Source organism: Bacillus sp. 22483 (assembly GCF_052044605.1).
Lineage (GTDB): Bacteria > Bacillota > Bacilli > Bacillales > Bacillaceae > Bacillus > Bacillus altitudinis.
In genome coordinates, this window is sequence record NZ_JBQENU010000006.1 from 55,320 (window position 1) to 170,662 (window position 115,343).

Below are 115,343 nucleotides of genomic sequence, written 5' to 3' on the forward strand. Positions count from 1 at the left end.
AAGACAATAAAAACATCATTGTCGCTAACCCTGCTGAAAGCCTGTATTCAGAAACAGCATCAGAGCGAGGAAATGAATTGAAGAAAATCATCGATGATGCGACCTATAAGTTCATTCTTGGTGATATCAACGAAGAACAATTTAAGAAAGATGTAGAGAAGTGGAAATCAAATGGTGGAAATAAAATCATAGAAGAATATGAAGCTTCCTTTAAAAAATCAAAATGATGAACATGAAGACCCCCGCTTAGTAAAAAGCGGGGGTGTTTTCATTAAAAATCGAAGTTGTCTGGATCAGGACCAATTCGTTTATTTTCATTTAAGTCAGACAGGCGCTTCATATCCTCATCAGATAGGACAAAATCAAAAATATCGGCATTTTCTTTTAAACGATGGGCTTTCGTTGATTTAGGAATCGTAATGACGCCTTTTTGCACATCCCAGCGCAAAATAATTTGAGCAGGTGTTTTGCTGTATGTGCCTGCAAGCTCCGTGATCAGCGGGTGGTGCAGCAGCTCTCCCTGCATAAGTGGTGACCAGGCTTCCATTTGGATGCCATGTGTTTTCAAATACGTAAACAGCGTTTCCTGCGTGAGTTTTGGATGAAACTCGACTTGATTAATTGCTGGAATGATGTCCGCATCTTTCAATAATTCGTCTAGATGATGCGGCTGAAAGTTACTCACACCGATGGCTCTGACTTTTCCTTCACGGTACAGCGTTTCAAGCGCGCGCCATGCTTCCTTGTATTTCCCTTCAACTGGCCAGTGAATTAAATACAGATCAAGATAATCAAGCTGAAGTTTTTTCAGGCTGTCTTCGTATGCTTTTAGTGTCGCTTCATATCCTAAATCGGCATTCCACACTTTGGATGTCACAAAGATGTCTTCGCGGCGAAGGCCTGTTTCTGCTAGACCAAGTTGTATGCCTCGTCCAACACCTTCTTCATTGCCGTAAATAGAAGCTGTATCAATACTGCGATATCCTAATTGAATGGCTGTTTTAACAGCTTCAATTAATTCCGTTCCCTCTTCAACCTGAAAGACCCCAAGACCAAATCCTGGCATGCGGACGCCGTTGTTTAATGTTTTTTTACTTTGTAAATCATTCATATGAAAGACTCCTTTAAATGGTTTGTTTGTTTTCTTTTTGTTCGATTTGATGACTCACCATCGTGAGTATGGCCGCCATGAGCACCATGATGCCGCCAACCCAGCCGGTATGCACAAGCCCAAGGGTATCTGTCACGATGCCGCCTAAAAATGAACCAATGGCGATACCTGCATTAAAGGCAGCGATATTCAGAGCGGAAGCGACATCGACAGCTCCGGGTGTATACCTTTCCGCAAAATCAACGACGGCAACTTGAAGGCCGGGTACGTTCATGAAAGCAAAAAGTCCCATCAGCATTACAGTTCCAATCCCGAGTGCCATAAATCCAGCAGTAAAGCTAAGGATAAACAAGATGAGACTTTGAATGATAAACATATAAATCAGTGCTTTCATTGGCTGTTTATTCGCTGCTTTTCCGCCAATGACATTCCCAGCGGCGATGGTCATCCCGTATAACAGCAGGATCAAGGCAACTGTTCCAGGCGCAAGACCTGTCACATGCTGTAAGAGAGGGGATAAATAGGTGAAGACGACAAAGGTTCCTCCATACCCTGTAGCAGTAATGACAAATAAAAGCAACATTCTTTTCGACTTTAATAAGGCCGCTTGATCCTTAAACGTTGTTTTCACGCCCTGTTTCAATTGAGACGGAACAAGGAAATAGTTAGAAATCAGTGCGATTAGGCCAATCATGACAATCACACCAAATGACGTACGCCAGCCGAGCTCATGACCAAGAAACGTACCGAATGGCACACCGGTCACAGTAGCGACTGTTAAACCAGTGAACATAAAGGCAATAGCGCTTGCCCGCTTTTCTTTCACCACAAGGCTTGCGGCAATGGTCGAGCCAATCGACATAAATACGCCATGTGATAGGGCTGAAATCACTCGTCCGATTAAGAGTACAGAAAAAGTCGGGGCAATCGTGGCGAGTGTATTTCCGATCAAAAAGACGAGCATAATGAGCAAAAGCAATGTCTTTTTTTTCATCGTTGACGTAAGTGAGGTTAGAATTGGCGCGCCAAAGGTAACACCGAGCGCATATAAAGAAACGGTCCAGCCGGCCTGGCTGACACTCACGCCAAAGTCCTCTGAGATCATCGGCAGAAGACCTACAGAGATAAATTCAGTTGTACCTATAGCAAATGCACTAATCGCTAGTGCGAGAAGGGCAAAGTGATTTTGTTTGTTTTGCATCGTGATTCACATCCTTCTTTCATGACATTTTGATAGACGAAGCCGATCGGCAAGAGTTATTATCTAACATAGATGACAGAAAAAAAAGTACGTACTTTTTTGTAATATAGGTACTAAAAAGTGCCTGTACAGCATCAAAAGGAGTGAAGCGACGTTGGAAAAGAAGAAATATAATATCTCTGTGGAGGCAACGCTTGAGGTGATCGGCGGGAAATGGAAGTGTGTCATCTTATGTCATTTAACACATGGGAAAAAGCGGACGAGTGAACTGAAGCGTCTCATGCCAAATATCACGCAAAAAATGCTCACACAGCAGCTGAGAGAGCTTGAAAATGATGGTGTGATTAACCGCATTGTATATGAACAAGTGCCGCCTAAAGTGGAGTATGAATTAAGTGAATACGGACAGTCACTTGAGCGAATTTTGAATGCGTTATGTGATTGGGGGGCAGCCCATATTGAACGAGTGTATGGCGAGCCGCTTTCAGTGCTGGAAGACAGTATTCTAAATGAACAGTTTAAATAAAAAAGTCCCGCTTCTTGTGAGAGCGGGACTTTGCTTTATGTGCCTTTTTTCTGATCACGGTATTTCCCAGGTGTCGTGCCTTCCAGCTTTTTAAAGGAGCGGATGAAATTTTGCGGATTTTTGTATTTTAGCTTTTCCGAAATTTCTTTCACCGACATATCCGTCTCTACCAACCAGTTTTTGGCGACATGATGTCGGTAAGACGAGAGATATTCACTAAAGGAGATATCCATTTCTTTTCTAAAAATACTACTTAAATAATTTGGATTGTAGTGTAGGCGTGTAGCGATTTCGTCCAATGTCAGATCTGAGTCAAATTCTTGATGAATGATATGAATGATTTTCTCTGAGATATTTTTATATTGAGAGTCTTCACGTGCGCCGAGCTGATCAATGATGGGTCGAATGATCTCATGTTTCAGCCACGCTTCTGTATCTTCAAACGTTTTAAACTCAAAGATCGTATCATAGAGCATTTTATTATCTTCGACTTCAAACAATTCGATGCCTAGCAAATGCATCAGCTCAATGAGATTGTTTAAAAAACGAGCGAGAGCAATCTGGTACTCATGTGGTCCAGCATTTTTAGAAAAAATGGATTGCAGAAGCACATGTAAATAGTGATCTGCCTTGCCTTGATCGCCTGCTTTAATGGCATCAAATAAATCATGCTGCAGTTGTTTTGGGAAATGAGTCTTAAACGTCTTTCCTTGCTGAATGTGCTCGTATAAAAGAATGGATTTTTTCTCTGCTTTGAGCCTATATTTTAAGGCTTCTTTTCCCTCAATATAAGCATGTTTGGCCATAGAGAGCTCTTTAAATGAGCGACTGATCCCAATGCTGATCGACAAGCCCAGCTCTTCCTCAATTCGCTGCTGAATTGTTTCGGCTAATTGATTTAAATATTCAGTAAATTCCTCTTCTGACTTCGATTGATTGAGAACAATCGTCGTTTGATGCTGATTGACAACGGTCGGCTGAAGGTGCTCATCTAGCGGAATAATCTGCTCGATCAGTCCATTTATCGCAAATAAAAGCAAGTCTGCATCCTTTTTTTCATACGGCGTTCCTTTTAGTGTATCGATTTGGGTCACAAGCATGGACAAATGGGACCAGTCACGAGGAAAGCCTAGACTTTGAAATCGGTTGTGAATCTCTTCTTCCGTCAGCTTGCCAAGCAGCAGCCGCACCATAAAGTATTGCTGTAAGTGTGTCACTTGCTGCTCAATCCGTTCCTCTAGATCATTGTTTTGATCTTTCATTTGTTTAATGCTCGATTCGATGAGCTCAAATTCATTTTGGAAAGGCTGTTTATGCAAAAACGACTCATTACGTGCAAAGGATTCGTATAATAAGCGAATCGGTTTATAAAAGTGTCTAGAGCCAAACCATGAAAATAACAATGAAAGCGCTAACAAAATAAAGCAAATAATAAAGGTGATCCACCCGATTGATTTCGTTTGCTGCTTTAGTTCTGGAATGGAGACAAAGGATAAGTATGTCCATTCGTTATAATCTGATTTTTGAAACGTAATTTGATAGTTTAGTTCATCGATTTTCATATCAAATTGTCCGGATCGTTCTTCAAGTGACAGGACATGTTTGACGAAATCTTGATTTTTTAACGAGTCACCAATTTGTTCTTTTCGATTATGTAGCAGCACTTTTCCGTTTGTATCAATGACAAACATACTATCAGATTGAGAGAAGTCAGGCATGTTGTCAGCAATCACGCAGCTTGGAATGCTGGCGACGGCGATCCCCTTTTTTTGGACACTATTCATCGGAAGCTGCTTGATTAAATTCACATTGTATTTGCAAAAGGATGTCTTTCCTTCTTTTGTTGAGACAAGTGGATTATTTTCTTCAAGTGCCCAGCTGGAATGACTCGGAATATTGAGGTAAGAGGTTAACGCTTTCTCTTGATCCCCGTTTGAGACATGATAAAGACCAGAATTGTTCATATACCAATCTTCCATTTTACTAACAAGTGTAATATTGGAGAGATCGGTGTCGAAGGTTTGCAGGTAATTCAGTTCTTGCTGGACTTGATTATAAAGTTGGAATTGGTCTGGATTTAAAGGTTCTGCCAGTGTTTGAAGGAGAGGCGGCGAACTGACATAGTGAGTGAGAGAATGATCTACTGTCTTTAGAATATGCTCAATATTGGATTGCGTTTGTTTGACGCTGTCCAGCTTTTCATTTGAAATATTTTCGAGTGCAGTTTTTTGCGAATGCTGATAAGAAAAAATACCGACAATAATAACAGGAATCGTACTAAGCACGAAAAAAAACGTCACCAGCTTGTAATAAAATTTATACTGCTTTCTTTTCATAAAACCCCCCATTTCAAACGAAACAATCTTTTCCCCTTAGTTTATTAATCCAAAAATCTGGTAGGTTTGTCAATAATCATTTTCTGAGATTAGGATCATTTTCTTATGTTTTATGTAACGTTTTGAGTAGCTTCCCCTGAGTAAATATGATCTGATGATATGATTGTAGACGGATTTTTCATCCTTAAGATACAGTTAACACATGCATCAGCATGAGGGGAGGCTTTATCTGTGAAAACACAGGATGTCACTGCCAAGGGTGTGCCTGCGGCAGCTTTGAAAAAAGAAAAGAGAAAGCGCTTACTTAATCAATTGCTTAGTCAAAAATTTCTGTATTTAATGATTTTGCCAGGGCTCATTTATTTTCTTGTCTTTAAATATGTCCCTATGTGGGGGCTGATCATTGCCTTTCAAGATTACCAGCCGTTTCTCGGAATTCTTGGCAGTGAGTGGGTTGGCTTCAAACACTTTATTCGATTATTTACAGAACCAACATTTTTCATCTTATTAAAAAATACGCTCATTTTATTTGCCATGAATGTCGTGATTTTCTTTCCGATTCCGATCTTATTAGCTCTTCTTTTAAACGAGGTCAGATTGGCACTGTTTAAGAAATTTGTTCAGACGATGATTTATATTCCTCACTTCATGTCATGGGTGATTGTCGTGTCCTTATCTTTTGTTTTGTTAACGGTAGATGGCGGGTTAATCAATGAATTGATTGCTTTCTTTGGAGGAGAAAAGATTAACTTCCTTCTTAGTCAAGAATGGTTTAGACCCATGTACATTTTGCAGGTAATCTGGAGAGAAGCGGGTTGGTCAACCATTATTTATCTTGCAGCGATTACAGCAGTAGATCCGCAGCTATACGAAGCAGCAAAAATGGATGGAGCCGGCAGACTCAGACAAATGTGGCACATCACCCTTCCTGCGATTAAAAGTGTCATTGTTGTACTGCTCATTTTAAAAATCGGTGATACGTTAGAGCTTGGATTTGAACATGTCTATTTATTACTCAATGCGACCAACAGGGAAGTTGCAGAGATTTTTGATACGTATGTGTATACAGCTGGTCTGAAGCAAGGACAATTCAGCTATAGTACCGCTGTTGGTTTATTTAAAGCAGCCGTTGGACTTATTTTGGTCATGATGGCGAACCGTTTAGCGAAGAAGTTTGGAGAAGAAGGGATTTATTAAAAGGGGAGATGAAGACCAATGACATTATCGATTGAAAAGGGATCACCGCTTGAGCATGCAGAGAAATTAGCACAAACAATAATGAAAGCGTATACACCGATTGAACTTCCGCCAGCTGGAAGGTGGCACTATCATCAAGGGGTTTTCCTTTGCGGAGTGATGAAGCTTTACGAAGCAACAGAAAACGAGGCGTACTTTGATTATGTGAAAAATTATGCAGACTCACTCATTGATGACCATGGGAATCTGTTATTCCGCAGAGACGAGCTTGATGCCATTCAAGCAGGGCTCATTTTATTCCCGCTGATTGAAAGAACGGGAGAGAAGCGGTATGTGAAGGCAGCAGAAAAGCTTCGGGGGCTTTACCTGACGCTGAATCGCACGTCTGAGGGCGGATTTTGGCATAAAGACAATTATGCCTATCAAATGTGGCTAGATGGTCTTTATATGGGTGGGCCTTTTGCTTTAAAGTATGCCCAGTTGACAGGAGAATCGGAGCTGGTGGACATGGTCATCCATCAAGAGCATCTCATGAGAAAGCATACCAAAGATGACAAAACGGGTCTTTACTATCACGCATGGGATGAACGGAAAGTGATGCCATGGGCTGATCAACAGACGGGCTGTTCCCCAGAATTTTGGGCAAGATCCTTTGGCTGGTATGTCCTTGCGTTAGCCGATATGATCGAAGATTTGCCAGAAGGTCATGAAGGACGAAAATTGTGGAAGGACACACTGACAGATATGCTGGAAAGTGTAGCAAAGTATCAGGACGACGAAACAGGTCTATGGCATCAGATCATTGATAAAGGAAGTCATAGCGACAACTGGCTTGAAAGCTCAGGGTCATGTCTATTCATGTATGCGATGGCAAAAGCCATGAATGAAGGATATGTCAGTCTTCGATATGTTGATCACGTGGTCAAAGCGTATCAAGGGTTGATTCAGTATAAAACGGAGGAAAAAGACAACGGCGATTTTACGGTGAACGACATTTGTATTGGAACATCTGCGGGTTTTTATGATTATTACGTTGGCAGAGAGCGGAGCACGAATGATTTGCATGGAGCAGGCGCTTTTATTATGGCGTTAACTGAACTAGAAAAGCTGTCTGTGTTTCAAAAGGTATGAGGCGGCATCAAAGGGCTGCGGCATGGCTCTTAAGTTTCATCGCTGCCTTTTATTTGTCAGCCTGTCAGGGGAAGACAGAGGGAATTGATGTCCTTATTTTTTCTGACATGTCAAAGGGAATGAAAGATCAATTAGTGGAGAAGGCTTTTCAGCCAAATCAGGAGACATACGACGTTCACATCTTCCCTGCAATTCCTGAAAAACTTCTTGTTGAAATTACTGCAAAAGAGGGGGACGTGATGTTTGTCCCGGAAGAAATGTTTAGAACATATGATGATCCTGAAAGCTTTCAGCTGCTTGAAGAGATGCGAATAGATGGCGAAGGGGCAGGACCATATACGGTAGAAGATGCAAAGACGGGAAATACAGTCGATTATGCGGTCCAAATCAAGAAAGGAACGAAGCAGCTAAACGGCTATACCTTTCGATTACACCGAGATATGGTCGCCTTCATTCCTGTGTATGCGGAGAAATCTAAAGAGGCACTGTCTCTCATGAAGCAGCTTCGTGAAAACCAATAGAAAAAGGGGTGGGGGAATGTGAAAAGGGTCGCCGTTTGCGGGCTCAGTCACCGTGCTTTCAATATGTTTATCAAACCGCTCACCGAGGATTTCAATGAGCATTACAGGATTACAGGGCTCTTAGATGTAGATGAGAAGCGGTATACACTGTGTCAGGAGCGTTTTCCATCACTAAGGGGCGTCTCATTTTTTCATGAGGATGCATTTGATCAGATGGTGAAGGAAGCAAGACCAGATATCGTCATTGTGGCGGGGCGAGATGATACACATGTCACATATATCCTGCAGGCACTGGATCATGATCTGGATGTCATAACGGAAAAGCCGATGGTCACAACAGCAAAAGACGCCAAACAGGTGATGGAAAAAGAGGCAGAAAGCAAAGGGAAGGTCACCGTCACCTTTAATTATCGCTACAATCCATTCCACCGAAAGATAAAAGAGCTCATTTTAGATGGAAAGATTGGAAGGGTCACGTCTGTTGAGTTAAGCTGGCTCATTGATACGTATCATGGAGCGAGTTATTTCAAAAGGTGGAACCGCTCGCGTCAATATTCAGGCGGTCTGTCTATTCATAAATCGACCCATCATTTTGACTTGGTCAACTGGTGGATTGATCAAAAGCCGAAGCAAGTATTTGCCTATGGCGCACTGAATTATTATGGGAATGAAAGTCCTTGGAATCCTTTGCAGGGTGAAGGGAATCGATATTGCGGAACCTGTCATGTAAGAGATACCTGTCATTATGAAGCAAGGTGGAATCCGCGGGTAGAGCGTTCAAAGGTGGAGGATGACCATATTGAATCAGGTGAGCAGCAGTCAAAGCAATACTCGAATTATCGCCCGGATGCCTGTATTTTTGATCAAGAAATTGATATTGAGGATACATACGTGGCGTCAGTGGCTTATGATCAGGGGGCTTTGTTAAGTTACTCGATTCAATTTTCAGCGCCATATGAAGGCTACCGGCTTGCGATTAACGGGACGAAGGGACGGATTGAAACAAATGAGTTTCATGTGCCATCGAGAATCCCTTTTCAATTCCCTGAACAGACAATTGCATACTACCCGATGTTTGGTGGAAAAGAAACGATTGAAGTTGTGAAGCAATCAGGTGGTCATGGAGGTGGAGATCCGCTATTATTAGCAGATTTATTTTTAGGAAAAGATCCGCTCATTCCTTATGACATTTCAGCAGGAGCAGAGGCGGGTGCTTATTCCATTGCACTTGGCGAAGGCATGTGGCGCTCAGTTGCAGAAAAACGCCCGATTGAAATAGAAGAATTGTTTCAAAAAGAGACGGTGTAACGAGAAAGAGAGGAGGGACGAGAGATGGATCATGATGGATCAATGAGCAGAATGCTGCGTATGTGTGAGTGGGTGATGAGACTCGCCTATACGAATTTGTTATGGCTTTTGTTCACTTTACTTGGGCTTGGAATCTTTGGCTTCATGCCTGCAACAACAGCGTTATTTTCTGTGATGAGAAAGTGGATACAAGGGCATGAGCAAGTCAGCGTCTTTCAAACCTTTTGGAAAGTATACCGCGAAGAATTTGTACGCTCTAATGTCATTGGAGTGGTGCTGGTCACCATCGGGACGATTATTTATGTAGACCTTGCTTATATTTATCCAACGAGTTGGTTTTTACACGTGCTTCGCTTTGCGATCTATATCTTTGGTTTTCTGTTTATTGTCAGCTTGTTTTATATCTTTCCGCTGCTGGCTCATTATGATTGGAAAAAGCGTCTTTATTTGAAATTTTCCCTTCTGCTTGGCATCTCGTATTTGCAATATACGCTCTCTATGCTCGTTTTCTCGGCTATTCTCTTTATCCTATTTGCTTATTTGCCAGGGATCGTGCCGTTTTTTAGCATCAGCATTCTCGCATATGGCCACATGTGGCTAGCCTATCAAGTGTTTAAAAAGATAGAGTTTGAAAGCGAACAGCCGGCAGTTGATGTGAAGAAACGATTCCCGTCTTTCCTTCAATCCAAGCGGGTGAATACGCAGTGACGTGTATGATTTGCTATAATGGTGTCACCGTGATTAAAAGGAGAGATGAGAGTCGTGTCTGTAAAAGAAATTTCAATAGAAGAATTAAAGCAAAAGCTAGAGCAAGAAGAAGCCATTCAACTCGTCGATGTGCGTGAGGATGAAGAGGTAGCAGAAGGCATGATTCCAGAGGCAGTCCATATTCGAATGGGCGATATTCCTGAGAAGCTAGATGCGTTTGATAAGACGCAAGAGTATTATATTATTTGCCGTTCTGGTAAACGCAGTGAGAATGTCTGCTATTTCTTAGAAGACCAAGGCTATCAAGCAACCAATGTCGTTGGCGGCATGCTTGCATGGACAGGAGAAACAAAACCGAAGCTGTAAAAAGAAGTCCTTTCATCGACAAGATGGAAGGCTTTTTTTGTTCATATGTCCGTCTCTATTTGCATAAAAATAGAGTAGCAAGAGAAGGGAGAGTGACATATGTGCTGAAGGTAGCTGTATTTGATGAAGAACATGAGAAAGATTTGCAAAGCGAAATCAATCTTTTTTTAAAAGGAATGGACGACGACCAAATTATTGACATTAAATACAATGTGGCGGTGATATGTGAGCAAGGAGGAGAGCAGCTCTACTGTTTTTCAGCGCTCATTTTATATAAAAAATAAAAGGACCTGCTGAAAGGTCCTTTTGCCATGATCAACTAGCGTCAATATGTAAACGATGCTTTTTGCAGTGAACGCATTGAAAGAGATAGCCTTGCAAGTCTCCTCCGTTCACGAGCCATTGTTTCAGGTTCTCTTTTGTGAAATGTCCACCACTGCAAATCTCTTCAATATCCTCTGAGAGTTCTTCCTCTAAATGTTCAATTTCTTTCCATCCAACATACTGCACAATCGCGCAAAAATCGCCGCAATGGCTTAACCAATATTCCTGCTGCCATCCGCGGTAACCCGGCGTTCTGTAGATCAGTTCATCTATATATTCTTCATGATCAACGTCATCACAACTCACATCGTCTTGAAACATTCCATTATATGTTTGAGCAGCTGATCCATCTTTAATGCACCAAGGACAAATGCCAGAAACGTCTTCAACAGAATAAAAAGGACCATGATATACATAATCTCGTTCTTTCTCACAAACGGGGCATATCGTCTGCTCTTTTTTAATTACATGTAATGAAACTGGGTCTGGGTTGTACTTGAACGTAGGTAACGTCATATAAACCTCCATTATGTAGAAAAGTGATGATTCAACACTATTTTATCGGAATACGCGATGTCATGACAATCTTCAATTATTTCAACGAGAAAAAAAGCCGTTCGGATGAGGAACGACTTTTCTCTTGTGATGATTATGCTTTTTTTACTCTTGGACTTCTTGGTTTATTGTACTTATTTGCTTGTTTAATCGCTCTTCGTTCTTCATTTAATGATTTGTACAGAGATACAATCATTAAAATGATGACAACAGAGAACGGTAAAGCAGCAAGTTTGGCTGTGTTTTGTAAGGCTTCAAGACCGCCTGAAAATAAGAGCACTGCCGCAACTGCTGACTGGATAATACCCCAGCTGATCTTTACACTATTCGCTGGATTTAATGATCCATAGGTTGTCTGCATTCCGAGAACGAATGTAGCTGAGTCTGCTGATGTGATAAAGAATACCGCAATTAAAATAAGAGCTAGAATCGATGTGATCATTGCCAGCGGATATTCATTTAGTACTCCAAATAGCATGGTTTCCGTAGAAAGGCCTGCAACATCGACAATATTCTTTTGCTGTAAGTCCATCGCAGAAACACCGAAAATAGAGAACCAAAGAAATACAAGGATAGATGGAGCAACTAACACACCAACTAAAAACTCTCGAATGGTTCGTCCACGTGATACACGTGCAATAAAGATCCCGACAAATGGTGCCCAAGAGATCCACCATGCCCAATAAAAGATCGTCCATCCGTTAATCCATTCTCTCTTTTCAGGGTCATTTGGAGATAAGCGAAAGCTCATTTGAACGATGTTGGATAAGTATTGTCCAATAGAGTCAGTAAATGAATTTAAAATATAAACTGTTGGACCTACCAAAAGTAAGAAAAACATCAGAACAGCTGCTAATACCATGTTGATATTACTTAAATATTTAATCCCTTTACCAATACCGCTAAGAGCAGATGCAAGGAAGAGCACCGTCACAATGATGATAATAATCAATTGTGTGCTAAAGGCATTTGGAATGTTAAATAGATAATCCAATCCACCATTGATTTGTGCTGCGCCTAATCCTAAGCTCGTTGCAACACCAACAACTGTCGCAAACACAGCAATACAATCGATGGTTTTTCCGATCCATCCGTGCGTTTTATCTCCTAAAACTGGCTGCAGTGTTGCACTGATTAAGCCAGGCGCATCTTTTCTAAATTTAAAGTATGCAATGCAAAGCGCAACAATGGCATAGATCGCCCATGCATGAAGTCCCCAGTGGAAAAAAGTATAACGAAGGGAATCACGGAAGGCTTGTGCAGTTTCAGTGTCACCCGTTGGTGATTGAATCGCATAATGACTGATCGGTTCAGCTGCTCCGTAAAAAACAAGCCCAATACCCATTCCAGCACTAAATAGCATGGCAAACCAAGAAAAAAGACCAAATTCAGGCTCTTCACCTGGCTTTCCTAACGTAATTTTTCCGATAGGGCTAAAGATAAAGAATAGACAAAAGCCGACTAGAAGCGATACGACTAATAAATAATACCAGCCAAAGTCATTTGTAATGTATGTTTGAATTTGATCTGTCACATTTTGCAGTGATTCTGGAGAAAAGGCTCCCCATAGAACGGCAATAAATGTGATTGCAATCACAATCCAAAATACACTTGATACGTTTTTCACACCATCTCACTCTCCTGTTGTTCTACACGTTTAAGCAGAGGATTTTGTTTAATATCCCCTGTCTCAACTATTTTCAAACAAAAAGAGGCGAGTTTCTCACTCGACCTCTATTTTACCGTAACATGTTTTGCTTCCATTTATCAACCATCGATATGTGAAGATGACTTTTCTTCAATTCGTTTGCGCAGACGGTAGACATATTCTTTTAAACAAACAGCGAAAATCGTAAACGCTAAAATAATGGCGATTTTTAACGGGGTAATGGACAGCTTCATAAAGAAAGCGGCTGTCAAACTAATGACAACTGCAAGGACAATCGGAAGTGCACGTCTAATCATTGAGATCTCTCCTTTACTTCTAGTGCGGCATTCATGCCAGCTAACCTGCCTGTCACAAGTGCTGACGTAATATTGTAACCGCCTGTGTAACCGTGAATATCTAAAATTTCTCCGCAGAAATAAAGACCGGCCATTTTTTTAGATGCCATTTTCTTCGGTTCAATTTCTTTGACAGAAACGCCGCCCCCTGTAACAAAGGCTTTATCTAAAGAAAGCGTCCCATTTGCATGGACGATGAAATGTTTACAATCATGCGCAAAAGCGCGGAGTTTCTCTTTAGCGAGACCAGAAAATGTCTCCTGCGGATCAATGCCATTTCGTTCTAAAAGGAACAATAAATAGCGCTCTTGCATCCAAGATTTCAGGACATTTTTAATGGCTTTTTTTGGTTCATCTTTTAGATCACGATGAAGCTTTTGGAATAGCTCCTCGTCATTGAGCTTTGGGTATAAATCAATTTGAAGACGGACGGCCTGTTGCTTTTTCAGTTCTTTCACAACAAAGCCGCTGCATCTCAGAACGGCAGGACCTGATAAGCCAAAGTGTGTAAAGATCATATCCATGACATGAGTGACGACGGGTTTTCCTTTTTTATTTAAAACACTCACGGCCACACTTCTTAATGAAAGACCTTGAAGCACTTTGTCCTTAATAAAACGCTCGTCTGACGTGACGGGTACTTCTGTTGGGAAGAGCTCTGTAATGGTATGGCCAGCGGCTTCTGCCCATGCATAGCCATCGCCAGTAGAGCCTGTATGAGGCACACTTTTCCCGCCAACAGCAATGACAACGGCATGACTTGAAATTTTTTCATCATTATTTGTAACAATTCCAGCTGCTTGTCCGTCTTGATACAGAACGGTTTTAATCTTTTCATTCGTTCGAATGGTCACATTGAGCACGCGAAGCCTATCTAATAGGGCATCCACAACAGATTGTGCTTTGTTTGAGACAGGGAACATACGTCCATGGTCTTCTTCTTTTAGTTCAATACCTAGATTTTCAAAGAACGAGATAATATCCTCGTTATTGAACTCAGAAAATGCACTATATAGAAAACGGCCGTTTCCGGGAATATGCTTGATAATTTCTTCTACTGGAAGGCGATTGGTCACATTGCAGCGTCCACCGCCAGAAATGGCGAGCTTTCTGCCAAGTTTGTTTCCTTTGTCAATTAACAGAACCGATGCACCGTGTTCTGCCGATGCAATCGCGGCCATCAGTCCAGAAGGTCCACCGCCAATGACAATGACATCATAATGTTTCATGTTACATTCCTCTTTCTACTTTCAGTCATTTCTCTATTATAACGAAGATTGGGGAAGGCTGAAATATGAATTGATTGGTTTTGTGACTTCTGTATTGGATTTGTTACCTGTGCGATGAAATGATGTGTTAAAATAGTTAAGTTGAATATTCATTAGAAAAATGGTGGTTAAGCGCATGTCTAATAAACTGCTTCGTGGTACGTTGGTTTTAACGATAGGGACTTATCTCTCTCGTATTCTTGGTATGATTTACTTAATTCCATTTAGCGCAATGGTCGGAGCGACTGGTGGTGCGCTATTCCAATATGGATACAATCAGTATACGATCTTTTTAAGTATTGCTACGCTCGGCTTTCCAACAGCGGTATCGAAATTCGTCTCTAAATATAATGCAATCGGCGATTATGAGACAACAAGAAAAATGTTCAGGGCGGGTATGTCGGTCATGCTTGTCACCGGTATTATCGCCTTTTCTATTTTATATTTGACCGCACCGATCTTTGCCAAGATTCAGCTTGGAGGATCGAATGAAACGGGCGGTTTGACGGTCGATCAAGTGGTTTATGTGATTCGGATGGTCAGTTTGGGTCTATTGGTTGTACCCATTATGAGTCTTGTGCGAGGGTTTTTCCAAGGGCACTCGATGATGGGCCCGACAGCTGTTTCCCAAGTCATCGAACAACTTGTCAGAATCATCTTCCTATTAACAGCGACGTTTATCATTTTAAAAGTGCTTGACGGCGGTCTTGTTATTGCGGTTGGTTATGCCACATTTGCCGCACTCATTGGTGCGTTTGGCGGTCTATTTACGCTTTATTTATATTGGCTGAAGCGGAAAGATCGGCTTTTGGCAATGCAGCCGAATACAGGGGACTATTCTGGATTATCTTATAAGCAAATGTTTACAGAGCTGTTCAGTTATGCAGCACCCTATGTGTTTGTTGGGCTTGCCATTCCGATTTATTCTTATATTGATACAAATACAATTAACAGAGCGATGATTGCATCAGGACATCAGGATATTAGTACAGCGGTTCTGTCTATTGTGACGTTATATTTACCGAAGCTTGTCATGATTCCTGTGTCACTTGCAACTGCATTTGGTTTAACATTGATTCCAACCATAACGGAATCCTTTACAGCGCGAAATTACAAGCTACTGAATCGACAAATTGATCAAACGATGCAGGTCATTTTATTCTTCGTTCTGCCTGCTTCATTTGGTATCTCGGCATTGGCTGGACCAGTTTATTGGTTTTTCTATCCGTCTGTGCATCCTGAGATTGGGACTTCTATTTTGTTTTGGTATGCACCTGTTGCATTACTGTTTTCTTTATTCACCATTAACGCAGCGATTTTACAAGGGATTAACAAACAAAAATTTGCGATCGTCAGTCTTTTGTTAGGGATTATCATTAAAACGGTCCTCAATATCCCACTGATTAGCTGGCTGCAAGGTAACGGTTCTGTGCTTGCAACGGCATTAGGCTACAGTGCCTCGATTTTGTATATGTTCATCATGATCAAGCGCCATGCAGGCTATTCGTTCCGAAGGATTTTCAAACGGTTTATTTTAATTGGTATTTTAACGGCAATCATGGCTGTAGTGGCTTATGTGACATGTCAGCTTGTGAGTCAAGTCATTTCATATGAAGGCGGAATCATACAAGCTGGTATTGTTATTTTGATTTCAATGATTACTGGCGGCGGTGTGTATATGTTCTTATCTTATAAAGTTGGATTGTTAGAGCGTGTACTTGGCAGCCGTATGCCGTCATTTTTAAGAAAAAAGAGTTAAGAAGAGGTGGAGAAGCATGAGGCTTGATAAATTGCTGGCCAATACCGGCTTTGGTTCAAGGAAAGATGTAAAGAAGCTGGTCAAGGCCCGGGCCGTCACAGTGAATGGAGAAGTGGCGAAGCAGGTGAAAGATCATGTCGATCCAACAAATGATGAAGTGCTCGTGCATGGAGAGCGTGTAGAGTATAAAGAATTCATTTATCTCATGATGAACAAGCCAGACGGTGTCATTTCAGCAACGGAGGATCTGCGAGATGAGACGGTTGTTGATTTACTAGAGCCAGAGGATATGGCAAGGGAGCCATTCCCTGTGGGGAGACTGGATAAGGATACAGTCGGTCTCCTCCTCCTTACAAATGACGGCCAGCTTGCTCATCAATTGTTATCTCCGAAAAAGCATGTCCCGAAAACGTATGAAGTTCATCTAAAATACCCGCTTGGAGATCAAGACATCACTCGTCTTGAAGAGGGAGTTGTGATTTTAGACGACTACCGAACGAAGCCGGCGAAGGTTGAAGTAGATGCCAACCAAGAGGCAGATACACGAATCCGTTTAACGATTACTGAAGGGAAGTACCATCAAGTGAAGCTGATGGCACAAGCAGTGGGCAATGAAGTGATCTTTTTAAAACGGCTCTCGATGGGAGCTGTTTCATTAGACGAAGATTTGGCCCCCGGAGAATACCGTGAATTGACGGAAGAAGAGTTAGACAGCTTAATCAATCGTGATTAATATAGAGAAAAAGAAAAGAACCGGCATCCGCCGGTTCTTTTTGTTATATGGAAGTTCATTATTCGCTTATGATGATATTTTTACTTTTTTTCTCGTTGTTTCCCATTTGCCTCTGCTTGGACTATGAACAAGATCGTTATAGGCAAGCACGTTTAAGTCTCTTTGGATGGTTCTAGGTGTGATCCCGAATTCATCAACCAGCTCTTGTGTCGTCACAAGACCTTTCTCTTGAATGAACATATAAACTGATTTTATTCGAGTCATCATACGGTTTGTTGAAGGTTTCAAAAAACCACTCCCTATCAATAAGATCGGATGGACTTGACTAACCACAACTTACTACACTAAAACTGCGAAATAAGGACATGCAACAATGGTAAATGTTCGTGTTTCTTAATGTTTTATTCTATTATACACGTTATTATGCATCTAGTTCCACCAAAAAGTCAACTTTACGTGTTTTTAAACTTGTCTTCATGAATTGAAATATGTTATATATCATGATTTGAATCCGGTTACAACCCAATAAACACAAGGCATATAAAGAAAATTGCCACTTAAGAAAGATCAAAAAATAAACACAGAAAATTTACAAAATAAAAAATCATTCATACAAAAAAGACACATTCAAATGAGAAATGTGTCTTTTTATTTTGGTTATCCTTCTAAGAAAAAGAGCTGCATGAAAAATAAGACGGCGAAAATGAGCACAAGAATATGCACTTCTTTCCATTTTCCTTTTGCCAGCTTCACAAGTGGATATGAAATAAATCCTAGTGAAATTCCTGTAGAGATGCTAGATGTCAGCGGCATGGAAAGAATCACAAGAAAAGCAGGAAATGCTTCGTCAAGCTCATTCCAGCGAATACGTGACACTGAATTCATCATCAAACAGCCGACAATGATTAAGACAGGTGAAGTGATGGACGGCAAAGACGAAATGGCTTGAACGAGCGGACCAAAAAACAAAGCCACAATAAACAATGCAGCAACGGTTAAAGAGGTCAGTCCAGTTCTTCCGCCAGCAGCCACTCCTGATGAGGATTCAATGTAAGCTGTGGTTGGGCTTGTTCCAAACATTGAGCCAATTGTTGTCGCAGCAGAGTCAGCAAGTAAGGCTCTGCGTACTTTTGGGAGCTGACCATTTTTCATTAAACCTGCTTGTTCCGCAACCCCGATCATTGTTCCTGTTGTATCAAAAATCGTCACAAGTAAAAAGGAGAAGACAACAGCATACAAGTGATGGGAAAATACATCGCCAAACGCAGCGAATGGATTTGTAATCAGCATTCCTTCAGGGAGTGCTGGGGTATCCACTAGCACTTTAGGAAAATGAAGCTGACCTGTTGCAAGCGCAATTAACGTGGTTGCTAACATGCCGATAAACAGCGCTCCATTCACTTGAAGAACCATTAATATGACAGAAATCATTAAACCAACGAGTGTCAAAATGACAACAGGTGAACTTAAATTGCCAAGCTTCACAAGGTTTTGTGGATCAGCAGTGATGATTCCAGACTGTCTTAGCCCAATGAATGCAATAAATAGTCCGATACCTGCTGTAATCCCGTACTTTAAATTATCTGGAATCGCCTCAATGAGTTGTTTTCTAAGGGATGTTAACGATAAAATGATAAAGAGTATTCCAGCAACAAATACCGCACTAAATGCTGTTTGATAGCTGAGACTCCCACCACCGACAACAGTGACGGTGAAATAGACATTCAGCCCCATACCTGGTGCAATGGCAATCGGATAGTTTGCAAAGAGTGCCATCCAGAGGGTACCGACAACAGCAGCGATAATGGTTGCAGTAAAGACTTGGTCAAAAGGAATGCCTGCATCTGAAAGGATTCCTGGATTGACGGCTACAATATATACCATCGTAAAGAATGTCGTCATACCAGCGAGTAATTCTTTCTTTATATTGGTTTGGTTCTCTTTTAACTGAAACATAAAATCCTCCATTTACGAACATTATTACAAAACACTTAATATAATATTCGTTTTAAGGGTGGATTGCAACCTTTTTTCAAGGAGGAATGGAAAAATGAATTGGGAAGCAGAAGTCATACGAAAAAAAGACAGTTTGATTCAGGATACACAATCTTTTTTACAAATTGAAAGTGTCTTGGATGAAGAAGGCGGCATAGCAGGAAAACCGTTCGGTGAAAAAGTGGATGAGGCTCTTCAGTATATGCTCAAAAAAGGGCAGGACGAGGGCTTCAAAGTGAAAAATGTTGATGGTTATGCTGGTCATATTGAATATGGAGAAGGCGAAGATATCGTCGGTGTGCTATGCCATGTGGATGTCGTGCCTGCGGGAGACGACTGGACAACCCCGCCATTTTCAGCGGACATAAGAGAAAATAAAATCTTTGCAAGAGGAGCCATTGATGATAAAGGGCCGACCATGGCGGCGTTTTACGCATTGAAAATGTTAAAAGATGCCGGTCTGCCGCTGTCGAAAAAGATTCGAATCATCATTGGCACAGATGAAGAAAGCGATTGGCGCTGCGTCGATCACTATTTCAAGCATGAGGCGATGCCACAAATTGGGTTTGCACCAGATGCTGATTTTCCAATTATTCATGCTGAAAAAGGGATCATAGATGCCATCGTATCCTTTACATACGAACAATCAGAAGAAAACAAGCGTTACATCCTCAAGCAATTCACATCAGGCATGCGTCTCAATATGGTCCCAGATGAGGCTCGCGCAATTGTGGCAGCAGCAAATGATCACGATGCTGAAGCATTAAAAACGGCTTTTACAGCCTATCTTGCGGAAAATCAGTTAACCGGTGAGGCAAACCATACAGCAGATGGACTGACATTCACATTAAAAGGTGTATCAGTTCATGCAATGGAGCCGGCGAATGGCACAAATGCGGGCATTCATATGGCGAATTTCTTATGTGAGCATGAATTAGATGAAAGAGGGCTCGCATTTACATCACAAATAAATGCTTTATTTGATCAAGACACAAGAGGACAAAAACTCGGCATCGCTTGTAAGGATGATATTAGTGGTGACTTGACCTTGAATGTTGGCACAATCCGCTATTCGCAAAACGAAGAAGCGAAGCTTGGGCTGAATGTCCGCTATCCCGTAACTGCGGACGGTGAGGAAGTCAAAAAAGGGATTGAACGAATAAAAGGGGCAGTGATTGAGAAATTTGATGACAGTCCACCTCATCACGTCTCAAAAGACCATCCACTTGTGAAAACATTACAGAAGGTATACGAAGAACAAACGGGAGATCCTGCTCACCTTATTGCAATTGGGGGAGGAACGTATGCAAGGTCATTAGAAGCAGGTGTTGCCTTTGGTCCTCTATTCCCAGGAAGACCTGATTGCGCACATCAAAAGGATGAATATATCGAAATCGATGATTTACTAAGAGCAACTGCGCTATATGCACAAGCCATGTATGAATTGGCGAAATAAGAAAGAAAAGAGAAGAGGGGATTCACCGTGAAAAAAATGTTCTTATGCTCTTCATTCAAAGACAGCTATTCTCTCTTATCTGACTTTGCAGGTGACACCTTAAAAGGAAAAAGTGTGACATTCATTCCGGCAGCCAGTGAAGTGGAAGAAGTCACGCACTATGTCGATGCAGCAAAAGAAGCCTTTCATCAATTAGAAATGAGTGTAGAGACTGTTCAGCTGCCCGAGCAAACGGTTCAGGAGATCACACAGATCATTGGAAAGAATGATGTCATTTATGTATCTGGCGGCAATACTTTTTATTTGCTGCAAGAATTAAGAAAGCATAGACTCGATCGTGTATTGAAAGAAGAGATCGGAAAAGGCAAGCTGTATATCGGAGAATCCGCGGGGAGTATTATCATGGCGCCAAGCATTGAATACATCTCACTGATGGATGATCAGGAGAAAGCGCTAGAATTATCTTCCTTTGAAGGATTCAATGAGATCAGCAGCTATCCGGTACCGCATATAAACAATCCTTATTTAGGTGAAGCCGCGCAGCACATCATAGAGAAAGATCAAAATACGCTCTCTTTATGCCCGCTCACTGATGAACAAGTTTTACTTGTGACAGGCGAACAGACTGAGGTCAAGACGGTCTTGTAGGAGTTGTTCATATGAAACGAAGAAAAAGGAACAGGAGCATACGCCCTGTTCCTTTTTTAATCTTGAAACACATCACTCGATAAATAACGTTCACCCGTGTCTGCTGTCATACAAATGACAATGTGATCCTTTGGCATTTGCTTGGATGCTTCAATCGCTGCATAGCATGCCGCACCAGATGATGGACCGACTAAAATACCTTCAAGACGGGCGAGTTTTCGTGTGATGTCGTAAGCATCTTCATCACTCACTTGCACAATCTCATCATACACCTGTTCGTTTAAAATATGTGGGATAAATCCTGGACTTGTGCCAACAAGCTTATGTTTGCCAGGTTTCCCGCCTGATAAAACAGGAGACCCCTTTGGCTCTGCCACATGTATCGTCAATTCCGGGAATGCTTTTTTGAGTTCCTCTCCAGTGCCTGTAATGGTTCCGCCCGTTCCAGCAGTTGCGACAAAAGCGGCAAGCGGCTGCCCGATCTGTTGCACTGCATCGATAATTTCTACAGCCGTTGTCCCTCTATGAGCATCGGGGTTCGCACCGTTGTCAAATTGCATGGGAATAAAGCTGTTAGGAATTTGAGCAGCTAATTCTTCTGCCTTGCGAATACAGCCTGGCATTTTTTCCTCCCCTGGGGTTAAAACGACCTGTGCGCCGTATGCCTTTAGAATATTGATTCTTTCTTGGGTCATCGTATCAGGCATGATCAGAATGGCTTTGTAGCCTCTTGCAGCAGCGTTCATCGCTAAGCCAATTCCTGTATTCCCGCTCGTTGGTTCAATAATCGTTGCCCCTTTTGTGAGCTTTCCTTGTTTTTCTGCCTCAAGGATCATATTGTAAGCAGCCCGATCTTTTACACTTCCGCTAGGATTAAATGATTCCAGTTTTAAATAAATAGCAGCGCCATGTTTTGGCTGAAGGCGCTGTAATTTTACAAGTGGTGTATGACCTATTAATTCAGCTATATTTTGTGCAACCTTCATCATGTGACACCCTTTCTTCTCATTCCGCATTACTTTAGTTATACTATCATCAATGGGGATTCGTAAAGTTTGTTAAAAAGGACAGGTGAAAATATGGCCGAAAGCCGTCATTATTTTATCGGGATTCCAATCCCTGAACAACTCGCGTATCAATTGAAAGCGGATATAGACAAGAGGAGCGGACTTTCCTTTCAAAAATGGACAGCACCCATTGATTATCATGTCACCCTTGTGTTTTTAGGCGCGATTCCAGAGGACCGTTTAAATAAGATATCTGAGCTGCTTGAACAGCTGTCTCATGAGGTGTCTGCTTTCCCGCTGAAGCTGAATGAGATAGGGGTATTTGGTCAAAAGGAGCGGCCGAGAGTCTTTTTTGCAAAGCCTAGTGAAAGTAAGCCTTTGATGGATCTAAGAGAAAAGGTAAAAACAGCCGTTTTGACAGCAGGTCATCCTGTCGAAAAAAGACCCTTTCATCCACATATGACGATTGCGCGCAAATGGAATAGAGAACAGTCCTATATAGAACAAGCGCCCTTACGGAAAGAACCATATTCGATGGAGGTTTCTAGTATCGCTTTATTTGAAATTCGTCTAAAAGAAACCCCACGTTATCACGCGATCAAACAATTTACACTACATAAATGATTCTAGAGGTTGGAGTGAGCAGCAGATGGCGCAAATTATTAAAATCCAAGATTATATATCACGATATGAACAAGACCCGCATCATTACATCAATCAGTTTATTCGGTTGAAAAAACAAAGGTGGGACGAGTTAAAAAAGGCTTCAAAAGAGCAGGTGCAAAAGCAGGCTGACCAAGCCACCAAGCAAGCACCTGAGCAAGAGGAAGAAAAGAGAAAGAAATTCTCCTTAAAAAGAAAGCAAAAAGAAGCCGATATGAAAAAGGAACGGGACCTGAGTCTTTTTAACGAGCCAACAGATATAGAACAAGGTGTTTTTACAAACGTTCCTACCGATGAAACGAAGCTGATTCACTTTTTTAAGGATCATCTTTACGATGTTCAATTAAAATGGGCCAGCTCGACGATCTCTCATATTTCAACTGTCTCTCACCACATTCGATATGATGAAAAGCTGCGGATGCTTGCAAGGCAGCTGCCAGATTCTTATTTTGTGATGTACAAGCCGGTGCTGCTCATTCAAAAAGCTGAGATGGAATTGTGTCCAGTGCTCATTACACCGCTTGAAGTCATCTGTTTATCTTTCTTAGAAGCAGAGCCAGACAGCGTATATATTGGATCGAAGGAACGTTTTTGGGAAAAGCGGGCGACGGGAAAAGCTGTTCAATCCGTTTTAAACCCTTGTGCAAGCCTTCTTCGCTCTGGAACTGTTGTGTCAAAAATTTTACAGCAAAGTGGTGTAGAGCTTCCTGTGAAAAAAATACTCATCAGCCGCACCTCGTATATTGATTTGCCCGAAGTTCCATTCGGGATGGAGGTTGTCGATAAGAAGAAAGCGGAGGATTGGTTTGACAAGCAGCGGAAAAACACGGCGCCGACAAAGCACCAGCAATTCAAAGCGACAAAGGCATTGCTCGCTTATGGTGAATCAGACAGCAAAAGAAGGCAGGAATGGCTCGATTAAAGGCATATCAAGGTCACCAAAAAATGAGACCTGAGTGGAGCTAATATATGAATGAATGGTACTTTATCGTCAATCCAGCAGCAGGACAAGGAAAAGGACTCCGCACTTGGAGAAGCATAGAGAAAGAATTACAAAAGGTAGAGATCTCATACAGATCGTTTCTTACCCAGCATGAAGGACATGCCGAAGTTTTGGCGAGACAGATTAGCGCTATGCAAGACGACAGATTGAAACGGCTGATCGTCATTGGCGGTGACGGCACATTTCATGAAGTACTGAATGGTTTAAAAGAAATTGATCATGTGCAGCTAAGCTTTGTCCCAGCAGGTCATTGGAATGATGCTGCGAAGGGGCTGGGCATCCAGCGTCATGATGTGATCAAAGAAGTGAGAAAACAAAAGAGGATGCTGACGAAAACATTTTCTCTCGGTTCCTTTCAAGATCATGCAGAAAGTCCGCAATCTGTTCTTTTTCTCAATCATATTGGTGTTGGTTTTGATGCGCATGTCTTGAAGAGAACGGTCCATTTTAGAGGGAAAAAGTGGCTCAACCGACTCAAACTCGGATTTATCATCTATCCGCTGTCCTTTCTACATTCGTTATGGTCTTTCAAACCGTTTGACCTTGCTCTTTTTATTGAAAATGAGAGAAAAGTTTTTCGCCAAGTGTGGTTTGTGATCGTATGTAATCACCCATATTATGGAGGCGGGCTGGAAGCAGCGCCGGAAGCAAGTGCGAGGCAATCAGGATTTCAAACAATCGTTGTCACGGATTTGAATCCATTAAAAGTCCTCTTATTTTTAAGTGCAATGGTTTTTAAAAAGCACCTTGTAATGGAGGGAGTCACCCTTTTTCAGCATGAAGAAGCCTACTTGGAGGCAGATGAAAAAATCCTATTTCATGCCGATGGAGAAGTGATTGGCGCCACTCCAGTGTTTGTTAAGGCTAGTGATCGATCGTTAAAATTACGTGGCTAAGAAGCAGCCAGTGTGCGCACGAGCAAAAGAAACATGAAAAAAGACTTCCCTTTTCATAAGGTTCTTGTCCTGTTTTTCTAGTTTTGCTTGACGAGTATAAGAAGGTAGCGATAAAATCTATAGGACGGCTATTGTTTAGCATCTCATTCTCAATAGCTGTCCTTTTTGTTTTTATGATCATATAAATAAAAAATAAACAGCCAATTGATCTCAATCGGCTGAATTTTGTCGACTAAAAAAGCATGATTTAAAATATTTTAAGAAATGATGGGTTGAAAATTGATATGAACTGGTTGGGACAAATATTAGGTAGCGAATGGCACATCTCTCCTGCTGGAGGCGCTACGGGAGATGCGTACTTCGCAACACACAATGACCAAAAGCTATTTTTAAAACGCAATACGTCACCGTTTCTTGCGGTTTTGTCAGCTGAAGGCATTGTGCCGAAGCTTGTCTGGACAAAACGGATGGAAAATGGGGATGTCATTACTGCGCAGCACTGGCTGAGCGGCAGAGAGCTGAAGCCAAAGGACATGAATGACCGTCCTGTAGCGGAGCAGCTAAGAAAAATTCATACATCAAAAGAGCTGCTCGATATGCTGAAACGATTAGAAAAGCACTCGCTTGACCCGGCATCGATCTTGATGCATCTCAAGGCATCGATCTTAAAAGAGCAGATTGACTCACATGATATCACGCGTGCTATCCAGTATTTAGAGAAACATGTGGAGGCAGTTCATTTCGAGGATAAGGTCGTATGCCATTGTGACCTCAACCATAATAATTGGCTGCTGACAGATGAAAATCAGCTCTATTTAATTGATTGGGACGGGGCAATGATTGCAGATCCAGCGATTGATCTTGGACCGCTCTTATACCATTATGTTGAAGAAGAGAACTGGGAAAGCTGGCTCTCTATGTATGGTGCTCCGCTGACCGACAACTTGCGAAAACGCATGGCATGGTATGTGATGGCTGAAACCGTCTCGTTTGTCGTTTGGCATAAAAGAAAAGGAAATGAAAAGGCGCAAAAAGAAGTGCAAGCCGAGCTACATGCACTCTTAAAACGGTTAAACATCCATTAAGACAGTGGAATGTTCTCGACCCAGTCAGATAGATGCGATTGATGCGCTTCGATATGTGCATCAATTGAACTGACAGAGGTACCTTTTTGGCTGTAATCATAAATATCTGTTAGTAGCTGACGAACGTCAGCATCCAAATCTTCTTTTGCCAGCATTAATTGAATCACGCGTCCCACCTGTTCATATTCTGCAACAGTCCCGCAGCAATCCAGCTGGTGATCAGTTAAAATATCTTTGATTAATTGAAGCTGATGTTGGCGGTTTAATCCCATAAGTATGCTCCTTTCAAGGCGTGTCATTTATGTGGTTAAACTGTGCATTCAGCTTTGAATTTATACATGAAGCAGACCAGCCCAATTAGCAGCTGGTCTTTTTCATATGTGCGGATAAGATGCTGTCTTGCGGCTCTTTATGTTTCATGGTATCTTGATAAAATGTAAAGAAAATAGAGGTGTATCAAATTGAGAATGCGACATAAACCGTGGGCGGATGATTATTTAGCTGAAAATGCTCATATTGCTTTAGCCAACCCTGAACAATACAAAGGGAAATGGCATGAGCTGTTTGAAAATGATCATCCAATCCATATCGAAGTCGGTACAGGAAAAGGGAGCTTTATTGCCGGAATGGGCAAGCTTCATCCTGAGATGAACTATATCGGCATTGAATTATTTAAAAGTGTCATTGTGACGGCAGTCGATAAAATCAAAGAAACAGATGTAGAAAACGTAAAGCTTCTAAACATCAACGCAGAGACACTGACAGATGTCTTTGCGGAAAATGAGATTGATCGGGTGTATTTAAACTTCTCTGATCCGTGGCCAAAATCAAGGCATGAAAAACGGAGATTGACATTTAAAGCTTTTTTAAAGCGATATGAACAGATCCTCCGTCCAGGCGGTGAATTACATTTCAAAACCGATAACCGAGGACTATTTGAATATTCCTTGAAAAGCTTTTCGTCTTACGGACTCCTTTTAACGTATGTGAGCCTTGATTTACATGAGGATGGTCTCGAAGGAAATGTCATGACAGAATATGAAGAGAAATTCTCTTCCATGGGACAACCGATCTATCGATCAGAAGTAAAATTCCCTGAATAAAAAGCGAACAAAGCTGGCTGCAACGAACGATTGCGGTCAGCTTTTTTGATGAAAAGATTAGCACATGCGATTTTCCTTTGTATTTGCTACGATAGAAAAAGGAGGGATGACAGCAATGGAGACAATGAAAATAGGTGAAATGGAACTGTTCTGGTTAAATGGGGGAGATACACACATGGATGGTGGTGCCATGTTTGGCGTGGTGCCAAAACCATTATGGTCAAAAAAATACCCTGTGAATGATCGAAATCAAATTGAATTACGGTGTGATCCAATGCTCATACGTTGGAACGGTCTTCATCTGTTAGTAGATTCTGGCATCGGGTCAGGGAAGCTGACAGAGAAACAAAAACGCAATTATGGCGTCACAGAGGAAACGAAAATAGAAGAATCACTTGCGGCTCTCGGTTTGCGCCCATCTGATATAGATTACGTCTTAATGACTCATTTGCATTTTGATCATGCAAGCGGGCTGACAAAACGTGAAGGCGATGAGCTCGTGTCTGTTTTTCAGCAGGCAAAAATCATCACGTCCAAAATTGAATGGGACGAAATGAGAGCGCCGAACATCCGCTCAAGAAATACATATTGGAAAGAAAACTGGGAGCCTGTTGCCGATCAAGTCATGACATTTGAAGATAACATTGAAGTAACAGAAGGCATTCGCCTGCATCATACAGGTGGACATAGCGAGGGGCATAGCATCTTAACGCTCACAAGTCAGGGAGAAACAGCTATTCATTTAGCGGATATCATGCCGACACACGCTCATAAAAACCCGCTTTGGGTGTTGGCATACGATGATTATCCAATGATCTCGATCCCGGCGAAGCAAAAATGGCAGGCATTCGCCGAAGAAAACAATGCATGGTACTTGTTTTATCATGATGCCATCTACCGTGCTGTAAAGTGGGATGAAGACGGGGCAATGACCCATGAGGTCAAAAGAGAAACCGGAAGATAAAAGATCATCTGTATGTTTTTTCGCCTTTCACACAAAATAACGACAAAATGAACTTGTGAAAGGAAGAGTGCAGGTGAATCAATTTTATCGTGTACATGGTGATGTCATCGAGACACCGTTAAGAGGGATGGAAGTCATGTCTGTCCCTTATTTAAACAAAGGGGTCGCATTTACAAAGGAAGAGCGGGAAGAGCTTGGGTTAAAGGGATTTCTGCCGCCGAAGGTGTTAACACTAGAGGATCAAGCAAAGCGTGCATATGAGCAGTTCAAAGCACAGCCAGACGCACTTGGGAAAAATGTCTATTTAACTGCGCTTCATGACAGAAATGAAGTGCTCTTTTATAAATTATTAAATGAGCATTTGGCAGAAATGCTGCCGATTGTTTACACACCGACCGTAGGAACAGCGATTCAGCGTTACAGCCACGAGTATAGAAAGCCAAGAGGAATTTATTTATCCATTGATGACCTAGAAGGAATGGAAGAAATTTTTGCATCTTACGGAGTGGATGAATCAATTGATCTCATTGTCGCAACAGATGCAGAAGGAATTTTAGGCATCGGCGACTGGGGTGTTGGCGGAATTGCCATTTCAGTCGGGAAGCTGGCTGTTTATACAGCCGCAGCAGGGATTGATCCTAGCCGTGTGCTGGCAGTGGTGCTTGATGCTGGGACCAACCAGGAAAGCCTTTTAAATGATCCGCTTTATGTGGGAAATCAGCACTCCCGCGTTCGAGGAGAGCGCTATGATCAGTTTATTGATCAATATGTTGAGCTTGCCCGTGCGACTTTTCCAAATGCACTTCTTCACTGGGAAGACTTCGGTACAAAAAATGCGCGCGCCATTTTGGAAAAATATAAGGACCGTATTTGTACATTTAATGATGATATTCAAGGAACTGGAGCCGTCTCACTTGCTGCCGTTCTGGCTTGTGCAAAAGCATCGAAGGTTCCGCTGAAAGATCACCGAATCGTGATCTTTGGAGCAGGTACAGCAGGGATTGGTATAGCCGAGCAAATTCGTGATGCGATCGTGCGAGACGGTGTCAAAGAAGAGGAATCATATGATCATTTCTGGTGTATTGATAAAACGGGATTGCTCACAGATGATTCACCCGACATTCAGCCATTTCAAAAGCCGTATGCAAGACGTTCTGATGAAGTGAAGGATTATGCACGTAATGGTCCAAAGCATTCAATTGATTTGTTAGAGGTCGTGAAGCAGGCGAAACCTACGATCTTAATTGGTACCTCAACTGTAGGTGGGGCATTTACAGAGGAAATTGTGAAAGAAATGGCGTCACATGTAGAGCGGCCAGCGATTTTACCGATGTCAAACCCGACACCTCTTTCAGAGGCAAAGCCGGAAGATCTCATTGAATGGACAGAAGGACGTGCGCTTGTCACAACGGGAAGCCCGTTTGATCCGGTTGAATATGGTGGTGTGACATATGAAATTGGGCAGGCAAATAATGCTCTTGTGTTTCCAGGGCTTGGTCTTGGAACGATTGTGTGTAAAGCCCGCCTCATGACAGACAGCATGTTTGTTGCGAGTGCTGAAGCGATTGCGAGCATGGTCAATGTCGGAAAACCGGGTGCTGCGATGCTTCCAAGTGTTGATCAGCTCAGAACAGTTTCAGCGACAGTGGCTGTCCGTGTGGCACAAGCAGCGATTGACGAAGGAATTGCGGAAGAAACCCCTGATGATCTCATTCAGGCTGTGCAAGACGCCATGTGGCACCCTGTATACAAAAAAATCAAAGCCATCTAAAAAAAGCTTCGCAAGGACTTGTCTTTGCGAAGCTTTCTTATTAAGCAACAGAATCAATGACATCAACGATCATGCCTGTTTTTGCATCAATCATGACTTCATACTGTTCCAGCTCGCCAAAGGCGGAGCGTGTAATGCCAGATTTGTACACATCAATCGTTTCACCATTTACGGTATACGGTTCTGGTACAGTATAAATCCAAGAGCCATCAATCGGGCCGCGCTGTTTAAAAGCAGATTTCACAATTTTTAACGCTTTTTCAGACGAGATATACGTCGGGAAAAAGACTTTCTTTGCAACAATTGCAGCGGCTACGCCAATACTCGCACCAATCAGAACATGTTTTAACTTCAACGTGCTGCACCTCCGTATTGCTGTTTTTTCCATTATACAAAACTTGTCCAGCGATGTTAAGAAATCCGAATACTTGAAAGCATATTCAAAATTTCTGGAGAGATACTTGGAAAACCGAAAGAATTCTTATAGTATAAAGTGAGTGTTATTTTTATAGGAATTTATATGGTCATTACATAGAAATGAGGGTAACTGTCAAATGAACGAAGAAACAATGTCGCTTTTCCGAAATTTAACAGAATTACAAGGGGCTCCAGGTAATGAGCACCATGTGCGTGCTTTTATGAAAAAGGAACTTGAGAAATATTCCGATGAACTCATACAGGATCGTCTTGGCGGAGTGTTTGGTGTCCGCAAAGGCCCAGAGAACGCGCCGAAGATTATGGTGGCTGGTCATATGGATGAAGTCGGCTTTATGGTGTCATCCATTACGAAAAATGGAATGATTCGTTTTCAAACACTTGGCGGCTGGTGGAGTCAAGTGATGCTTGCGCAGCGTGTGGATGTTCATACGGATCACGGGCCAATTCCGGGCGTTGTATCGAGCACACCTCCTCATCTTCTGACACCAGAACAAAAAAGCAAACCAGTAAAACCGTCAGATATGCTGATTGATATTGGTGCAGACAGTGAAGAAGAAGCGAAAGAGCTTGGCGTTCGCCCAGGGCAGCAAATCGTTCCTGCAACGGTCTTTACCCCAATGGCCAATCCGAAAAAGATTTTAGCCAAAGCTTGGGATAACCGCTATGGGTGCGGACTTGCCATTGAATTATTGAAAGAATTAAAAGACGAAGCTCTTTCATGTCAGCTATATTCAGGCGCAACCGTCCAAGAGGAAGTAGGGCTCAGAGGGGCTGAGGTAGCTGCGAATATGATTAAACCGGATCTGTTCTTTGCTCTAGATGCGAGTCCTGCAAATGATGTGACGGGAGACAAATCACAATTTGGCCAGCTTGGAAAAGGTGCACTTCTTCGTATTTATGATCGCACGATGATTACGCACCGAGGCATGAGAGAATTTGTCCTCGATACAGCCGAAACAAACAATATTCCATATCAATATTTCGTATCGCCAGGCGGTACGGATGCTGGACGTGTTCATATCTCAAATCAAGGTGTACCATCTGCTGTTATTGGTGTATGTGCGCGTTACATTCATACAAGTCACTCTGTCTTGCATGTGGATGATTATGCAGCGGCAAAAGAATTAATTGTTCGTCTTGTGAAAAATTGTGATCAAAGCACGGTGGATTCGATTTATCAACAAGTGTAAACGATAAGAAAAAGGCTGCCTCATTAAGAGCACAGCCTTTTTCTTATTCCTGTTCAAACACGTATGACAACGCCTTAATCGCTTGATTCACTGTTTCGACAGTGATATTTGCTTTGTTTGATAATTCCTTTAGGGGATGATGTAATTCTTTAGGACGAATCAAAATAAGGGGTTTCCCTTTGGCGATGGCAGAAGAAGCATCCATTGCCGTGTTCCACTGTTTATATTTCTCACCAAAGCGGGCGATGACAACGTCTGCCTTATTTAATAATAGTTCGGTGCGGAAATTGTTCAAATCAGAAGCCGCATCGTCTTTCAAGATGGCATTTGGCTGCCCGCCTAAAATATCTTCTCCGATGTTATCTGATCGGTCATGATTCTCCATTGGACCAACAAACGTCACTGGTAGTTTCAACGACTGGCTTTTTTCCTTAATTTCATCGCGCCACTGGCTATGAATTTCTCCAGCTAAATAAACCGTTAATTGCATAACAATCTCCTCCTTGTGCACAAACTTAGTAAAGGTTTGCCCTGTTTCTTTTCATGTTACACAAGAAGTGCTTGATAAAGCAAAAAAAATATGATTATGATATTCATGGTAGAGACTATTTTTCATCGTAAGAAGACTACATATAATGGGAAGGACAGGCCTCTTCGTCTTTCCTATGAGAAAGCAGGAAGACGACGTTGATGACTTATTTAAAAAGAAAGGGTATTTCCCTTTCGCCAAAGGTGTATTTTATTGATGCACTCTCTTATATGGCTTTAGGTCTATTTGCTACATTAGTGGTAGGGCTGATTTTAAAAACAGCAGGCGGCCTGTTATCATTTCCTCTCATCGTGGAAATGGGAACGCTCGCTATGGGGCTGATGGGACCAGCAATTGGCGTAGCGGTTGCTTATCGCTTAAACGCTTCTCCTTTAATTATTTTCGCAAGTGTTGTGTCAGGTGCCGCTGGAGCAGAGCTTGGGGGACCTGCTGGAAGCTTCGTGGCTGCTCTCATTGGTGTGGAATTAGGCAAACTGATCAGTGGTGAGACAAGAATTGATATTATTTTAACGCCGCTTGTGACCATTATCACAGGTTTTCTCACCGCTGCTTTCATCGGCCCTGGGATTCAGGCGGTAATGACAGGGCTCGGCAGGCTGATCGTATGGGGGACTGATCAAAGTCCACTCATCATGGGCATGCTGGTTGCAACCATTGTTGGACTTGCTCTTAGCTCACCGATTTCAAGCGCTGCGCTTGCGCTGATGCTTGATTTAAGCGGTCTTGCTGCTGGTGCGGCAACGATTGGCTGCTGTGCGCAGATGGTCGGCTTTGCTGCTGCAGGATTTAGAGAAAATCGTTTTGGTGGTCTTGCTGCGGTAGGCATTGGAACATCAAAACTACAGCTGCCGAACATTGTGAAAAATCCACTCATTCTCATTCCGCCGACGATTGCAGGACTGATTCTTGCGCCAATTGGTATCATTGGCTTTGGGATGGTCAATAATGCGGCAGGAGCGGGTATGGGAACGAGCGGTCTTGTCGGCCAGCTCATGACTCTCACAGTCATGGGATTTCATCCTTCCGTTTTCCTCGCAATTGCTCTCTTGCATATCGTTGGCCCGGCAGTGATTAGTTTGGTAGTATCAGAATGGATGAGAAAGAAAGGCTATATACAATTCGGAGATTTAAGTATACAAACTGGAGGAATCAAACATGAAAAAAATTGAATCAAACGAAGAATTACAAAAAGTGATTCAAGAAGACTTAACCGTATTACTATTTTCAGCTGACTGGTGCCCGGACTGCACATTTATTGAGCCGTTTTTGCCAGAGCTTGAAGCAAACTATCCAGAATTTGAATACTTCTATGTGGATAGAGATCAGTTCATCGACACTTGTGCAGAGTGGGAAATTTACGGAATTCCAAGCTTTTTAGTCTTTAAAAACGGACAAGAGATCAACCGTTTTGTCAGCAAAGATCGTAAGACAAAGGAAGAGATTGAAGCATTTTTAACAGATTCTCTTTCTAAATAACGAAAGGAGAGTCTTATCATGGCGAAAATGACATCAAGACAGCTTGCCAATCAATTGAAAAGCCGTCTGACGAACGACAGCTGGACCCACCAGTTTGACAGGGAAAAAGATACGCTTCGTGTGGAAGATAAACATACAGGAAAGGGCATCACGCTTGAGCTCCCGCCGATTATTGCAAAGTGGGAAGTAAAGCCTGATGAAACACTGGATGAGATCGTTTATTATGTGAAAGAGGCGCTCAGCGCTATGAAAGGTGAAGCGCAGCACATCTCAGGCAAAGAGAAGCACATTTATCCGGTCATTCGTTCAACGTCCTTTCCAGAAACATCAAGTGATGAGATTCCACTCGTTTTTGATGAGCATACAGCAGAGACAAGAATCTACTATGCACTTGACCTTGGAAGCACCTACAGATTAATTGACGAGAAGATGCTGCAAAAGGAAAACTGGACAAAAGAACGAATCAGAGAAACCGCAAGTTTTAACGTCCGTTCACTAAAGACTGTCGTGAAAATGGATGAAGTGGCGGGCAACCGTTTTTATTTCTTCCGTGCAAATGACGGGTACGATGCAAGCAGAATATTAAATGAATCGATTTTACAAGAATACGCGCAAAAAGTAGAGGGGCAAATGGCCATTTCCGTTCCCCATCAAGATGTGTTCATCATTGCAGATGTACGCAATGAATCAGGCTATGATATTTTAGGGCAAATGTCGATGAGCTTCTTCGCCAGCGGCACGGTTCCGATTACGGCCTTGTCATTTTTATATGACGAAGGCAAGCTTGAACCGATCTTTATTCTTGCAAAAAGCAGACCAAAACAGCAGTAGAAGGGAATTTTGAAGAATGAACGTTTTTTATAATGCAGAAGGTGTCGGCGACACACTCCTTATTTCATTGAAAGATGTAACAAGAGAAGAAGTAGGTCATGAAACGTTTGGAGACGTCGTAAGAATCTTCAATCAAGACACAAAAGAAACAACAGGTTTTAATATTTTCAATGCATCTACTTACATGAAAATTGAAGAAAACGGATCTGTACCGCTTTCTGAAACGCTTGTTCAAGATATCAATGAAATTTTGAACCGCAACGGTGTCAGTGAAACATTAACAGTTGATCTATCACCTAAGTTTGTGGTCGGTTATGTGAAGGAAAAAGAAAAACATCCGAATGCAGATAAACTGAACATTTGCCAAGTAGATGTTGGCGATGAAACCTTACAAATCGTGTGCGGTGCACCAAACGTTGATCAAGGTCAATATGTTGTGGTTGCAAAGGTCGGTGCTGTGATGCCGAGCGGTTTGGTGATCAAAGATGCTGAACTAAGAGGTGTTCCTTCAAGCGGAATGATTTGTTCTGCAAAAGAATTAGATCTTCCGAATGCGCCTGCTGAAAAAGGAATCCTTGTTCTAGAAGGAAGCCGCCAAGCTGGCGAACCATTTGAAGCGTAACCTCCCATAAACGGGTACAAATGAGCGAAGAATGTGTTATACCAAAAGTCACTAAGTACGTACTTAGTGACTTTTTTTCATCTACAGACAGCATGAACAGCAAAGCGTAGCACTTTTCTCGCTTTTCTGCATGAAAAAGCAATGGTATACTAAAAATCGCCCAAGAAAACGTAAGGGGAGTTAAAGTGAGTGATAAATGATGAGTTGGTTAGATAAATTTTTTAGTGTATTTTTAGGAGAAGAAAAAAAAGAAGAAAAAGCTGAGAGGCCTGAAACAGGTCCGATTGCACCAAAGCAGCCAGCTGTTGAACAGCATAAAGAATATAAAAAAGTTGAAGATACGAAAGTGTATTATGAATATCCAAAAGGCAATTTTCGCTTTCCTCTCGTTCCAGATGAACCTGCACGTGAGGCAGCAAAGCAACAAGAAAGAAGGCGCACGCGGCCAAGTCAGCCAAAGGCAAAGCAGACGACCTATCAGCCAAAACAAACGGTGCAGCCTGATCTCAATAAAAAGCCTTTTAAACCAGAGCAAATCCCTTCACCCATCTATGGCTACCACCAGGATATGCGTCCAAAACATGCAGCAGCCAAAGAAGACACATCTTCTGTCAAAATGAAATCGGCAGAAGAAACGTCACAGCGTGTCACACTGTTATCAGAAGAAGCAGAGCGTGAACGGAATGTAAGACAGCAAATGAACATCCCGTCTATACGAAAAGAACAACGTATGGAAGACATGATGTCAGCCCAAACAGAAGAACAAGTAGAGAAGCAACCTGTCACGACGCCGCTTACTTTGCAAGAGGAACTCGCATATCAAGATCACGTTCAATCAACGATGGAACGTTTATATGACGAGCCTTTCAGTGAGAAAGAGGATCAAGATCAAGCTTTGTCACAGACCAAAGACGATCGGGAAGCATTCTTACATATGGAGCAAGCTGAAGCATCTAACGAGCCTCTAGAGATGGAGCAAGAACAGGCAGTCAACATTGAACAAGAAGAGCCGATGATTCCGCTTGAAGATGATGCTCAGAAAAAAGAGAGCTTTACATTTGAAACAGCTGAAAGCCCATCACCAGCACTTGACATGGAGATAGAAAGCCCGGTAGAAGAAACTGCGGTGCTGGAAGAGAAGAACATAGAGGCTATGGAGGAAAGAGCAGAGGCTGCATGGATAGAAGAAAGTCAAGCAGACGTGTCAGCGATAGCATTTGAACAAGAAGAATCGGTGATTATACAGGATTCGCAAGATGATGATTCCCTGCCGGAAGAAAAATTAACAGATGATGAAGTCATGCCAGTTGAAGAAGCATCAGATGAATTTGCTGACTCTGGACAAGCAGAGATCGCCGGGGATATGGCAGAAGAGCTTGAGGAAACACCTGAAGAAACGCCTGAAATAAAACGTGAAGAACCAAAACCGTCTTCTCCACAGCCAAAGCGTTCAAGCGGTCAAACCTCCACCGTTCCTTTTAACGTCATGATGTTAAAAAGTGATCAGCGCGTGCAAGGGAAGAAAACGGCAGATGCACAAGGATATGTATTTCCGAGTTTAGCCCTTCTAGACGTTCCGCCAGCACAAAAAGAAGAGGACGGAACATGGGTGAAAGAACGGGCAGAACTGCTCAATGCCACTCTGAAAAACTTCAATGTCAGAGCAAGTGTTGTTCATGTGACGCAAGGTCCTTCTGTTACAAGATTTGAAGTACATCCTGAACCAGGCGTGAAAGTGAACAAAATTACAAACCTGTCAGATGATATCAAACTCAGTTTGTCTGCAAAAGATATTCGAATCGAAGCGCCGATTCCTGGGAAGAACACGATTGGAATCGAAGTGCCGAACCTTCACAGTAAAATGGTTTTCTTAAGAGAAATGATTAGAAGCAGTGCCTTCAGAGACAATCCATCTCCATTAACGGCGGCACTCGGATTGGATATTTCCGGTCAGCCCGTTGTGGTTGATTTGCAAAAAATGCCGCACGGCTTAATTGCCGGAGCAACAGGTTCAGGGAAAAGTGTCTGTATTAATACCATTCTCGTGAGCCTGATGTTTAAAGCCTCACCTGATGAAGTGAAAATGCTGTTAATCGACCCTAAAATGGTCGAACTGGCACCGTATAATCACATTCCGCATCTTGTGAGCCCGGTTATTACTGATGCCAAGACAGCCACAGCTGCCCTGAAATGGGTAGTAGATGAAATGGAAAGACGCTACGAACTGTTTGCACACTCTGGTGTGAGAGAAATCAAACGATTTAACGAACTGGTGAAAGAAAAACAAATGGGTGAAAAACTGCCATATCTCGTCGTTGTCATTGATGAGCTGGCTGATTTAATGATGGTCGCACCAAATGAAGTCGAAGAAAGCATTTGCCGAATTGCCCAAAAAGCAAGAGCATGCGGGATTCACTTACTCATTGCGACGCAAAGACCTTCTGTTGATGTCATTACAGGCCTCATTAAAGCAAACATCCCAACAAGAATTGCTTTCTCTGTTTCAAGCCAAGTGGATTCAAGAACCATTATTGATATGGCAGGTGCTGAAAAGCTTCTCGGAAAAGGAGACATGCTGTTCTTAGAAAATGGCTCTGGCAAACCGACAAGGCTACAAGGGAACTTTGTATCAGATCGAGAGATTGATGAAGTGGTAGCGCATGTGAGAAAACAGCGCAAACCTGTGTTCCTTTTTGAACAGGAAGAATTGATGCTCCAAGGCTCTGCTATTACAGACGAAGATGAATTGTTTATGGACGCATGCAGGTTCGCCATCGAGCAAAATAGTGCAAGTACATCCAGTTTGCAAAGAAGATTTAGAATTGGCTACAATCGAGCAGCGAGATTGATTGATATGATGGAACGTGAAGGAATGATCTCTGGGGCAAAAGGCAGTAAGCCAAGAGAGGTCCTCATGACACTGAGTGACTTAGAACAATTGATCTAAACAAACCACTTCATTTTTTTGATAAACATGGTATGATAGCACATAGGTGCAATTTTTGAATTGGACGCTTTTCGCATGCCTGTCTGAACGCTTTTTAACGAAAATGAGCGAAAGCAGGTGTTAGAAATGGGAAAGTTGTCGGATACTAATCATAGTTAATATTGATTAGAATAGGAAGATCGGAAAAAAATCTTTATTTGGAGCTGCGATTTGTGATCAGCTAGAGACAAAAATCACAAGTTGCAAATTGAAATGAGCGTCATATACTGTAAGTCAGATAGACGTTTGTTGGAGGTACAATTATGACTGTTTATCATTTTGTTGGAATAAAAGGGACAGGTATGAGTCCACTGGCCCAAATTCTTCATGATACTGGGTATACTGTCCAAGGATCGGATATCGAAAAACATATCTTTACACAAAAAGCATTAGAAGAACGAAATATTAAAATTCTTCCATTTGACCCAGATAATATTCAGCCAGGGATGACGGTGATTGCAGGAAATGCATTCCCAGATACACACCCTGAGATTGAGCGTGCTCTTTCTGAAGGGATTCCTGTTATTCGTTATCATAAATTTCTTGGAGAATACATGGATTCATTCACAAACGTTGCAATTACTGGTGCTCATGGTAAAACATCGACAACAGGTCTGCTTGCACATGTGATGCAAGCGGCAAAACCAACTTCCTACTTAATCGGTGATGGATCTGGAATGGGGAAAGAAAACAGCGAGTATTTTGTATTTGAAGCGTGCGAATACCGCAGACATTTCCTCAGCTACCATCCAGATTATGCGATCATGACCAATATTGATTTTGATCACCCTGATTATTTCACGGATATTGATGACGTGTTTGATGCGTTTCAAAACATGGCACTTCAAGTGAAAAAAGCCATCATCGCTTGCGGTGATGACGAGCATCTTCTCAAGATCCAAGCAAAAGTACCTGTTGTGTACTACGGATTCAATGAAGAAAATGATTTCCAAGCACGAAATGTTGTGAAAAACACAGAAGGCACCACATTTGATGTATTTGTACGTAATACGTTTTATGATACCTTCTACATTCCTGCTTACGGAAACCACAATGTCCTTAACTCATTAGCGGTCATTGCATTATGCCACTATGAGGCCATTGATGTAGAGCTCATCAAAGGTGCTTTAACGACATTTGGAGGTGTGAAACGACGCTTTAATGAAAAAGTAGTCGGTGAACAAGTCTTAATTGACGATTATGCGCACCATCCGACTGAAATTGAAGTCACGATCGAAGCAGCTCGCCAGAAGTATCCAGACCGTGATATTGTAGCAGTCTTCCAGCCGCACACTTTCACTCGTACACAGCAATTTTTAAGTGAATTTGCGGACAGTCTGAAAAAAGCAGACTATGTATACCTCTGTGATATTTTCGGTTCAGCTCGTGAAAACATTGGGAAACTAAGCATTGAAGATTTGCGGGAAAAAATTCCGCAAGCCCAATTGATTGAAGAAGAAGAGACATCTGTGCTGAAAGCACATGAAAATGCGATCTTGGTCTTTATGGGAGCAGGAGATATTCAAAAGTATCTTCGTGCTTATGAGAAAGTCGCAGTATAATTGCCTGTCAAAAAGTGCCGATTCAATCGGCGCTTTTTATTTTGAATAAAATGTGACAAAGGGGCTAAATGTGACAAGATGTGCCGCTTTTTTTCGTTCGCTGTGGACAGGAATTGGCGAATAAGTGTAGAATTATTATTCAATCGGTCATTCTAGGCGATGTTTGAATGATACAACGAGAGGGTATTGAATTGAATATGCCCGCAGCAAAGGAGGTATCAGATGATTATTATTCTCTATTTAAGCGTTGCACTCATCGCAATCGCTTTCCTCATTCTTGTCATCTACTTGTCCAAAACATTGAAATCCTTACAGCTGACATTAAAGAATGTCGCATCAACTTTAGAAGGTCTTGAAGGACAGATGCAAGGCATCACCACAGAGACAGCACAGTTGCTACATAAGACCAATCAGCTTGCTGAAGATATTCAAGACAAATCGGCAAAACTTAACACAGTTGTGGATGCGGTGCAGGGAATTGGCGGCTCGATCAACCAATTTAATACAAGCATAAAGCAGGCAGCTGGTGCGGTTTCTTCATCCGTTGAACGAAATCAGGAGAAAGTCACGGATGTGGTAAGCTGGAGTAACGCAGCACTTGAAATCTATAAAAAATGGAAACAACGTAAACAACAATAATCAACCATTTTCGCATAGGAGGAATAATCATGAGCAAAGACGGAATCAATAGCAAAGACTTTTTGATCGGAACACTTATCGGTGGCATTATCGGTGCAACAACGGCATTATTTTTAGCACCAAAGTCAGGGAAAGAGCTTCGCGATGATTTGAACACCCAAGCGAATGCCCTAAAAGAAAAAACAGATCGTCTCACAACAGATGCAAAGGAAAAAGGCACTGAATATGTGACGATTGCGAAAGACAAAACATCTGAATTGTCTCAGCTCGTAGCAGAGCAGTCAAACCAGATTTTAGACAAAGTAAAAGACATAAAAGATCGTACAGCTGGAAAAGCTAAACAAGTAAAAAGCGAAGCAGAAGATGCTGCAGCAAATATTGCAAATGAAGCTTCAGATGTAGCAGATGAAGCAAAAGTAAGAGCACAAGAAGCAAAAGCAGACATTGAAGACGGCATCAAAGATGTCAAAGAAAAAGTAGAACAATCTACGAAAGGCTAACTCGCTGCTTAAGTTAGGAAGGAGCACATCATGTCTAAACAACTCATAGAAACAGAAGAACAGTTTGATCAACTAACGAATCAAGACGGAACCTTTGTCTTTTTTAAGCACAGTTTGACATGTCCAATCAGCCAAGCTGCTTTTCAAGAGTTTGAAGCGTTTGCGTCAGAACATGAGGATGTTCCTGCTTATTTCTTGCAAATTCAAAACACAAGAGAGCTTTCATCCTATGTGACTGAAAAGTCAGGGATCAAGCACGAAAGCCCGCAGGCACTCATCTTTAGCGGTGGCAAAGTAAAGTGGCATGCTTCTCACTCAAGCATTACAAAAGAAGCGCTTGAACATAACATGTAGAAAAACGTCAGCGATTGCTGACGTTCAAGATTGTTGACAAAGGGCTAAAATGTACTTTATTTTAGCCCTTTGTCTTCTTTTCAGCGTGATAGAAAACCTTTGCAGTCTAGGAAGGACGAGCACTGGCACGGAGCGAATTTGTCATTCGTGAGTACCAGCGCGCAGGACTGACAAAGAATGCGAGGGTTTGTCTACCCGCTGAAACGTCAGCGATTGCTGACGTTTTTTTTATAAAAAAGGTTTACTTGCATCAAAAGTATGCTATAATCTTACACATAATACTTTATCGCTTAAAAGCGTTTGGGTAATAAAGAATTTTTTCGTGACAATTCCGAAATCTTTGTTTATAATAAACCCTATTATAAGAGATCAAAAATAAAAAGCGAGAGCGGGCAGAGGAAAGGATGACAAAAATGAGCAACAATGAATTGGAACAATTGAGACAGCAAGCAGATGAACTAAATCTTCAAATCTTAAAACTGATCAATGAAAGAGGAAACATTGTAAAAGAAATTGGAAAGGCAAAAGAAGCGCAAGGTGTCAACCGTTATGACCCTGTCAGAGAGCGCACAATGCTTAATCAAATTCTTGAAGAAAATGATGGCCCATTTGAAAATTCAACGATTCAACATATTTTCAAAGAAATTTTCAAAGCAGGTTTAGAGCTTCAAGAAGATGACCACAGCAAAGCACTTCTTGTTTCTCGTAAGAAAAAACCTGAAAATACAATTGTAAATATCAATGGAGAAGCGATCGGTGACGGAAAACAACGTTTCATCGTTGGACCATGTGCCGTTGAAAGCTACGAGCAAGTTGCAGAAGTAGCGGCAGCAGCGAAACAGCAGGGACTAAAACTTCTTCGTGGCGGCGCATTTAAGCCTCGCACAAGTCCATACGACTTCCAAGGACTTGGCGTAGACGGTCTAAAAATTCTAAAACGTGTAGCAGATGAATACGGTCTTGCAGTTATTAGTGAAATCGTGAATCCTGCTCATATTGAAGAAGCGATTGAGCATATCGATGTCATCCAAATTGGAGCACGTAACATGCAAAACTTCGAGCTTTTAAAAGAAGCTGGATCAGTGAATAAACCAGTTCTTTTAAAACGCGGTCTAGCAGCAACAATTTCAGAATTCATCAATGCAGCTGAATACATCATCGCACAAGGAAATGACCAAATCATCCTTTGCGAGCGAGGCATCCGCACATACGAAACAGCCACAAGAAATACACTAGATATCTCGGCTGTGCCAATCTTGAAACAAGAGACACATTTACCAGTCTTTGTTGACGTGACACACTCAACTGGACGAAGAGATCTACTTCTTCCAACAGCTAAAGCAGCTCTTGCGATTGGAGCAGACGGTGTGATGGCAGAAGTGCATCCAGATCCATCTGTTGCCCTATCTGATTCAGCGCAGCAAATGGACATTCCACAATTCGAAAAATGGTTAGATGCATTAAGACCACTTGTCAACATTCATGCGTAATCATAAATAGAAAAGCCGCCGGATGACAGCCCGGCGGTTTTTTCATGAAAAAATACGATCAAGATTGGGAATGAAAGGAAGAGAGCACATTGCAAGCTAAAAATATGCTTGTTCACAATGTTTTCATTTTTAAAATTCGATAGAATCTGCTAAGATCATTGTCATAGCTGACGTTCGCGACGATTTTTGGTGAAATATGATTCAATTTACAGGTAACAAGCTCATTAAAGTTTGTTTAATTTAGTTATAAAAAGAAAGGGAACGTTTTCATATGAAGAAAAAACGTGTATAATTTCATAAAAGAATGTCATTTTGATGTAGATTGAAAAATTATGTGTCTCTTTTCATCGTTTTAATGACAAATAGGATATTATTTTCCTCGTATCTGACATGTCTCTATCCAATTGGTGAATGCTATAGATATGAAGTGTATTTGAAGGAGTGATTTATGTGAATAATGTTACAATATATGATGTAGCAAGAGAAGCAAACGTAAGTATGGCAACGGTATCACGCGTTGTTAATGGTAATCCAAACGTAAAACCAACAACAAGAAAAAAGGTACTTGAAGCAATTGATCGTCTCGGCTACCGTCCAAACGCAGTCGCACGAGGCCTTGCAAGTAAAAAGACCACAACAGTTGGGGTCATCATCCCTGATATTTCAAGTATCTTCTATTCAGAGCTTGCACGAGGAATTGAAGATATTGCGACGATGTACAAGTACAACATTATTTTGAGCAACTCAGACCAAAATACTGATAAAGAACTTCATTTGTTAAACACAATGCTTGGCAAACAAGTAGATGGAATCGTTTTTATGGGCGGAAACATTACAGATGTGCATGTGGAAGAATTTAAGCGCTCTCCTGTACCCATTGTACTTGCAGCATCTGTTGAAGAGCAGGCACAAACACCATCAGTCAACATTAACTATGAACAAGCCATTTATGATTCAGTTCAGCTATTAGTTGAAAAAGGACATAAACGAATTGCGTTTGTATCTGGACCAATGTCAGAACCAATTAACTCTATGAGAAAGCTTGCTGGTTATAAGCGTGCGCTTGAAGAAGCTGGTATCGCGTTTGACGAAGCGCTTGTTGCTGAAGGAGACTACTCATATGACTCTGGTATTGAAGCGCTCGCTAATCTGCTTGAGCAATCTGACAAGCCGACGGCTGTGATTGCAGCGACTGACGAAATGGCGCTAGGTGTCATTCATGGAGCGCAGGACAGAGGCGTATCAATTCCTGAAGATTTAGAAGTGATTGGCTTTGATAACACAAGACTATCCCTCATGGTGCGCCCTCAATTGACAACAGTTGTTCAGCCGACTTACGATATTGGAGCTGTTGCGATGAGACTTTTGACAAAGCTCATGAACAAAGAACAAGTAGAAGATCAAATTGTTGAATTACCACATAGAATTGAAGAAAGACAATCGACGAAATAAAAAAGAAAGCAGGCTCACTTGATCAGTGGACGCCTGCTTTTTTTTATGCCTTTTTCTTTTCTCGTCTAACAGGCATGAGTGCTTTTTCTACCGTTTGCGCATTTTTTTCTGTAATTTCTGCTCTTCTTGGAATCGGTGGATATAAATCGTCAGGATCTAGCCATGTGGATGGAAGCGGAACAGGAGATTGTTTTTCCCATGCCCGAATCCATTCCTGAGGAAGCGCATCTGGTGGTGTAATGCCTTTCATCTCAAGCCAAATGCGGCTCCATGCTCTTGGGACGACACGCCAAATATCATAGCCGCCTCCGCCCACAGCGATCCATTTTCCATCACAATATTGATGCGCCAGCTCATGGGCAATTCTAGGAATTTCCTCATATATTTTCATGGTAGCAGATAAATGCGTCAAAGGGTCGTAATAGTGGGCATCTGCTCCATTTTGCGTCAAAATGACATCTGGTTTAAAAAAAGCAGCAATCTCTGTCACTGCTGTTCGATAGGATTCTAAAAATGATTCGTCTTCTGTAAATGCGTCAAGCGGGATATTATATGCATAACCATAGCCTTTATCATGACCCCTTTCCTGTACTTGTCCAGTTCCAGGGAACAAATAGCGCCCTGTTTCATGAATGGAAACAGTACATACCTCTGGATCATCATAGAAGCTAAACTGGACACCATCGCCATGATGAGCATCTGTATCAATATATAAAATTCTAGCGCCATATGTCTTTTGAATATACTGAATGGCCACAGAGCTGTCATTATAAATACAAAAGCCAGAAGCACGCCCTTTAAATCCATGGTGAAGCCCGCCGCCAAGATTGAGCGCATGCTGCGAATGCCCAAGCATCACTTGATCAACCGCTGTTAATGTCCCGCCAACTAGGAGAGAAGCTGCCTCATGCATCCCTGCAAACATCGGGGTGTCCTCAGTGCCAAGACCATAACGTTCCCCCTCTACGGTGGACAGTTTTCCTTCACTTGCTCGCTGTACTGCTTGAATATAGTCTGCTGTATGGACGAGCTTCAACTCCTCCAGCGTCGCCATCCGAGGTGCGACAATCTCATCATCCGTTAACGCCTTCATTTTTTGAAGAAGATCATAAGTTAAGTAGACGCGAAGCTGATTGAAGGGATGATCTTGGTGAAACTGATACGTTTGAAAAGATGGTGAAAAAACAAAGGTCGCTTCCTTCATTTGATCGTCTGCTCCATAGGCCAGAGCACTTTATAGCCTTTTGCACGAATCAGCTTCATCACATGATCTGCATGCATCGTTTGAAGGCGGAAGACGAGCACTTTAGAGGCTTCATTGGCATGTGGGTACACGAGTACACTCAGCATTTGAATATGCTGCTCTTTTAAAATGGCTGTAATGTCTGCAAGACCCTCTGTCACTTGCGCTACTTCAACCTCTAAATGTGATCCAGGCTGATCTGCACCTGTTAGTCTTACAAACGTACGAAGTAAATCTGTTTTTGTGATGATCCCTACAAGCTTGCCACGTCTCACAACGGGAAGACAGCCAATTCCGTGTTCAAAAAAGACACTTGAAATCTCCTCAACGAAATCAAGCGGATGAGCGGTAATCGTCTCTAGCACCATGATGTCTTCAACCGGCCGCTGAATAAAAAGCTGTCTTTTCTCTGTTTCAAAAATACTTGGACTGGCATTTTTAATATCCCGATCTGTCACCATCCCAATGACAGATCCCTGCTCAGATACGATGGGAATATGCCGAATGTGATGTGCACTCATTTTTTGAATGGCTTCTTCAATCGTATCGGTTTTTCGCAGCGTGATCACATCACGCTCCATAATTTGTTCAATCATCATGTTTACCAATCCCCTTTGCCAAAAAAACGAATTGAACGTTAATACATAAAGCGCTGATGGAAGCGAAGACGATCAAAACGCTCGATTGAATCTGGACTCACATGTTTTCCGATCCGTGCCATTAAACAATTGGCTGGATGTGAGCTGATCTCTGGCTCATCTGTTGCAAACCAGACCAGACCGCCGGCGTTCATCATTTTCTCCATCATTTTGCGGTACTCCCACACGTTTTTCTTTGTCCCTTTTAAATCCCAATGCCAGTAATATTCGGTTGTAATGATAATATAATTCTCCATTTGCTCATCCATCATGCTCACATCCAGTAAATGCTTGCCAAGTGAGCAGCCTCTGAATGGAGGAGCGACTTCAATGGCACCGAGCTCAATTAAATTGTCCATGTTGCCTTCTGACCAGCGTTCAAGCGGATCAGGGTACAAATACGTGACATAGCCTACGACAAGCTCATCCACCCTAGCAATGATAATACGTCCTTCAGGAAGATCTGCTATTTCAACAAGTGCTTGTTTCTGTTCTTCAGGCGTGCGAAATGCCGTTAGTCCTTCATGAAACGTATAGTTCGCAAGCTCTGATGCAGGTACCGGTCCTTCAATCAGGATGGAACCTGTTTCTCGCTCAATGGTTTTTGAATAATAAGTTTTAGGATGCTCCACGTATCCACCGCCTCAAATTCTAGTGAGTCGTCTCTATTCTATCTTAAATCTTGCAATAATTAAAACGGTTTCATCAGAAGTTTTTTAAAAATTGAGAAAAAAAGTCATCTATACTATAATGGTCATTGTAAACGTATGCAAAGGGGGACTGTTTGATGAAAGTGGAAACGCTACCATCAGTAAAAGGGGACTATCATTTAAATGATTATGAGCAAGCATACAAAGAATTTTCATGGGAGGAAGCGAGAAAAAATTTCTCTTGGTATGAAACAGGAAAAGTAAATGCAGCTTATGAAGCGATTGACAGACATGCGGACTCGTTTCGTAAAAACAAGGTGGCGCTTCACTACAAAGATTCACAGCGGGATGAAAAGTATACGTTCAGGGATATGAAAATCAAGACAAACAAAGCAGGAAATCTATTAAGAGAACAGGCACATGTGCAAAATGGGGATCGCGTGTTTATCTTTATGCCAAGATCACCTGAGCTCTATTTTCTACTGCTTGGTGCTGTCAAAATTGGTGCGATCGTCGGTCCGTTATTTGAGGCATTTATGGAAGGTGCCGTCAAAGATCGTTTAGAAAATAGTGAGGCAAAAGTGATTGTGACAACGCCTGATCTGCTTGAGCGGATTCCGTTTGCAGAACTTCCAAAGCTTGAATCCGTCATCATTGTCGGTGGTGAAAAAGAGGATGCAGGTGGTGTGCGGACGATTCACTTTGAAGAAGCATTTGAGCAGGCAGCGAAGGAACTTGAAATCGAGTGGATGGATGAAAAAGATGGATACCTGCTTCATTACACGTCAGGGTCCACTGGTACGCCCAAAGGTGTGCTCCATGTTCATGGCGCAATGGTGCAGCAAGGCCAGACGGGTAAATGGGTACTTGATTTGAAAGAAGAAGATGTCTACTGGTGTACAGCTGATCCAGGCTGGGTAACAGGGACGGTGTATGGTATTTTTTCTCCGTGGTTGAATGGAGCGACGAATGTGATTTTAGGCGGCAGGTTCAATCCTGATACGTGGTACGAAACCATTGAATCGCTTGGTGTGACCGTTTGGTACAGTGCACCGACAGCCTTCAGAATGTTGATGGGAGCAGGAGACGATCTCATTCAAAAATATGATCTCAGCTCACTCCGTCATGTGTTAAGTGTAGGAGAGCCACTTAATCCAGAAGTGATCCGCTGGGGAGACGCTGTATTCGGTAAACGAATTCATGACACTTGGTGGATGACAGAAACAGGTGCACAGCTGATTTGTAACTATCCATGCATGGATATCAAACCAGGTTCGATGGGGAAACCAATTCCAGGCGTTGAAGCTGCGATTGTGGATAATGCCGGAAATGAACTTCCGCCATACCGGATGGGGAACCTTGCCATCAAAAAAGGCTGGCCGTCTATGATGCATACGATCTGGAACAATCCTGAAAAATATGAATCTTACTTTATGCCGGGAGATTGGTATGTTTCAGGAGATTCAGCTTATATGGATGAAGACGGATACTTCTGGTTCCAGGGACGTGTCGACGATGTCATTATGACGTCAGGAGAGCGGGTCGGTCCATTTGAGGTAGAAAGTAAACTGGTGGAACATCCGGCCATTGCAGAGGCTGGTGTCATCGGAAAACCAGATCCTGTGCGCGGTGAAATTATTAAAGCCTTCATTGCGCTTAGAAGCGGATACGAACCGACAGATGAGCTGAAAGAAGAGATTCGTACGTTCGTGAAAAAAGGACTCGCTGCACATGCAGCACCGAGAGAAATTGAGTTTAAAGACAAACTGCCAAAAACACGAAGCGGTAAAATTATGAGACGTGTGTTAAAAGCGTGGGAGCTGAATTTACCTGCTGGCGATCTCTCGACAATGGAAGATTAATCACTTCCGTCAGTTGACTTGATATCAAAAGTATGTTAAAAATGACTTTAGTTGAATATGAAAAGGTTTTGACTGAGATTCAGTAGAATCATCTTTCCCTGTCCAAGAGAGCTGACGGCTGGTGCGAGTCAGTACAAAGAGATATTCGAATTACCCTCACGAACCGCTTTTACGAAAAGGAGCATATGCTATCTGATTAGTGAAAGAACGGATCTGTCCGTTATCAGTGTAAGTGAAAAGACGTGTTGTTTTGTCTTTTAAGCAGGGTGGTACCGCGATATATATCGTCCCTTCGTTCATTCGAAGGGGCGTTTTTTATGTTGAATTGTAAAAAAAGGAGATTTGGATATGAGTCAATTGATGGAAGAATTATCGTTCAGAGGATTAATTCAGCAACAAACAGATGAAGAAGGTTTAACAACATTATTAGCAGAAGAAAAAATCAAGCTATACTCCGGCTTTGATCCAACAGCTGACAGCTTGCACATTGGTCACTTACTGCCAATTTTAACATTGCGCAGATTCCAAGAAGCAGGTCATCATCCGATTGCACTTGTTGGCGGCGCAACTGGACTAATTGGTGACCCAAGTTTCAAAAAAGCAGAACGTTCACTAAACCCAGCAGAAATCGTCGAACAGTGGTCAGAGAAAATCAAAGGACAGCTCTCTCAATTCCTTGATTTTGAAGCAGGTGACAACCCAGCTGTCATCGTGAATAACTATGACTGGATCAGTCAAATGAATGTCATCACGTTCCTTCGCGATATTGGAAAGAACTTCGGTGTCAACTTCATGCTCGCAAAAGATATCGTCAGCTCCCGTATTGAAACAGGGATTTCGTACACAGAATTCAGCTACGTGATTCTACAATCGTTAGACTTCTTGAACCTTTACAGAAATGAAAATTGTAAGCTGCAAATCGGCGGAAGTGACCAGTGGGGAAATATCACATCTGGGCTTGAGTTAATCCGTAAGTCTGAAGCAGAAGGGGCTAAAGCATTCGGTCTCACAATGCCGCTTGTCACAAAAGCAGACGGCACGAAGTTTGGGAAAACAGAAGGCGGCGCCATTTGGTTAGATAAAGAAAAAACATCACCATATGAATTCTACCAATTCTGGATCAACACAGATGACCGTGATGTCGTGAAATACTTAAAATACTTTACGTTCCTATCAAAAGAAGAGATCGCATCGTACGAAGAAAAAGTGCAAACAGCCCCTGAAAAGCGTGAAGCACAGCGCCGTTTGGCAGAAGAAGTCACAACACTTGTGCATGGCCGTGAATCACTAGAACAGGCTGTCAACATCTCAAATGCGCTATTTAAAGGCGAGATCAAATCTCTTACAGCAGAAGAAGTGAAAGTAGGCTTTAAAGATGTGCCATCAATGGAGAAAGACAGTGGAGAAGAATTAACACTTGTTGATGTTCTTGTCGAATCAAAACTGTCTCCATCAAAACGTCAAGCACGTGAAGATATCACAAACGGTGCCGTCTACATCAACGGAGAGAGACAAACCGACAAAGACTATGTCCTTTCAGCTGAAGACCGAATTGAAAACCAATTTACCGTCTTAAGAAGAGGGAAAAAGAAATACTTCCTTGTAACGTATAAATAAATCCTTATGAAACAGTAAGTATCATGAAAAGCACCTCAAATGTTCATATACATTGAGGTGCTTTTCTTTTTTATTCAGAAGTAGGAATTAAGCTTTTACAGAGCGGTTTTCTCTCATTTGTCTGTTTCTTATTCAAGAAGTGAATCTTCGTTTGTATAAGCATGTTCTACCTTACAAATTCGGGTTGTATAGGATTCATACCAATCTTTTTTTCCTTTTTTTTGAACACGCTGATGTGCTGTATGTGCTTTCCATTCTTTGATGGCTGCTAATGAATCCCAGTAAGAGACAGTGATTCCAACACCATGTTCATCTCGTACACTTTCTATTCCAAGAAACCCGTCTAGTTCTTTCGCTAATTCTTCCATTTTTTGAGCAGCCACGGCGTATTCTTTCTGCTCGACATTTGTTCGTTTTGATGTGAAAATCACGGCATAATAGGGTAGTGCAGGTGTTTGAGTAAACAGCATCTAGCAGAACCTCCTTTTGTCTATTCACATTATATATGAAAGATAGAGGGGCTCGTAGTCTTTTTGTTTTAATTTAAAAAAGTCCAAGGTGCTTTATGATTATTTATATTTCTGTAAAATCATCTTATAAACATTACCTTGTTCACTTTTCTGACATATTTTTCTTGTATAAAATAGAGTCGAATAAGATGAATAAGGGGGAATGAAAGTGATTCGATTTAAGAAAAAGAGTTTGCAAATTCTTGTTGCCCTTGCCTTAGTGCTAGGTTCAATAGCCTTCATCCAGCCGAAAGAAGCCAAAGCGGCTGAGCATAATCCGGTTGTAATGGTACACGGCATGGGTGGTGCGTCTTATAACTTTGCTTCGATCAAACGATACTTAGTGTCACAGGGATGGGATCAAAACCAACTTTTTGCAATCGATTTCATAGACAAAACAGGCAATAACCTGAACAATGGCCCGAGGCTCTCTAGATTCGTCAAAGATGTACTAGCCAAAACGGGCGCCAAAAAAGTAGATATTGTGGCTCATAGTATGGGCGGTGCGAACACGTTATACTATATTAAAAACCTAGACGGCGGAGATAAAATTGAAAACGTCGTCACACTTGGTGGAGCGAACGGACTCGTTTCACTCAGAGCATTACCAGGCACCGATCCAAATCAAAAAATTCTTTACACATCCGTCTATAGCTCAGCCGATCTCATCGTCGTCAACAGCCTTTCGCGTTTAATTGGCGCAAGAAATGTCCTGATCCACGGCGTTGGACATATCGGTCTATTAACCTCAAGCCAAGTCAAAGGCTATGTGAAAGAAGGATTGAATGGCGGAGGACAGAATACGAATTAAATCATGAAAAAAGACAGCGATTTGTGCTGTCTTTTTTTATGTTATTTATGAAAAAAAGATTATTTTTTATATTTAATTAATTTAGAAAGAGATTAATGACCTATTCCAGAAAACCGTTATCATTATAATAGTAGGTATTTTAAATAGTGATTAATAACCAGCTGCATTAAGAGAAAAGATGTGCGAAAACCTCTATAATTGCTTTTTGGTTTAATTGTAGTTTAAGCATATAAATATAAAGTTAACACAATGTAGAATACAACTTTTATCTCAATAATTAATTGGAAAAGGATGTTATAGTGTGTAGATGTTAGGGGGGGAAGCTAACGTGATTTTTATGTGCTTCTTTATTAATTGAAGAAGTTCTTTCTTAATTTTACAAGAGAAAGTTAAAATACTGTATTTCAAGGGGGATATAATGAGAAACAGAGTATTCTTTAAAAAAACAATTTTTATTATGATAGCATTATTTCTGGGTTTTTCCGTTATTGCATCACCAATTGCAACTGCCAAAACAAACTCAAATGAAAAAAATGTGAATTTACTAGCTAAAGACTTAGAGTTTTTAATGGAGAGTGCTAGTATATATGACCAAAATAATCAATTGATTGGTTTTGATTTTGAGAAATTAAGAGATAGATTTGGAGATAAGAAAGAATTTAAGATTTTAGAAAATGAAATAAAAAAAAACGGAATTAAGATAGAAAAATCATCAGTTTTAAAGACTCAGGCTGCTAAAGGAACTTGGGGCGATTGTATGATTGATTCATTAAAAGATCATTTTGGTGTGGCAATGATAGAAGTGGCCTTAACTGGTGGCCTTTGGAGCTATCTAGAAAAGAAGGCTTATAAAGAAGCTGCTAAGCTTTTGCTGAAGATTGGAATTGGGGGGAATGTTATCGGTTTAGTAGCTTTCCTTACTTGGTATTCAGCTAAATGCATGGAGGGAAGAGGACCATGGGCATAATAAGTTGATAATCCATCGGCTTAACATAATAGGAGGAAAAAAATGACACAAAAACTAAAGTTATATTTCTTAGGATACTTTTTTTATTTCCCATTATCATTTTACATCATCTATTTCATATGGATGTTTATGGTTAAATCAGCTAAACTATTTGATGTTATTTCTAACAGTACATCAATCATTGGAATTTATTATATAATTGCCAGTGTGTTTTTTGTTATTTTACTTCAAACCAAATTTAAAGATGTTAGATAAAATGAAAATAAAAAGAAGCTAGTAAGGCTGTATATGTCTTCTAGTTTCTTTTTTCAATTTAATAAAAGTATGTACAAATCAACCGTCATTCCTTACACTACATATAATGAACGAGAATCTTCGGAGGTGGGTATTTGTGCAACAACATTAAAAGGCTTTGATTATGGTTGATGTACAGAAAGCATTCGAGCACGAAAAAAGGGGAGAACGGAATAACCTAGATGCAGAGAAGAATATCAGTCGTCTATTGACGTTTTGGAGAGAAAAAGGATGGGCAGTCATTCATATTCAGCATACATCGGATCAGCCGCACTCCTTATTTCATCCAGCAAATGAAGGGCACTCCTTCAAAGAGATCGCTAAACCGCTAGATGAAGAAATGGTCATACAAAAGAAAGTCAACAGCAGCTTTATAGGTACAAACTTAGAGGAACAACTAAGATCAAACGAGATCAACACTGTTGTGATTGCTGGACTCACAACACCGCACTGCGTATCTACCACAACAAGAATGAGTGGAAATCTAGGCTTTGATACCTACCTCATTTCGGATGCAACAGCCGCCTTTGGACTCGCAGATCAAACCGGTACATACTATGATCCAGAAACGATCCATCGCCTTTCACTTGCAACACTGCATGACGAATTTGCGACTGTCCTGACAACTGAGCAGCTGATCACAAATTGGGCAAGCAAAAGCTCCTAGAATCATCTCTAGGAGCTTTTTGCTTGTTCATCCAGCGGCTGTTTTCGTTGTTCAATACTTGAGTAGATGAGATCAATTCCAATAAATAAGAAGCTGACAAAGAAAGATAAAATGAGTGTGCCGTGCTCCCAAATTGAGACATTGACTATGTTCATATTAAGTACAAACTTAATTGAGAAATGCACAACGATCCATGAGAGTAAAAATTCAAAGATAAACGTGAACCATTGAGGAAATCTTAGCAAAGAGGAAATTCCTTTACCAATGAATACTAAAAAGATCGACCAAAAAAGAACAATCCCACTGACGAATAGACAGAAGGTCAATAATGAAAGAAATGATGCATAGGTAATATATTCTCCAAAAAGAAAATTCACTCCTAATGAAACAACATAAAGTACAGAACTTGGAATGATGATGACAAAACTAATCGAAAAAAAGATGAGTAAAATGAGGAGAATTTCAGCGATAGCTCCAGGCGCTTCATCGACAACTTTTGTCTTTCTCAAAACCGCATAGATAACAATTGAAATGAGCATAAGTGCTAACATAAATGAAATGATCGACAAATTGCTTTCCTCCTTAACGTTCCTTACATTATTGTTTTAAGTTGTGAGTTATCCAGTAAATGTAATTGTAAGAGGAAAACGAAAAAGAGTAAAGAGTAATCGGTGTTCTAATTTTCTTGTGTGCAAATAAGTTATTTGTAGCTAGAGAGTATCGTACAAAAGACCAAACAAAAAACCCTAGAAATCCTTGAACAATCAAGGTCTCTAGGGTTTGTTTGATCACTCTCTGAGAGAGCAATGAAATTAACGAGAGTAGAACTCAACGATTAGTTGTTCGCTGATTTCAGGCGCTAATTCAGAACGCTCTGGAAGACGAGTGAAAGTTCCTTCAAGCTTTTCAGCATCGAAAGTAAGGTATTCAGGTACGAAGTTGTTCACTTCAACTGATTCTTTCACAACTGCAAGGTTTTGAGATTTCTCACGAAGAGCAATCGTTTGACCTGGTTTCACAGAGAAAGATGGGATGTCTACACGGCTTCCATCAACAAGGATGTGACCATGGTTTACTAGCTGACGAGCTTGGCGGCGCGTACGAGCAAGGCCAAGACGGTATACTAGGTTGTCAAGGCGAGTTTCAAGAAGGATCATGAAGTTTTCACCTTGTTTACCAGGAAGTTTAGCAGCTCTGTCAAATAGTGTACGGAATTGACGTTCGTTGACACCGTACATGTGACGAAGCTTTTGCTTCTCTTGTAATTGTAAACCGTATTCAGATAGTTTTTTGCGTTGTCCTGGACCATGTGGGCCTGGAGCGTAAGGGCGTTTTTCAAGTTCCTTACCTGTTCCGCTTAATGAAATGCCTAAACGGCGGGAAATCTTCCAACTTGGACCTGTATAGCGAGCCATAATGTGACTCCTCCTTATTGTTTTTATTTGTGAAAAATAAAAACCGTCTGTTCTTTGTCTTTTCCGTCATTATGTTTTCATGCATCCTCGCTCCAGCAGCAGGGAGTTACAAGATGCACCTCCATATAGAAGGAACAAAATGATACAAAAAAGCCGAACAAAAAGGCTGCCATATTTCACACAAACTCTATTATATGACGCCAGATAGGAGAAGTCAACCTATTTAAAGAGGAGAATGTCAAACGTGGTCGGCATTCATCCGGGAAGAAAGCAAAATAAAAAAGCAGACACATTGTCTGCTTTTCAAGCATCATGACGCATCAGTAGAGGCTGATAACGCATTTTGGAGAACCTCTGTAAATTGAACTAAGTACGTTTCATCTATTTCATTGAAACGATCTTTCACTGGACTGTCAATGTCGAGTACCCCAATGATTTGTCCATTTACTTTAAGAGGGATCACGATTTCAGACTGCGATGCGGCATCACATGCAATATGACCAGGGAATGCATGCACATCAGCGATACGCTGTACATCACCTGTCGCAAATGCTGTACCGCAAACCCCTTTTCCAGAAGGAATGCGTACACATGCGGGCAGTCCGTTGAATGGACCAAGCACAAGCTCTCCGCCTTTTGCTAAATAAAATCCTGCCCAATTGACTTCAGGAAGCGAGTGATAAAGCAGCGCCGCAGCATTGGCTAGGTTGGCAATGAGATCAGGTTCACCATCCGTAATCGCTTCTACTTGCTTGATGAGTAATTGATAGTCTTTCGATGGATCACCAGACTGTTTTTCGACATGAAACATGAAAATCTCCTACTTTCTATCTCAAAAATACATAACTTGCGCTTCGCATGTGGGATTTGTCGAGCAATGATTAAAGGAACTTCCGCCTTCACCTTGAAGTATGTACACATGAAGAGGGGTGAGCGGATGAAAACATCAACAACCGTGCAAACAAAAGACCGTATTATTGAAGCTGCCATCAGACTTTTTAACCAAAAAGGATTTTCTGGAACCTCTGTCCGTGAGATTGCGAAGGAAGCAAACGTCAACGTTGCCCATATATCTTATTACTTTCAAGGAAAAGGAGGGCTGCTTGAGCAGCTCGTATCCGATTTTTATGAAGGCTATATTCAGATGATTGAATCGCACATCCAGCACATGGAAACCCGTCATGCAAAAGAATGTTTACTTCATGTGGTTTTTGATATTTTATCTTATCAGCATGAAAATCGTCAATTAACCCGTTTCGTTTATCGAGAAGTGACCATTGATTCAACGCTGATCAGGGAAATCATGTCCACCTATTTAACAAAGGAAAAATACTTGTTTCAGCTCATCATTGAAAAAGGAAAAAGCACCCATGTGATTTGTAAGCAGCTGTCACTCTCATCATTTATGATCCAGCTAAAATCACTTCTGATGATGCCATATCTGCAGCCGCAATATTTAACAGAGGTGCTTTATATCAACCCAAGCGAGCCTTACTTTTATCAAACGTACTATAAGGAACTGAGCCGGTCGCTTCATCATCTGTTAGAACCAAACGAATCGGCACTTGATCCTCACCTGAAACTCATGATGTCTTCAAACTGATCATACGCATACCCGAGATCTTCCGCTTGATGGGCATCAGACCCGAATATGAGCGGAATTTTTTTCTGTTTTGCAAGATCAATCATCCATTGATCTAAATAGATACTTCTGGCATATGTTTTACGAAGACCTGATGTATTAAAATCTAAGGACATGCCTTTTTTTGCCGTTTCTTCAAGACAAAGGGTCACCCTTTGACAAAGTTCTGGCGACATTTCGTATGGGAAAAGTTGTTTGAATTTCTGGACAAGGGTGATATGACCGATTCTCTTTGGCTTATATGGACCTAAAGATGATAGAATAGAAGAATGAATTTGGTCATAGTAGCTTTGATAGACGTGTTCGGTGCTGCCATAGATGCTGATCAGCTGCTCGAAGGCATGCTCATCAAAATCAAGACAAATATAATCATTGTCAGCAGGAAGAAAGTGAACAGATAAAATGCTATCGTCTAGTTCAGGTCCGTAGCAGTCTAAAAAGGCACTTGTTTCCTCTTCATACTCTTTGATATAGTCGACCTCAAGCCCAGTTTTTACTATTAACTGTCCTTTGTATTCCTGTTTCAGCTGATCCAGCTTCGTCAAATACGCTTCAAGGTCTTGAAGCTTCATGGCACTATCCTGCTCAGGCGTTGGATCTCGAAACGAAGGAGGCAGCGGGGCATGCTCGGTAAAGGTGATGGAATCAAATCCCTTTTTCATTGCTTTTTCAATATAAGAATGAAAAGGATCAAGCGTACCGTGCGGGCAAAATGGCGTATGTAAATGTGCATCTTGTTTCAACATGTCGTCACCTCTTGTCGATATTTTGAAAAACGTCATGTTTATCAGCGAAAATAATGAAAAATCATGACCAAAAATGCTGGTTACATGGTATCATAATAACAATGAAAACGACAGCTTCCGCATACATAAAAACAGGTCACATCAATACATGTGATCAAATGATAGAAAGCCTGAATGACTTTCTTGAAAAAACATACATAAAACCGTGAATGGATCGTATTGGCAAAAATACAATCCTGCTTATAAAAAACAAATGCAAAGCGGACACGAAAGGGTTCTCAGGTCTACTCGGGACACTACCCTGACATCACTTAGATCACAACAAGGGGGCTCATTATGGAGTTTATCATCGGTTTAATTGTCATTTTGCTTGCTTTGTTTTCAGTCGGTTATTTCCTCAGAAAAAATATATATAAAGAGATTGACCGATTGGAAGCATGGAAAATTGAAATTTTAAACAGATCAATTGTAGAAGAAATTTCAAAAATCAAACATTTAAAAATGACCGGAGAAACAGAGCAGTTTTTTGAAAGATGGCGTGCAGAGTGGGACGATATCGTCACAGCCCATCTTCCAAAGGTAGAGGAGCTATTATATGATGCAGAGGAGTATTCTGATAAATATCGATTCTCCAAAGCGAAGCAAGTTCTTGCACATATAGGAGATCTGCTCACCGCTGCTGATTCAAACATCGAAGACATTTTAAAAGAGATTGCAGACCTTGTCACAAGTGAAGAGCAAAACCGAAAAGACATCGAGAAGGTCAAAGAGCAATATCAAACGGTACGAAAAAATCTACTTGCTTACAGCCATTTATATGGCACCCTTTATGACAAAATGGAGCAGGACTTGGACGAGGCCTGGGAAGGGATCAAGCAGTATGAAGAAGAGACAGAAAACGGAAACTACATGACAGCAAGGAAAATTTTGCTTGAGCAAGACCGCAGACTCGATCAGCTGCAATTATATATCAATGATGTACCGAAGCTCATCGCAGACTGCAAACAAACTGTGCCAGGTCAGCTGACGAAGCTGAAAGACGGTTATAAAGAAATGACAGACAAAGGCTACAAACTAGAGCACATCCAGATCACAAAAGAGCTGGATAACTTGAATAAACAGCTGACCCGGGCGGAGAAGCTGCTGATTGATGAACTCAACTTAGATGAAGCATCAAGCATTCTGCAAATGATTGATGATGCGATTCAGACGCTGTATGATCAGCTAGAAGCAGAAGTAGAAGCAGGTCAGGAAATCAAGAGCAAAATGCCTGAGCTGACCGAAGCATTTGAAAAACTTGAACAAGACCACACGCAGACAAAGGCAGAAACGGCTCTTGTGAAACAAAGCTACAAGCTGACAGCGGGAGAGCTGGATCAGCAGAAAGCCTTCGAAAAACGATTAGAAGAAATTGAAAAGCTCATGAAGCAAATACGAGAGAAGCTTGATCGTGACCATGTCGCATACACATTATTAATGGATGAAATCAATCAGCTTGAGACCTTTATTGAGGATGCCAAAACGCTTCATGAAGCGTTTAAAGATCACCTTCAATCGTTACGAAAAGAAGAATTACAGGCAAGAGAAACATTGGCTGAACTTAAAACCATGCTGACAGATACAGTGCGCCAGCTGCACAAAAGCAACATTCCAGGTGTACCTGCTGACATCAAAGAACGTGCTGAAAAAGCGCAGGAGATGATTCAGCAAGTGCAGGAGCAGCTAGAAAATTTGCCGCTGAATATGCCAGCAGTGAACCAGCAATTAAAAGAAGCCTCTGAAACAGTAAAACATGTCGTTGATGAAACACATGACATGCTTCGTAAAGTGGATCAAATTGAACGGATTATACAATACGGCAACCGGTTTAGAAGTCAAAATCACATTCTTTCAGAGCAATTAAAAGAGGCAGAACGAAGATTTTATGCCTATGATTATAACGATTCATTTGAAGTGGCAGCAGCAGCTGTCGAAAAAGCATCACCTGGAGCCGTCCAGAAGCTTTTAACTCAGCAAGAAAAAGAATATCAGCATCAATAAAAAAAGCTGAAGTCCATTTTAGGACTTCAGCTTTTTCCATGTTATGAAGCTTGCTTTTGACGTTCTTCTGAAGCAGAAGAAGTGAAAAGAGAGATGACAAATCCAATCACGACTCCGAGTATGGCAGGTACAATCCAGCCAATGCCAAGATCATATAGCGGCAAGATCGTTTGAAAGAGATCTTTCACAGGACCAATCGGCAGTTTCGCCGCTGCTAAGCCGTCAAACAGACTAACGCAGCCAGTTAAAATCAAAGTAAGGACATACACAGGTCTTCTATGACCAAGCCATTTGTCAGCAAGTGATAAAACGATAATCACAATCGCTAACGGGTAAATCGCAGTTAAAACAGGTACTGAAAAAGCGATAATATGAGCAAGTCCAAAATTTGAAATGATAAAACTGAATAATGTCACGAGTGTCACAACTGTTTTATAAGAAAGCTTAGGTAGTAATTTTGAGAAATACTCTCCGCACGATGTCACGAGACCGATGCTTGTGGTTAAACAGGCAACCGTAATCGCCGCGCCTAACACAATATTACCTAAACTGCCAAAAAGGAATTGCGAAGACTGAGCCAAGATCTTACTGCCATCTCCAACAAAACCAATGGCGTGTGTACTTGAAGCGCCTAAATAAGCAAGTGATAGATAAACAAATGTTAATCCGCAAGCTGCAATTAGACCTGCTTTGATACAAGCAGATGTCAGCGCCTTTTTACTTGTCACGCCGCGTCCTTTAATGGCGTTGATGACAACAACTCCAAACACAATAGATGCAAGAGCGTCCATGGTTTTATAGCCTTCTAAAAACCCTTTGAAAAATGATCCATTGCTATAGGACACATCAGGTGTGCCAATGACGCCCATCGGTGTCAAAATGGCTTTGACGATAATAATCAAAATGATCGTAAATTTAATCGGTGTTAACACTTTCCCTACACGATCCACAATTTTCGTTGGATTGAGCGCAAGATAATACGTAATACCAAAAAAGGCCAGTGTAAATAAAAGAAGTGAGAGCCAAGCTGGTACTCCTGCTAAAAAGGGTAGTGCGCCAATCTCATATGAGACAGTTCCTGTACGAGGAATAGCGAAAAGTGGCCCAATAGATAAATATAAAATGACGGTAAACGCTGTTCCGAAAGCTGGGTGAGCTTTATCAGCTAGTCCTTTCGCATCTCTACCTGTTAAAGCAATCGCAATAATCCCAAGAAGCGGTAAACCGACACCTGTTAATAAAAATCCGCCCATTGCTTTCCACACATTTTGCCCAGCATATTGACCTAGCTCAGGTGGATAGATCATATTACCGGCGCCGAAGAATAGAGCAAACAGCATAAAACCTATGATAACCGTATCTTTCGTCGACAAAGTTGCCTTCATTGCATTTAAAGCCTCCATTATTATGTTGAAATATTCTGTTAATTACCTGCTAAGTAATCGTTCATCATTAACATTCACTAATTATAAAGGATGTACGCCTGATGTCAACATGTGTTTTCGTACAAAAGTCATGAATTTTTCTATTTTAGTATATGGAGGACAATAAAAAAACATCCCCTTCATTTTGGAAGAGGATGTTTAAAGAATGATTAGGATGCAAGCTGTTTAGGCGGGCCAGTCAACATAGAGATGAGTACGCCAATCCCTGCGCCGATGATCGCTGGTACAACCCACCCAATGCCTAAATCGTAAAATGGAATGAATGAATCTAAGAAGTTAGGTAAACCCCCTAGATTGAATTTGGCAGCAAGTAAGCCGTCAATAATGGCAAAAAATCCAGTGAAGATCAAGGATACGACATAAATCACTCGTCTGCCGTTAATCCAGCGGTCAAGGAACGATAATAAAATAATGACAATGGCCAGTGGATATATCGCTACGAGTACAGGCACCGATAGAGAAATGATTTGGGCCAGTCCGAGGTTTGCAACGAATGTGCTAAATAAAGAAACAATTAGAACGACGGTACGATAAGAAAGTGCTGGGAAAAGCTTTGAAAAATATTCCCCGCATGACGAGACAAGTCCAACACTTGTTGTGAGACAAGCGAATAAAATGGCTGCGCCAAGAACAATGTTACCAGCAGAACCGAATAAAAAGTTTGCAGAAAGTGAAAGTAGTTTTCCTCCTTCATTTGCTCCGACCATTCCAGTTGCATCAGGGCTTGAAGCACCAACATAAGCAAGTGAAATATACACGAGTGCTAGTCCCGCTGCTGCAACAAGACCAGCTTTTATACAAGCCGATGCAAGTGATTTTCGTTCTGTGATCCCTCTATCTTTCACAGCTGTTACGACCACGATTCCAAAAACGATAGAAGCAAGAGCATCCATTGTTTTATAACCCTCTAAAAACCCAGTAAAGAGAGGGTTTGCTTTATATGTCGCATCAGGCGCACCGATCATTCCCATCGGTGTAGCAATAGCTTTAAACACAATAATGGCAATAACCGCTAATAAGATTGGTGTCAGCACTTTACCAATTCGATCAACCAGCTTTGAAGGGTTTAAAGCAAGAAGATACGTAATGGTGAAAAACACCAGAGTAAAGATGAATAATGGAATCCATGATTCAGCCTGTCCTTCAGAAAGAAATGGAGCTAATCCAATTTCATAAGAAACCGTACCTGTTCGCGGAATGGCGAAAAATGGCCCAATGGATAAATACAGAATAACGGTGAAGATGGTCCCGAATTTAGGGTGAGCTTTATCCGCAAGACCTTTGGCTCCGGTACCTGTAAGGGCGACAGCAATAACCCCTAATAGCGGAAGACCTACGCCTGTGAGTAGAAATCCGCCGATGGCAAGCCATACATTTTCACCTGCATATTGCCCAAGAACAGGTGGGAAAATCATATTTCCTGCACCAAAGAATAATGCAAAAAGCATTAGCCCAATAGCCAATGTCTCTTTTATACTTAAACTATTTTTCAAAATAGTCCCTCCTCAATCAGTGTATTGTGTCAAATTTAAATATTCTGACAATTCAGGTGTTTATATGACAATTGCACTATGGATGATATAGTGAAAATGGAAAGTTGTCAACTGCCATTTTCAGAAAATTCTCTGTATGACTTCATTATGGTAACATATAAATGCATTTATTTTTTAAGTTTTTTTGTAAGGAGTTTAAGATATGATTTATCTTGATAATAGTGCTACAACAAAGCCTTATCCAGAGGTTTTACAAGTGCATCAGCAAGTGAGTGAGCGTTTTTTTGGGAATCCGTCTTCGCTGCATCAACTTGGAATTGATGCGAGCCGTCTATTAAGTGAAACGCGAAAACAAATCCTTCACTATACAGGCTTTACACAATATGAGATTATTTTTACTTCAGGTGCAACAGAAGCAAATAACATTGCCATCAAAGGGGCTGCTCTTGCCAAGATGAACCGAGGCAGACATATTGTCACAACAGCGATTGAGCATCCATCTGTCATCGAATCGTTTGAACAGCTGAAAACATTATTTGGCTTTGATATTTCCTATATTCAAGTAAATGAGCATGGCCGTGCAGATATGGCGCATTTAAAAGAAGTGCTTCGCCCTGATACAGTGCTTGTCAGTCTCATGCATGTAAACAATGAAACAGGCGCGATTCAGCCGATAGAGGAAGCGGCAAGCATCATTCGGACGTATGCCAAAGAGGTGATTTTTCATGTCGATGGCGTACAAGGAATTGGCAAGGTTCCGCTGCCTAAAGAGATGGATATTGATCTTTTAACGATGTCAGGCCACAAGATTCACGGCTTGAAGGGAACTGGTGCCCTCTTTTTAAAGAAAGAGATCGTGCTTGCGCCTTTTATCACAGGAGGAGAGCAAGAACTTGGCCTTCGCTCAGGGACTGAGAACCCTGCTGGAGCTGTCAGCTTAGCAAAAGCCATCAAGCAATCATTTGAACATTTAAACAAGCATCATGATGAGATGGTCGCTTTAAAAACGGAGCTAGAGCAGCAGCTTGGAAAGATAGAAGGCGTCGTCATAAACACACCGCTGACGCATAGTGCACCGCACATTGTGAATTTTTCAGTGCCAGGTATTCAAATTGAAGTCCTTCTGCATATGCTCGAAAAAGAAGGCATTTACGTTTCGACAACGTCTGCTTGTTCTGCTAAGAAAAAGGAACCAAGCCGTGTCCTGCTGGCGATGGGGAAATCAGAAGAAGCAGCCAAAAGCAGTATGAGAATCAGTTTGACATATGGACAAGGACCAGAGCTAGCGCCACAAATCATTACATCGATCGCACAAAGTGTGAAAAAATTAAAAGGAATGAGATAACAACATGAAGTATGACCATATTTTAGTCCGTTTTGGTGAGATTTCAACAAAAGGGAAAAATAGAAAGAAATTTATCGAAAAACTAAGACAGCATATCCGGTTTGTATTAAAAGACTTTGAAGCATTAAAGTATGCATCTGACAGAGACCGCATTACGATCATGCTAAACGGAGAAGACCCTGAACCGATTTCAGAACAGCTTAAAGGTGTATTTGGCATTCAAAGCTTTAGCCTGGCTGTAAAATGTGAGACAGATCTTGATGCCATCAAAGAAGCGGCACTCTCAGCGGTTCAGGAAGTGTATGAACAAGGAAATACATTTAAGGTCTCAACGAAACGCTCTTATAAACAATTTGAGCTTGATTCAAATGAAATGAACCGAGAAATTGGTGGACATGTTCTAAGGAATACAGACAACTTAACCGTTAATGTGAAACAGCCAGATGTTCACTTGCGAATTGAAATAAGAGAACACGCGACGTACATTACATTTAAAGATGTAAAAGGTGCAGGCGGACTGCCAGTTGGTTCAAGCGGAAAAGCGATGCTAATGCTCTCTGGCGGCTTTGACAGCCCAGTGGCAGGCTATCAGGCAATGAAACGAGGCATTCAAATTGAAGCTGTTCATTTCTTTAGCCCACCTTATACAAGTGAACGTGCCAAGCAAAAGGTCATTGATCTAGCGGAATGCTTAGCTGCTTATGGAGGCGAAGTCAAGCTTCACATCGTTCCTTTTACGAAAATCCAAGAGCTCATTCACAAACAAGTACCAGAAAACTATACGATGACTTCAACGAGAAGAATGATGCTCAAAATTGCAGATAAAATAAGAGCCAAGCGTGATGCGCTTGCCATTATTACAGGTGAAAGCCTTGGTCAAGTGGCAAGTCAGACACTTGAAAGCATGTATGCCATTAATCATGTCACAAACACACCTATCATTCGCCCGCTGATTGCCGTGGATAAGAATGACATTATCGAAGAAGCGAGACGAATTGGCACATATGAGACAAGCATTCAGCCATTTGAGGATTGCTGCACGATCTTTACACCGCCATCTCCAAAAACAAAACCAAAGCTTGAAAAAGTAGAACGCTACGAAAGCTTTGCTGAATTCGAGCCAATGCTTGACGAGGCAGTGGAGCAGATCGAAACAATCGTTGTCACAAATGAAAAGAAAGCAGCTGACAAATTCGCTGATTTATTCTAAATAAAAAATTTCATAATAATTACCATAAAATCAATCGCATGAAGTCATGTGTTTCTACACATTCTATATTCACAAGGAGGTGAGAACACATGGCTCAACAAAACAGACAAAGCAGTTCTAATCAATTAGTCGTTCCAGGCGCTGCACAAGCGATCGACCAAATGAAGTACGAAATCGCTTCAGAATTTGGCGTAAACCTTGGACCAGAAACAACAGCTCGCGCTAACGGATCAGTTGGTGGAGAAATCACTAAGCGTCTTGTATCTTACGCTCAACAACATATGGGTGGCGGATCTTTCTAAGACACACAATTAAAAAGCTATGGCTTATGAGCGGGTTTATTCCCGCTCTTTTTTTTGTACATAAATTGTTAGAATATTTTTAAAAAAGAAGACGAAATGAAAAAATTATGGCATAATACTAGGAGTAGGTCCTAATTCAAGCATTTTTCAGTTATGAGTGTTAGAATAGGTAAATTGAAACATGATTCGTTTCATAGAAAGAGGCTAAAAGGAGCTGTACCATGAAAAGAGAAGACTTAATTGCACCAGAACAATATAACTTAGTCAGTGAGATTGAAGCGTTCAGTCATGACCAGGAGAAAATCGCCCTGCACTGGCAGGACGGGAATGGCCATGAAGCGCATGTGACATATGCAGCATTAGTAGAAGAGGCGAATAAAATTGGTCATGTTCTATTAAATGCAGGCTTTAAAAAAGGCGATAAAATCATTGTGATGGTGCCTCGTATGCTAGAGGCATACAGCATTTATTTAGCCATTTTAAAAACAGGAATGGTTGTAATTCCTTGTTCAGAAATGCTTCGCGCTAAAGATATAGATTACCGAATTGAGCATGCAGAAGCAAAAGGAGCGATTGTTTACGCATCATTCATTCAATCGTTTGAAGGAACCAACCAGCCAAAAGATTTCAAAACATTCTCGATTGGTGAGAATGATCATGGCTGGACAAACATTGTTGCGCAAAAGGAAGAGCAGTCAAGCGAGTTGAAATTGGCAGACACAACACGTACGGACATGGCATTTCTCTCTTATACATCAGGCACAACAGGTAATCCCAAAGGGGTTGTTCATACACACGGCTGGGCGTATGCACATTTACGTACAGCGGCCAAAGCATGGCTCTCCATTAATGAAGGGGATAAAGTATGGGCAACAGCAGGACCAGGCTGGCAAAAATGGGTGTGGAGTCCTCTCTTATCTGTTTTAGGAAGCGGAGCAGAAGGTTTTGTTTATGGAGGAAAGTTTAATCCGGATACGTACTTAGAGCTGCTTCAAAAAAATGAAATCAATGTTTTATGTTGTACACCAACGGAATATCGGTTTATGGCAAAAGTAGATGACCTCAGTCAGTACGAGCTGCCGAAATTGCATAGTGCTGTTTCTGCGGGAGAGCCACTCAACCGTGAAGTCATCGATACGTTCAAAAAACATTTCGATATCGAAGTGCGAGATGGTTACGGGCAAACAGAAAGCACGCTGCTAGTCGGGGTGCTGAAAGGAATGGACATCAAGCCGGGCAGTATGGGCAAACCAACACCTGGCAATGAAGTAGAGATTATTGATGAGAATGGCCAGATCTGTGCTCCAGGAGAAATAGGTGACATTGCCGTTCATCTTGAAACGCCGGCTTTATTCAAGGAATACTACAAAGATGCAGAGCGTACAAAGGCGCAGCGCCGAGGGGATTACTTTATTACCGGTGACCGTGCGAAAAAAGATGAAGACGGGTATTTTTGGTTTGAAAGCCGCAGGGATGACATCATTGTCAGCTCAGGTTATACAATTGGTCCATTTGAAGTTGAAGATGCACTGATTAAACACCCAGCAGTGAAAGAATGTGCGGTCGTGGCAAGTCCAGATGAAATCAGAGGATCAATCGTGAAAGCATACGTCGTCCTGCGTGATGCATCTACACAAAGCGATGAGCTGATTAAAGAACTGCAAACACACGTGAAAAATACAACAGCACCGTACAAATATCCAAGAGAAATCGAATTCATTGACGAGCTACCAAAAACTCCGTCAGCGAAAATTCGACGTGTCGAGCTGAGAGAAAGAGAGCTTGCGCGAAAATCATCATAACAGTAGAAACAATAAGCGTCTGGATGGAAAATCATCCAGCGCTTTTTTTATTGGACAAATCAAATATGTAAAATTCGTTCATGATGTTTTATGTTAAAATGTGTAAGGATGACTTGAAAAGGAGAATGTTCTGAAAATGTCGATTGCGATAATTCATGGGATTGTGCTTGCTTTTGGTCTTATTTTACCTTTGGGCGCACAAAATGTATTTGTATTTCAGCAAGGAGCCCTTCAGCCTCGATTATATCGCGTACTGCCTGTGGTCATTACAGCTGCTCTCTGCGACACACTTTTAATTACTTTAGCTGTCATTGGGGTTTCGGTTGTTGTACTCACCATTCCTATCTTGCAAATAGGTCTTTTTATCATTGGATTTTTCTTTTTACTTTATATGGGGTGGTCAGTTTGGAACACGAGCTCCGCAACAGGTAATCAAGAAAAGATGGACTTGATGCCTGTGAGAAAACAAATCGTATTTGCATGTTCCGTTTCCCTATTAAATCCTCACGCGATTCTCGATACGATAGGAGTAATAGGAACGAACTCTCTTCAATATCATGGGGCGGAAAAGGTGGCATTTACCGCAGCCTGTATCATCGTCTCGTGGTTATGGTTTATGGGTCTTGCCCTTCTCGGGAAAATGTTAGGAAAGCTAGATACAAACGGCAAGTGGATGAACCGGATCAATAAAGCATCAGCCGTCATGATCTGGCTGGTTGCATTATATATCGCCTATCAGCTTATTGGATAAAGGATACATAGAGCAAAAGAGACGTGATGCATGAAAATGAGTGCTGAACATGTCATGGGAAAAAGCGTTGGATGGAAAACATCTGGCGCTTTTTTGTTGACTACTATTTCGGGAGAAGCTTCAGTTACATCCTGTTCATTTTTATCAGACATGCTGACGGTTCAATTACCTGTAGGAAATGATCAAAATAGGATCTATGCTACATTATAAAAATGTAATTTAGAGGTTTTAAATGGCTCATAAAGAACAGCGTAAAGGGGCAGTGCTTGCTGTCTTTGATACATTGACGTTTGGTGTACCAGTTTTGCTGTGAAATTTATATAAGAATACGAATAAAACATAGGTTTCATCACGTATCTTTTAGCATCTCTTTACTAATGTGTTCAAAAATCATTTGCATGAGCGATACGCTCATGCTTTTTTCATTCGATCATTTTTTGAAGATGGTTTGATTTAATAGACGGAGAGCTTGTACGATATCATCCATTTGATTTCGGTCAGAGGAAGAAAGGCTGTCCATGAGCATGGATTCAATTTGTTGAAATGCTTTGTCCATACACGCACGGCCTTTTTTAGACAGCATAATGACATGTTTTCGCTTGTCATCTTTATCTTCTTGTCTATCAATGAATTGTTTTTCGTGAAGCTTTTTCAATTCTCTGCTGACATTCGGAAGAGACATGTGCTGACAATCGGCGATTTCGCTAGGTGTTAGCGGCTCACTGACGGCTAACTGCTCCAGAATCAAATATTGTAGAGTGGTTAGATCAGAGGGTTTGATCTTGCTCATCATAGCATGTTTCAGCTCAGAAAAAGTAGAAGCAAATGTGACAAACTCTTTGAAAAAATGTGGGTTTTTCATCCTGTTTCACCTCCTACGTACCATACCAAATTTATTATCAAAAAACAATTATCATTTGACAACTAAAAAAGAGGGGTGTATGCTTTTGGTTATCAAATGATAACTAAAGGAGCCAAGCCATGAATGTACTCATTATTTATACCCACCCCCATCACAATAGTTTAAATGGTGCTTTTTTTAAAGAAATCCTAAAGGGCAGTGAAGAAAATCCAAACGTTCAAGAAGTGAGAATCATCGATTTATACCAAGACAAATTTGATCCTGTACTTATTTTTAATGAAGAGAAAAAAAGACGTGATATGCATAAGGACCCTGAGATTCAAGAATATCAAGAGAAAATCAAATGGGCAGACAACATCGTGTTTGTTTATCCGATTTGGTGGGGGCGGTCGCCAGCCATGTTGCTTGGTTTTATTGATCGCATGTTTGCAGCGAATTTTGCTTATCGTCAAACAGGCGGGCTGCTTCCAGAAGGCTTGTTAAAAGGAAAGAGGGCTGTATGTGTTTCGACAATGCAAGGACCGACCCACTATCCTTTCTTCTTTTTGCAAAATGCCCACAAAATCTTAATGAAACGAGCTCTTTTACAATATGTCGGGATTAAACCGGTGAAGTTCTTTGAATTTGGCATGATGGAAAGTCCGAAAGGGAAGCATGACGTGAAATTAAAACGGATATACAACTATTTTCGGAATATCAGCTCATAAAACCACATTCCTTGAGTCACTTTTCTTCTAATTTGAACCTGTTATGTCTTAAAATGACAGAGAGAGTGAGTGACTCATTCTCTTTATTTGAAAAGGGGGATATGGATGAAGAAAACATTGTTTAAAGATGCGGCTCTTATCACACTTGATCCATCTTTAGGTTTTCTGGAGAAGGGAGATCTATTAATTGAAGGGGCACATATTGTAGAAGTCGGACCTTCGATTGAAGCAAGCGGTGCTGATGTTGTGGATGCGTCTGACATGGTCATCATGCCAGGGCTTGTGGATACCCACCGTCATGTGTGGCAGTCTGTCATACGGGGAATCGGAACAGATTGGTCTTTGCAAACGTATTTGAGCAAAATTTATTATGGCAACTATGGGGCGATGAGACGTCCGTCAGATGATCGAATTGCTAATTATTTAGGCGCATTAGAGGCATTAGATGCAGGAGTGACCACGTTTTTCGACTGGACGATGATCAATTCTATGGATCATACAGAAGAACTCATTGGAGGTTTAAAAGATGCGGGTATTCGAGCGGTCTTTGGTTTTGGTACCTCTGGAGATGCAGCATATTGGGACAGAGAAAGTACGCTCACGAATATGGAAGACGCAGCCCGCGTGAAACAAAAACACTTTCAATCATCGGATCAGCTGTTGACGATGGGACTTGCCATTCGTGGACCTGAATTTTCTTCATGGGAGACGACCGTCTTTGAAATTGAAACAGCGAGATCACTAGATGCATTATGCAGTATGCACATTGGCTTTGGAAATTGGGGAGCGGCGGATCGATCGATTGAGCGGCTTCATCAAGCAGGGCTGCTCGGGCCTGATTTGAATATGGTGCATATCAATGCAATTGATGCAGATCAAATGAAGATGTTAGCTGACAGCGGAAGCTCCATCTCTATTACACCTGAGATTGAGATGATGATGGGACACGGATATCCTGTCACAGGGCTTGCTATTGAAAATGGCGTTCTGCCAACGCTTGGTGTAGATGTGGTGACAGCGACAGGAGGAGATTTATTTGCCCAAATGAAATTCGGACTACAGGCGGAGCGAGCGATTCAAAATCAATCTTTATTGATGGAAGGGACGATGCCGGGACCTGAACTTGGATTGTCTGCTCAGCAAATGCTTGAAGCAGCCACAATAAACGGGGCTCGTGCCTTGAAGCTTGATGACAAAATCGGCTCACTCACACCTGGAAAAGAAGCTGATTTTATCTTGATCGATCGGACAAGCATGAATCTTCTTCCGATGACAGATCCAGCTGGGGCAGTTGTTCAAACGGCACACCCTTCAAATGTTGATTCTGTCTATGTGGCTGGAAAAGCAGTGAAACAAAATGGGAAGCTGGTTGGAGTGAACTTAGAAGAGGTCAAACAAAAAGCTTATGCGGCAAGAGATCACATTTTATCGCATCAGTTTGAATCAACAAAATGAAGCACAATATCCCCATAGGCCAGTGCCTATGGGGAATACTTTACAACGATTCTTTAATGACTTTTTTATAATATTGGACAGATAGGAATCCGAAGACGGAGTATAAAACGGTATAAATCGTCATGACAATCAGCATAGGAGTCCACAGTTCGCTGCCAAATAAAAACCAGCCAGATTGTACAGCAAAGTAGCTGTGCAGCAGTCCGACGAGAAGCGGAATGCCAAAGTTGAAGAGCTGTTTGAGCCGAATACCTTTTAAAAGATCTTTTTCCGTAAAACCAAGCTTACGCAGAATCGTGTATGAGCTTTGTTCCTCTTCACTCTCATTCATCTGTTTAAAGTATAAAATACAGCCTGATGTCACAAGGAAGCTGAGGCCTAAAAATCCGACTACAAACATCATCAGTCCGATGGTTTGTTTTTGCTGCTGAGTGTTAGCAAATCTAGACATGCTTTCATCACTCAATTTCGCAGACATAAAGACGTCATTGGCTTGTTCAACCTTTCCCTCATCTTTTATATTGATCGCAATATATTGGTTATTCTCACGCTGCAGTTTAGGATCTTTGTTTTGGTCGAGCTGCTCAAAAACACTTTCACTGACGACAGCAACAGGTAGGCCGCCAAAAGTAAACTGGTAAGAGATTAAATGATCCTTTTTCATATCAATTACTTTTAAATCAATTGGTTTTTTTATTAAAAGTTTCACATCACCGGTGCTTTGAATCGGCATGAATTTTTTCAGTAAATCATTGTAGCCGCTTAACATGACTTCGTTGTTCTCTACATGAATATTTGGTGCGTTTTTCTCGCTGATCACAGGTAGTGTCAAGACTCCTGGAGCTTTATTCACACTGCTTAATTTCGTATCGATGATCTGATTTGCATCAAAATCGGCTTGAATGACCTCGAACTGCTTTTTCTCATAGGCAATATGCTGATCAGAAAGTGCACGAGTGAATGTGCCAGCATCTTTCTCTGACCCCATGACAAAATGTGCTGGAATTTGTTGTTCAGCTGTTTTTTCTGCTGAGTAGTAGGAAATATAGCTGAGTGATAACAAACCGATGGCAAGTGCAGATACTGTAGTAATAATCGTTAACAGCAATGCATTTGATTTTAAACGGAACATTATCGACGATAAAGACAAGACTTCATGAATGGCAAGGTAGCCATTTTTTCTTTTTCGTACGATATTGGCAATGAATGAAACAGAGCCTTTATAGAAAAGGAAAGTACCAATAATGACAGAACCTAAAATATAGATCATGGCTAAAAATAACGAAAACATCGATGTGTATGTGCCACTAAAAAGCTGAGAAGAAATGTAATAGCCTGAGCTGATGAAGGCAATGCCTAGAATCCCAATGATGATTTCAAAGACAGAGATTTTTTTAATGCGCTGCTCTGTAGAAGAGGTGGTTCTAAACAAAGCTAAGATCGTTTGCTTCTGAATGAAACGTCTATTTCTTAGCATGATGACAACATAAATCAAGAGAAACACGATGACCGTTTGCAAAAGAGCCATGCCAGAAAAATGAAGATTGGCAATTGCATGAACACCTGTCACTTTAAATAGAACCATCAGCATCAGCTTTGAGCCGATAAATCCGGTAAATATACCAATAGCCATCGCAATTATATATAGGATAAAATTTTCTGCATGGAGCAGCTTGGCAATATTTTGTTTCGTCATTCCAATGAGCTGCAAGAGGCCGATTTCTTTTCCTCTACGTTTGATGAAAATGCTATTTGCATATAAAAGGAAGATGCCGACGATGGCGATTAGCAGAATAGAAGCGGCTTTAATTGACGCACCGCCTTTAATAGACCCTTTCACATCATCAAGTGCTGGTGAATACTGCAAGGTGACAAAGGAAAAATAGAGCGCCACACTAAATACAAGTGCAAACACGTATAAATAGTAATTTTTCAAGTTTTTCTTCAGATTGCGGAAGACGAGCTGATTAATGTTCATGCTTCACACCGCCTAAAACACCTTGCGTTTTCATAATATCCTCGAAAAACATCTTTCTCTCTAGTGCGCCTTTATTCAATTGTGTATAGATCTGTCCATCTTTGATAAAAATCACTCGTCTTGAATAACTGGCTGCAACAGGGTCATGGGTCACCATGACAATGGTTGCTTTGCGCTTGTGATTGAATTCTTGCAGCTTGTTCAGTAAGTCAGACGCAGATTTGGAATCAAGTGCTCCGGTTGGTTCATCAGCAAAAATGAGGCTTGGTTCGTGAATAAAGGCACGAACCGCAGATGTCCGTTGCTTTTGTCCCCCAGACAGTTCATTTGGATATTTGTCTCTTAGTTCATAAATCCCCATATCCTCTGCAAGCTGTTGAAAGCGTTCAAAAGCTTCTTTTTTAGGCGTTTTGGAGATGGATAATGGCAAGAGGATGTTCTCTTTAACCGTGAGTGTATCAAGTAAGTTATAATCCTGAAAAACAAAGCCAAGCTGTTTCTTTCTAAATTCAGCGAGCTGCTGATCTTTCATTTGCGTCATTTCTGCATCCGCGATCCGAATCGATCCGCTGGACACATGATCAATCGATGACAATACGTTCAAAAGGGTCGTTTTCCCCGAGCCTGATGGCCCCATGATGCTGACAAATTCTCCAGCTTCTATCGTCAAATCAATGCCTTTCAGCACCTCTTGTTTATTGAATTTGTTTCCATAGTTTTTATATAACTTGCGAGCTTCTAAAATGTTCATCTGTCGAACCCCTTTTTTATTTAATTGATATCTCTAGTATAAAAAGAAGCCGATCAGACTTCCTGCGATTTGGCGAACAAAACAGACGTGCATGTGACATTGTTGTCACATGCTTGTTTTATATGTCAAAGCCTTATGTAGAATTCAGATTGATATTCAATTATTTTATCTGTTTTTCGCTATGATGTATCAAATTTCTTGTTTTTTTCTGATGAACCTTTACAGAGTATGTGATTTCATGTAAGATATGCATATCAAATATATGCATAGTAAATCTATGTATTAGAGGTGACGATGGATGAAAGTGAGTAAAGAGCTTCTAAAGGGGAGTACTGCTACCCTTATTTTAAGCTTGCTAAATGAAAAGCCAATGTATGGATATGAAATGATTAAGGAATTGGAGTCGAAATCCGAAGGGATTTTTAGCTTTAAAGAGGGAACGATATATCCTATTTTGCACACTTTGGAGGGGAAGGGATTCATTGTGTCTTACTGGGGTGAAGGGAATGGCAATCGAAAAAGGAAGTATTATCGGATTAATGAACAGGGCAAAGCGTTTATGAAGGAAAAGAAGGAAGAATGGAATGTGTTTAAAGATGCAGTAGATGGCGTTTTGAACGGGGAGAAAGTCGTATGGGATTAGAGAAAAAATTTGAACAATATATCAAAAATGTGTGTAAACGAATCAAAAATAAAGACGTACATGCAAGTATAAAGCTTGAGCTTCGTGACCATTTATACACACTGAAAGAGGAAGCGGTCAGTGCGGGCATGTCTGAAGAAGAGGCGGTAGATCAAGCGCTCGATCAAATTGGAGATGCAGCCATACTCGGAATGCAGCTTCATGAAACACACAAAACTCAAGTTGACTTTAAAACGATACTTCTTGTATTAGCTACTTGTTTATTTGGGCTGTTTGTAATGTATTATTTTCAGTTTCATTCTCATTTACTTCATTTTCAAGACACGAATATCTTTTATAAAAGTCTCATTTACTATGTATTTGGTCTTGCGTTGATGCTTGGACTGTTTGCTTTTGATTATCGGCGCTTTTTACCCTATTCATGGCATTTATACATAGGAACGATTGGAATGCTGATTCTTACAATGATGATTGGGACAAGAGTGAACGGTATTCTCTTTTTAAGCTTAAATAATGGATCGATCAATCTGACTGAAATTTTTCCATTTCTGATGATTATTTCGTTAGCGGGCATTTATCAATCTTGGAATTGGAAGAATGGTTTCAAGTCCTGGCTAGGGTTAGCGATTGTCACTTTACCCATTATTTTATTACATATAGTCGGATCTCTTTCTGCAACCATCACCTTTATGGTCATATGCATAACGATGATGTATGTATCTCATGCAAGAATGAGACAGCTTATTCTGTTTACAGCAGCAGGTATTGTCTATCTCATTGTTCAATTATTTTCTCTTTATCAAGCTGATATGTCCCACTTTTACCAATACTCACTTCATGAATTTAGCTCAAATGGTTTTCAGATAAATCCGTACGCATTGTATGATGTTCACACTGATTGGATGTTGACGTATATCATTTATTCATTCGGATGGTTCGCAGGATTGGCCGTTTTTATTTTGTTTGTGACTTTGATTTATAGAGTAGCTCATACAGCGAAACGAGTTCAATCTGCTTATGGCAAAATATTAATGATTGGTTTGGCAACCACATTTGCAGCAAAATTTATCTTAAGTATTTTTACAAACTTTGGATTATTGCCTATATCAGGAGTTTCCATGCCTTTTATGAGCTATGGGGGATCTCATATTCTTCTAGAAATGATGTCAGTCGGGCTGCTAATGAGTATTTATAGAAGGAAAAATCTAGGGGGGATGTCCCGTGAAGTAGCATGATATAGCTGTATAAAATAACCCAATCTCTTCAATGCATCGTTGAATGAAGAGATTGGGTTTCTTGAACTGCATGTTCACATGCTCGCAATATGCACAAAATCATTCTTTTTCGGAAAGATAAAGGTAAAAGTGGTCCCTTGATCTAATGTGGAGTTGACCTCGATCGTGATATGAAGAGCGTCAGCTCCCTTTTTTGTTAAATAGAGCCCCATACCTGTGGAGGCCGTGTCATTGTGATGTCTTGTGGAGGTAAAGCCTTTTTCAAAAATACGGGACATGTCTCTTGAATCAATTCCTCTGCCTTGATCTGTGATGGTGAGTACCACTTGTTCGTTCATTTGTTTGCTTTCGATGATAATGTCAGATGAATGGCTGTACTTGACTGCGTTTGTCAGCACTTGTCTGATCATAAAGGATAACCATTTTGTATCACTTAATACGTCTCGCTCTTCTAATAAAAGGTCAAAGCCAATTCCTTTTTGCATACACCACGATTGGAGCGCTTTGATTTCTTTCGTTAGCATGTTTTGGAGATCCAGTTTTTCAATAAATAAATCATTTTCAATATGTTGGATCCTGCTTTGATGCAGCTGTGCATCAAGGAGTAAATGTATTCTAAGCCATTCATATGTCATATTTGATTTGAGCGGCTGTTCTGTTATACGGTCAATCATTAAGTGCATCGCCGTGAGCGGCGTTTTCACCTCATGTATCCATGAGAGTAGTTCATCTTTTTCTTCTTCCAGCGCAGTCTTTTGCTTAGCCGTCATCTGGCGGTATCGGTCGATTTGCTCTGACGCTGCCTCCTGTACAATTTGTTCAAAGGGGGAAGAGGGTTTGAGACGCATTTGATGGTCTATATTTTCGTCCCATTCTTTCAGTTGTTCATAATAAGCAGTTTCTTTCCGGTAACGAAAAAAAAGAAAGACAATGAAGAGTAATATAGACAAAAGCACGATATAAAAAAGAGAAGCGAGTGGAATCGTTGTATCCAAATAAGCAACAAAGAGAATGAGAAGCTGCAAACTAAGAAAGAACAAGATCCAGCTTCTTCGTTCTTTTAGAAATGCTTGCAGCATTATTGATCATCCTTTTCTTTTGCAAGATAACCTTGACCCACCTTTGTTTCAATGAAGGCGCCAAGGGAGATTTCGTCTAGTTTTTTTCTAAGGCGGTTGACGTTTACAGTGAGTGTATTGTCACTCACGAATCGTTCATCCTCCCATAATGCTTGGATGAGAGATTCCCTTTTGACGATATGATTTTTATGCTGAATCAATTCTTTGAGAATAAAAAACTCATTTTTTGTTAATTCAACCTCACCGTCTTCATTCGCCACTGTATTATTTTCGAGGTCAAGGGTAGCGCCGCACCAAACTTTTAAGTTGGCAGGTTCGGCACTATAATCATGGACTCGGCGAAGAACAGCACTTACTTTGGCGATGAGAACGTCAAAGTGAAAGGGCTTTTGTACAAAATCATCGGCTCCAAGCTGCATCGACATGACCATATCAGCAGGATGATCACGAGAGGAAAGAAAGATGATGGGCACATTGGAATGATGCCGAATCATCCGGCACCAATGAAAGCCATCGTACTTTGGCAGCTGAATATCAATAATGACTAGATCAGGCTGGATGGAAGTGAACTCCTGCATGACCTGTTGAAAATTGTTGATCCCATACACATCATAAGACCAGTTGACTAAACGTTCTTTGATTTCTTGGAAGAGGGTTGTATCATCCTCAATCAGCAAAATTTTAAACAAAACGAGCACCACACTTTTTAAATTAGCTTGTACATCATTGTAGCGGAAAATAGGCACTCCCGCTAGAAGCAGACAGCAAAAAAGCAAGGGAAGAGGTCCCTTGCTTCGGTTTATTTACCTAAAAAGTGCTTTTTAAAGAATGATAGTTGATATTCAAGTGTGAGCGGGTCATTAAAGTAAAACTCTTCCGCATTTGCTTCATACACACGATGTTTTTTCACAGCAGGAATGGACTTATAGATTTCACTGTTTTGATAGGAATTGTCCATCTCGCTGTTTTTGCTAATGATCATATAGTCTCCGGCAAATTCAGGGATGACTTCTTGTGATACCGCATAATAACCAGCTTTTAATGCTTTTTCTTTTACTTTTTCAGGCATTTTTAGTTTCATTGCTTGGTAGAGGATTTCTGTTCCGCGTCCCCATGCATCTCCAAAGACGTAAAGATCTTTTGTGCCGCTTTCAAAGACAGATACGGTTGCATCTTCACCGATTTTTGCTTTGATTTCTTTGCCAGCTTCAGCTGCGCGCTGTTTGAAATCCTTGACCCATGCTTCTGCTTCTTTTTCTTTGTTTAAGACTTTTCCAATTTCAATATGCTGCTGAAGGTAATCGACTTTGTTATACGTGAATAAAACGGTAGGGGCGATTTTTTTCAGTTTTTCTACATTTTTTGCACCGCTTAAACCGATGATGACATCAGGCTTTAGCTTCATGATTTTTTCCACATTTTCATCGGATACTTCTTCCACATTTTTTAATTTCTTTTTGAAACGTGGATTCTTTTTTGACCAAGAGTCAACACCCACAAGGTTCACACCAAGTGACAAGACATTTCCTGTATAAGAGGCGAGAACAACAACACGTTTTGGATTTGCTGGCAGCTTCACAGGTCCATTTTCAGATTGATATGTAATCGTGTCTGATGACGTTGATTGATTTTTCCCTTTATTTGAGGAAGAGTTGCTGCTATTGCCACATGCGCTCAACGCAAGTACGAAGATGAGCATCAGAGGGAACAATATTTTCTTCATAAATGTAAACTCCTTTGAAATCGGCACATCAGCCGTGTATTTGGTTGTATGAGTGATAATGATAATTATTATCACTCAGATATCATACCATAGAAGTGAGGTTTGTTGTCAATGATATTTTAGCAGTGGATAGAGGAATTCTGATAAAAAGAAAAAAAGATCAAGGCAGTGTCTAACCTGATCTTTTTTCTTATTTAAACCAGCCTTTTTCTTTGGAACGAGTAATGGCCTCAATTCGGTTTTTGACTTCTAGTTTATCTAAAATAACGGATATGTAGTTTCGGACAGTGCCGCTTTTAATGCTGAGTTCCTTGGCGATTTCTTTTGTGTTTTTTCCGTCTGCGACGAGTTCTAGAACCGACTTTTCTCGTTCAGTTAAAGGATTTTCGTCGCTATACAAGTCTTCCATTAATTCAGGGGCGTACACCTTTTTCCCTTTCATCACGCTTCGGATGGCACTTGCTAAATCCTCGCTTGGGCTGTCCTTCAGCATGTAGCCGCTAACGCCAGCTTTCAGTGCTCTTTGAAAATAGCCAGAACGAGCAAAGGTTGTTAAAATGATGATCTTCACATCAGACTTTTTAAGTTCTTCAGCGGCATCGAGCCCAGATTTCCCGGGCATTTCAATATCCATTAAACAAATGTCGACCGGGTGTTTTTTAGCAAAATCTATGGCATCCTGGCCGTTTGTACCTTTTCCAACAACCGTCATATCGTCTTCTAAATCGAGAAGCGATCCAAGAGCACCGAGCAGCATTTGCTGATCCTCTGCGATAAAGATGTTAATCATTTTATTTCCTCCTTATCTTTCGCTGCTGAATCATTTGGAATGCTCATGATCAGCTTCGTCCCGTCTTTTGTTTCAATGTGCAGGCGTCCATTTGCAAATTCCAATCTTTCTCTAATCCCTAAAAGGCCATGTCCCTTCGTTTGAGAGGATGGATCACCGCCTTTAAATGTGCCGTTATCCTCAACTGTAATGACAACTTCCTTTGACTTTTGATGAATGGTGATTTGACAGACAGTGGCGTCGCTATGTTTGACGACATTCGTTACGGCTTCTTTGATGCACATGCTCACAATGTTTTCGTTCAGAAGAGAGATGTGTTTCGGCGCTTCCTTTTCATCATAAATCATGTCAATATCGGCGGCTTCAAGGATTTGCTTGATATTCAATATTTCATCTTTGATCCGAATGCCTTTCATGGAAGAAACAATTTTCCGCACTTCATTAAGAGACGTTCTAGCTGTCTGTTGGACGCTTTTTAATTCGGCGCGTGCCTGTTCAGGGTCTTTATACACGAGTTTACGGGCAAGGTCACTCTTTAAACCGATAAGAGAGAGTTTTTGTCCAAGTGTATCATGCAGGTCACGAGCAATGCGCTGTCTCTCTTCAATTTTGACAAGATCGGCGATCCGCTCATTGGCATATTCTAATTTCTCTTCTAGCCGTTCACGTTCCTTCCTGCTTCGAATGCTAAGAGGGAGGAGGATGGCGCTGATCAGTGTAATCACGACAAACGGAATTTGTGTGAGAAACCATCCCTTTTTTAAAATCAAGCTAAAGTTCACTGCTACGGCGGCGCTCCCTAGATGAATATAGTATAAGATATAGAAAGGGACTTTTCTTTTGATATGCCCGTTGAAATAGGCGATACAAAAAGCAAAATAAATGTAGCTATAGAGCATCACATAACCAGTCGAAATGGCGATTAATAGAAGGCCGAATACATATAACGACCAGCCCTTTGAGACAAAGGCAAAACGGTAGACCGCAAAAAAAACGACGTTTAAAATAATGCCGATCACAATGCCTAAAGTCGAAGGGGTCTTAAAGATAAAATAAAAGGGCAGGATGAAAAAAATCGCCCAAATATATGGGGAAATCCCATGCAGTTTTTGAATTTTAAGTTGTTTTTTCATCCGTGATTCACCTTTTTCATTTTTTCAGTCTTTTTCACTACTTTATCAAATTGAACAGATGAGCGCATCCTGCAAATACAACAAGCTCCTTCTATTGTAAGAAAGAGCTTGCGCCAATTATGCATTTTTCTTCAGAATGTCTCCTTTTATAACAGGTGCGGGCACCTTCTTAGATTGCCGTGCTTCTTTAAAGGTAACAAATGCTTTCGTTTCTTCATCCCAAAGTCTAAATTTCATTGATTCGATACTTGTTTTTAAAGTGATGGTTGGCACATTTTGAAGCGGCTCACTATGATCATGTGCATGCTCCAAGTGATAATTCGGTACCCTCGGACTTAAATGATGAACATGGTGATAGCCGATATTGCCTGTTAACCATTGAAGAAGCTTTGGCAATTTGTAAAAAGAACTGCCTTCTACAGCTGCCTGCACATAATTCCAATGTTCATCTGCTTCAAAGTAAGAATCTTCAAATGTATGCTGCACATAAAATAACCATACGCCGATTGACCCTGAGATCAGGAAGATTGGACCTTGGACAAGCAGGAACTCCTGCCAGCCAAAAAGAAGACACGTTGCAGTTGCTAGCGCAATGATGCTCACGTTTGTGAAATACGTGTTCCAGCGCTCTTTTTTACGAGCATTTTTGACGTTGAAACGGTTTTTTAAGAGAAAAACAAAGATCGGTCCTAAAATAAACATCACAAAAGGATTACGGTAAAATCTGTAGCGAAACTTCGTCCAAGCTGATGCTTCTTGATATTCTTTGACTGTCAGGAGCCAAATGTCGCCAGTACCTCGTTTGTCTAGATTACTGCTTGTGGCATGGTGAATTGAATGATCTCTTTGCCATTGAAGATAAGGGAAAAGGGTGAGTACGCCCGTTACAAAACCGAACAGGTGATTCAGCGGCTTCTGTTTAAAAAAGGATTGATGGCAGCAGTCGTGAAAAATAATAAAGACACGTACTAAAAAACCAGCTGCAATCACCGCAAAGAAGAGGGTTAAAAGGTAGGAGATGTTCAGGCTATAATAGGCAAGAAACCAAAGCCCCAAAAATGGAATGAATGTATTAAAGAGTTGAATGATACTTTTTTTCGAATTAGCACCAGAGAATTGGCCAACTTGTTTTCTTAAAGTGGCTTGCTGCTGTGTGTTTGTTGAAGTCGTCATGAACGTTCAAGTCCTTTCCGTTTCTTTCTACTTCAAAGTATAGAAGGAAAGGTGTCATGCTCATAGTAGCACCCATCATGTATACTATATGACATTTGTCATGTTGAGTATCAAAAAAGCAGGTGGCAGAAGGGTTTGTAAGTTGTGATGATAATCAATAAAAAAAGTAAAGGCGCTTAGCCTTCACTTTTTATGCACGTGCTTCATGTACTTTTAACTGCTTGCCTTTAATCGTTGTGTGGCGCATGGCTTTTAGCACAAGAGGGCCTTTGCCATTTAAAATATCTACATATGTTTTTGTTTCCTGAATGGTAATAATCCCAATGTCATCAAACGCAACGCCGTCTATTTTGGCGATCGTTCCAACGAAATCAACTGCTCGGAGTTTCTTTTTCTTCCCGCCGTTAAAATACAGCTTCATAATATCTTTCTCTATGCCGGCCTGCTTATTTTCCTTTTGAATCGGTGTTTCAATTTTTTCTTCAAAGCTTGCCACATGCTGTTCTGCTTCTTCTTTTGTAGGATAAGGCTGAATTTGAAAATGAATACCAGCTTCCTCCTTTAATTCTTCAATGAGCGGCTGCCCGTACCTTGTCATAAACGCAATCGTTTTTCCGCTTTTACCCGCTCTGCCAGTTCTTCCGGTCCGGTGAATATAGCGTTCTTTTTCATATGGTAAGTCGTAATGAATGACATGTGTCATATCACTGACATCAATTCCTCGGGCTGCAATATCTGTTGCGATCAAATAACGGAATTCCCCGTTTTTGAATTCATCCATGACGGCAAAGCGATCTTCCTGCCTCATCCCGCCATGAATCTTATCGCAAGGAACATCCCACTCATCCAGCTTCATCGTCAGCTCATTCACTCGCTCCTGCGTATTGCAAAAAATGATACAGCTATCTGGATTTTCAATGACAATCGTTCGTTGAAGTAATGAAAACTTGCCTTCTTCCTCGGTTTCAATCAACGTGTGAGTGATTTGCTGCTTCGTCGTTTCCTCCCGAGCAATCTCTATCACTTTTGGCGATTGTAAAAACTGCTCACTCAAATCCTTCATTTCATCAGACATCGTCGCTGAAAATAACATCGACATCCGCTTTGGCGGCAGATGCTGAATAATAGAAGAGACTTGATCAATAAATCCCATGTTCAGCATTTCGTCTGCTTCATCTAACACGAAAAATGACAGATTGTCTAAAGAAAGTGTCCCTTTTTCAAGGTGATCCAATATTCGTCCTGGCGTTCCGCACACAATGTGGTTCTTTTGTGCAAGCTCTATTTTTTGTGCTTGAAATGGAGCTTTCCCGTAAATGGCGGCCGCTTTGATTCGTTTAAATCGTCCGAGGCTGGTCAGATCCTGTTTGACCTGCATGGCAAGTTCTCTTGTTGGGACGAGGATGAGGGCTTGAGGTTTATTCTCAGCCCAATCCACCATTTCACAAATTGGCAGACCGTAGGCTGCTGTTTTGCCACTGCCTGTCTGAGATTTGACAATGAGGTCCTGCTTTGAAAAAGCAACGGATAATGTCTCGTGCTGGACGGGTGTAGGTGTATGGAAATGAAGCGCTTCTAGTGCTTGTTTCAATTCATCGCTTAATGGATATTGATCAAAATGTTGTAATGGCATCGTGTTCTCCTTTTCGTACATGTATACTTGTGACATCATACCATATCTTTTCAAAGACACCATGACCTTGAATGAAAAGGCATGAAAAAAAGCCCCATAAAGGAGCTTTTCAATGATTAAAGGAATCTGCGTTTTACTTTTTCCCAATAGGAGTTATCTTTTAATTTGACCGTTTTGATCACTTTACCAGAAAGGCCGATATCAATTTGTTTGACATGTTTTGTACCTAGCGCTTCGTTATCAAGACCGATAATCGGATGGTCGTTACCGTCCTGAACAACCTTTAGTGTCAGCTTGCGGTCACTGCTTAAAATGAAAGGAGCTCCAAGTGTACGGTATGAGTTGTTATTCAGCGATGCCAGCTCGGTTACTTGCATACACGGAAGCATCGGATCCACCACGGCGCCGTTGACAGATTTATTGTAGGCCGTTGAACCGGTTGGAGTGGAAATAATCATCCCGTCGCCTCTAAAGGTTTCAAAATGGAAATCATCTATATACACATCGATGACAAATGTTTTAATGATGCTAGAGCGGATCGACAGTTCGTTTAAGCAATGGAACTGGTTTGTACTGTCAACGCTTACATCGATGATCGGATATTTTCTCACTTCAATTTGTTCAGTGTTCATGGCATCAATCATTTGATCAAAATGTTCTAACGAAAAATCGCAGTATAGGTGCGAATTCTCTGTTTTTGATACCCCTACATACAAGCAGTCATCCCGGAAGTTCGTTTTGCGAACCGCTTGAAGAAATGTACCATCTCCACCAATTGAAGCAATGATATGGGCATCTTCTGCACGCTTTACGACGTGAAAGCCTTGATCGGTAGCGAGCTTCTCCAGAGAAGAAATGTGTCCATCCAATTCATGATCTTTTTTGTAAAAGAAAAATACATTGCGACGATTGTCTGTCATTGACGTTCTCCCCTTTGTTGTCAAAAATAGATTTCGAGTAGTAAAGGGCTTACATAAAAACCCTTGTTCACATTTTACACTTTTTTCATATGAAAGTAAAAATATTAGAAAGACGCTTCATCATGATAGAGGCTTCCATTTAAGAAATGAGTCATTGTAAGTGATTAGACGACGCTGACTTTGAGCATAATTTAATAGCTCATTTTGGAAGAAAGAGAGGTCTGGGCGTTTCGTTGTGAAGATGGTCTGAGCTATTAGATATAGGGAGAGGATAAAATAACCAATTTTTCGTCATGATGAGCAAATGATAGAAGATGTAAAGTTGATCGTCATTTCACATCGGTGCTATCATATGTTGAAATGAAATGTAAAAAAACCACAGTTCCTGTGAAACATTTCATGTGTGTATTCGTATGAACGAAGTGAGACAAAAAGGAGGAGAAAGAAATGAATGCGAAAAGATGGGTAGCCTTAATCATTGCACTTGGTGTTTTCGGCTTTTCGATTGTGATTAGTATCACGACGGCCTTGTTTGAAAGCTTCAATGATAATAAGATGAGCTATCAATTCGGGGACGAAATCGAAGAAAAGGTACTAGAGGATGGCAGCGGAGCGAGTAAAATTGCTGTACTTGAGATTAATGGCACGATTCAAGATAACGGCGGTGCATCCAGCCTTCTAGGCGGGGAAGCATATGATCATCGTGCGTTCTTAAAAGAATTAGATAAAGCAAAAGACGATGCGTCTGTGAAAGGTGTCTTGCTGCGTGTCAACTCTCCTGGCGGCGGTGTCTATGAAAGTGCTGAAATACATAAAAAATTAGAAGAAGTAAAGAAAGCGAAGAAGCCAATTTATGTTTCCATGGGTTCAATGGCGGCTTCTGGCGGCTATTATGTATCCACTCCAGCGAAAAAAATCTTTGCTTCACCTGAAACGTTAACAGGCTCTCTAGGGGTCATCATGCAAAGTTTGAATTATGCAAAGCTGGCAGATAATTTAGGCATCAAATATGAAACCATTAAAAGTGGAAAATTCAAAGACATCATGTCTCCAAATCGTGATATGACAAAAGATGAGCGTGCTATCATGCAAAGCATGGTTGACAACTCTTATGAAGGCTTTGTGAAAGTCATTTCTGAAGGACGCGGCATGTCTAAGCAGGACGTCAAGAAAATTGCTGACGGCCGGGTCTATGACGGAACACAGGCGAAATCGAACGGATTAGTGGATGAGCTTGGGTACTATGAAGATGCACTAAAAGCAATGAAGAAAAATGAAAAAGGCCTAAAAGGAGCAAAGGTTATCAGCTATTCACAAAGCTTTGGCTGGAACTCTCTTTTCAATATGAGTGCAAGCAAGCTCTTTAAAAGCGAAATTGATTTTCTGAACTTAAAAGAAACACTGGCTGGCTCAAATGGGTCTAAACCGATGTATCTCTATTCAAAATAAAGGAGGGATCATAGATGGATTCTACATTCGATGAAGTAACGGAAAGTCGCAGCCAAGAGGAAGAATCAAGGCCGACTCTTGCGAAGCGCACTTCAATTGAAGCGCAGGCCTTTGCAGGTTTCTGGATTAGATTTTGGGCATTTATCCTAGATTGGCTCGTCGTATGGGGTGTTAACCATTTGACGGTTTCTCCAATCTTTAGTCTCTTTGGCTGGTCAAAAGGTGGAGGCTGGTTTTCCCCATTTTCCGTCACAACCACAATTGTCTTTCTGCTTTATTTTGCGATCATGACGAAGATTTTCCAACAAACACTTGGAAAGATGGTGTTTGGAATCAAAGTCGTCTCACTTCAGCCGGAGAAGAAGCTGTCATGGGATGTCATTTTCTTTAGAGAAATTGTGGGGCGATATATTAATACGCTTTTTGTTCTCTATGCTGTGGTTGGGTTCACGCCGAAAAAGCAAGGGGTTCATGACTACTTTGCAGATACGGTGGTTGTTCATGAACATTTATATGAAAAAACAGAATCAAACGCATAACCAAAGAGAGTTTGGCCGGGTACCGGTCAAACTCTTTTTTTGGGTGATTGGGTATAAAATCCAGAAGGAGAGCCATAATCGTAGAGGAAGCATCATTTGTTATGGAGGAAGTGAGCACAGTGCTGTACGTTTGGATCGCAGCTTTTTTGTTCCTTGTGATCTTATTGATCTTTATGAAAGTGACCATTTCACTGGACTATTCACATGCAAATGACAATGACCATATTGCGGTGAAGATCATCACCTTATATGGAATCGTCAGACTGAAGAAAGACATTCCGATGGTGAAAGTGAATACGGAAGATCAAACGATTGATATTCGTGAAAAGAAAATGGCCAGCACCAAAACGCCGAGTCACGAAAAAGAAACCATGCATAAAAAAGTGGGAAAACGTGATGTAAAGGAAATCCTTCATCAAATGGAGCGTATTACAAAAGAGATTGTCGATCTAAACCGGATCATGCGAAAGTTCTTCATTCATATAAAAATCGTTTCATTTCACTGGTCCACATGGATTGGTTTTCATGACGCAGCTTTAACAGGTGTAGCAGCCGGCGGTGTGTGGTCAGTCAAAGGAGCACTTCTTGCCTTTATGCAGGAGCATCTCACCTTTAAGCACAAACCCGTCTATGAAGTGATTCCCGCTTTTCAGCACAATGTGTCACAGACACACTTTGCATGTATAGCTTATTTTCGGATTGGACATGCTATGCTTGCAGCCATTCGATTACTTGTCCATTGGTTAAAAGGGAGAAAGGCGAGAAAAAATGCCTCTCTTCAAGCAACGAAGAATGAATCATCTGTTTAAGGAGGAACCCGAAAATGGCAGATCATCCAATCCAAGGTCTGATGAAGACAGCGATGGAAAACTTAAAAGAAATGATTGATGTGAACACGATCATCGGCGATCCAGTCGAAACCCCTGACGGCAGTGTCATTCTCACTGTGTCAAAGGTTGGTTTTGGATTTGCAGCCGGCGGCAGTGAATTCAACGGTAACCAAAAGAAAGAAAAACGGTCTGATGAACAAGAACGAAAAGAACCGAGACTCCCATTTGGAGGCGGAAGCGGTGGGGGAGTATCGATTACACCAATCGCCTTTTTAATTGTGGGAACAAATGGCGTACGAATGCTTCATTTGGATGAACACACACATCTGCTCGATAAAATATTGGATTCTGCTCCTCAAGCAATTGAACGTCTTCAGCACATGTTTAAGAAGGATGAACGGGAGCATCGTCACAAAGAACGAAAACTAGATGACATAGACCTTTAAAAAGTTAGCTGCCCTGCAGTTAACTTTTTTTTCAAAATGGACGATTAGGCTTTGCAGTTTTTTGCTTTCTCTACTATGATAGAACCATACATTTGATAAGGGAGGAATTGTTTTGGCATCGATCACATTTAAAGGGAGCCCAGTAACGCTTGTAGGAAATGAAGTGAAAGTAGGCGAGCAGGCTCCAGATTTCACGGTATTAACGAACTCACTAGGGGAAGTTTCACTTTCTGATTTAACAGGAAAAGTGACGATTATCTCAGTGATTCCTTCTATTGATACAGGTGTGTGTGACGCACAAACAAGACGTTTCAATGAAGAGGCAGCCGGTTTAGGTCCGGTCAATATCTATACCATTAGTGCAGACCTACCATTTGCACAAGCACGCTGGTGCGGAGCAAACGGAATTGAAAATGTCGAAACATTATCTGATCATAGAGATATGTCATTTGGTGAAGCGTTTGGTTTATATATGAAAGAATTGCGTTTATTGGCGCGTGCGGTCTTCGTATTAGACCCAAGCGGAAAAGTGGTTTACACTGAGTACGTAAGCGAAGCAACCAATCATCCAAATTATGAAAAAGCCATTGAGGCTGCGAAATCACTGTTATAAAAGCAACATCGACAAGAGCTCCGGCTTCATACTGGGGCTCTTTTCAATGAGAACATATAGCTTTTAACAAAGCGAGGAGAGAAAAGCATTGCAGAAAGATCAAGTGAGTACGATTTTTGAGCTGCTCGATACAGCTTCAATTCGTTTAAAAAAGGAACAGAACATTTCCTATATTGAAGCATTGGCAGAAGCAGGAGAAGCCTTTTTCCAGGTAAATGATCGAAATGGTTTACTAAAAGATTTAATAGAGAAAGCAGATTTCGCCTCTTATGATCATGAGCAGATTCGTAAAGCGTTTCAGCTCGCCGTATTAAAAGGACAAAAGGATATTTCACATCCAAACCGGCAGATGACACCTGATACAATTGGTCTGTTTGTCAGCTATTTGGTCAATAAATTTTTAGAAGGACAAAAAGAGCTGGTTGTCTTTGATCCAGCAGCGGGAACAGGGAATTTACTGCTTGCGGTCCTCAACAATGTAACAGCAGAAACAACACGCGGTTTTGCCTCTGAAATTGATGACGTGCTCATTAAAATTGCGTGGGCACAAGCGAACTTAGAAGAAAAAGAAGTAGAGCTTTTCCACCAGGACAGCCTTGAGCCGCTTCTTATCTCACCAGCAGATGTTGCTGTATGTAGTCTTCCTGTCGGGTTTTATCCAAACGATGAGCGCGCTAAAGACTATGAATTAAAGGCAAAAGAAGGTCATTCCTTTGCGCATTATTTATTCATTGAGCAAAGTCTTCGTTACACGAAAGAAGGCGGCTTCTTATTCTTCATCATTCCAAACGATTTGTTTGAAGGAAAAGAAAGCGTACAATTAAAGGATTTCATCAAAGAACATGCATATATGAATGCGTTAATTCAGCTGCCAGTCTCTATGTTCAAAGACAAAAAGCATGCCAAAAGCTTATTTGTGATGCAAAAGAAAAAAGAGGGGCTCGAAGCACCGAAACGTATGCTATTTGCCAATCTGCCATCTTTCTCACAGAAAGAAGCAATGGTTGGCGTCATGAGAAAATTAGACCAATGGTTTATAGAAGAAAAAGAAACGAAAGAATAGCCAGAGTGATGTCTGGCTATTTTATTATTCAGAAAATAACGACTTATTCATGTAAGCGGTAACAGTTCGAAGGTGTACTTGAAATGCAAAGTTTTCAATGTTTAAATGAAAAAGTCAGATATTTTTCGGACTTATCGTTAAACTATAAAAGACCCGTTCAAACAGGTTGAATATAGCACCGAAAAAACGTGAAACCTTATATAACAACTGAGTAAAAGGAGCGACAGTAATGTCCAAAATTATTGCAATCAACGCAGGAAGCTCATCTCTTAAATTCCAATTGTTCGACATGCCAGAAGAAACCGTTTTAACAAAAGGTCTTGTTGAAAGAATCGGAATGGACAACAGTATCTTCACGATTTCTGTAGATGGAGAAAAGAAAACAGAAGTCACAGATATTCCAGATCATGCAGTAGCGGTTAAAATGCTACTTGAAAAACTAATTGAATTTAACATCATCAAAGACTTTAATGAAATTGATGGCGTAGGACACCGCGTCGTTCACGGCGGAGAAAAATTCAGCGATTCTGTTGTTTTAACAGATGAAGTCATCAAAGACATTGATCAGCTTTCAGAGCTTGCACCACTTCACAACCCTGCAAACGTTGTAGGAATCAAAGCATTCAAACAAATTCTGCCTGACGTACCAGCGATTGCTGTGTTCGATACAGCGTTCCACCAAACAATGCCAGAGCAGTCTTACCTATACAGCCTTCCGTACGACTACTACAAAAACTTTGGTATTCGTAAATACGGATTCCACGGGACAAGCCATAAGTTCGTAACAGAGCGTGCAGCAGAGCTATTAGGCCGTCCTCTTGAAGAGCTTCGTTTGATTTCTTGCCACCTTGGAAATGGTGCAAGTATCGCAGCAGTTGAAGGCGGAAAATCAATCGATACGTCAATGGGCTTCACACCACTTGCGGGTGTTGCAATGGGAACACGTTCAGGTAACATTGACCCTGCCCTTATTCCATTTATTATGGAGAAAACAGGACATACAGCAGAAGAAGTACTTTCTACTTTGAATAAGAAGAGTGGTCTTTTAGGTGTGTCTGGTCTTTCAAGTGACCTTCGTGATATCGAAGAAGCGACAGAAGAAGGAAACGACCGTGCTGAAGTAGCACTAGATATTTTTGCAAGCCGTATTCATAAATACATCGGTTCTTATGCAGCGAGAATGAATGGTGTAGATGCCATCATCTTCACAGCTGGAATCGGTGAAAACAGCTCAGAAGTGAGAGCACGTGTACTTCGTGGTCTAGAATTCATGGGCGTATATTGGGATCCATCTCTTAACAACATGAGAGGCGAAGAAGCATTCATCAGCTACCCTCACTCTCCTGTAAAAGTCATCGTGATTCCAACGAACGAAGAAGTCATGATTGCAAGAGACGTTATGCGTTTAGCGTAACATCCTTTTGAAGCTCTTTTCCTCAGCGGAAAAGGGCTTTTTTCTATTGAAATCAGCATGCTATAATGTGAGGCAATATGAAAGGAGCGGTGTGAAGAGATGAGCGTCGAAGAACATAAACGCGAAGCGAAAACGAGGCTTCATGTAAAAGTCATTACCGTCAGTGATACAAGGACAAAAGAAACAGATAAAAGCGGCCGTCTGATGATTGATTTGCTCAAAGAACAAGGGCACCTTATTCTTGCATACGATATTGTGAAAGATCACATTGGAGCGATTCAAGACGCCGTTTTAGAAGGAACAAGTGAAGCGAAGATTGATGCCGTCTTGTTAAACGGGGGAACTGGTATTGCAGCAAGGGACGTCACGATTGAATCCATTACACCTCTTTTCTCAAAAGAGCTGCCGGGCTTTGGAGAAATTTTTCGCATGCTGAGCTATACAGAAGATATTGGATCAGCCGCTATCTTATCTAGAGCGACGGCAGGGGTGATTAACCAAAAAGCCGTTTTTGCCACACCAGGCTCTACCGGAGCAGTTCGGTTAGCCATGACCAAACTCATTATTCCAGAGCTTCCTCATGTCTTGCGAGAGCTTGAAAAAGATCAAAAATAGCCCAAAATGACTCTGCCAAGAAAATTTGGCAGAGTTTTTTTCATAAAGGGGTTGAAAAAACAATTTTTCCTTGTTACAGTGTATACATACTAAATGCATGTTTATAAATTAAAACTTATTTTTATGCAAAAAACATTCACAGAATCAAAACAAGCGAGAGGAGCTTTTCAATCATGTCACAAAATAAAAAAGTCGTATTAGCATATTCCGGAGGTCTTGATACCTCTGTTGCAGTTAAATGGTTACAGGAGCAAGGTTACGAAGTTGTTGCTTGCTGCCTGGACGTAGGTGAAGGAAAAGATTTAGCATTCGTTCAACAAAAAGCACTTCAAGTCGGAGCTGTTCAATCTTACATGATCGACGCAAAAGAAGAGTTTGCTGAAGAATTTGCACTTGCTGCACTGCAAGCACACACGATGTACGAAGGGAAATATCCACTCGTGTCTGCACTATCTCGTCCGCTCATTGCCAAAAAGTTAGTGGAAGTCGCAGAGAAAGAAAATGCCGTAGCCGTTGCACACGGATGTACAGGTAAAGGAAACGACCAAGTTCGTTTTGAAGTATCAATTAAAGCATTGAATCCAGACTTAGAAGTTCTTGCACCAGTGCGTGAATGGAAATGGTCTCGTGATGAAGAAATCGACTATGCACAAAAGCACGGGATTCCAATTCCGATTAACTTAGACAGCCCATATTCAATTGACCAAAACCTTTGGGGCAGAAGTAACGAATGTGGTATTTTAGAAGATCCTTGGGCAGCGCCGCCAGAAGGTGCTTATGATCTGACAAATCCACTTGAAAAAACACCTGACACACCTGAAATCATTGAAATCACGTTTGAAAAAGGAAAACCAACAGCTATTGACGGAATCCAGTATTCATTATCTGATCTCATCCTTCATTTAAATGAAGTTGCTGGCCAGCATGGTGTAGGCAGAATCGATCATGTTGAAAACCGTCTTGTTGGAATCAAATCTCGTGAAGTGTATGAGTGCCCAGGTGCAGTTACATTGTTAAAAGCACACAAAGAACTTGAAGACTTAACGCTTGTCAAAGAAGTAGCACACTTTAAGCCAATCGTTGAACAAAAAATGGCTGAATTAATATACAACGGCTTATGGTTCTCACCACTTAAATCAGCACTAGATGCATTCTTACAAGAAACGCAAAAGAACGTAACAGGTGTTGTACGTGTGAAACTATTTAAAGGCCATGCCATTGTAGAAGGACGTAAATCACCATATTCACTTTATGATGAAAATCTAGCAACTTATACAAAAGCAGATGAATTCGATCATGATGCAGCTGTAGGATTTATTAACCTTTGGGGTTTACCAACAAAAGTAAACAGCATCGTGAATAAAAAGGAGCAGGTTAAAGCATGAAAAAGCTTTGGGGAGGCCGATTTCAAAAAACACCAGAAAAATGGGTCGATGAGTTTGGTGCATCCATTCATTTCGACAAACAATTAGTCAAAGAAGATCTGACCGGCTCCCTTGCCCATGCAAGTATGCTGAATAAATGCGGTATCATCGGTGATGAGGAGGCCGCTGCAATCAAAGACGGACTGAATACGCTCATGAAAAAGGCAGAGGCGGATGAACTCGATTTCTCAGTAGATTATGAGGACATTCATTTAAACCTTGAAAAAATGCTCATTGATGAGATTGGTCCGCTTGGCGGCAAATTGCACACAGCGAGAAGCCGGAATGATCAGGTCGCAACCGATATGCATTTATATTTGAATAACCAAGTAGAGCATATCATTGATCTGATCTCTTCTTTTCAAACAGTGCTTGTAGAAAAAGCTGAACAGCACGTTGAAACGATTTTTCCAGGATATACGCACTTACAGCGTGCACAGCCTATCTCCTTTGCTCATCATATGCTCGCCTACTTTTGGATGCTTGAGCGGGACAAAGCGCGTTTTCAAGATTCATTGAAGCGGATTAATGTGTCGCCACTTGGATGCGGAGCGTTAGCAGGAACGACATTCCCGATTGATCGTGAATATACAGCAGAGCTTCTTGGCTTTGACCATATTTACGAGAACAGCCTTGATGGTGTGAGTGATCGTGATTTCATTTTAGAGTTCTTGTCTAATAGCAGTCTTGTGATGATGCACCTGTCACGTCTTTGTGAAGAAATCATTTTATGGTGTTCTCAAGAATTCAAATTCATTGAGCTTGATGACACGTACGCAACAGGTAGCAGCATGATGCCGCAAAAGAAAAACCCGGATATGGCTGAATTGATCCGCGGAAAAACAGGCAGAGTATATGGCAACCTGATGGGGCTGCTCACGATTATGAAAGGCTTGCCGCTTACGTATAACAAAGACTTGCAAGAAGATAAAGAAGGCATGTTTGATACGGTGAAAACGATCGCTGGCAGCCTGCAAATCTTCACAGGCATGATTCAAACGATGACAGTGAACGAAGATGTCATGAAAAAAGCAACAAAAGAAGATTTCTCAAATGCGACCGAAGTGGCAGACTACCTTGCGAAAAAAGGTATGCCATTCCGTGAAGCACACGAAATCGTTGGGAAGCTTGTGTATACATGCATTCAAAAAGGCATCTATTTAAGTGACCTTCCATTTGAAACATTTACAGAAGCAAGCGGCCTCTTTGAACAAGACATTTACACTGTTCTTGATCCGTATGTTGCTGTTGAAAAAAGAACAAGTGCAGGTGGAACTGGATTTAAACAAATTCAGCTCGCTTTAGAAAAAGCAAAAGCCTGCCTAGCATAATTCGCCAAAACCATTCGTTTATACGGATGGTTTTTTGTCATGGGAAAAAGGAGATTGATCTTCACTGGAGAAAATGAAAGCATACCAGTGTCAAGCTGCATAAGGAGTGACAACAGTTCATGAAGAAAACGCTTCAGGTTTTGTTTGATCAGCCTATCGTATCAGTGAAAACGTTAGGAGAACCATACGACGGCCGGGCTAATGATGTGTGGCTGATTTCCTTACAAGACCAAACGGAATATGTAGTGAAATCTCCAAAAACTGCAAGAGAAGAAAGTGAATTTGTGTATGGGATCAACTTGATTTATGGAGTAGATGCCCGTAATGTACAGGAGCATCTTGATGAAATCAATGAAAAGCTGGCTCATACGAATTCCTTTCATATTCCGAAAGTTGTTCGTAAAGTGAAGAAGGCGGGGAAACACTTTTATGTCATGGAAAAAGTAGAAGGAATCCCTTTAACATCTTTTGAGGGCCGTTCAGCACAATTCTATAGGGATTACGGGAGGAAACTAGCGCATCTTCATTCATATCAAACTAACTTTTTCGGTGCAGTATACGGGGGAGAAAAGAGACATTTGAGAGAATTCCATGCGCTGTTAAAAAAGGCAGTTTCCAAACTTATCAGCCGCTATTACGCTGATCAGCCTGAATATCAGGATTATGCAGAAAAGGTGCAGCAAAAGCTTGAAAAGCTAAGTCCTCCTGATTCAGCCAGTCTCATTTTAATTGATTTAGACCCATCGCAATATATTGAAGACGATGATCAAGTAACGAGTCTAGTTGATACGGAATATGTCGTATTTGGACCAGCTGCGTTTGATTTGATTGCACTCGAATACCTTTTGACGAAAGAAGCTGCACAAGCGGTTCAATTAGGATATGAAGAGATTTGCCCGCTTCCTCGCCAGCTTCATGAGGTGAGAGAATGCTATCGGTTTGTTTCGCTGCTTCTCGATATCCATGGTTCATGGGATATGAAAAAGTGGATGAATCACCCTATACGGTTTTCCCCTCATTGTTAAAGGGTTCAAAAGTGCGAAGGGAGCCGGTTTATAGTAAAGTAAAGATAATAAAAGAAACACATGAACTTGCAACCTTTGCTTTAGGAGGAGATTGTGTGCGACACGCATTAATAACAGCGGGTTCTAAAGGACTTGGCAGGAAAGTCACCGAGTCTTTACTGAATATGGGGTATTCTGTGACAGTGAATTATCGAAGTGATGATGAAGCTGTCCGGCAGATGAAAGAAGAACTGCAAGAATACGAAGAAAAGCTTCAATTTGTCCAAGGCGATGTGACAAACAAAGAAGATTTAAAAAACATGGTCGAGCTGGCAGCAGAGCGATTTGGGCGGATTGATGCCTTGATCAATAATGCTGGACCTTATATTTTTGAACGAAAAAAACTCGCGGATTACTCTGAAGACGAATGGTATCAAATGATGGAAGGCAACCTATCCGCAGTGTTCCATTTGTTCCGAATGGTGATCCCTATGATGAGAAAACAAGGCTTTGGCCGGATTATCACATATGGCTTCCAAGGAGCAGACCATGCGCCAGGCTGGATGCACAGATCAGCCTTTGGAGCGGCAAAAGTGGGCCTTGCGTCATTGACGAAAACAATTGCGATTGAAGAAGCCGAAAACGGCATCACCGCTAATATGGTGTGTCCAGGCAAAATCGTTGGAGACATGAAAGAATCGACAATAGAGGAAGCCCGCCAAATCAAAGACGATGAAACGCCAATAGGCAGGTCTGGTACTGGAGAGGATATCGGTCGTATCATTTCATTTCTATGTGATGACCGTTCAGACCTCATTACAGGAACCGTCATTGAAGCAACAGGTGGTCTTAATGTGATTCATAGGCACTAAGTTTTTCAGCTTTTTATAGAGGGAATAGACAAAATGAGATCAAATTCGAAAGGTGGATATATTTACATGAAAGCTACATATCATGGACATTCAGTCGTACACATTGAAACAAACGGATACCATATTTGGATTGATCCATTTTTAAATGGAAATAAGCACACAGATATCAAACCGCAAGATGTGAAAGCAGATGTCATTTTGCTCACGCACGGGCATGGAGATCACGTCGGAGACACGATTGAAATCGCTAAAAACAATGACGCACTCGTGATTGCGCCATTCGAGCTTGCCACTTATTTAGGCTGGCAAGGGGTGAAAACGCACCCGCTTTCTATAGGCGGCGGACGTGAATTTGAATTTGGTAAAGTCAAGCTGACGCAAGCGTTCCATGGCTCAGCGGTCATTGATGAAGAATCCAAAACGATTACGTATACAGGGATGCCATCCGGTATTTTATTTACTGCTGAAGGCAAAACGATTTATCATGCTGGAGACACGGCTCTCTTCTCGGATATGAAACTCATTGGGGAGCTGAATCATATTGAGCTCGCCTTCCTGCCAATAGGTGATAACTTCACGATGGGACCAGACGATGCGAGAATCGCAGCAGAGTGGCTTCGTGCGAAACAAGTCGTACCGATTCATTACAGTACATTCCCGCCGATTGAGCAAGATCCTCATGCCTTTGCAGACAGCTTGCATGGCGGCGTGGGTCACGTATTAAACAGCGGAGAATCCATCGATATTTAATAATAAGAAGAAAAGCCGGCATCCAACCGGCTTTTTTATTTGCCTGTATCGTGCTCGTGTAAAAGACAAATTGCTATTAAAAGCCTCCTGCCTTTATAATGAAATATAGATGAAAACGCTGAAAACAAAAAGGGTGAACGGGATTGGCGACAAAGCATGAGCAAATTTTATCGTATATTGATTCATTAGATGTCGGAGAGAAAATTTCTGTCCGGCGTATAGCGAAAGAAATGAAAGTCAGTGAAGGCACGGCTTACCGGGCTATTAAGGATGCTGAAAATAAAGGGTTCGTGAGCACCATTGAACGAGTCGGTACCATTCGAATTGAACAGAAGAAAAAAGAAAATATTGAAAAGCTGACATATGCGGAAGTGGTCAATGTCATTGATGGTCAGGTGCTTGGTGGACGAGCTGGCTTACATAAAACGTTAAATAAATTTGTCATCGGTGCAATGGAACTGGATGCAATGATGCGTTACACAGCAGCAGGCAACCTGTTGATCGTAGGAAACCGAATCAATGCTCACCGGCAAGCATTAGAGGCGGGAGCGGCTGTGCTGGTCACGGGCGGATTCTCAACAGATGATGAAATTATTCAGCTCGCAGATGAGCTTGAGCTGCCCATTTTATCAACAAGCTACGATACATTTACCGTAGCGGCTCTCATTAACCGGGCCATTTATGACCAGTTGATTAAAAAAGAAATTGTGCTTGTGGAGGATATTTTAACGCCGATAGAACGGACCGTCTACTTATCGCCAGAAGACAAACTTGAGAAATGGTATGAAAAGAATTATGAAACCGGGCACGGCCGGTTCCCGGTAGCAGACGATCAAATGAAAATACACGGCATTTTGACCTCAAAGGATATTGCAGGCCATGACCGTTCTACACCGATTGAAAAGGTGATGACAAAAAATCCGCTGACCGTTATTGGCAAAACATCTGTCGCTTCAGCTGCACAAATGATGGTGTGGGAAGGTATTGAGGTGCTGCCAGTTGTAAATGATCATGCGAAGCTGATTGGGATGATTAGCCGTCAGGACGTGCTGAAGGCGCTACAAATGATTCAAAAGCAGCCGCAGGTCGGTGAAAAGCTGGATGATGTAGTGTCACGAGGATTTAAGGAGACTGAGACAGAAAAACCAAAAACAGATGCGGTGTACCAATATGAAGTCTCACCACAAATGACAAATCAGCTCGGCAATATTTCGTATGGTGTGTTTACACAAATTTTAATCGAATCAGCCAACCGCTTCTTAAAGTCTCATAAAAAAGGCGAGCTAATTGTAGAAAGTCTTTCTGTCTATTTCTTAAAACCGGTTCAAATGGAATCCACGATACAGATCAAACCGAATATTTTAGAAGTTGGGCGCAAGTTTGGAAAGCTGGAAGTGGAAGTTTACCACCAGTCAAATATTGTAGGCAAAGCGATGCTGATGGTGCAGCTGATGGAGAGAGGATAAATGGCAAAAAAGGGCGGCATGAATGCGCCCTTTCAGCGTGTAGACAAACCCTCGCATTCGCCCGCAGTCCTGCGTGCTGGTGCTCACGAATGTGAAATTCGCTCTGCGCCAGTACTCGTCCTTCCTAGGGCTGCAAAGGTTTTCTACTGAAAAGAAGAGAAAGGGCTAAAATAAAGTTCATTTTAGCCCTTTCTCTATTATGCGTGGTCTTTTTCGCCTTCCTTTAAAAAGAGCGGAAGATAGTGCTTATAGGCTTTATATCCGGCCCATGTACTGCCGATACCAACTGCAACAAAAACAAACCCAATGACAAATGCCAGTGACGAGCGGTTTAAAAATAATTGATTCACACCGAAGAGCAGGACAAAGCAGCCAAGTGCCATACTTGATTTGGCAGACCAGAATTTCTTTTCGACCGGCCGGTTCGTACGGACATTCTTTGCTTTGTAGTATAAATAAAACATGGCAGAACAAATAATAAACACAATCAAAACAAGCATGTGCCAAGCCTCCATTGTAAGTGGTTACAACCCTATTTTAAACGTAAATAGGCTTGCTTACTAGAATAAATTGTCTATTCCTCACTTTTCTGTCTGGGTAGATTATGATTTAATAATAAAAAGAGTATCGCATAAGAAGGAGTATTTATGAAAAAAGAACTGATTAGAACCATATCATTATATGACACCATCATCATTCATAGACATGTAAGACCTGATCCAGACGCATATGGATCGCAGTGCGGCCTTACGGAAATCTTGCGTGCCACCTATCCAGAAAAAAATATTTATGCGACAGGAACCCCTGAGCCATCCCTTTCATTTTTATATGAATTAGATGAGGTGCCAGATGAAGTGTACAAAGGTGCCCTTGTCATTGTCTGTGACACTGCGAATCAAGCAAGAATTGATGATCAGCGTTATTCAATGGGCGATAAGCTGATGAAAATTGATCATCATCCGAATGAAGATCCGTATGGTGATTTGCTTTGGGTTGATACAGAAGCAAGCTCTGTTAGTGAAATGATTTATGAGCTGTATTTAGAGGGGAAAGAAGAAGGATATCAGCTGAATACAAAGGCGGCAGAACTCATTTATGCCGGCATTGTAGGAGACACAGGCCGTTTCCTTTTCCCAAACACAACGAAAAAGACACTCAAATATGCGGGTGAACTCATCGAATATCCGTTTTCATCATCAGACCTTTTCAATCAATTGTATGAGACAGATTTGAATGTCGTGAAATTAAATGGTTATATTTTTCAACATATCTCCTTATCAGAGAATGGCGTAGCTTCTGTTTTTATTAAACGTGACATTTTGGAGTCGTTCCAAACAACAGCGCAGCAAGCCTCACAGCTTGTTGGAACACTTGGAAATATTGCAGGGATTAAGGCATGGGTCTTTTTTGTGGAAGAGAACGATCAGATTCGTGTGAGATTCCGCTCAAAAGGCGTCGTCATTAACACCATTGCTAAAAAATATCATGGCGGAGGTCACCCGCTTGCAGCCGGTGCGTCCATATATGATTGGGCAGTTGCAGATGAGATTTTGCGTGATTTAGAAGAAGTATGTAAATCATCATCGTGAGAGAGGGGCTTCAAGTCCCCCTCTCTTTTTTGAGCTTTGAGAAAAGGGTTACTTGGATACAGGGATAAACCAGCAGCCGATGTCAGTTGAATCTTCATAGGCTTGGAGATTTTGATGCTTTAATTCTTTTTTAATTAAATGGGCCATCATTTCTGTCTCAGCATAAGCACACATGCCGTCTTTAATCCGGCTTGCTTTGTCTCGTGCCATTTGACGATAGCTGTAAACCTCCATTGTTCTCACCTCTTTCTTTGATCATCTCGTTCTTCTTTTAGTGTATAAAAATAACAAGTGAAAAGCGATCATTGAGTGCAGAAATTCATAAAAATTCCACATCATCTATTATTCAGCGAAGGAAATACGCACTTCAAGCGAAAGCTTTGTATAGATGGTCAGCTCTGTGACTTTGGCGCGGTATGCCTTTTCTCTAATCGTATATTCTTTATTTTCCACGGTCCGTTTTAAGAGCTCTTTTGTTTTATAGACACTTTCAATATCCTTTGTGATCACCTCTGAGATATCCTCTTTCACCTGATCTTCAAATTTCAAGGTATCTGGCTCCGGGATTTTGTACTGCTCACGGTTGACGAGGTGAACGTCTACGCTCTGAATAAGCAGACGCTGCTTATTGTCTTCATTTAATTTATGCAAATCCTCCCGATAGAGTGTGATTTGTTCTTTCAGACTGTCCATATGGTGCTGCTGGCTTCTGAGCAGTGTCACTTGCTTCTCTTGAAAGGTGCCATACGTAAAGAGAAAAATCAGCCAGCTGATAATTGCGCCGAACATCATCCCAGCAAAAAAACGCTGCCAGCCTGGACGTTTATACAGCTCAGGCACCCTCATGATGACACATGCTCCTGAGTGAGCCACGTAATCAGGAGATACCCCGTTTGCGCACCGCCCATAGCAGAGATAATGAGCAAGATCTGCTTGAAAATATCACGTGTGTTCCCTTCGAAAATCCCTCTTTCAAAACTATAGACCGCATCAAAAGTTCCACCGATTGCCGCAACAAGTGCCCAAATTTTTAAGCGGTTGGCAAGACTTGAAATAATTGATAGCGGCGGCTGACCAGATAAATATGCACCTACCCCGCCGATAATGGCACCGCCCAAAATAACCCCTAGTGCGATAAAATAACAGCTAATAAAGTTTGGAATAAAGGCTTCCTTCACATCCATTTTTCCCACCTCACTCTATTCAATATATGGCGAATGCTGGACAAGTATGAACGAGCTGAAAAGAAAGAACATTTGTTTCTCACCGCATCGCGATTTATAATGAAAGAATGAATTTAGACGAAAGGAGTGGATTAAGCATGTCCTATGTTCATCTTCAGGTCCACAGTGGATACAGCTTATTGAGCAGTGCAGCGAAGGTCAAGGAGCTCGTATTAAAGGCGAAAGAACTTGGCTATCAAGCGCTCGCTCTTACCGATGACCATGTGATGTATGGAACGGTTGAATTTTATAAGGAATGTAAAACACATGGTATCAAGCCGATTATCGGTTTAACAGCTTCTGTCTTCATAGATGAACAAGAGACAGAGGCTTATCCTTTGATCCTCCTTGCCAAAAACAATGAAGGCTATCAAAACTTGATCAAAATTAGCAGTGTCTTGAAATCAAAGTCAAAAACCGGCCTGAAAGAGAAATGGCTGAAAGCCTATCATCATGGCCTTATTGCCATCACACCAGGCGTATCCGGCTATATTGAAACGCTGCTGCAACATGATCAGCTAGATGAAGCAAGGGACGCAGCGATCCATTTAAAAGATCTTTTTGGTGAGGAACATGTGTATTTAGCCGTTCAGCCGTTCCAGCAGGACGAAGAGCTGTCTCATAAGCTCAGGGAACTCTCAAAAAGGGCGAACATCCCGCTTGTGGCAACAGGTGACGTCCACTATATCCATCAAGAGGACAAAACCGCATATACATGTTTAAAAGCCATTAAAGCAGGCCAGCAGTTATCAGAAATAGAGGAAGACCAAGCAGACAAGCATTTCAGATCGACCGAAGAAATGATGAAGTGGTATGGTGATGATCCAGAATTGCTGGCAAGAACGGTTGAGATTGCAAACCGCTGCGAGGTCGATTTAAATCTTGGTCAGACGAAACTGCCAACCTATCCGACGCCTGATCAATCAACAGCTGATCAGTTTTTACGAAGAGTGTGCCAAGAAGGTATGAAACGAAGACAGATTGCTTCAAATGACACATATATCAAAAGGCTTGAGTATGAGCTGAGCATCATTCAAAAAATGAATTTCAGTGATTATTTCCTCATTGTGTGGGATTTTATGAAGTATGCTCATGATCATGGCATTGTCACAGGTCCTGGCCGGGGATCAGCAGCAGGCTCTTTAGTTGCGTATGTTCTGTTTATTACAGATGTCGATCCGATCCGTCACGGGCTTTTATTTGAGCGTTTTTTAAATCCTGAACGAATCAGCATGCCGGATATAGATATCGATTTTCCTGACACGAGAAGAGATGAAATCATTTCATACGTAAAAGACAAATATGGGAATATGCATGTGGCGCAAATTGTCACGTTTGGAACACTTGCTGCAAAGGCAGCTTTAAGAGATGTCGGACGTGTGATGGGAATTGATTCAAAAGCAGCAGACCGCCTTGCAAAGCTCATCCCATCAAAGCCAGGGACGACACTGAAAGAAGCGGTGACAGTCTCCTCAGAATTAAAAACACTGCTCCAGCAATCTGAAGAGCTGCAAAGAGTGTTTCAAACCGCTTTAAAGGTAGAAGGATTACCAAGACATACGTCAACACATGCAGCCGGCGTTGTTCTAAGTGAGGAGCCGCTCACACAAGTCGTGCCTATTCAAGAAGGCCATGATGGAGTGTATTTGACGCAATATGCGATGAATTATTTAGAAGATCTCGGTCTTTTGAAAATGGATTTTTTAGGTTTGAGAAACTTAACATTAATTGAATCCATTAAAAACCAGATTGAAAGACAGGAAAACGTCCACATTAACTTTAGTGACATTTCATATGAAGATCAGAAAACGTTTGATTTGTTATCAGCGGGAGATACAACGGGGATTTTCCAGCTCGAATCACAAGGTATGCGTCAGGTGCTGAGACGACTGAAACCTTCTAGTCTAGAAGATATCGTGGCTGTCAATGCCTTATACCGCCCGGGGCCGATGGAGAATATCCCGCTCTTTATCGACCGAAAGCATGGCAGAGTGAAAGTCTCCTACCCGCATCCAGATTTGTATGACATCTTAAAGGATACATATGGGGTCATCGTCTATCAGGAGCAAATCATGTTGATTGCAGCAAAGATGGCAGGCTTTCAGCTGGGCGAGGCCGATCTACTAAGAAGAGCCGTTTCAAAGAAAGATAAAAAGGTGCTTGATGAAGAGCGAAGCCATTTTGTTGAAGGATGCCTAAAAAAGGAGTATCCTGTTAACATTGCAAATGACGTTTATGACCTAATCGTCAAATTTGCAAACTATGGTTTTAATAGAAGCCATGCTGTTGCATATAGCATGATCGGCTTTCAGCTTGCTTATTTAAAAGCGCATTATCCGTTATATTTTATGTGCGGTCTTTTAACGAGTGTGATTGGAAATGAAGACAAAGTGGCTCAATATTTCTATGAGGCAAAGGAAAAAGGGATATCTGTGTTGAAGCCTTCTATTAATAAGAGCGAATTTCCATTCACGGTTGAAAAAGGGGAGATCCGCTACAGCTTAAGAGCGATCAAAAATGTCGGAGTGTCAGCTGTAAAGGATATATACAGAGCAAGACAGGAAAAGCCATTTGAAGATTTATTTGATTTTTGCGCAAGGGTATCAACAAAGAGTGTCAACCGAAAAACGATTGAAGCCCTCATTTTCTCAGGGGCAATGGATGAGCTTCATCCAAATCGTGCTTCGTTATTAGCATCGATAGATATTGCGTTAGACCATGTGTCATTTTTAACACCTGAGGATCAACTAGACTTTCTTGGGGATACAACGTTCTCCATTAAGCCAAAATATGCGGAGATAGACGAACTGCCGCTTGTTGATCTCCTGCAATTTGAAAAAGAAGCACTTGGGTTATATTTATCAAATCACCCAGTACAAGCGTATCGAGATCGTTTGAGAGAGAATGGTGCAGTGGAAATCATCAGACTTTCTTCCTATATAAAGCGAAAGATCTCAATGGGTGGTCTTTTGACAAAGGTGAAATCGATTCGGACAAAAAATGGACAATCGATGGCATTTGTCACATTCGGGGATGAAACGGGAGAAATGGAAGGTGTCGTCTTTCCAGAGCAATTTAGAAAGCTGTCCCCCTTACTTGAGGAGGGCGCAATGCTTTATGTTGAAGGCAGAATAGATGTCAGAAATGAGAGCAGTCAAATCATCGTGCAAGAAGCTGTTCTACTGGAAGAGATGGGCTCTAAAAGAAAAGAATCTGTCTACATTCGAGTCAAAGAAGAGAACCATACGCAGGAGCTGCTAGAACAAGTGAAGCGAGTAATCTCCATGCACAGGGGAGAAGCAGATGTCTATTTGTATTATGAAAAGCAAAAAAAGACGATGAGACTTCCAGATGCATACAAAGTTCATGCAGATCATGCGGTCATTTTCCAGTTAAAAGAGCTGCTAGGTGAACAAAACGTTGTGATTAAATGATGACAAATCGTCTGAATATGTTTTACAATTTCACCTATTGTGTTATCATTTTAAAGATTCTGTGTATTTAAACTGCCAAGTATGTGCTTATCGACTTAGCAATTCATTAAATCATTTTCCACTTGAAGGAGTGTTCATCACATGTCATTAAGAGAAGAAGCATTACATATGCACAAAGAGAATCAAGGCAAACTCGAATCAAAATCAAAGGTACAAGTGAAAAATGCGAAAGACTTGAGCTTGGCTTACTCACCAGGTGTGGCAGAGCCATGTAAAGATATTTATGACGACACAAGCAAAGTGTATGATTATACAATGAAAGGCAATATGGTCGCTGTTGTCACAGACGGAAGTGCTGTGTTAGGGCTTGGAAACATTGGGGCAGAAGCATCTCTTCCAGTAATGGAAGGAAAAGCTGTCTTATTCAAAAGCTTTGCAGGTGTTGATGCATTCCCAATCGCACTTGCAACAAACGATGTAGACAAAATCGTTGAAACAGTGAAGCTTCTTGAGCCGACGTTTGGCGGCGTGAACCTTGAAGATATTGCAGCACCAAACTGTTTTATCATTGAAGAGCGTTTGAAAAAAGAGACAAACATTCCTGTTTTCCACGATGATCAGCACGGGACAGCGATTGTAACAGTGGCAGGACTTGTGAATGCACTGAAGCTGTCTGGAAAATCAATGTCTTCAATTAAAGTGGTTGCAAACGGCGCTGGAGCAGCAGGAATTGCGATTATCAAACTTCTTTATCATTTCGGTGTACGTGATATCATCATGTGTGATACAAAAGGCGCTATTTATGAAGGCCGTCCGAATGGTATGAATGCAGTGAAAAATGAAGTAGCTAAATTCACGAACCAAGATCGTAAAGAAGGTTCTTTAGAAGAAGTGATTGAAGGCGCAGATGTCTTTATCGGCGTTTCAGTAGCAGGTGCTTTAACTAAAGAAATGGTTGGGAAAATGGCAAAAGATCCTGTCATCTTCGCAATGGCGAATCCAAACCCAGAGATCATGCCAGAAGATGCACATGCAGCAGGTGCAAGTGTTGTAGGAACTGGCCGTTCTGACTTCCCGAACCAAGTGAACAACGTCCTTGCATTCCCTGGTATTTTCCGCGGAGCGCTTGATGTACGTGCGACACACATTAACGAAGAAATGAAAATTGCAGCTGTTGAAGCGATTGCTTCCCTTGTATCAGATGAAGAATTGTCAGCGGAATACGTTATCCCTGCACCATTTGATGCACGAGTAGCGCCAGCGGTAGCCAAAGCAGTGGCAAAAGCAGCAATGGAAACGGGCGTTTCAAGAATCAAAGTAGACCCAGAAGCTGTTGCAGAAAAAACAAGAAAATTAACGATTATCGGCGAGTAATCGAATTGGAAAAGTGTGCACGTTTTTTCTGAATTTGGAGGAAAAACGTGCACCATTTCCTCTCTTTCACGAAATTTTTTTCATCCTAAATGAGATTTTTTTGTAGACGTTCACAATTCACATATACCAACTACTCAGCGCCCCAAACCTATACTCATTTCTCATCAATTCCCCACTGAAAAAATTGAATGAAGGATGACAGCGTTTGACAAAAAAAGTACAATAGTTTCGGTACAGTTATGACATGTCCTATAATAGTGGATGTGCGTGTAAAGAAAAAACCCTTCAAAAAGGGAGGTAGTCATTTGTCAATCAAGAATATTTTCAGTAAAAAGAAAAAATATGCATCTGTACCCTCTGAACAGGCAAGTCAAGATGTGCCTGAAGGCATCATGACCAAATGTCCGCAATGTAAAAAAATAATGCTCACCAAAGAACTAGATAAAAATTTACGTGTTTGCATGAATTGCGGCAGACATTTGCAAATGAATGCAAAACAACGTATTGAAAGCCTTGTAGACGAAGGCACATTTGAAGAATTTAACGGTCACCTCATTTCTGAGAACCCGCTCGGTTTCCCAGGCTACGAAGAAAAGCTTGAGAAAGACAGAGAAAAAACATCTTTGAATGAAGCCATCGTGACAGGAAAAGGTGAAATTAAAGGTCAAAGTGCTGTCATTGCTGTCATGGATGCCACGTTCCGTATGGGCAGCATGGGCTCGGTCGTTGGTGAAAAGATTACACTAGCTATTGAGAAAGCAAAAGCGGACAAGGTGCCATTTATCATCTTCACTGCATCTGGAGGAGCAAGAATGCAAGAGGGGATTCTTAGTCTGATGCAGATGGCAAAAACAAGTTCAGCATTAAAGCTGTTCAGCGAGGATCAAGGTCTGATTATCTCTGTGATGACCAATCCGACAACTGGTGGTGTATCAGCTAGTTTCGCGTCTCTCGGTGATTACAACTTTGCTGAGCCTGGTGCATTAATTGGTTTTGCTGGTCGCAGAATCATTGAACAAACCATTCGTGAAGACCTACCAGAGGACTTCCAAACGGCTGAATTTTTAATGAAGCATGGTCAGCTAGATGCTGTGATTCACCGTGCAGAAATGAAAGAAACATTAGGCCAAATCTTAGCATTACACAGCACAGGAGGTGAACGAGAGTGGCTGGAGAACTAGAATTTGAAAAACCTGTCATTGAACTTCGAGCGAAAATTGATGAATTGAAAAAGTTCACACAAAACTCAGAGATGGATTTAAGTGCGGAAATTGAGCGCCTTGAAACGCGTCTGAGTAAGCTTGAAACAGACATTTATACAAATTTAAAGCCGTGGGACAGAGTGCAAATTGCTCGTCATGCGATGCGCCCAACAACTCTCGATTACATTCAAGAGCTGTTTGATCACTTTTTCGAATGTCACGGTGATCGTTTTTATGGCGACGATGAAGCCATCGTTGGAGGAATTGCCACGTTTAAAGGACTTCCTGTCACAGTCATTGGTCATCAGCGCGGAAAAGACACAAAAGAAAACTTGCGCCGTAATTTCGGGATGCCGCATCCAGAAGGTTACCGTAAAGCATTGCGCTTGATGAAACAAGCAGATAAATTTAATCGTCCAATCATTTGCTTTATTGATACAAAAGGAGCTTATCCTGGTAAAGCAGCTGAAGAACGCGGGCAAAGTGAAGCAATTGCGAAAAACCTTTTCGAAATGGCAGGACTTCGTGTACCGGTTGTCTGTATTGTCATTGGAGAAGGCGGAAGTGGCGGAGCACTAGGCTTAGGCGTAGGAAACCACCTATTTATGCTAGAGAACTCAACATATTCAGTGATTTCACCTGAAGGTGCAGCAGCACTGCTCTGGAAGGACTCATCACTTGCAAAAAAAGCTGCAGAATCAATGAAAATTACCGCTCCAGACCTAAAAGAATTAGATATTATAGATGATGTTATTAAAGAAGTGCAAGGTGGAGCACACCGAGACGTGAAACAACAAGCAGCCTACATTGAAAAAACATTAAAACAGTCACTTACATCTTTGCTCAAACAATCGCCTGAAGAATTAGTCGAACAAAGATATCAAAAATACAAAGCAATCGGCAAAGTATCGATTGAAAATCAATATATTGGGGTAAACTAAATAAACGTACAGCCTTTTGGCTGGCGTTTATTTTTTTCGTCTTTTTTCATCAAAACGATCTGATGTAAGCGCTATTTGAAAATAATTTTCTTTTGTTTTCATAAAATTTGAAACGTCTGAAAACGTTGATTTGACAAGGTTTAGAGGACTTGAAACAACTGTTTTTTGAACAAAGTGCTTTCATGACTTTCTTAACTTTTGTTTAAAAACATTTTATTTAATTGTATAATAAGTACGGTTTTAGAAATTCGTATTGAAAACATCCGGTTTTGCTCATGATTGTTTTCAAGCAGTGGAAATGGTATGTTTAATTCATATATGGTCTCTGAGGTGAAAAAGATGAAGCGTATAGGAGTTTTAACGAGCGGTGGGGATTCCCCAGGAATGAATGCAGCTGTGCGCGCAGTTGTAAGGAAAGCAATTTACCATAATGTAGAAGTTTACGGTATTTATAATGGATATTCAGGTCTAATTAACGGTAAAATTGAGAAACTCGAAATAGGTTCAGTAGGCGATATCATTCATCGTGGAGGAACAAAACTTTACACGGCAAGATGTCCTGAATTCAAGACAGTTGAAGGTCGTGAAAAAGGGATTGAGAACTTAAAAAAATTCGGTATTGAAGGACTTGTTGTCATCGGTGGAGATGGCTCATTCATGGGAGCGAAGAAATTAACAGAGCTCGGTTTTCCATGTGTAGGTGTCCCTGGCACGATTGACAATGACATTCCTGGTACTGATTTCACTATTGGCTTTGATACAGCACTAAATACAGTCATTGATGCCATTGATAAAATTCGTGATACAGCCACATCTCATGAACGTACATACGTAGTGGAAGTAATGGGAAGACATGCAGGGGATATTGCCCTTTGGTCAGGTCTTGCAGGCGGAGCTGAATCGATTTTGATTCCTGAAGCAGACTATGACATGGACGAAATTATTGCCAGATTGAGAAGAGGACATGAGCGCGGCAAGAAGCACAGTATCATCATCGTCGCAGAAGGCGTAGGCAGCGGTGTCGAATTTGGTAAGAGAATTGAAGAGGAGACAAGCCTTGAAACGCGTGTATCTGTCTTAGGACATATTCAGCGTGGAGGTTCTCCAAGTGCGTTTGACCGAGTGCTCGCAAGTCGCTTAGGAGCGTATGCAGTAGAACTTCTTCTTGAAGGAAGAGGCGGACGCTGTGTAGGCATTCAAAGCAACGAACTCGTTCATCACGATATTTTAGACATCTTAGATAAAAAGCATACAGTCGATCAAAATATGTACCGACTTTCACAAGAGCTCTCTATATAAAACGAGAAGACCTTAGGAGGAACAGTAATGAGAAAGACAAAAATCGTTTGTACAATCGGTCCAGCAAGTGAAAGCATTGAAAAGCTGACTGAATTGATTGAAGCAGGAATGAATGTAGCCAGACTAAACTTCTCTCATGGAGATTTTGAAGAGCATGGTGCACGTATTGAAAACATTCGCAAAGCAGGTAAAACTTTAGGCAAGGACATTGCGATCCTTCTTGATACAAAAGGTCCAGAGATCCGTACACGCACAGTTGAAAACGGCTCAATTGAGTTAGTTGCTGGTGCTGATCTTATCGTGAGTATGGAAGACATTGTGGGAAACACTAAAAAAATCAGTGTGACGTACGAAGATTTAATTCATGATGTAGAAGTGGGCTCAACCATCTTATTAGATGATGGTCTGATTGGTCTAGAAGTAAAAGAATTAAATAAGGACCGAAAAGAAATCGTCACAAAAGTGATGAATACAGGTACACTGAAAAACAAAAAAGGTGTCAACGTACCAGGTGTGAGTGTGAACTTGCCGGGTATTACAGAAAAGGATGCCAATGATATTCTGTTTGGAATTGAACAAGGTGTCGATTTCATCGCAGCTTCTTTTGTAAGACGAGCTTCTGATGTTCTTGAGATTCGTGAGCTGCTTGAAAAGAACAACGCAGCTGACATTCAAATCATTCCGAAGATTGAAAACCAAGAGGGCGTTGATAACATCGATGAAATCCTTGAGGTATCAGATGGACTGATGGTCGCGCGTGGAGATCTTGGTGTAGAGATTCCGGCAGAAGAAGTACCACTTGTTCAAAAAATGCTAATCAAAAAATGCAACCGTTTAGGCAAGCCTGTCATCACAGCAACTCAAATGCTGGATAGCATGCAGCGTAACCCGCGTCCAACTCGTGCAGAAGCAAGTGATGTGGCAAATGCTATTTTTGATGGTACAGATGCGATCATGCTATCTGGTGAAACAGCAGCAGGAACATATCCAGTTGAAGCTGTGCAAACGATGCACAACATTGCCTCACGTTCAGAGGAAGCACTTAACTATAAAGCGATCCTTTCTCGCAGAAGCGAAGAAGTAGAAGTCAGCATTACAGATGCGATCGGTCAATCTGTTGCGCACACAGCTATGAAGCTTGATGTGGCGGCAATTGTGACACCTACTGAGAGCGGTCATACAGCGAGAATGATTTCAAAATATAGACCAAAAGCACCAATCGTAGCAGTCACAGCAAACGAATCAGTGGCAAGAAAACTTTCACTCGTATTCGGTGTATTTGCAAAGAGCGGTTCAAAAACGACATCTACTGATGAAATGCTTGAGAATGCAGTAGAAAAGTCAATTGAAACAGGCTATGTAAGACATGGTGATTTAATCGTGATTACAGCTGGTGTGCCAGTTGGTGAAACAGGTACAACGAACTTAATGAAAGTGTATGTTGTCGGTGACATCATTGCGAAGGGTCAAGGAATTGGCCGCAAATCTGCATTTGGACCGGTTGTTATTGCACAAAGCGGAAAAGAAGCAGAGGAAAAAATGTACGATGGTGCGATTCTTGTCGCAAACTGCACAGATCGTGACATGATGGGTGCTTTAGAAAAAGCATCTGCACTTATCACGGAAGAAGGCGGTTTAACAAGCCATGCAGCAGTCGTTGGGCTTAGTCTTGGTATTCCAGTCATTGTCGGTCTTGACAGTGCCACAACACTTCTAAAAGAAGGCGAAGAGATTACAGTAGATCCAGCACGCGGAGCGATCTACAAAGGCCGTGCAAGCGTCCTTTAAATCACACACGAGGGGAGTTGTCTGACTCCTCTCTTTTTTTATGTTACACTAAAAAAAGTAAACAGCTTTCGATGAAAGAGACCCCATGAGGTGATATGGCTTGAAAAAATATTTTCTACTATTATTGATTCTGTTCCCGGCAGTGGAAATTAGTTTATTTTTAATCTCAAGTAACATCATTGGTATTTTACCAACGATGCTAGTCATTGTGCTAACAAGCGCATTAGGTGCTTACTTTGCAAGAAAACAAGGAATAGAAGCATTTCAGAAAGTGCAGCGAGATTTACAATATGGCAAAATGCCAGGGGCCACCATTGTCGATGGCTTCTGCATTCTGATCGGTGGTTTGCTGCTGCTCATACCTGGATTCCTTTCTGATCTGATTGGGGCTGTGCTGCTCATTCCCATGACAAGAAAACGGATCAAACCGCTCTTTGAGCGCTGGCTTAGAAACATGTCCAATCGCAAACGCTATACGATTATACGCTAAAGAGACCTTCGCATCAGGTCTCTTTTACTTTTGCGCACCATACCGAATGTACTGATAAAGGTCTCTGAAAACCCCTGCATTACGAAACGCCTGCCAAACGACAAGAGAAGCGGGACCGAGTGCAAGTCCAAGAAAACCAAAGCATTTTAACCCGACAAACAGTGCCACAAGTGTTGCTAAAGGATTAAGACCAATTGATTTACTTAAGACTTTTGGCTCTGATATTTGTCTTTGAATGAGCACCACAATATACAAAATGCCCAGTCCAATGGCGAGTGAAAGATTTCCTGTCATGGCGGAGTAAATGATCCACGGAAGAAAAACGGTGCCACTCCCGATGTAAGGAAGTAAATCAACTAGACCAATACATAGAGCGATCACAATCGCATGCTCGACCTTTAAGATGAAAAGTCCAATCAGCACGATCCCAATGGTCATGGCAACAAGGAGAAGCTGGGCTTTCATAAAGCCAGAAATGGCTTTTTTGATTTCAGATAAAATGGCACGTGTATGAAGCATCCATTTGGCGGGAAAGATACGAGAACCATATTTTTTTAACGTAAACCAATCTTTTGTGATAAAAAAAGTCGCTAGTGCGGAAAATAAAAGCGTCGCTGCTGCATCAGGCAAAAGACCTAAAAAAGCTGGAATGAATTCAAGAGTTTTTGAAAGGAAAGTCCCGATTTTTGCCGCTGCTTCGTCACCAAGTGCTTGGATTTGTCCTAAAATCGATTCCTTTTGACCTGCTTGAAGTGTATTAAATTGAGCAGTCAAATCATGATATAAAGGCAAAATCTGATCTGTGAAAAAACGTTCCACAATCCCAATCATTTGATCAAGATGACCTGGCAGTACCTTTGCTAAATAAGCACTTCCTGAAATGATTTCCGCCACTAAAAGTGTCATGAATCCAGCTGCTACCACTAAAAAGAGTAATAACACAATGATAACAACAAAACCTCTTGGCATCCCGGTCATGTTTTCGATTTTGCATACGGCTGGATGAATCAAACACGACACGGCAAATGCAATCCAAAATGGATATAAAAACGGAAAAGACTGATATAAAAAAACAACCGCACAAACGGCGATGCTGAAAATCATCAAACTTCGCAAAAAAATGCCCACATACGTGTGATTCACACAATCCCCTCCAAAAAACAAGCATGTCCGATACTTCATTTTATTCAAAAAGATTAGTAATATGAAAAGGTCGCAATAAAAAGAAAGAAAGGAGCGGCGTATGTTTACTCAAGCAAATTTGTTTTTGTTTCTTTTACTCGTTATTGCACTTATTGCAAAAAACAATTCGTTAATTTTAGCGGTCTCTGTGCTGATTGCCATTAAGCTGATTGGCCTGGATCAAAAAATTTTCCCGGTTCTGCAATCAAAAGGTATCAATTGGGGTGTGACGGTCATCACGATCGCAGTGCTTGTACCGATCGCAACAGGGGACATTGGATTTAAACAGCTTGGAGAAGCAATGAAATCCTCTTATGCTTGGATTGCACTCGGAGCGGGTATATTAGTAGCATTAATTGCAAAAAACGGCATTGTGCTACTCGAAAACGATCCGCATATCACCGCAGCACTTGTATTCGGTACGATTTTGGCAGTCAGCTTATTCAAAGGTGTGGCTGTTGGCCCGCTGATTGGTGCTGGAATTGCCTATTTAGCGATGCAAGCAGTGAAATTTTTCAGCGGTTAAAAAGAGAGTGGCTCATGCCACTTTCTTTTGATATTTTTTCTGACGTGAGCTTTTGCAAAAAAACATAATTAAATATATTAAAAGAAGCAAAATCCCTTTATTCCATGCCCGAACCGGAAGGCTGGAAAAAAAAATATCAAAAAAAATTATAGTTAAACATTTAACAAATGTCTGATTATTGTTTATAATGGGAATAGGCTTAATTTTGAACTCATTGATCAAACACGAGATATGAGGCTAAAAGCGCTCTAACCGTATAGGTAAATGTAAGCATTTTCTTTTCTAAACCTGCCAGCCTATTTTGGTTGGATAGCGCTTTCAAAAAGCGAGAATTTTGCAACGAAGGGGAATCTTTTTAAAAAGGGGAGATTGAACATGACAGCAACAAGAGGTCTTGAAGGTATCGTGGCAACAACTTCATCCGTAAGCTCAATTATTGATGATACTCTTACTTATGTAGGGTACAATATCGATGATTTAACTGAAAAAGCGACTTTCGAAGAAATTGTCTACCTGTTATGGCACTTAAAGCTGCCGAATGAGCAGGAGCTAAGCGAGTTAAAGCAGCAGCTCAATGAAAATGCTCATATTCCGCAAGAGATCATTGAGCACTTTAAATCTTATTCGCTGGATGGGGTTCATCCAATGTCTGCGATTCGTACAGCGGTATCCTTATTAGGTTTGCTTGATGACGAATCAGAGATTATGGACAAAGAAGCGAATTACAGAAAAGCCATTCGCTTACAAGCGAAAATTTCTGGACTTGTCGCTGCATTTTCACGCATTCGAAAGGGACTTGAGCCTGTACAGCCAAAAGAAGAATACAGCTATGCTGCAAACTTCTTATATATGCTAAACGGCGAAGAGCCTTCACCAGTAGAAATTGAAGCGATTGATAAAGCGCTCATTCTACATGCGGATCACGAATTAAACGCATCGACATTTACAGCACGTGTATGTGTTGCTACACTATCAGATATCTACTCTGGTGTAACAGCAGCTATCGGCGCATTGAAAGGACCACTTCATGGCGGCGCAAATGAAGGCGTAATGAAGATGTTGTCAGAAATTGGCGAAGTTGAAAACGTAGATTCCTATATTCATGGTAAGCTAGAGAAGAAAGAGAAAATTATGGGCTTTGGCCACCGCGTTTACCGCCAAGGTGACCCGCGTGCAAAACATTTAAAAGAAATGAGCCAGCGCTTAACAAATCTCACAGGCGAGCCAAAATGGTATGAAATGTCTGTACGCGCAGAGGAAATCGTGACATCAGAGAAAAATCTTCCACCAAATGTTGATTTTTATTCTGCTTCTGTCTATCACAGTCTTGGGATTGATCATGACTTGTTTACACCAATTTTCGTGATCAGCCGATTCTCTGGATGGATTGCTCACATTTTAGAGCAATATGATAACAACCGTCTGATCCGTCCAAGAGCTGACTATATTGGACCAGACCTTCAAACGTTTGTTCCGATCAGTGAAAGAGACTAATGTTTATAGAATAGTGGAGGCTGATCCATCTAAACCAATCAGCCTCCATATCAACAAAAAACGAATCACGTGAAAAACTTCTTGGCTTGCAGACATCAAGCTTGGAAGTTTCAAATATTCACTACATAACCTGGGAGGTAATATCATTGTCACAAGGCGAAAAAATTACAGTTACTGGCGGCGTATTGAATGTACCAAATAATCCAATTATCCCGTTTATCGAAGGGGACGGAATCGGTCCTGACATTTGGAAAGCAGCATCAAGAGTTCTTGAAGCAGCTGTAGAAAAAGCATATAAAGGTGAAAAGCAAATCACTTGGAAAGAAGTATATGCAGGTGAAAAAGCTTATAATAAAACGGGCGAGTGGCTTCCAGAGCAAACACTTGAAGACATTCGTGAATATTTAATCGCGATCAAAGGACCACTGACAACACCAATTGGCGGAGGAATTCGTTCATTGAACGTGGCACTAAGACAAGAGCTTGATTTATTCACATGCTTACGTCCAGTTCGCTGGTTCCAAGGCGTACCATCTCCTGTGAAACGTCCAGAAGACACAGACATGGTCATCTTCCGTGAAAACACTGAAGATATCTATGCAGGAATCGAGTATGCAAAAGGATCAGACGAAGTGAAGAAGTTAATCGACTTCTTGAAAAACGAATTAGGTGTGAATAAAATCCGTTTCCCAGAAACATCAGGTATCGGAATCAAACCAGTTTCTGAAGAAGGAACATCTCGTCTTGTCAGAGCAGCGATCCAATATGCGATTGACCAAGGCCGTAAATCTGTGACACTTGTTCACAAAGGAAACATCATGAAATTTACAGAAGGAGCCTTCAAAAACTGGGGCTACGAAGTGGCTGAAAAAGAGTTTGGCGACAAAGTCTTTACATGGGCACAATATGATCGTATTGTAGAACAAGATGGAAAAGATGCGGCAAACAAAGCGCAAAGTGAAGCAGAAGCTGCTGGCAAAATCATTGTCAAAGACAGCATTGCAGATATTTTCCTTCAACAAATTTTAACTCGTCCAGCTGAGTTCGATGTTGTCGCAACAATGAACTTAAACGGAGACTACATCTCTGATGCACTTGCAGCACAAGTTGGTGGAATTGGTATCGCACCTGGTGCAAACATCAACTACGAAACAGGACACGCTATTTTTGAAGCGACTCACGGAACAGCACCGAAATATGCTGGTCTTGATAAAGTGAATCCATCTTCTGTTCTTCTATCAGGCGTGCTTTTACTTGAGCACCTTGGATGGCAAGAAGCTGCTGATCTAGTGATTCAATCTGTTGAAAAAACAATTGCATCTAAAGTCGTCACGTACGATTTTGCTAGATTAATGGACGGTGCAACAGAAGTGAAATGTTCTGAGTTTGCTGACGAGCTCATCAAAAACTTGTCTTGATTCTTAAACTTTAAAGTTAAAGGGGAAAAAGGAAATGGCAAACAAGCGTAAAAAAGTATCTGTCATCGGAGCAGGCTTTACTGGAGCAACTACAGCATTTCTAACAGCTCAAAAAGAATTAGCGGATGTCGTATTAGTGGATATCCCTCAGCTTGAGAACCCGACAAAAGGGAAAGCACTTGACATGCTGGAAGCAAGCCCTGTTCAAGGCTTCGATGCGAATATTACAGGAACTTCTAACTACGAAGATACAGCCGGTTCTGATGTCGTGGTCATTACGGCAGGAATTGCAAGAAAGCCGGGAATG

Annotated in this window: 114 protein-coding genes and 1 other annotated feature (2 of these 115 cut by a window edge); of the genes, 75 read left to right on the forward strand and 39 right to left on the reverse strand. The window is 41.3% G+C overall.

Translation table 11 applies throughout. The features are described from left to right. Window positions 1-227, forward strand: partial view of an extracellular solute-binding protein gene (locus ACTJJQ_RS10775; protein WP_008343015.1) — the end only. Its footprint begins 1,273 nt before the window's first position; 227 of the gene's 1,500 nt are visible here — the last part of the coding sequence; its start codon lies off the left edge, out of view; its stop codon occupies window positions 225-227. 44 nt (window positions 228-271) lie between these two features. Here the strand turns inward: ACTJJQ_RS10775 and ACTJJQ_RS10780 are convergent, their stop codons facing one another. Together ACTJJQ_RS10780 and ACTJJQ_RS10785 are read right to left on the reverse strand one after the other, a co-directional pair. Next, the gene (locus tag ACTJJQ_RS10780) at window positions 272-1,111 is read right to left on the reverse strand and encodes an aldo/keto reductase (RefSeq protein ID WP_440600197.1); all 840 of its coding nucleotides are present in this window, start codon (window positions 1,109-1,111) and stop codon (window positions 272-274) included. 13 nt (window positions 1,112-1,124) lie between these two features. Next, window positions 1,125-2,312, reverse strand: coding sequence for an MFS transporter (locus tag ACTJJQ_RS10785; protein WP_440600198.1), 1,188 nt, complete (start codon window positions 2,310-2,312; stop codon window positions 1,125-1,127). A gap of 154 nt (window positions 2,313-2,466) precedes the next feature. Between ACTJJQ_RS10785 and ACTJJQ_RS10790 the strand changes: the two genes are divergently transcribed. Further along, complete coding sequence (locus ACTJJQ_RS10790; RefSeq protein ID WP_008343017.1) at window positions 2,467-2,838, forward strand: winged helix-turn-helix transcriptional regulator; 372 nt, start codon at window positions 2,467-2,469, stop codon at window positions 2,836-2,838. 35 nt (window positions 2,839-2,873) lie between these two features. On the opposite strand, the gene ACTJJQ_RS10795 is transcribed toward ACTJJQ_RS10790, so the two are convergent. Next, window positions 2,874-5,174, reverse strand: coding sequence for a helix-turn-helix domain-containing protein (locus tag ACTJJQ_RS10795; RefSeq protein ID WP_178930474.1), 2,301 nt, complete (start codon window positions 5,172-5,174; stop codon window positions 2,874-2,876). A gap of 231 nt (window positions 5,175-5,405) precedes the next feature. On the opposite strand from ACTJJQ_RS10795, the gene ACTJJQ_RS10800 reads away from it, so the two are divergent. The 7 genes from ACTJJQ_RS10800 (at window position 5,406) to ACTJJQ_RS10830 (ending at window position 10,689) form a co-directional block, all read left to right on the forward strand. After that, entirely contained in the window at window positions 5,406-6,371 is a 966-nt protein-coding gene (locus ACTJJQ_RS10800) for an ABC transporter permease (RefSeq protein ID WP_046344262.1), read from the forward strand. Between the two features lie 18 nt (window positions 6,372-6,389). Further along, complete coding sequence (locus ACTJJQ_RS10805; RefSeq protein ID WP_377836847.1) at window positions 6,390-7,502, forward strand: glycoside hydrolase family 88/105 protein; 1,113 nt, start codon at window positions 6,390-6,392, stop codon at window positions 7,500-7,502. Continuing rightward, complete coding sequence (locus ACTJJQ_RS10810; protein ID WP_350390198.1) at window positions 7,499-8,023, forward strand: lipoprotein YteS; 525 nt, start codon at window positions 7,499-7,501, stop codon at window positions 8,021-8,023. The genes ACTJJQ_RS10805 and ACTJJQ_RS10810 overlap by 4 nt, the downstream gene beginning before the upstream one ends. An 18-nt stretch (window positions 8,024-8,041) precedes the next feature. Next, window positions 8,042-9,331 (forward strand): Gfo/Idh/MocA family protein, encoded by a 1,290-nt coding sequence (locus ACTJJQ_RS10815; protein WP_350390197.1) that lies wholly within the window; start codon window positions 8,042-8,044, stop codon window positions 9,329-9,331. Window positions 9,332-9,355: 24 nt separating this feature from the next. Further along, the gene (locus ACTJJQ_RS10820) at window positions 9,356-10,039 is read left to right on the forward strand and encodes a YesL family protein (protein WP_046527550.1); all 684 of its coding nucleotides are present in this window, start codon (window positions 9,356-9,358) and stop codon (window positions 10,037-10,039) included. A gap of 54 nt (window positions 10,040-10,093) precedes the next feature. Next, the gene (locus ACTJJQ_RS10825) at window positions 10,094-10,405 is read left to right on the forward strand and encodes a rhodanese-like domain-containing protein (RefSeq protein ID WP_017358336.1); all 312 of its coding nucleotides are present in this window, start codon (window positions 10,094-10,096) and stop codon (window positions 10,403-10,405) included. A gap of 101 nt (window positions 10,406-10,506) precedes the next feature. Continuing rightward, window positions 10,507-10,689, forward strand: coding sequence for a sporulation protein Cse60 (locus ACTJJQ_RS10830; RefSeq protein WP_003217582.1), 183 nt, complete (start codon window positions 10,507-10,509; stop codon window positions 10,687-10,689). Between the two features lie 31 nt (window positions 10,690-10,720). On the opposite strand, the gene ACTJJQ_RS10835 is transcribed toward ACTJJQ_RS10830, so the two are convergent. The 4 genes from ACTJJQ_RS10835 to ACTJJQ_RS10850 form a co-directional block, all read right to left on the reverse strand. After that, window positions 10,721-11,245, reverse strand: a complete 525-nt coding sequence (locus tag ACTJJQ_RS10835; protein ID WP_017358334.1) for a CbrC family protein — start codon at window positions 11,243-11,245, stop codon at window positions 10,721-10,723. A 133-nt stretch (window positions 11,246-11,378) separates the two neighbouring features. Continuing rightward, entirely contained in the window at window positions 11,379-12,911 is a 1,533-nt protein-coding gene (gene opuD / locus ACTJJQ_RS10840; RefSeq protein ID WP_017358333.1) for a glycine betaine transporter OpuD, read from the reverse strand. A 140-nt stretch (window positions 12,912-13,051) separates the two neighbouring features. Beyond that, window positions 13,052-13,249: a hypothetical protein gene (locus tag ACTJJQ_RS10845; RefSeq protein ID WP_008343027.1), complete on the reverse strand. Its 198-nt coding sequence runs from the start codon at window positions 13,247-13,249 to the stop codon at window positions 13,052-13,054. Continuing rightward, window positions 13,246-14,517 (reverse strand): NAD(P)/FAD-dependent oxidoreductase, encoded by a 1,272-nt coding sequence (locus ACTJJQ_RS10850; RefSeq protein ID WP_048002545.1) that lies wholly within the window; start codon window positions 14,515-14,517, stop codon window positions 13,246-13,248. Before ACTJJQ_RS10850 ends, ACTJJQ_RS10845 begins: the two co-directional genes overlap by 4 nt. A gap of 175 nt (window positions 14,518-14,692) precedes the next feature. Here ACTJJQ_RS10850 and ACTJJQ_RS10855 point away from each other — a divergent pair, with 175 nt between their 5' ends. Beyond that, entirely contained in the window at window positions 14,693-16,315 is a 1,623-nt protein-coding gene (locus ACTJJQ_RS10855; protein WP_017358331.1) for a putative polysaccharide biosynthesis protein, read from the forward strand. Window positions 16,316-16,331: 16 nt separating this feature from the next. Further along, window positions 16,332-17,048: a pseudouridine synthase gene (locus ACTJJQ_RS10860; RefSeq protein WP_025207823.1), complete on the forward strand. Its 717-nt coding sequence runs from the start codon at window positions 16,332-16,334 to the stop codon at window positions 17,046-17,048. Between the two features lie 66 nt (window positions 17,049-17,114). Here the strand turns inward: ACTJJQ_RS10860 and ACTJJQ_RS10865 are convergent, their stop codons facing one another. Both ACTJJQ_RS10865 and ACTJJQ_RS10870 read right to left on the reverse strand, forming a co-directional pair. Next, entirely contained in the window at window positions 17,115-17,336 is a 222-nt protein-coding gene (locus ACTJJQ_RS10865) for a DeoR family transcriptional regulator (protein ID WP_008356419.1), read from the reverse strand. A gap of 369 nt (window positions 17,337-17,705) precedes the next feature. Then, window positions 17,706-19,004: an NCS2 family permease gene (locus ACTJJQ_RS10870; protein WP_243824423.1), complete on the reverse strand. Its 1,299-nt coding sequence runs from the start codon at window positions 19,002-19,004 to the stop codon at window positions 17,706-17,708. A gap of 94 nt (window positions 19,005-19,098) precedes the next feature. Between ACTJJQ_RS10870 and pepV the strand changes: the two genes are divergently transcribed. Beyond that, window positions 19,099-20,499 carry a dipeptidase PepV gene (gene pepV / locus ACTJJQ_RS10875; RefSeq protein WP_440600199.1) on the forward strand — a complete coding sequence of 467 codons (1,401 nt, stop codon included), beginning with the start codon at window positions 19,099-19,101 and terminating at the stop codon, window positions 20,497-20,499. Window positions 20,500-20,526: 27 nt separating this feature from the next. Then, a complete protein-coding gene (locus tag ACTJJQ_RS10880) occupies window positions 20,527-21,147 on the forward strand; it encodes a Type 1 glutamine amidotransferase-like domain-containing protein (protein WP_317327812.1) in 621 nt (206 codons plus the stop codon). A 56-nt stretch (window positions 21,148-21,203) separates the two neighbouring features. Here the strand turns inward: ACTJJQ_RS10880 and cysK are convergent, their stop codons facing one another. Beyond that, entirely contained in the window at window positions 21,204-22,133 is a 930-nt protein-coding gene (gene cysK, locus ACTJJQ_RS10885; RefSeq protein WP_440600200.1) for a cysteine synthase A, read from the reverse strand. A gap of 93 nt (window positions 22,134-22,226) precedes the next feature. Between cysK and thpR the strand changes: the two genes are divergently transcribed. The 4 genes from thpR (at window position 22,227) to ACTJJQ_RS10905 (ending at window position 25,801) form a co-directional block, all read left to right on the forward strand. Then, window positions 22,227-22,778 (forward strand): RNA 2',3'-cyclic phosphodiesterase, encoded by a 552-nt coding sequence (gene thpR, locus ACTJJQ_RS10890; protein WP_317329507.1) that lies wholly within the window; start codon window positions 22,227-22,229, stop codon window positions 22,776-22,778. 25 nt (window positions 22,779-22,803) lie between these two features. Next, on the forward strand, window positions 22,804-23,739 hold the full coding sequence (locus ACTJJQ_RS10895; protein ID WP_281215942.1) for a hypothetical protein: 936 nt from the start codon (window positions 22,804-22,806) through the stop codon (window positions 23,737-23,739). Between the two features lie 47 nt (window positions 23,740-23,786). Further along, entirely contained in the window at window positions 23,787-24,716 is a 930-nt protein-coding gene (locus ACTJJQ_RS10900) for a YegS/Rv2252/BmrU family lipid kinase (RefSeq protein ID WP_039168406.1), read from the forward strand. A 284-nt stretch (window positions 24,717-25,000) separates the two neighbouring features. Further along, on the forward strand, window positions 25,001-25,801 hold the full coding sequence (locus tag ACTJJQ_RS10905; protein ID WP_284565153.1) for a phosphotransferase family protein: 801 nt from the start codon (window positions 25,001-25,003) through the stop codon (window positions 25,799-25,801). On the opposite strand, the gene ACTJJQ_RS10910 is transcribed toward ACTJJQ_RS10905, so the two are convergent. After that, entirely contained in the window at window positions 25,798-26,073 is a 276-nt protein-coding gene (locus tag ACTJJQ_RS10910; protein WP_024719286.1) for a YtzH-like family protein, read from the reverse strand. The genes ACTJJQ_RS10905 and ACTJJQ_RS10910 overlap by 4 nt on opposite strands. Window positions 26,074-26,262: 189 nt before the next feature. Between ACTJJQ_RS10910 and trmB the strand changes: the two genes are divergently transcribed. The 3 genes from trmB to ACTJJQ_RS10925 all read left to right on the forward strand — a co-directional run bounded on the left by trmB (window position 26,263) and on the right by ACTJJQ_RS10925 (window position 29,639). Continuing rightward, the gene (trmB, locus tag ACTJJQ_RS10915) at window positions 26,263-26,904 is read left to right on the forward strand and encodes a tRNA (guanosine(46)-N7)-methyltransferase TrmB (protein WP_236810021.1); all 642 of its coding nucleotides are present in this window, start codon (window positions 26,263-26,265) and stop codon (window positions 26,902-26,904) included. Between the two features lie 115 nt (window positions 26,905-27,019). Next, entirely contained in the window at window positions 27,020-27,868 is an 849-nt protein-coding gene (locus tag ACTJJQ_RS10920; RefSeq protein WP_048001429.1) for a YtnP family quorum-quenching lactonase, read from the forward strand. 73 nt (window positions 27,869-27,941) lie between these two features. Beyond that, the gene (locus tag ACTJJQ_RS10925) at window positions 27,942-29,639 is read left to right on the forward strand and encodes an NAD-dependent malic enzyme (RefSeq protein ID WP_008343042.1); all 1,698 of its coding nucleotides are present in this window, start codon (window positions 27,942-27,944) and stop codon (window positions 29,637-29,639) included. A gap of 40 nt (window positions 29,640-29,679) precedes the next feature. Here the strand turns inward: ACTJJQ_RS10925 and ACTJJQ_RS10930 are convergent, their stop codons facing one another. Further along, a complete protein-coding gene (locus tag ACTJJQ_RS10930; RefSeq protein ID WP_003217759.1) occupies window positions 29,680-29,994 on the reverse strand; it encodes a PepSY domain-containing protein in 315 nt (104 codons plus the stop codon). 199 nt (window positions 29,995-30,193) lie between these two features. On the opposite strand from ACTJJQ_RS10930, the gene ACTJJQ_RS10935 reads away from it, so the two are divergent. Next, on the forward strand, window positions 30,194-31,267 hold the full coding sequence (locus ACTJJQ_RS10935) for a M42 family metallopeptidase (protein ID WP_076822445.1): 1,074 nt from the start codon (window positions 30,194-30,196) through the stop codon (window positions 31,265-31,267). Between the two features lie 43 nt (window positions 31,268-31,310). Here ACTJJQ_RS10935 and ACTJJQ_RS10940 read toward each other — a convergent pair whose 3' ends face one another. Next, window positions 31,311-31,757, reverse strand: coding sequence for a YtoQ family protein (locus tag ACTJJQ_RS10940; protein ID WP_007501817.1), 447 nt, complete (start codon window positions 31,755-31,757; stop codon window positions 31,311-31,313). A 200-nt stretch (window positions 31,758-31,957) separates the two neighbouring features. Between ACTJJQ_RS10940 and ACTJJQ_RS10945 the strand changes: the two genes are divergently transcribed. The 11 genes from ACTJJQ_RS10945 (at window position 31,958) to ccpA (ending at window position 43,729) form a co-directional block, all read left to right on the forward strand. Next, window positions 31,958-32,986 carry a PTS transporter subunit IIC gene (locus tag ACTJJQ_RS10945; RefSeq protein WP_019743715.1) on the forward strand — a complete coding sequence of 343 codons (1,029 nt, stop codon included), beginning with the start codon at window positions 31,958-31,960 and terminating at the stop codon, window positions 32,984-32,986. Next, window positions 32,973-33,293, forward strand: coding sequence for a thioredoxin family protein (locus tag ACTJJQ_RS10950; protein ID WP_003217665.1), 321 nt, complete (start codon window positions 32,973-32,975; stop codon window positions 33,291-33,293). Before ACTJJQ_RS10945 ends, ACTJJQ_RS10950 begins: the two co-directional genes overlap by 14 nt. A gap of 18 nt (window positions 33,294-33,311) precedes the next feature. Beyond that, entirely contained in the window at window positions 33,312-34,124 is an 813-nt protein-coding gene (locus tag ACTJJQ_RS10955) for a DUF1444 domain-containing protein (protein WP_008343044.1), read from the forward strand. Between the two features lie 16 nt (window positions 34,125-34,140). After that, window positions 34,141-34,746: a YtpR family tRNA-binding protein gene (gene ytpR / locus ACTJJQ_RS10960; protein WP_007501813.1), complete on the forward strand. Its 606-nt coding sequence runs from the start codon at window positions 34,141-34,143 to the stop codon at window positions 34,744-34,746. Window positions 34,747-34,942: 196 nt separating this feature from the next. Next, window positions 34,943-37,693: a DNA translocase FtsK gene (locus ACTJJQ_RS10965; RefSeq protein WP_440600201.1), complete on the forward strand. Its 2,751-nt coding sequence runs from the start codon at window positions 34,943-34,945 to the stop codon at window positions 37,691-37,693. Between the two features lie 302 nt (window positions 37,694-37,995). Beyond that, a complete protein-coding gene (gene murC / locus ACTJJQ_RS10970; protein WP_008343047.1) occupies window positions 37,996-39,294 on the forward strand; it encodes a UDP-N-acetylmuramate--L-alanine ligase in 1,299 nt (432 codons plus the stop codon). Window positions 39,295-39,516: 222 nt separating this feature from the next. Further along, entirely contained in the window at window positions 39,517-39,933 is a 417-nt protein-coding gene (locus tag ACTJJQ_RS10975; RefSeq protein WP_017367864.1) for a DUF948 domain-containing protein, read from the forward strand. Between the two features lie 29 nt (window positions 39,934-39,962). Further along, the gene (locus tag ACTJJQ_RS10980; RefSeq protein ID WP_007501807.1) at window positions 39,963-40,433 is read left to right on the forward strand and encodes a YtxH domain-containing protein; all 471 of its coding nucleotides are present in this window, start codon (window positions 39,963-39,965) and stop codon (window positions 40,431-40,433) included. A gap of 30 nt (window positions 40,434-40,463) precedes the next feature. Continuing rightward, entirely contained in the window at window positions 40,464-40,787 is a 324-nt protein-coding gene (gene ytxJ / locus ACTJJQ_RS10985; RefSeq protein ID WP_007501805.1) for a bacillithiol system redox-active protein YtxJ, read from the forward strand. Window positions 40,788-41,200: 413 nt separating this feature from the next. Then, window positions 41,201-42,277, forward strand: a complete 1,077-nt coding sequence (locus ACTJJQ_RS10990; protein ID WP_017358315.1) for a bifunctional 3-deoxy-7-phosphoheptulonate synthase/chorismate mutase — start codon at window positions 41,201-41,203, stop codon at window positions 42,275-42,277. 450 nt (window positions 42,278-42,727) lie between these two features. After that, window positions 42,728-43,729, forward strand: a complete 1,002-nt coding sequence (gene ccpA, locus ACTJJQ_RS10995; protein ID WP_008343056.1) for a catabolite control protein A — start codon at window positions 42,728-42,730, stop codon at window positions 43,727-43,729. Window positions 43,730-43,772: 43 nt separating this feature from the next. Here the strand turns inward: ccpA and ACTJJQ_RS11000 are convergent, their stop codons facing one another. From ACTJJQ_RS11000 to ACTJJQ_RS11010, 3 genes are read right to left on the reverse strand one after another with little or no spacing between them, the layout of a single operon-like run. Continuing rightward, the gene (locus tag ACTJJQ_RS11000) at window positions 43,773-44,933 is read right to left on the reverse strand and encodes an acetoin utilization protein AcuC (protein WP_025207808.1); all 1,161 of its coding nucleotides are present in this window, start codon (window positions 44,931-44,933) and stop codon (window positions 43,773-43,775) included. Further along, complete coding sequence (locus ACTJJQ_RS11005) at window positions 44,930-45,571, reverse strand: CBS and ACT domain-containing protein (RefSeq protein ID WP_041092583.1); 642 nt, start codon at window positions 45,569-45,571, stop codon at window positions 44,930-44,932. Before ACTJJQ_RS11005 ends, ACTJJQ_RS11000 begins: the two co-directional genes overlap by 4 nt. Before the next feature lie 38 nt (window positions 45,572-45,609). Next, a complete protein-coding gene (locus tag ACTJJQ_RS11010; protein WP_159159892.1) occupies window positions 45,610-46,242 on the reverse strand; it encodes a GNAT family N-acetyltransferase in 633 nt (210 codons plus the stop codon). A gap of 155 nt (window positions 46,243-46,397) precedes the next feature. On the opposite strand from ACTJJQ_RS11010, the gene acsA reads away from it, so the two are divergent. Both acsA and tyrS read left to right on the forward strand, forming a co-directional pair. After that, complete coding sequence (gene acsA / locus ACTJJQ_RS11015) at window positions 46,398-48,122, forward strand: acetate--CoA ligase (RefSeq protein WP_440600202.1); 1,725 nt, start codon at window positions 46,398-46,400, stop codon at window positions 48,120-48,122. 59 nt (window positions 48,123-48,181) lie between these two features. Further along, window positions 48,182-48,417 (forward strand) — a binding site (T-box leader). A gap of 53 nt (window positions 48,418-48,470) precedes the next feature. Then, on the forward strand, window positions 48,471-49,739 hold the full coding sequence (gene tyrS / locus ACTJJQ_RS11020; protein ID WP_366963401.1) for a tyrosine--tRNA ligase: 1,269 nt from the start codon (window positions 48,471-48,473) through the stop codon (window positions 49,737-49,739). A 128-nt stretch (window positions 49,740-49,867) separates the two neighbouring features. Here the strand turns inward: tyrS and ACTJJQ_RS11025 are convergent, their stop codons facing one another. Continuing rightward, window positions 49,868-50,209, reverse strand: a complete 342-nt coding sequence (locus ACTJJQ_RS11025) for an antibiotic biosynthesis monooxygenase family protein (protein ID WP_039170277.1) — start codon at window positions 50,207-50,209, stop codon at window positions 49,868-49,870. Between the two features lie 202 nt (window positions 50,210-50,411). Here ACTJJQ_RS11025 and ACTJJQ_RS11030 point away from each other — a divergent pair, with 202 nt between their 5' ends. The 3 genes from ACTJJQ_RS11030 to ACTJJQ_RS11040 all read left to right on the forward strand — a co-directional run bounded on the left by ACTJJQ_RS11030 (window position 50,412) and on the right by ACTJJQ_RS11040 (window position 52,987). After that, entirely contained in the window at window positions 50,412-51,059 is a 648-nt protein-coding gene (locus ACTJJQ_RS11030) for an esterase/lipase family protein (RefSeq protein WP_041092577.1), read from the forward strand. A 418-nt stretch (window positions 51,060-51,477) separates the two neighbouring features. Next, on the forward strand, window positions 51,478-52,026 hold the full coding sequence (locus ACTJJQ_RS11035; protein WP_440600203.1) for a hypothetical protein: 549 nt from the start codon (window positions 51,478-51,480) through the stop codon (window positions 52,024-52,026). A 418-nt stretch (window positions 52,027-52,444) separates the two neighbouring features. After that, the gene (locus tag ACTJJQ_RS11040; protein ID WP_440600204.1) at window positions 52,445-52,987 is read left to right on the forward strand and encodes a cysteine hydrolase family protein; all 543 of its coding nucleotides are present in this window, start codon (window positions 52,445-52,447) and stop codon (window positions 52,985-52,987) included. 8 nt (window positions 52,988-52,995) lie between these two features. On the opposite strand, the gene ACTJJQ_RS11045 is transcribed toward ACTJJQ_RS11040, so the two are convergent. The 3 genes from ACTJJQ_RS11045 to ACTJJQ_RS11055 all read right to left on the reverse strand — a co-directional run bounded on the left by ACTJJQ_RS11045 (window position 52,996) and on the right by ACTJJQ_RS11055 (window position 55,213). Beyond that, window positions 52,996-53,556 (reverse strand): hypothetical protein, encoded by a 561-nt coding sequence (locus ACTJJQ_RS11045; RefSeq protein WP_024718693.1) that lies wholly within the window; start codon window positions 53,554-53,556, stop codon window positions 52,996-52,998. Window positions 53,557-53,799: 243 nt separating this feature from the next. Beyond that, a complete protein-coding gene (gene rpsD / locus ACTJJQ_RS11050; RefSeq protein WP_007501777.1) occupies window positions 53,800-54,402 on the reverse strand; it encodes a 30S ribosomal protein S4 in 603 nt (200 codons plus the stop codon). Between the two features lie 310 nt (window positions 54,403-54,712). Next, window positions 54,713-55,213, reverse strand: coding sequence for a GAF domain-containing protein (locus ACTJJQ_RS11055; RefSeq protein WP_017358302.1), 501 nt, complete (start codon window positions 55,211-55,213; stop codon window positions 54,713-54,715). A gap of 126 nt (window positions 55,214-55,339) precedes the next feature. Between ACTJJQ_RS11055 and refZ the strand changes: the two genes are divergently transcribed. Then, the gene (gene refZ, locus ACTJJQ_RS11060) at window positions 55,340-56,005 is read left to right on the forward strand and encodes a forespore capture DNA-binding protein RefZ (RefSeq protein ID WP_440600205.1); all 666 of its coding nucleotides are present in this window, start codon (window positions 55,340-55,342) and stop codon (window positions 56,003-56,005) included. On the opposite strand, the gene hisJ is transcribed toward refZ, so the two are convergent. Next, complete coding sequence (gene hisJ, locus ACTJJQ_RS11065; protein WP_242730923.1) at window positions 55,975-56,790, reverse strand: histidinol-phosphatase HisJ; 816 nt, start codon at window positions 56,788-56,790, stop codon at window positions 55,975-55,977. The two genes, refZ and hisJ, sit on opposite strands and share 31 nt — an antisense overlap. Before the next feature lie 336 nt (window positions 56,791-57,126). On the opposite strand from hisJ, the gene ezrA reads away from it, so the two are divergent. After that, on the forward strand, window positions 57,127-58,830 hold the full coding sequence (ezrA, locus tag ACTJJQ_RS11070; RefSeq protein WP_165379041.1) for a septation ring formation regulator EzrA: 1,704 nt from the start codon (window positions 57,127-57,129) through the stop codon (window positions 58,828-58,830). 41 nt (window positions 58,831-58,871) lie between these two features. On the opposite strand, the gene brnQ (ACTJJQ_RS11075) is transcribed toward ezrA, so the two are convergent. Both brnQ (ACTJJQ_RS11075) and brnQ (ACTJJQ_RS11080) read right to left on the reverse strand, forming a co-directional pair. Beyond that, window positions 58,872-60,215: a branched-chain amino acid transport system II carrier protein gene (gene brnQ, locus ACTJJQ_RS11075; RefSeq protein WP_242730919.1), complete on the reverse strand. Its 1,344-nt coding sequence runs from the start codon at window positions 60,213-60,215 to the stop codon at window positions 58,872-58,874. Window positions 60,216-60,424: 209 nt separating this feature from the next. After that, window positions 60,425-61,768, reverse strand: coding sequence for a branched-chain amino acid transport system II carrier protein (gene brnQ / locus ACTJJQ_RS11080; protein ID WP_017358298.1), 1,344 nt, complete (start codon window positions 61,766-61,768; stop codon window positions 60,425-60,427). Window positions 61,769-61,970: 202 nt separating this feature from the next. Between brnQ (ACTJJQ_RS11080) and ACTJJQ_RS11085 the strand changes: the two genes are divergently transcribed. The 6 genes from ACTJJQ_RS11085 to ACTJJQ_RS11110 all read left to right on the forward strand — a co-directional run bounded on the left by ACTJJQ_RS11085 (window position 61,971) and on the right by ACTJJQ_RS11110 (window position 67,388). Next, window positions 61,971-63,113 (forward strand): cysteine desulfurase family protein, encoded by a 1,143-nt coding sequence (locus tag ACTJJQ_RS11085; protein ID WP_440600206.1) that lies wholly within the window; start codon window positions 61,971-61,973, stop codon window positions 63,111-63,113. Window positions 63,114-63,117: 4 nt separating this feature from the next. Beyond that, window positions 63,118-64,323, forward strand: coding sequence for a tRNA uracil 4-sulfurtransferase ThiI (gene thiI / locus ACTJJQ_RS11090; RefSeq protein WP_165379040.1), 1,206 nt, complete (start codon window positions 63,118-63,120; stop codon window positions 64,321-64,323). An 89-nt stretch (window positions 64,324-64,412) separates the two neighbouring features. Then, window positions 64,413-64,625 carry an alpha/beta-type small acid-soluble spore protein gene (locus tag ACTJJQ_RS11095; protein WP_003216385.1) on the forward strand — a complete coding sequence of 71 codons (213 nt, stop codon included), beginning with the start codon at window positions 64,413-64,415 and terminating at the stop codon, window positions 64,623-64,625. Between the two features lie 221 nt (window positions 64,626-64,846). Continuing rightward, window positions 64,847-66,427 (forward strand): acyl-CoA synthetase MbcS, encoded by a 1,581-nt coding sequence (gene mbcS, locus ACTJJQ_RS11100; RefSeq protein WP_008343095.1) that lies wholly within the window; start codon window positions 64,847-64,849, stop codon window positions 66,425-66,427. Window positions 66,428-66,563: 136 nt separating this feature from the next. After that, the gene (locus ACTJJQ_RS11105; protein ID WP_046344214.1) at window positions 66,564-67,178 is read left to right on the forward strand and encodes a LysE/ArgO family amino acid transporter; all 615 of its coding nucleotides are present in this window, start codon (window positions 66,564-66,566) and stop codon (window positions 67,176-67,178) included. 30 nt (window positions 67,179-67,208) lie between these two features. Next, the gene (locus tag ACTJJQ_RS11110) at window positions 67,209-67,388 is read left to right on the forward strand and encodes a hypothetical protein (protein ID WP_046344213.1); all 180 of its coding nucleotides are present in this window, start codon (window positions 67,209-67,211) and stop codon (window positions 67,386-67,388) included. A gap of 220 nt (window positions 67,389-67,608) precedes the next feature. Here the strand turns inward: ACTJJQ_RS11110 and ACTJJQ_RS11115 are convergent, their stop codons facing one another. After that, window positions 67,609-68,040, reverse strand: a complete 432-nt coding sequence (locus tag ACTJJQ_RS11115) for a MarR family winged helix-turn-helix transcriptional regulator (protein WP_008343103.1) — start codon at window positions 68,038-68,040, stop codon at window positions 67,609-67,611. A 119-nt stretch (window positions 68,041-68,159) separates the two neighbouring features. Here ACTJJQ_RS11115 and ACTJJQ_RS11120 point away from each other — a divergent pair, with 119 nt between their 5' ends. Beyond that, window positions 68,160-68,747 carry an NAD(P)H-dependent oxidoreductase gene (locus tag ACTJJQ_RS11120; RefSeq protein ID WP_440600207.1) on the forward strand — a complete coding sequence of 196 codons (588 nt, stop codon included), beginning with the start codon at window positions 68,160-68,162 and terminating at the stop codon, window positions 68,745-68,747. A 105-nt stretch (window positions 68,748-68,852) separates the two neighbouring features. Further along, window positions 68,853-70,202, forward strand: a complete 1,350-nt coding sequence (locus ACTJJQ_RS11125) for an amidohydrolase family protein (protein WP_440600208.1) — start codon at window positions 68,853-68,855, stop codon at window positions 70,200-70,202. A 40-nt stretch (window positions 70,203-70,242) separates the two neighbouring features. Here the strand turns inward: ACTJJQ_RS11125 and ACTJJQ_RS11130 are convergent, their stop codons facing one another. Together ACTJJQ_RS11130 and ACTJJQ_RS11135 are read right to left on the reverse strand one after the other, a co-directional pair. Next, complete coding sequence (locus tag ACTJJQ_RS11130) at window positions 70,243-72,180, reverse strand: ABC transporter permease (RefSeq protein WP_348936176.1); 1,938 nt, start codon at window positions 72,178-72,180, stop codon at window positions 70,243-70,245. Further along, a complete protein-coding gene (locus ACTJJQ_RS11135) occupies window positions 72,170-72,931 on the reverse strand; it encodes an ABC transporter ATP-binding protein (RefSeq protein ID WP_272511781.1) in 762 nt (253 codons plus the stop codon). Before ACTJJQ_RS11135 ends, ACTJJQ_RS11130 begins: the two co-directional genes overlap by 11 nt. Window positions 72,932-73,229: 298 nt before the next feature. On the opposite strand from ACTJJQ_RS11135, the gene ACTJJQ_RS11140 reads away from it, so the two are divergent. Both ACTJJQ_RS11140 and ACTJJQ_RS11145 read left to right on the forward strand, forming a co-directional pair. Then, window positions 73,230-73,574, forward strand: a complete 345-nt coding sequence (locus ACTJJQ_RS11140; protein WP_148943429.1) for a PadR family transcriptional regulator — start codon at window positions 73,230-73,232, stop codon at window positions 73,572-73,574. After that, window positions 73,565-74,809: an FtsW/RodA/SpoVE family cell cycle protein gene (locus ACTJJQ_RS11145; RefSeq protein WP_326115948.1), complete on the forward strand. Its 1,245-nt coding sequence runs from the start codon at window positions 73,565-73,567 to the stop codon at window positions 74,807-74,809. The genes ACTJJQ_RS11140 and ACTJJQ_RS11145 overlap by 10 nt, the downstream gene beginning before the upstream one ends. A gap of 74 nt (window positions 74,810-74,883) precedes the next feature. Here ACTJJQ_RS11145 and ACTJJQ_RS11150 read toward each other — a convergent pair whose 3' ends face one another. From ACTJJQ_RS11150 to ACTJJQ_RS11185, 8 genes are all read right to left on the reverse strand, one after another. After that, window positions 74,884-75,888 (reverse strand): sensor histidine kinase, encoded by a 1,005-nt coding sequence (locus ACTJJQ_RS11150; protein WP_317327782.1) that lies wholly within the window; start codon window positions 75,886-75,888, stop codon window positions 74,884-74,886. Further along, window positions 75,888-76,577, reverse strand: a complete 690-nt coding sequence (locus ACTJJQ_RS11155) for a response regulator transcription factor (protein ID WP_125589957.1) — start codon at window positions 76,575-76,577, stop codon at window positions 75,888-75,890. Before ACTJJQ_RS11155 ends, ACTJJQ_RS11150 begins: the two co-directional genes overlap by 1 nt. Window positions 76,578-76,687: 110 nt before the next feature. Next, a complete protein-coding gene (locus tag ACTJJQ_RS11160) occupies window positions 76,688-77,611 on the reverse strand; it encodes an iron-hydroxamate ABC transporter substrate-binding protein (RefSeq protein WP_007501752.1) in 924 nt (307 codons plus the stop codon). Window positions 77,612-77,801: 190 nt separating this feature from the next. After that, complete coding sequence (locus ACTJJQ_RS11165; RefSeq protein ID WP_035391139.1) at window positions 77,802-78,401, reverse strand: response regulator transcription factor; 600 nt, start codon at window positions 78,399-78,401, stop codon at window positions 77,802-77,804. Then, window positions 78,398-79,534, reverse strand: coding sequence for a sensor histidine kinase (locus tag ACTJJQ_RS11170; protein WP_136944741.1), 1,137 nt, complete (start codon window positions 79,532-79,534; stop codon window positions 78,398-78,400). Before ACTJJQ_RS11170 ends, ACTJJQ_RS11165 begins: the two co-directional genes overlap by 4 nt. A gap of 117 nt (window positions 79,535-79,651) precedes the next feature. After that, window positions 79,652-80,707: a fatty acid desaturase gene (locus ACTJJQ_RS11175; RefSeq protein WP_072367439.1), complete on the reverse strand. Its 1,056-nt coding sequence runs from the start codon at window positions 80,705-80,707 to the stop codon at window positions 79,652-79,654. Between the two features lie 190 nt (window positions 80,708-80,897). After that, window positions 80,898-82,340 carry a DEAD/DEAH box helicase gene (locus tag ACTJJQ_RS11180; protein WP_366963422.1) on the reverse strand — a complete coding sequence of 481 codons (1,443 nt, stop codon included), beginning with the start codon at window positions 82,338-82,340 and terminating at the stop codon, window positions 80,898-80,900. A gap of 116 nt (window positions 82,341-82,456) precedes the next feature. Beyond that, on the reverse strand, window positions 82,457-83,260 hold the full coding sequence (locus ACTJJQ_RS11185; protein WP_017358281.1) for an NAD kinase: 804 nt from the start codon (window positions 83,258-83,260) through the stop codon (window positions 82,457-82,459). Window positions 83,261-83,707: 447 nt separating this feature from the next. Here ACTJJQ_RS11185 and sppA point away from each other — a divergent pair, with 447 nt between their 5' ends. The 14 genes from sppA to ACTJJQ_RS11255 all read left to right on the forward strand — a co-directional run bounded on the left by sppA (window position 83,708) and on the right by ACTJJQ_RS11255 (window position 97,076). Then, a complete protein-coding gene (gene sppA, locus ACTJJQ_RS11190) occupies window positions 83,708-84,709 on the forward strand; it encodes a signal peptide peptidase SppA (protein WP_268438407.1) in 1,002 nt (333 codons plus the stop codon). A 14-nt stretch (window positions 84,710-84,723) separates the two neighbouring features. After that, a complete protein-coding gene (locus tag ACTJJQ_RS11195; protein WP_113747101.1) occupies window positions 84,724-85,248 on the forward strand; it encodes an RDD family protein in 525 nt (174 codons plus the stop codon). Between the two features lie 101 nt (window positions 85,249-85,349). Continuing rightward, entirely contained in the window at window positions 85,350-86,057 is a 708-nt protein-coding gene (locus tag ACTJJQ_RS11200) for a DUF2953 domain-containing protein (protein ID WP_203085314.1), read from the forward strand. 14 nt (window positions 86,058-86,071) lie between these two features. Further along, a complete protein-coding gene (gene ytfJ / locus ACTJJQ_RS11205; RefSeq protein WP_007501733.1) occupies window positions 86,072-86,524 on the forward strand; it encodes a GerW family sporulation protein in 453 nt (150 codons plus the stop codon). Window positions 86,525-86,636: 112 nt separating this feature from the next. Next, window positions 86,637-87,137 carry a thiol peroxidase gene (tpx, locus tag ACTJJQ_RS11210; protein WP_007501731.1) on the forward strand — a complete coding sequence of 167 codons (501 nt, stop codon included), beginning with the start codon at window positions 86,637-86,639 and terminating at the stop codon, window positions 87,135-87,137. Window positions 87,138-87,225: 88 nt separating this feature from the next. After that, a complete protein-coding gene (locus tag ACTJJQ_RS11215) occupies window positions 87,226-88,200 on the forward strand; it encodes a class I SAM-dependent methyltransferase (protein ID WP_440600209.1) in 975 nt (324 codons plus the stop codon). A 229-nt stretch (window positions 88,201-88,429) separates the two neighbouring features. Then, on the forward strand, window positions 88,430-89,614 hold the full coding sequence (locus ACTJJQ_RS11220; RefSeq protein ID WP_024718669.1) for an acetate kinase: 1,185 nt from the start codon (window positions 88,430-88,432) through the stop codon (window positions 89,612-89,614). A gap of 99 nt (window positions 89,615-89,713) precedes the next feature. Next, window positions 89,714-90,229 carry a MogA/MoaB family molybdenum cofactor biosynthesis protein gene (locus ACTJJQ_RS11225; protein WP_024718668.1) on the forward strand — a complete coding sequence of 172 codons (516 nt, stop codon included), beginning with the start codon at window positions 89,714-89,716 and terminating at the stop codon, window positions 90,227-90,229. Between the two features lie 173 nt (window positions 90,230-90,402). After that, the gene (locus ACTJJQ_RS11230) at window positions 90,403-91,614 is read left to right on the forward strand and encodes an argininosuccinate synthase (RefSeq protein ID WP_008343148.1); all 1,212 of its coding nucleotides are present in this window, start codon (window positions 90,403-90,405) and stop codon (window positions 91,612-91,614) included. Continuing rightward, window positions 91,611-92,984 carry an argininosuccinate lyase gene (argH, locus tag ACTJJQ_RS11235; protein ID WP_440600210.1) on the forward strand — a complete coding sequence of 458 codons (1,374 nt, stop codon included), beginning with the start codon at window positions 91,611-91,613 and terminating at the stop codon, window positions 92,982-92,984. Before ACTJJQ_RS11230 ends, argH begins: the two co-directional genes overlap by 4 nt. 119 nt (window positions 92,985-93,103) lie before the next feature. Then, complete coding sequence (locus ACTJJQ_RS11240) at window positions 93,104-94,009, forward strand: phosphotransferase (protein WP_440600211.1); 906 nt, start codon at window positions 93,104-93,106, stop codon at window positions 94,007-94,009. A 95-nt stretch (window positions 94,010-94,104) separates the two neighbouring features. Next, complete coding sequence (locus tag ACTJJQ_RS11245; RefSeq protein WP_008343153.1) at window positions 94,105-94,860, forward strand: SDR family oxidoreductase; 756 nt, start codon at window positions 94,105-94,107, stop codon at window positions 94,858-94,860. A gap of 66 nt (window positions 94,861-94,926) precedes the next feature. After that, on the forward strand, window positions 94,927-95,610 hold the full coding sequence (locus ACTJJQ_RS11250) for a metal-dependent hydrolase (RefSeq protein WP_035391153.1): 684 nt from the start codon (window positions 94,927-94,929) through the stop codon (window positions 95,608-95,610). Between the two features lie 143 nt (window positions 95,611-95,753). After that, entirely contained in the window at window positions 95,754-97,076 is a 1,323-nt protein-coding gene (locus ACTJJQ_RS11255) for a CBS domain-containing protein (RefSeq protein ID WP_017358275.1), read from the forward strand. A gap of 197 nt (window positions 97,077-97,273) precedes the next feature. On the opposite strand, the gene ACTJJQ_RS11260 is transcribed toward ACTJJQ_RS11255, so the two are convergent. Then, window positions 97,274-97,576: a YtpI family protein gene (locus ACTJJQ_RS11260; RefSeq protein ID WP_008343164.1), complete on the reverse strand. Its 303-nt coding sequence runs from the start codon at window positions 97,574-97,576 to the stop codon at window positions 97,274-97,276. Between the two features lie 147 nt (window positions 97,577-97,723). Here ACTJJQ_RS11260 and ACTJJQ_RS11265 point away from each other — a divergent pair, with 147 nt between their 5' ends. After that, the gene (locus ACTJJQ_RS11265; protein ID WP_007501719.1) at window positions 97,724-98,665 is read left to right on the forward strand and encodes a DHH family phosphoesterase; all 942 of its coding nucleotides are present in this window, start codon (window positions 97,724-97,726) and stop codon (window positions 98,663-98,665) included. Window positions 98,666-98,713: 48 nt separating this feature from the next. On the opposite strand, the gene ACTJJQ_RS11270 is transcribed toward ACTJJQ_RS11265, so the two are convergent. The 3 genes from ACTJJQ_RS11270 to ACTJJQ_RS11280 form a co-directional block, all read right to left on the reverse strand. After that, window positions 98,714-98,899, reverse strand: a complete 186-nt coding sequence (locus ACTJJQ_RS11270; protein WP_008346082.1) for a hypothetical protein — start codon at window positions 98,897-98,899, stop codon at window positions 98,714-98,716. A gap of 108 nt (window positions 98,900-99,007) precedes the next feature. Further along, window positions 99,008-99,511, reverse strand: a complete 504-nt coding sequence (gene ytrI / locus ACTJJQ_RS11275) for a sporulation membrane protein YtrI (protein ID WP_007501718.1) — start codon at window positions 99,509-99,511, stop codon at window positions 99,008-99,010. Beyond that, window positions 99,508-99,849, reverse strand: a complete 342-nt coding sequence (locus ACTJJQ_RS11280; protein ID WP_007501717.1) for a YtrH family sporulation protein — start codon at window positions 99,847-99,849, stop codon at window positions 99,508-99,510. The genes ytrI and ACTJJQ_RS11280 overlap by 4 nt, the downstream gene beginning before the upstream one ends. Window positions 99,850-99,986: 137 nt before the next feature. On the opposite strand from ACTJJQ_RS11280, the gene dnaE reads away from it, so the two are divergent. The 7 genes from dnaE to ACTJJQ_RS11315 all read left to right on the forward strand — a co-directional run bounded on the left by dnaE (window position 99,987) and on the right by ACTJJQ_RS11315 (window position 110,416). Next, entirely contained in the window at window positions 99,987-103,322 is a 3,336-nt protein-coding gene (gene dnaE / locus ACTJJQ_RS11285) for a DNA polymerase III subunit alpha (protein ID WP_440600212.1), read from the forward strand. A 141-nt stretch (window positions 103,323-103,463) separates the two neighbouring features. Further along, window positions 103,464-104,696 (forward strand): NAD(P)-dependent malic enzyme, encoded by a 1,233-nt coding sequence (locus ACTJJQ_RS11290; protein ID WP_007501712.1) that lies wholly within the window; start codon window positions 103,464-103,466, stop codon window positions 104,694-104,696. Between the two features lie 305 nt (window positions 104,697-105,001). Beyond that, entirely contained in the window at window positions 105,002-105,877 is an 876-nt protein-coding gene (gene accD / locus ACTJJQ_RS11295; protein WP_017358273.1) for an acetyl-CoA carboxylase, carboxyltransferase subunit beta, read from the forward strand. Continuing rightward, window positions 105,862-106,839 (forward strand): acetyl-CoA carboxylase carboxyl transferase subunit alpha, encoded by a 978-nt coding sequence (accA, locus tag ACTJJQ_RS11300; protein WP_017358272.1) that lies wholly within the window; start codon window positions 105,862-105,864, stop codon window positions 106,837-106,839. Before accD ends, accA begins: the two co-directional genes overlap by 16 nt. A gap of 339 nt (window positions 106,840-107,178) precedes the next feature. Then, window positions 107,179-108,138: a 6-phosphofructokinase gene (gene pfkA, locus ACTJJQ_RS11305; RefSeq protein WP_017358271.1), complete on the forward strand. Its 960-nt coding sequence runs from the start codon at window positions 107,179-107,181 to the stop codon at window positions 108,136-108,138. A gap of 27 nt (window positions 108,139-108,165) precedes the next feature. Next, window positions 108,166-109,926 carry a pyruvate kinase gene (gene pyk, locus ACTJJQ_RS11310; protein WP_079920395.1) on the forward strand — a complete coding sequence of 587 codons (1,761 nt, stop codon included), beginning with the start codon at window positions 108,166-108,168 and terminating at the stop codon, window positions 109,924-109,926. 100 nt (window positions 109,927-110,026) lie between these two features. Next, window positions 110,027-110,416 (forward strand): FxsA family protein, encoded by a 390-nt coding sequence (locus tag ACTJJQ_RS11315; RefSeq protein WP_007501703.1) that lies wholly within the window; start codon window positions 110,027-110,029, stop codon window positions 110,414-110,416. A gap of 24 nt (window positions 110,417-110,440) precedes the next feature. On the opposite strand, the gene ytvI is transcribed toward ACTJJQ_RS11315, so the two are convergent. Further along, complete coding sequence (gene ytvI / locus ACTJJQ_RS11320; protein ID WP_017358270.1) at window positions 110,441-111,559, reverse strand: sporulation integral membrane protein YtvI; 1,119 nt, start codon at window positions 111,557-111,559, stop codon at window positions 110,441-110,443. A 100-nt stretch (window positions 111,560-111,659) separates the two neighbouring features. Here ytvI and ACTJJQ_RS11325 point away from each other — a divergent pair, with 100 nt between their 5' ends. The 4 genes from ACTJJQ_RS11325 to mdh form a co-directional block, all read left to right on the forward strand. Continuing rightward, window positions 111,660-112,124, forward strand: a complete 465-nt coding sequence (locus ACTJJQ_RS11325) for a DUF441 domain-containing protein (RefSeq protein ID WP_079920398.1) — start codon at window positions 111,660-111,662, stop codon at window positions 112,122-112,124. Window positions 112,125-112,499: 375 nt separating this feature from the next. After that, window positions 112,500-113,618 (forward strand): citrate synthase, encoded by a 1,119-nt coding sequence (citZ, locus tag ACTJJQ_RS11330; protein ID WP_008346063.1) that lies wholly within the window; start codon window positions 112,500-112,502, stop codon window positions 113,616-113,618. Window positions 113,619-113,764: 146 nt separating this feature from the next. Next, on the forward strand, window positions 113,765-115,036 hold the full coding sequence (icd, locus tag ACTJJQ_RS11335; protein ID WP_008346060.1) for an NADP-dependent isocitrate dehydrogenase: 1,272 nt from the start codon (window positions 113,765-113,767) through the stop codon (window positions 115,034-115,036). A gap of 34 nt (window positions 115,037-115,070) precedes the next feature. After that, window positions 115,071-115,343 carry the beginning of a malate dehydrogenase gene (mdh, locus tag ACTJJQ_RS11340; protein ID WP_007501693.1) on the forward strand. 666 nt of this gene lie beyond the right edge of the window, so only the first 273 of its 939 coding nucleotides appear in the window; it begins with the start codon at window positions 115,071-115,073; its stop codon lies beyond the right edge, outside the window.

Excerpts from the sequence above, each read along its gene's own strand:
- ACTJJQ_RS10935 (WP_076822445.1), top strand. The coding sequence starts at position 30,194 with ATGAACGAAGAAACAATGTCGCTTTTCCGAAATTTAACAGAATTACAA.
- ACTJJQ_RS11000 (WP_025207808.1), bottom strand. The coding sequence starts at position 44,933 with ATGAAGGAAGCGACCTTTGTTTTTTCACCATCTTTTCAAACGTATCAG.
- ACTJJQ_RS10895 (WP_281215942.1), top strand. The coding sequence starts at position 22,804 with ATGGCGCAAATTATTAAAATCCAAGATTATATATCACGATATGAACAA.
- ACTJJQ_RS11145 (WP_326115948.1), top strand. The coding sequence starts at position 73,565 with ATGGGATTAGAGAAAAAATTTGAACAATATATCAAAAATGTGTGTAAA.
- ACTJJQ_RS11040 (WP_440600204.1), top strand. The coding sequence starts at position 52,445 with ATGGTTGATGTACAGAAAGCATTCGAGCACGAAAAAAGGGGAGAACGG.
- ACTJJQ_RS10955 (WP_008343044.1), top strand. The coding sequence starts at position 33,312 with ATGGCGAAAATGACATCAAGACAGCTTGCCAATCAATTGAAAAGCCGT.
- ACTJJQ_RS11180 (WP_366963422.1), bottom strand. The coding sequence starts at position 82,340 with ATGCCATTACAACATTTTGATCAATATCCATTAAGCGATGAATTGAAA.
- ACTJJQ_RS10975 (WP_017367864.1), top strand. The coding sequence starts at position 39,517 with ATGATTATTATTCTCTATTTAAGCGTTGCACTCATCGCAATCGCTTTC.
- ACTJJQ_RS11200 (WP_203085314.1), top strand. The coding sequence starts at position 85,350 with ATGGAGGAAGTGAGCACAGTGCTGTACGTTTGGATCGCAGCTTTTTTG.
- pfkA (WP_017358271.1), top strand. The coding sequence starts at position 107,179 with ATGAAGCGTATAGGAGTTTTAACGAGCGGTGGGGATTCCCCAGGAATG.
- ACTJJQ_RS11265 (WP_007501719.1), top strand. The coding sequence starts at position 97,724 with ATGAAAAAAGAACTGATTAGAACCATATCATTATATGACACCATCATC.
- thiI (WP_165379040.1), top strand. The coding sequence starts at position 63,118 with ATGAAGTATGACCATATTTTAGTCCGTTTTGGTGAGATTTCAACAAAA.
- ACTJJQ_RS11220 (WP_024718669.1), top strand. The coding sequence starts at position 88,430 with ATGTCCAAAATTATTGCAATCAACGCAGGAAGCTCATCTCTTAAATTC.
- ACTJJQ_RS11035 (WP_440600203.1), top strand. The coding sequence starts at position 51,478 with ATGAGAAACAGAGTATTCTTTAAAAAAACAATTTTTATTATGATAGCA.
- ACTJJQ_RS10810 (WP_350390198.1), top strand. The coding sequence starts at position 7,499 with ATGAGGCGGCATCAAAGGGCTGCGGCATGGCTCTTAAGTTTCATCGCT.
- ACTJJQ_RS10980 (WP_007501807.1), top strand. The coding sequence starts at position 39,963 with ATGAGCAAAGACGGAATCAATAGCAAAGACTTTTTGATCGGAACACTT.
- ACTJJQ_RS11175 (WP_072367439.1), bottom strand. The coding sequence starts at position 80,707 with ATGACGACTTCAACAAACACACAGCAGCAAGCCACTTTAAGAAAACAA.
- ACTJJQ_RS10850 (WP_048002545.1), bottom strand. The coding sequence starts at position 14,517 with ATGAAACATTATGATGTCATTGTCATTGGCGGTGGACCTTCTGGACTG.
- thpR (WP_317329507.1), top strand. The coding sequence starts at position 22,227 with ATGGCCGAAAGCCGTCATTATTTTATCGGGATTCCAATCCCTGAACAA.
- brnQ (WP_242730919.1), bottom strand. The coding sequence starts at position 60,215 with ATGAAGGCAACTTTGTCGACGAAAGATACGGTTATCATAGGTTTTATG.
- ytxJ (WP_007501805.1), top strand. The coding sequence starts at position 40,464 with ATGTCTAAACAACTCATAGAAACAGAAGAACAGTTTGATCAACTAACG.
- ACTJJQ_RS11280 (WP_007501717.1), bottom strand. The coding sequence starts at position 99,849 with ATGGATGTGAAGGAAGCCTTTATTCCAAACTTTATTAGCTGTTATTTT.
- ACTJJQ_RS10795 (WP_178930474.1), bottom strand. The coding sequence starts at position 5,174 with ATGAAAAGAAAGCAGTATAAATTTTATTACAAGCTGGTGACGTTTTTT.
- ACTJJQ_RS10950 (WP_003217665.1), top strand. The coding sequence starts at position 32,973 with ATGAAAAAAATTGAATCAAACGAAGAATTACAAAAAGTGATTCAAGAA.
- ACTJJQ_RS11130 (WP_348936176.1), bottom strand. The coding sequence starts at position 72,180 with ATGAACATTAATCAGCTCGTCTTCCGCAATCTGAAGAAAAACTTGAAA.
- hisJ (WP_242730923.1), bottom strand. The coding sequence starts at position 56,790 with ATGTTGAAACAAGATGCACATTTACATACGCCATTTTGCCCGCACGGT.
- ACTJJQ_RS11055 (WP_017358302.1), bottom strand. The coding sequence starts at position 55,213 with ATGTTTCATGTCGAAAAACAGTCTGGTGATCCATCGAAAGACTATCAA.
- ACTJJQ_RS10855 (WP_017358331.1), top strand. The coding sequence starts at position 14,693 with ATGTCTAATAAACTGCTTCGTGGTACGTTGGTTTTAACGATAGGGACT.
- ACTJJQ_RS10920 (WP_048001429.1), top strand. The coding sequence starts at position 27,020 with ATGGAGACAATGAAAATAGGTGAAATGGAACTGTTCTGGTTAAATGGG.
- cysK (WP_440600200.1), bottom strand. The coding sequence starts at position 22,133 with ATGAAGGTTGCACAAAATATAGCTGAATTAATAGGTCATACACCACTT.
- ytrI (WP_007501718.1), bottom strand. The coding sequence starts at position 99,511 with ATGAGGGTGCCTGAGCTGTATAAACGTCCAGGCTGGCAGCGTTTTTTT.
- ACTJJQ_RS11135 (WP_272511781.1), bottom strand. The coding sequence starts at position 72,931 with ATGAACATTTTAGAAGCTCGCAAGTTATATAAAAACTATGGAAACAAA.
- ACTJJQ_RS11125 (WP_440600208.1), top strand. The coding sequence starts at position 68,853 with ATGAAGAAAACATTGTTTAAAGATGCGGCTCTTATCACACTTGATCCA.
- citZ (WP_008346063.1), top strand. The coding sequence starts at position 112,500 with ATGACAGCAACAAGAGGTCTTGAAGGTATCGTGGCAACAACTTCATCC.
- ACTJJQ_RS10845 (WP_008343027.1), bottom strand. The coding sequence starts at position 13,249 with ATGATTAGACGTGCACTTCCGATTGTCCTTGCAGTTGTCATTAGTTTG.
- ACTJJQ_RS10990 (WP_017358315.1), top strand. The coding sequence starts at position 41,201 with ATGAGCAACAATGAATTGGAACAATTGAGACAGCAAGCAGATGAACTA.
- ACTJJQ_RS10965 (WP_440600201.1), top strand. The coding sequence starts at position 34,943 with ATGATGAGTTGGTTAGATAAATTTTTTAGTGTATTTTTAGGAGAAGAA.
- ACTJJQ_RS10805 (WP_377836847.1), top strand. The coding sequence starts at position 6,390 with ATGACATTATCGATTGAAAAGGGATCACCGCTTGAGCATGCAGAGAAA.
- sppA (WP_268438407.1), top strand. The coding sequence starts at position 83,708 with ATGAATGCGAAAAGATGGGTAGCCTTAATCATTGCACTTGGTGTTTTC.
- ACTJJQ_RS11170 (WP_136944741.1), bottom strand. The coding sequence starts at position 79,534 with ATGAAAAAACAACTTAAAATTCAAAAACTGCATGGGATTTCCCCATAT.
- ACTJJQ_RS11195 (WP_113747101.1), top strand. The coding sequence starts at position 84,724 with ATGGATTCTACATTCGATGAAGTAACGGAAAGTCGCAGCCAAGAGGAA.
- ACTJJQ_RS11325 (WP_079920398.1), top strand. The coding sequence starts at position 111,660 with ATGTTTACTCAAGCAAATTTGTTTTTGTTTCTTTTACTCGTTATTGCA.
- ACTJJQ_RS11025 (WP_039170277.1), bottom strand. The coding sequence starts at position 50,209 with ATGCTGTTTACTCAAACACCTGCACTACCCTATTATGCCGTGATTTTC.
- ACTJJQ_RS11030 (WP_041092577.1), top strand. The coding sequence starts at position 50,412 with ATGAAAGTGATTCGATTTAAGAAAAAGAGTTTGCAAATTCTTGTTGCC.
- ACTJJQ_RS11290 (WP_007501712.1), top strand. The coding sequence starts at position 103,464 with ATGTCATTAAGAGAAGAAGCATTACATATGCACAAAGAGAATCAAGGC.
- ACTJJQ_RS10780 (WP_440600197.1), bottom strand. The coding sequence starts at position 1,111 with ATGAATGATTTACAAAGTAAAAAAACATTAAACAACGGCGTCCGCATG.
- dnaE (WP_440600212.1), top strand. The coding sequence starts at position 99,987 with ATGTCCTATGTTCATCTTCAGGTCCACAGTGGATACAGCTTATTGAGC.
- ytpR (WP_007501813.1), top strand. The coding sequence starts at position 34,141 with ATGAACGTTTTTTATAATGCAGAAGGTGTCGGCGACACACTCCTTATT.
- ACTJJQ_RS11150 (WP_317327782.1), bottom strand. The coding sequence starts at position 75,888 with ATGCTGCAAGCATTTCTAAAAGAACGAAGAAGCTGGATCTTGTTCTTT.
- ACTJJQ_RS11105 (WP_046344214.1), top strand. The coding sequence starts at position 66,564 with ATGTCGATTGCGATAATTCATGGGATTGTGCTTGCTTTTGGTCTTATT.
- ACTJJQ_RS11230 (WP_008343148.1), top strand. The coding sequence starts at position 90,403 with ATGTCACAAAATAAAAAAGTCGTATTAGCATATTCCGGAGGTCTTGAT.
- ACTJJQ_RS11165 (WP_035391139.1), bottom strand. The coding sequence starts at position 78,401 with ATGATTAACATCTTTATCGCAGAGGATCAGCAAATGCTGCTCGGTGCT.
- ACTJJQ_RS11260 (WP_008343164.1), bottom strand. The coding sequence starts at position 97,576 with ATGCTTGTTTTGATTGTGTTTATTATTTGTTCTGCCATGTTTTATTTA.
- tyrS (WP_366963401.1), top strand. The coding sequence starts at position 48,471 with ATGAGTCAATTGATGGAAGAATTATCGTTCAGAGGATTAATTCAGCAA.
- ACTJJQ_RS11185 (WP_017358281.1), bottom strand. The coding sequence starts at position 83,260 with ATGACAGACAATCGTCGCAATGTATTTTTCTTTTACAAAAAAGATCAT.
- ACTJJQ_RS10860 (WP_025207823.1), top strand. The coding sequence starts at position 16,332 with ATGAGGCTTGATAAATTGCTGGCCAATACCGGCTTTGGTTCAAGGAAA.
- ACTJJQ_RS11005 (WP_041092583.1), bottom strand. The coding sequence starts at position 45,571 with ATGATGATTGAACAAATTATGGAGCGTGATGTGATCACGCTGCGAAAA.
- ACTJJQ_RS10905 (WP_284565153.1), top strand. The coding sequence starts at position 25,001 with ATGAACTGGTTGGGACAAATATTAGGTAGCGAATGGCACATCTCTCCT.
- ytfJ (WP_007501733.1), top strand. The coding sequence starts at position 86,072 with ATGGCAGATCATCCAATCCAAGGTCTGATGAAGACAGCGATGGAAAAC.
- ACTJJQ_RS10820 (WP_046527550.1), top strand. The coding sequence starts at position 9,356 with ATGGATCATGATGGATCAATGAGCAGAATGCTGCGTATGTGTGAGTGG.
- ACTJJQ_RS10835 (WP_017358334.1), bottom strand. The coding sequence starts at position 11,245 with ATGACGTTACCTACGTTCAAGTACAACCCAGACCCAGTTTCATTACAT.
- ACTJJQ_RS11120 (WP_440600207.1), top strand. The coding sequence starts at position 68,160 with ATGAATGTACTCATTATTTATACCCACCCCCATCACAATAGTTTAAAT.
- acsA (WP_440600202.1), top strand. The coding sequence starts at position 46,398 with ATGAAAGTGGAAACGCTACCATCAGTAAAAGGGGACTATCATTTAAAT.
- ACTJJQ_RS11095 (WP_003216385.1), top strand. The coding sequence starts at position 64,413 with ATGGCTCAACAAAACAGACAAAGCAGTTCTAATCAATTAGTCGTTCCA.
- ACTJJQ_RS11115 (WP_008343103.1), bottom strand. The coding sequence starts at position 68,040 with ATGAAAAACCCACATTTTTTCAAAGAGTTTGTCACATTTGCTTCTACT.
- ACTJJQ_RS11140 (WP_148943429.1), top strand. The coding sequence starts at position 73,230 with ATGAAAGTGAGTAAAGAGCTTCTAAAGGGGAGTACTGCTACCCTTATT.
- ACTJJQ_RS11110 (WP_046344213.1), top strand. The coding sequence starts at position 67,209 with ATGAAAATGAGTGCTGAACATGTCATGGGAAAAAGCGTTGGATGGAAA.
- argH (WP_440600210.1), top strand. The coding sequence starts at position 91,611 with ATGAAAAAGCTTTGGGGAGGCCGATTTCAAAAAACACCAGAAAAATGG.
- ACTJJQ_RS11240 (WP_440600211.1), top strand. The coding sequence starts at position 93,104 with ATGAAGAAAACGCTTCAGGTTTTGTTTGATCAGCCTATCGTATCAGTG.
- ACTJJQ_RS10940 (WP_007501817.1), bottom strand. The coding sequence starts at position 31,757 with ATGCAATTAACGGTTTATTTAGCTGGAGAAATTCATAGCCAGTGGCGC.
- mbcS (WP_008343095.1), top strand. The coding sequence starts at position 64,847 with ATGAAAAGAGAAGACTTAATTGCACCAGAACAATATAACTTAGTCAGT.
- ezrA (WP_165379041.1), top strand. The coding sequence starts at position 57,127 with ATGGAGTTTATCATCGGTTTAATTGTCATTTTGCTTGCTTTGTTTTCA.
- rpsD (WP_007501777.1), bottom strand. The coding sequence starts at position 54,402 with ATGGCTCGCTATACAGGTCCAAGTTGGAAGATTTCCCGCCGTTTAGGC.
- ACTJJQ_RS11225 (WP_024718668.1), top strand. The coding sequence starts at position 89,714 with ATGAGCGTCGAAGAACATAAACGCGAAGCGAAAACGAGGCTTCATGTA.
- ACTJJQ_RS10870 (WP_243824423.1), bottom strand. The coding sequence starts at position 19,004 with ATGTTTCAGTTAAAAGAGAACCAAACCAATATAAAGAAAGAATTACTC.
- ACTJJQ_RS10900 (WP_039168406.1), top strand. The coding sequence starts at position 23,787 with ATGAATGAATGGTACTTTATCGTCAATCCAGCAGCAGGACAAGGAAAA.
- ACTJJQ_RS10910 (WP_024719286.1), bottom strand. The coding sequence starts at position 26,073 with ATGGGATTAAACCGCCAACATCAGCTTCAATTAATCAAAGATATTTTA.
- ACTJJQ_RS11250 (WP_035391153.1), top strand. The coding sequence starts at position 94,927 with ATGAAAGCTACATATCATGGACATTCAGTCGTACACATTGAAACAAAC.
- murC (WP_008343047.1), top strand. The coding sequence starts at position 37,996 with ATGACTGTTTATCATTTTGTTGGAATAAAAGGGACAGGTATGAGTCCA.
- ACTJJQ_RS10945 (WP_019743715.1), top strand. The coding sequence starts at position 31,958 with ATGACTTATTTAAAAAGAAAGGGTATTTCCCTTTCGCCAAAGGTGTAT.
- ACTJJQ_RS10785 (WP_440600198.1), bottom strand. The coding sequence starts at position 2,312 with ATGCAAAACAAACAAAATCACTTTGCCCTTCTCGCACTAGCGATTAGT.
- pepV (WP_440600199.1), top strand. The coding sequence starts at position 19,099 with ATGAATTGGGAAGCAGAAGTCATACGAAAAAAAGACAGTTTGATTCAG.
- ACTJJQ_RS11160 (WP_007501752.1), bottom strand. The coding sequence starts at position 77,611 with ATGAAGAAAATATTGTTCCCTCTGATGCTCATCTTCGTACTTGCGTTG.
- pyk (WP_079920395.1), top strand. The coding sequence starts at position 108,166 with ATGAGAAAGACAAAAATCGTTTGTACAATCGGTCCAGCAAGTGAAAGC.
- ACTJJQ_RS11270 (WP_008346082.1), bottom strand. The coding sequence starts at position 98,899 with ATGGAGGTTTACAGCTATCGTCAAATGGCACGAGACAAAGCAAGCCGG.
- refZ (WP_440600205.1), top strand. The coding sequence starts at position 55,340 with ATGAAAACATCAACAACCGTGCAAACAAAAGACCGTATTATTGAAGCT.
- ACTJJQ_RS11085 (WP_440600206.1), top strand. The coding sequence starts at position 61,971 with ATGATTTATCTTGATAATAGTGCTACAACAAAGCCTTATCCAGAGGTT.